This window comes from Aequorivita capsosiphonis DSM 23843 (assembly GCF_000429125.1).
GTDB classification, from domain to species: Bacteria; Bacteroidota; Bacteroidia; order Flavobacteriales; family Flavobacteriaceae; genus Aequorivita; species Aequorivita capsosiphonis.
This window is the reverse complement of record NZ_AUBG01000015.1, coordinates 57672-172414: the sequence shown is the minus strand read 5'-3', so window position 1 is coordinate 172414 and position 114743 is coordinate 57672. Positions and strand designations below refer to the sequence as shown.

General features: G+C 36.6%; 101 protein-coding genes and 2 tRNA genes. 73 read left to right on the top strand and 30 right to left on the bottom strand.

Translation table 11 applies throughout. From position 1 onward, the window contains the following. Positions 1-6 precede the first annotated feature (6 nt). The 3 genes from G440_RS0113910 to mce form a co-directional block, all read right to left on the bottom strand. A complete protein-coding gene (locus tag G440_RS0113910; RefSeq protein WP_084426805.1) occupies positions 7-354 on the bottom strand; it encodes a GIY-YIG nuclease family protein in 348 nt (115 codons plus the stop codon). Then, a tRNA-Ile gene (locus tag G440_RS0113905) sits at positions 344-417 on the bottom strand. The genes G440_RS0113910 and G440_RS0113905 overlap by 11 nt, the downstream gene beginning before the upstream one ends. A 228-nt stretch (positions 418-645) precedes the next feature. Then, positions 646-1053: a methylmalonyl-CoA epimerase gene (gene mce / locus G440_RS0113900; protein ID WP_026451865.1), complete on the bottom strand. Its 408-nt coding sequence runs from the start codon at positions 1051-1053 to the stop codon at positions 646-648. A 137-nt stretch (positions 1054-1190) separates the two neighbouring features. Here mce and rbfA point away from each other — a divergent pair, with 137 nt between their 5' ends. Further along, positions 1191-1586, top strand: coding sequence for a 30S ribosome-binding factor RbfA (rbfA, locus tag G440_RS0113895; RefSeq protein WP_026451864.1), 396 nt, complete (start codon positions 1191-1193; stop codon positions 1584-1586). 1 nt (position 1587) lies between these two features. Beyond that, complete coding sequence (locus G440_RS0113890; RefSeq protein ID WP_026451863.1) at positions 1588-2793, top strand: FtsX-like permease family protein; 1206 nt, start codon at positions 1588-1590, stop codon at positions 2791-2793. A gap of 39 nt (positions 2794-2832) precedes the next feature. Here G440_RS0113890 and G440_RS0113885 read toward each other — a convergent pair whose 3' ends face one another. From G440_RS0113885 to G440_RS0113875, 3 genes are all read right to left on the bottom strand, one after another. Continuing rightward, positions 2833-3489: an FAD-binding oxidoreductase gene (locus G440_RS0113885; protein ID WP_026451862.1), complete on the bottom strand. Its 657-nt coding sequence runs from the start codon at positions 3487-3489 to the stop codon at positions 2833-2835. Between the two features lie 178 nt (positions 3490-3667). After that, entirely contained in the window at positions 3668-4660 is a 993-nt protein-coding gene (dusB, locus tag G440_RS0113880; protein ID WP_026451861.1) for a tRNA dihydrouridine synthase DusB, read from the bottom strand. A 204-nt stretch (positions 4661-4864) separates the two neighbouring features. Continuing rightward, on the bottom strand, positions 4865-7285 hold the full coding sequence (locus G440_RS0113875; RefSeq protein ID WP_026451860.1) for a TonB-dependent receptor: 2421 nt from the start codon (positions 7283-7285) through the stop codon (positions 4865-4867). Positions 7286-7498: 213 nt separating this feature from the next. On the opposite strand from G440_RS0113875, the gene lepA reads away from it, so the two are divergent. Continuing rightward, positions 7499-9295 (top strand): translation elongation factor 4, encoded by a 1797-nt coding sequence (lepA, locus tag G440_RS0113870; RefSeq protein ID WP_026451859.1) that lies wholly within the window; start codon positions 7499-7501, stop codon positions 9293-9295. A 758-nt stretch (positions 9296-10053) separates the two neighbouring features. Here lepA and G440_RS0113860 read toward each other — a convergent pair. From G440_RS0113860 to G440_RS0113850, 3 genes are all read right to left on the bottom strand, one after another. Beyond that, positions 10054-10314 (bottom strand): hypothetical protein, encoded by a 261-nt coding sequence (locus tag G440_RS0113860; protein ID WP_026451858.1) that lies wholly within the window; start codon positions 10312-10314, stop codon positions 10054-10056. Between the two features lie 89 nt (positions 10315-10403). Further along, complete coding sequence (locus tag G440_RS0113855; protein ID WP_026451857.1) at positions 10404-10628, bottom strand: hypothetical protein; 225 nt, start codon at positions 10626-10628, stop codon at positions 10404-10406. A gap of 37 nt (positions 10629-10665) precedes the next feature. Next, positions 10666-12534: a cation:proton antiporter gene (locus tag G440_RS0113850; protein ID WP_026451856.1), complete on the bottom strand. Its 1869-nt coding sequence runs from the start codon at positions 12532-12534 to the stop codon at positions 10666-10668. 138 nt (positions 12535-12672) lie between these two features. On the opposite strand from G440_RS0113850, the gene G440_RS0113845 reads away from it, so the two are divergent. The 5 genes from G440_RS0113845 to G440_RS0113825 all read left to right on the top strand — a co-directional run bounded on the left by G440_RS0113845 (position 12673) and on the right by G440_RS0113825 (position 19335). Beyond that, entirely contained in the window at positions 12673-13533 is an 861-nt protein-coding gene (locus tag G440_RS0113845) for an MBL fold metallo-hydrolase (RefSeq protein WP_026451855.1), read from the top strand. Positions 13534-13546: 13 nt separating this feature from the next. Then, positions 13547-15214, top strand: coding sequence for a S8 family peptidase (locus tag G440_RS0113840; protein WP_026451854.1), 1668 nt, complete (start codon positions 13547-13549; stop codon positions 15212-15214). Further along, complete coding sequence (locus G440_RS0113835; RefSeq protein WP_026451853.1) at positions 15214-17055, top strand: M1 family metallopeptidase; 1842 nt, start codon at positions 15214-15216, stop codon at positions 17053-17055. The genes G440_RS0113840 and G440_RS0113835 overlap by 1 nt, the downstream gene beginning before the upstream one ends. 121 nt (positions 17056-17176) lie before the next feature. Beyond that, complete coding sequence (gene rnpA, locus G440_RS0113830; protein ID WP_026451852.1) at positions 17177-17563, top strand: ribonuclease P protein component; 387 nt, start codon at positions 17177-17179, stop codon at positions 17561-17563. Positions 17564-17712: 149 nt separating this feature from the next. Continuing rightward, positions 17713-19335 carry a S41 family peptidase gene (locus G440_RS0113825; RefSeq protein ID WP_026451851.1) on the top strand — a complete coding sequence of 541 codons (1623 nt, stop codon included), beginning with the start codon at positions 17713-17715 and terminating at the stop codon, positions 19333-19335. Positions 19336-19896: 561 nt separating this feature from the next. On the opposite strand, the gene G440_RS0113815 is transcribed toward G440_RS0113825, so the two are convergent. After that, positions 19897-21138: a T9SS type A sorting domain-containing protein gene (locus G440_RS0113815; RefSeq protein ID WP_051285383.1), complete on the bottom strand. Its 1242-nt coding sequence runs from the start codon at positions 21136-21138 to the stop codon at positions 19897-19899. A gap of 298 nt (positions 21139-21436) precedes the next feature. Here G440_RS0113815 and G440_RS0113810 point away from each other — a divergent pair, with 298 nt between their 5' ends. Then, on the top strand, positions 21437-21808 hold the full coding sequence (locus tag G440_RS0113810) for a hypothetical protein (protein WP_026451849.1): 372 nt from the start codon (positions 21437-21439) through the stop codon (positions 21806-21808). Between the two features lie 116 nt (positions 21809-21924). On the opposite strand, the gene G440_RS0113805 is transcribed toward G440_RS0113810, so the two are convergent. The 4 genes from G440_RS0113805 to G440_RS0113790 form a co-directional block, all read right to left on the bottom strand. Next, entirely contained in the window at positions 21925-22365 is a 441-nt protein-coding gene (locus G440_RS0113805) for a GNAT family N-acetyltransferase (RefSeq protein ID WP_026451848.1), read from the bottom strand. Between the two features lie 13 nt (positions 22366-22378). Then, on the bottom strand, positions 22379-23296 hold the full coding sequence (locus tag G440_RS0113800) for a cation diffusion facilitator family transporter (RefSeq protein ID WP_026451847.1): 918 nt from the start codon (positions 23294-23296) through the stop codon (positions 22379-22381). A 9-nt stretch (positions 23297-23305) separates the two neighbouring features. After that, complete coding sequence (rpiB, locus tag G440_RS0113795; RefSeq protein ID WP_026451846.1) at positions 23306-23737, bottom strand: ribose 5-phosphate isomerase B; 432 nt, start codon at positions 23735-23737, stop codon at positions 23306-23308. A gap of 946 nt (positions 23738-24683) precedes the next feature. Then, the gene (locus G440_RS0113790) at positions 24684-24923 is read right to left on the bottom strand and encodes a DUF2007 domain-containing protein (protein WP_026451845.1); all 240 of its coding nucleotides are present in this window, start codon (positions 24921-24923) and stop codon (positions 24684-24686) included. Positions 24924-25035: 112 nt separating this feature from the next. Here G440_RS0113790 and rnr point away from each other — a divergent pair, with 112 nt between their 5' ends. Both rnr and G440_RS0113780 read left to right on the top strand, forming a co-directional pair. Further along, on the top strand, positions 25036-27237 hold the full coding sequence (rnr, locus tag G440_RS0113785) for a ribonuclease R (protein ID WP_026451844.1): 2202 nt from the start codon (positions 25036-25038) through the stop codon (positions 27235-27237). Between the two features lie 137 nt (positions 27238-27374). After that, a complete protein-coding gene (locus G440_RS0113780) occupies positions 27375-28106 on the top strand; it encodes a LysE family translocator (protein ID WP_342663970.1) in 732 nt (243 codons plus the stop codon). Between the two features lie 556 nt (positions 28107-28662). On the opposite strand, the gene G440_RS0113775 is transcribed toward G440_RS0113780, so the two are convergent. Next, positions 28663-28733, bottom strand: a tRNA-Cys gene (locus G440_RS0113775). 58 nt (positions 28734-28791) lie between these two features. Then, the gene (gene folB, locus G440_RS0113770; RefSeq protein ID WP_026451842.1) at positions 28792-29148 is read right to left on the bottom strand and encodes a dihydroneopterin aldolase; all 357 of its coding nucleotides are present in this window, start codon (positions 29146-29148) and stop codon (positions 28792-28794) included. A 107-nt stretch (positions 29149-29255) separates the two neighbouring features. Here folB and G440_RS0113765 point away from each other — a divergent pair, with 107 nt between their 5' ends. The 4 genes from G440_RS0113765 to G440_RS21005 all read left to right on the top strand — a co-directional run bounded on the left by G440_RS0113765 (position 29256) and on the right by G440_RS21005 (position 32163). After that, positions 29256-30935, top strand: coding sequence for a glutamine--tRNA ligase/YqeY domain fusion protein (locus G440_RS0113765; RefSeq protein WP_026451841.1), 1680 nt, complete (start codon positions 29256-29258; stop codon positions 30933-30935). A gap of 169 nt (positions 30936-31104) precedes the next feature. Then, complete coding sequence (locus G440_RS0113760; RefSeq protein WP_026451840.1) at positions 31105-31482, top strand: YtxH domain-containing protein; 378 nt, start codon at positions 31105-31107, stop codon at positions 31480-31482. Between the two features lies 1 nt (position 31483). Further along, positions 31484-31927 carry a hypothetical protein gene (locus tag G440_RS0113755; protein WP_026451839.1) on the top strand — a complete coding sequence of 148 codons (444 nt, stop codon included), beginning with the start codon at positions 31484-31486 and terminating at the stop codon, positions 31925-31927. A 5-nt stretch (positions 31928-31932) separates the two neighbouring features. Then, the gene (locus G440_RS21005; RefSeq protein WP_084426798.1) at positions 31933-32163 is read left to right on the top strand and encodes a DUF6327 family protein; all 231 of its coding nucleotides are present in this window, start codon (positions 31933-31935) and stop codon (positions 32161-32163) included. 91 nt (positions 32164-32254) lie between these two features. Here the strand turns inward: G440_RS21005 and G440_RS0113750 are convergent, their stop codons facing one another. Further along, the gene (locus tag G440_RS0113750) at positions 32255-33247 is read right to left on the bottom strand and encodes an SPFH domain-containing protein (RefSeq protein ID WP_026451838.1); all 993 of its coding nucleotides are present in this window, start codon (positions 33245-33247) and stop codon (positions 32255-32257) included. Positions 33248-33331: 84 nt separating this feature from the next. Between G440_RS0113750 and G440_RS20775 the strand changes: the two genes are divergently transcribed. Continuing rightward, positions 33332-33991: an outer membrane beta-barrel protein gene (locus G440_RS20775; RefSeq protein ID WP_051285381.1), complete on the top strand. Its 660-nt coding sequence runs from the start codon at positions 33332-33334 to the stop codon at positions 33989-33991. Here the strand turns inward: G440_RS20775 and gltX are convergent. After that, positions 33988-35520: a glutamate--tRNA ligase gene (gene gltX / locus G440_RS0113740; protein WP_026451837.1), complete on the bottom strand. Its 1533-nt coding sequence runs from the start codon at positions 35518-35520 to the stop codon at positions 33988-33990. The genes G440_RS20775 and gltX overlap by 4 nt on opposite strands. Before the next feature lie 201 nt (positions 35521-35721). Between gltX and G440_RS21415 the strand changes: the two genes are divergently transcribed. The 4 genes from G440_RS21415 to G440_RS0113720 all read left to right on the top strand — a co-directional run bounded on the left by G440_RS21415 (position 35722) and on the right by G440_RS0113720 (position 42479). Further along, entirely contained in the window at positions 35722-39159 is a 3438-nt protein-coding gene (locus G440_RS21415; protein WP_026451836.1) for a DUF4175 family protein, read from the top strand. Further along, positions 39152-39568, top strand: a complete 417-nt coding sequence (gene ybeY / locus G440_RS0113730; protein WP_026451835.1) for an rRNA maturation RNase YbeY — start codon at positions 39152-39154, stop codon at positions 39566-39568. The genes G440_RS21415 and ybeY overlap by 8 nt, the downstream gene beginning before the upstream one ends. 109 nt (positions 39569-39677) lie before the next feature. Continuing rightward, complete coding sequence (mnmG, locus tag G440_RS0113725) at positions 39678-41549, top strand: tRNA uridine-5-carboxymethylaminomethyl(34) synthesis enzyme MnmG (RefSeq protein WP_026451834.1); 1872 nt, start codon at positions 39678-39680, stop codon at positions 41547-41549. A gap of 84 nt (positions 41550-41633) precedes the next feature. Next, positions 41634-42479, top strand: coding sequence for a class I SAM-dependent methyltransferase (locus G440_RS0113720; protein WP_026451833.1), 846 nt, complete (start codon positions 41634-41636; stop codon positions 42477-42479). 301 nt (positions 42480-42780) lie between these two features. On the opposite strand, the gene G440_RS0113710 is transcribed toward G440_RS0113720, so the two are convergent. Next, positions 42781-43935 carry a DNA polymerase III subunit gene (locus tag G440_RS0113710; RefSeq protein ID WP_026451832.1) on the bottom strand — a complete coding sequence of 385 codons (1155 nt, stop codon included), beginning with the start codon at positions 43933-43935 and terminating at the stop codon, positions 42781-42783. A 140-nt stretch (positions 43936-44075) separates the two neighbouring features. On the opposite strand from G440_RS0113710, the gene G440_RS0113705 reads away from it, so the two are divergent. The 3 genes from G440_RS0113705 to G440_RS0113695 all read left to right on the top strand — a co-directional run bounded on the left by G440_RS0113705 (position 44076) and on the right by G440_RS0113695 (position 48007). Next, a complete protein-coding gene (locus G440_RS0113705; RefSeq protein WP_026451831.1) occupies positions 44076-45260 on the top strand; it encodes a phosphoglycerate kinase in 1185 nt (394 codons plus the stop codon). A gap of 190 nt (positions 45261-45450) precedes the next feature. After that, positions 45451-47010 carry a LysM peptidoglycan-binding domain-containing protein gene (locus tag G440_RS0113700; protein ID WP_026451830.1) on the top strand — a complete coding sequence of 520 codons (1560 nt, stop codon included), beginning with the start codon at positions 45451-45453 and terminating at the stop codon, positions 47008-47010. Between the two features lie 19 nt (positions 47011-47029). Further along, on the top strand, positions 47030-48007 hold the full coding sequence (locus tag G440_RS0113695; protein WP_026451829.1) for a DUF4837 family protein: 978 nt from the start codon (positions 47030-47032) through the stop codon (positions 48005-48007). Positions 48008-48275: 268 nt separating this feature from the next. On the opposite strand, the gene G440_RS0113690 is transcribed toward G440_RS0113695, so the two are convergent. Continuing rightward, positions 48276-48497 carry a twin-arginine translocase TatA/TatE family subunit gene (locus G440_RS0113690; RefSeq protein WP_026451828.1) on the bottom strand — a complete coding sequence of 74 codons (222 nt, stop codon included), beginning with the start codon at positions 48495-48497 and terminating at the stop codon, positions 48276-48278. Positions 48498-48617: 120 nt separating this feature from the next. Between G440_RS0113690 and G440_RS0113685 the strand changes: the two genes are divergently transcribed. From G440_RS0113685 to G440_RS0113620, 14 genes are all read left to right on the top strand, one after another. Next, on the top strand, positions 48618-49481 hold the full coding sequence (locus G440_RS0113685) for a M23 family metallopeptidase (RefSeq protein ID WP_026451827.1): 864 nt from the start codon (positions 48618-48620) through the stop codon (positions 49479-49481). A gap of 6 nt (positions 49482-49487) precedes the next feature. Then, positions 49488-50984, top strand: coding sequence for a GH3 auxin-responsive promoter family protein (locus G440_RS0113680; RefSeq protein WP_026451826.1), 1497 nt, complete (start codon positions 49488-49490; stop codon positions 50982-50984). Between the two features lie 23 nt (positions 50985-51007). Beyond that, complete coding sequence (locus G440_RS0113675) at positions 51008-52708, top strand: DUF6909 family protein (RefSeq protein WP_026451825.1); 1701 nt, start codon at positions 51008-51010, stop codon at positions 52706-52708. A gap of 2 nt (positions 52709-52710) precedes the next feature. After that, positions 52711-52890, top strand: a complete 180-nt coding sequence (locus tag G440_RS21250; protein ID WP_245574861.1) for an NAD-dependent epimerase/dehydratase family protein — start codon at positions 52711-52713, stop codon at positions 52888-52890. A gap of 65 nt (positions 52891-52955) precedes the next feature. Further along, entirely contained in the window at positions 52956-53540 is a 585-nt protein-coding gene (gene rfbC, locus G440_RS0113665; RefSeq protein WP_026451824.1) for a dTDP-4-dehydrorhamnose 3,5-epimerase, read from the top strand. A gap of 48 nt (positions 53541-53588) precedes the next feature. After that, a complete protein-coding gene (rfbD, locus tag G440_RS0113660; RefSeq protein ID WP_026451823.1) occupies positions 53589-54446 on the top strand; it encodes a dTDP-4-dehydrorhamnose reductase in 858 nt (285 codons plus the stop codon). 15 nt (positions 54447-54461) lie between these two features. Then, positions 54462-55445 (top strand): hypothetical protein, encoded by a 984-nt coding sequence (locus G440_RS0113655; RefSeq protein WP_026451822.1) that lies wholly within the window; start codon positions 54462-54464, stop codon positions 55443-55445. Then, positions 55442-56566: a non-hydrolyzing UDP-N-acetylglucosamine 2-epimerase gene (wecB, locus tag G440_RS0113650; protein WP_026451821.1), complete on the top strand. Its 1125-nt coding sequence runs from the start codon at positions 55442-55444 to the stop codon at positions 56564-56566. Before G440_RS0113655 ends, wecB begins: the two co-directional genes overlap by 4 nt. Before the next feature lies 1 nt (position 56567). Continuing rightward, on the top strand, positions 56568-57779 hold the full coding sequence (gene wecC / locus G440_RS0113645) for a UDP-N-acetyl-D-mannosamine dehydrogenase (RefSeq protein ID WP_034259569.1): 1212 nt from the start codon (positions 56568-56570) through the stop codon (positions 57777-57779). Between the two features lie 27 nt (positions 57780-57806). Further along, positions 57807-59009, top strand: a complete 1203-nt coding sequence (locus G440_RS0113640) for a glycosyltransferase (protein ID WP_084426795.1) — start codon at positions 57807-57809, stop codon at positions 59007-59009. Between the two features lie 5 nt (positions 59010-59014). Next, on the top strand, positions 59015-60319 hold the full coding sequence (locus tag G440_RS20020) for an MOP flippase family protein (protein WP_051285379.1): 1305 nt from the start codon (positions 59015-59017) through the stop codon (positions 60317-60319). A gap of 60 nt (positions 60320-60379) precedes the next feature. Continuing rightward, positions 60380-63166 (top strand): MGH1-like glycoside hydrolase domain-containing protein, encoded by a 2787-nt coding sequence (locus tag G440_RS0113630; protein ID WP_026451818.1) that lies wholly within the window; start codon positions 60380-60382, stop codon positions 63164-63166. A 161-nt stretch (positions 63167-63327) separates the two neighbouring features. After that, on the top strand, positions 63328-64668 hold the full coding sequence (locus G440_RS0113625; RefSeq protein WP_211228199.1) for an MBOAT family O-acyltransferase: 1341 nt from the start codon (positions 63328-63330) through the stop codon (positions 64666-64668). Beyond that, positions 64628-66028, top strand: coding sequence for a hypothetical protein (locus tag G440_RS0113620; protein WP_026451816.1), 1401 nt, complete (start codon positions 64628-64630; stop codon positions 66026-66028). The genes G440_RS0113625 and G440_RS0113620 overlap by 41 nt, the downstream gene beginning before the upstream one ends. A 140-nt stretch (positions 66029-66168) precedes the next feature. On the opposite strand, the gene G440_RS0113615 is transcribed toward G440_RS0113620, so the two are convergent. Together G440_RS0113615 and G440_RS0113610 are read right to left on the bottom strand one after the other, a co-directional pair. Further along, a complete protein-coding gene (locus tag G440_RS0113615; protein ID WP_026451815.1) occupies positions 66169-67116 on the bottom strand; it encodes a T9SS type A sorting domain-containing protein in 948 nt (315 codons plus the stop codon). A 63-nt stretch (positions 67117-67179) separates the two neighbouring features. Next, on the bottom strand, positions 67180-69006 hold the full coding sequence (locus tag G440_RS0113610; RefSeq protein ID WP_169718962.1) for a heparinase II/III domain-containing protein: 1827 nt from the start codon (positions 69004-69006) through the stop codon (positions 67180-67182). Positions 69007-69201: 195 nt separating this feature from the next. Between G440_RS0113610 and G440_RS0113605 the strand changes: the two genes are divergently transcribed. From G440_RS0113605 to G440_RS0113555, 11 genes are all read left to right on the top strand, one after another. After that, on the top strand, positions 69202-70278 hold the full coding sequence (locus G440_RS0113605) for a hypothetical protein (RefSeq protein WP_157417991.1): 1077 nt from the start codon (positions 69202-69204) through the stop codon (positions 70276-70278). Next, positions 70268-71269, top strand: coding sequence for a glycosyltransferase family protein (locus G440_RS0113600; RefSeq protein WP_157417989.1), 1002 nt, complete (start codon positions 70268-70270; stop codon positions 71267-71269). The genes G440_RS0113605 and G440_RS0113600 overlap by 11 nt, the downstream gene beginning before the upstream one ends. Further along, positions 71235-72476, top strand: coding sequence for an O-antigen ligase family protein (locus G440_RS0113595; protein ID WP_026451811.1), 1242 nt, complete (start codon positions 71235-71237; stop codon positions 72474-72476). The genes G440_RS0113600 and G440_RS0113595 overlap by 35 nt, the downstream gene beginning before the upstream one ends. Before the next feature lie 28 nt (positions 72477-72504). After that, complete coding sequence (locus G440_RS0113590) at positions 72505-73542, top strand: glycosyltransferase family 4 protein (protein ID WP_169718961.1); 1038 nt, start codon at positions 72505-72507, stop codon at positions 73540-73542. A gap of 39 nt (positions 73543-73581) precedes the next feature. After that, positions 73582-75051, top strand: a complete 1470-nt coding sequence (locus tag G440_RS0113585; protein WP_157417987.1) for an IPT/TIG domain-containing protein — start codon at positions 73582-73584, stop codon at positions 75049-75051. A gap of 39 nt (positions 75052-75090) precedes the next feature. Then, positions 75091-75849: a WecB/TagA/CpsF family glycosyltransferase gene (locus tag G440_RS0113580; RefSeq protein ID WP_034259592.1), complete on the top strand. Its 759-nt coding sequence runs from the start codon at positions 75091-75093 to the stop codon at positions 75847-75849. Positions 75850-76242: 393 nt separating this feature from the next. Then, positions 76243-77463 carry an O-antigen ligase family protein gene (locus tag G440_RS0113575; RefSeq protein WP_026451807.1) on the top strand — a complete coding sequence of 407 codons (1221 nt, stop codon included), beginning with the start codon at positions 76243-76245 and terminating at the stop codon, positions 77461-77463. A 111-nt stretch (positions 77464-77574) separates the two neighbouring features. Next, positions 77575-78888, top strand: a complete 1314-nt coding sequence (locus G440_RS0113570) for a UDP-glucose dehydrogenase family protein (protein WP_026451806.1) — start codon at positions 77575-77577, stop codon at positions 78886-78888. Then, entirely contained in the window at positions 78885-79871 is a 987-nt protein-coding gene (locus G440_RS0113565) for a UDP-glucuronic acid decarboxylase family protein (protein WP_026451805.1), read from the top strand. Before G440_RS0113570 ends, G440_RS0113565 begins: the two co-directional genes overlap by 4 nt. Before the next feature lie 5 nt (positions 79872-79876). Continuing rightward, the gene (locus G440_RS0113560; protein ID WP_026451804.1) at positions 79877-81229 is read left to right on the top strand and encodes an exopolysaccharide biosynthesis polyprenyl glycosylphosphotransferase; all 1353 of its coding nucleotides are present in this window, start codon (positions 79877-79879) and stop codon (positions 81227-81229) included. Beyond that, positions 81213-82010 carry a glycosyltransferase family 2 protein gene (locus tag G440_RS0113555; RefSeq protein ID WP_026451803.1) on the top strand — a complete coding sequence of 266 codons (798 nt, stop codon included), beginning with the start codon at positions 81213-81215 and terminating at the stop codon, positions 82008-82010. Before G440_RS0113560 ends, G440_RS0113555 begins: the two co-directional genes overlap by 17 nt. A gap of 45 nt (positions 82011-82055) precedes the next feature. On the opposite strand, the gene G440_RS0113550 is transcribed toward G440_RS0113555, so the two are convergent. Continuing rightward, positions 82056-83375 carry an AMP-binding protein gene (locus tag G440_RS0113550; RefSeq protein ID WP_026451802.1) on the bottom strand — a complete coding sequence of 440 codons (1320 nt, stop codon included), beginning with the start codon at positions 83373-83375 and terminating at the stop codon, positions 82056-82058. 262 nt (positions 83376-83637) lie between these two features. Here G440_RS0113550 and purD point away from each other — a divergent pair, with 262 nt between their 5' ends. Then, positions 83638-84909, top strand: a complete 1272-nt coding sequence (gene purD / locus G440_RS0113545; protein ID WP_026451801.1) for a phosphoribosylamine--glycine ligase — start codon at positions 83638-83640, stop codon at positions 84907-84909. A 4-nt stretch (positions 84910-84913) separates the two neighbouring features. Here the strand turns inward: purD and G440_RS0113540 are convergent, their stop codons facing one another. After that, a complete protein-coding gene (locus tag G440_RS0113540) occupies positions 84914-85141 on the bottom strand; it encodes a DUF6341 family protein (protein WP_026451800.1) in 228 nt (75 codons plus the stop codon). Between the two features lie 40 nt (positions 85142-85181). On the opposite strand from G440_RS0113540, the gene G440_RS0113535 reads away from it, so the two are divergent. From G440_RS0113535 to G440_RS0113505, 7 genes are all read left to right on the top strand, one after another. Beyond that, complete coding sequence (locus G440_RS0113535) at positions 85182-86135, top strand: DUF6427 family protein (protein ID WP_026451799.1); 954 nt, start codon at positions 85182-85184, stop codon at positions 86133-86135. A 70-nt stretch (positions 86136-86205) separates the two neighbouring features. Continuing rightward, a complete protein-coding gene (locus G440_RS0113530; RefSeq protein ID WP_026451798.1) occupies positions 86206-86505 on the top strand; it encodes a type II toxin-antitoxin system HigB family toxin in 300 nt (99 codons plus the stop codon). 2 nt (positions 86506-86507) lie between these two features. Continuing rightward, positions 86508-86858, top strand: a complete 351-nt coding sequence (locus G440_RS0113525) for a helix-turn-helix domain-containing protein (RefSeq protein ID WP_026451797.1) — start codon at positions 86508-86510, stop codon at positions 86856-86858. 73 nt (positions 86859-86931) lie between these two features. Beyond that, on the top strand, positions 86932-87576 hold the full coding sequence (locus tag G440_RS0113520; protein WP_026451796.1) for a hypothetical protein: 645 nt from the start codon (positions 86932-86934) through the stop codon (positions 87574-87576). Continuing rightward, positions 87573-88595, top strand: a complete 1023-nt coding sequence (locus tag G440_RS0113515) for a DNA adenine methylase (protein ID WP_026451795.1) — start codon at positions 87573-87575, stop codon at positions 88593-88595. The genes G440_RS0113520 and G440_RS0113515 overlap by 4 nt, the downstream gene beginning before the upstream one ends. Positions 88596-88784: 189 nt before the next feature. Next, positions 88785-89393 carry a DUF4254 domain-containing protein gene (locus tag G440_RS0113510; protein WP_026451794.1) on the top strand — a complete coding sequence of 203 codons (609 nt, stop codon included), beginning with the start codon at positions 88785-88787 and terminating at the stop codon, positions 89391-89393. Between the two features lie 68 nt (positions 89394-89461). After that, on the top strand, positions 89462-90517 hold the full coding sequence (locus tag G440_RS0113505; protein WP_026451793.1) for a glycosyltransferase family 9 protein: 1056 nt from the start codon (positions 89462-89464) through the stop codon (positions 90515-90517). Positions 90518-90626: 109 nt separating this feature from the next. Here the strand turns inward: G440_RS0113505 and G440_RS0113500 are convergent, their stop codons facing one another. Further along, positions 90627-91667, bottom strand: coding sequence for a ferredoxin--NADP reductase (locus G440_RS0113500; RefSeq protein ID WP_026451792.1), 1041 nt, complete (start codon positions 91665-91667; stop codon positions 90627-90629). 342 nt (positions 91668-92009) lie between these two features. Between G440_RS0113500 and porW the strand changes: the two genes are divergently transcribed. The 3 genes from porW to G440_RS0113480 all read left to right on the top strand — a co-directional run bounded on the left by porW (position 92010) and on the right by G440_RS0113480 (position 95349). Then, positions 92010-94559, top strand: coding sequence for a type IX secretion system periplasmic lipoprotein PorW/SprE (porW, locus tag G440_RS0113490; RefSeq protein ID WP_026451791.1), 2550 nt, complete (start codon positions 92010-92012; stop codon positions 94557-94559). 80 nt (positions 94560-94639) lie between these two features. Next, a complete protein-coding gene (locus G440_RS0113485) occupies positions 94640-95116 on the top strand; it encodes a bactofilin family protein (RefSeq protein WP_026451790.1) in 477 nt (158 codons plus the stop codon). A gap of 11 nt (positions 95117-95127) precedes the next feature. After that, a complete protein-coding gene (locus tag G440_RS0113480) occupies positions 95128-95349 on the top strand; it encodes an AtpZ/AtpI family protein (protein ID WP_026451789.1) in 222 nt (73 codons plus the stop codon). A 207-nt stretch (positions 95350-95556) separates the two neighbouring features. Here G440_RS0113480 and G440_RS21620 read toward each other — a convergent pair whose 3' ends face one another. Further along, on the bottom strand, positions 95557-95679 hold the full coding sequence (locus tag G440_RS21620) for a hypothetical protein (RefSeq protein WP_281170772.1): 123 nt from the start codon (positions 95677-95679) through the stop codon (positions 95557-95559). 188 nt (positions 95680-95867) lie between these two features. Between G440_RS21620 and atpB the strand changes: the two genes are divergently transcribed. The 10 genes from atpB (at position 95868) to G440_RS0113425 (ending at position 103656) form a co-directional block, all read left to right on the top strand. Next, positions 95868-96959, top strand: a complete 1092-nt coding sequence (gene atpB / locus G440_RS0113470; RefSeq protein ID WP_026451787.1) for a F0F1 ATP synthase subunit A — start codon at positions 95868-95870, stop codon at positions 96957-96959. Between the two features lie 35 nt (positions 96960-96994). Further along, a complete protein-coding gene (gene atpE, locus G440_RS0113465; RefSeq protein WP_026451786.1) occupies positions 96995-97198 on the top strand; it encodes an ATP synthase F0 subunit C in 204 nt (67 codons plus the stop codon). Positions 97199-97274: 76 nt separating this feature from the next. Next, positions 97275-97766, top strand: a complete 492-nt coding sequence (locus G440_RS0113460; RefSeq protein ID WP_026451785.1) for a F0F1 ATP synthase subunit B — start codon at positions 97275-97277, stop codon at positions 97764-97766. Between the two features lie 6 nt (positions 97767-97772). Next, positions 97773-98309, top strand: coding sequence for an ATP synthase F1 subunit delta (atpH, locus tag G440_RS0113455; protein WP_026451784.1), 537 nt, complete (start codon positions 97773-97775; stop codon positions 98307-98309). Positions 98310-98394: 85 nt separating this feature from the next. Then, the gene (gene atpA, locus G440_RS0113450) at positions 98395-99975 is read left to right on the top strand and encodes a F0F1 ATP synthase subunit alpha (RefSeq protein WP_026451783.1); all 1581 of its coding nucleotides are present in this window, start codon (positions 98395-98397) and stop codon (positions 99973-99975) included. An 81-nt stretch (positions 99976-100056) separates the two neighbouring features. Then, positions 100057-100932, top strand: a complete 876-nt coding sequence (gene atpG / locus G440_RS0113445) for an ATP synthase F1 subunit gamma (RefSeq protein ID WP_026451782.1) — start codon at positions 100057-100059, stop codon at positions 100930-100932. A 134-nt stretch (positions 100933-101066) separates the two neighbouring features. Further along, positions 101067-101600, top strand: a complete 534-nt coding sequence (locus tag G440_RS0113440; protein ID WP_026451781.1) for an outer membrane beta-barrel protein — start codon at positions 101067-101069, stop codon at positions 101598-101600. Positions 101601-101660: 60 nt separating this feature from the next. After that, positions 101661-102185, top strand: a complete 525-nt coding sequence (locus G440_RS0113435; protein ID WP_026451780.1) for a hypothetical protein — start codon at positions 101661-101663, stop codon at positions 102183-102185. A gap of 81 nt (positions 102186-102266) precedes the next feature. Continuing rightward, positions 102267-103205, top strand: coding sequence for a 2-hydroxyacid dehydrogenase (locus tag G440_RS0113430; RefSeq protein ID WP_026451779.1), 939 nt, complete (start codon positions 102267-102269; stop codon positions 103203-103205). Positions 103206-103296: 91 nt separating this feature from the next. After that, positions 103297-103656, top strand: coding sequence for a TM2 domain-containing protein (locus G440_RS0113425; protein WP_051285376.1), 360 nt, complete (start codon positions 103297-103299; stop codon positions 103654-103656). A gap of 180 nt (positions 103657-103836) precedes the next feature. Here G440_RS0113425 and G440_RS20015 read toward each other — a convergent pair whose 3' ends face one another. From G440_RS20015 to G440_RS0113410, 3 genes are all read right to left on the bottom strand, one after another. Continuing rightward, on the bottom strand, positions 103837-105678 hold the full coding sequence (locus G440_RS20015; RefSeq protein ID WP_034259565.1) for a GNAT family N-acyltransferase: 1842 nt from the start codon (positions 105676-105678) through the stop codon (positions 103837-103839). A 141-nt stretch (positions 105679-105819) separates the two neighbouring features. Then, entirely contained in the window at positions 105820-107076 is a 1257-nt protein-coding gene (locus tag G440_RS0113415; RefSeq protein ID WP_026451777.1) for an aspartate kinase, read from the bottom strand. A gap of 16 nt (positions 107077-107092) precedes the next feature. After that, complete coding sequence (locus G440_RS0113410) at positions 107093-107563, bottom strand: GNAT family N-acetyltransferase (protein WP_026451776.1); 471 nt, start codon at positions 107561-107563, stop codon at positions 107093-107095. Positions 107564-107699: 136 nt separating this feature from the next. Between G440_RS0113410 and fbp the strand changes: the two genes are divergently transcribed. Then, on the top strand, positions 107700-108716 hold the full coding sequence (gene fbp, locus G440_RS0113405; protein WP_026451775.1) for a class 1 fructose-bisphosphatase: 1017 nt from the start codon (positions 107700-107702) through the stop codon (positions 108714-108716). Positions 108717-108813: 97 nt separating this feature from the next. Here fbp and G440_RS0113400 read toward each other — a convergent pair whose 3' ends face one another. Beyond that, a complete protein-coding gene (locus tag G440_RS0113400) occupies positions 108814-109239 on the bottom strand; it encodes a tellurite resistance TerB family protein (RefSeq protein ID WP_026451774.1) in 426 nt (141 codons plus the stop codon). Between the two features lie 182 nt (positions 109240-109421). On the opposite strand from G440_RS0113400, the gene G440_RS0113395 reads away from it, so the two are divergent. The 3 genes from G440_RS0113395 (at position 109422) to G440_RS0113380 (ending at position 114673) form a co-directional block, all read left to right on the top strand. Next, positions 109422-110444, top strand: coding sequence for a ligase-associated DNA damage response exonuclease (locus G440_RS0113395; RefSeq protein ID WP_026451773.1), 1023 nt, complete (start codon positions 109422-109424; stop codon positions 110442-110444). A gap of 180 nt (positions 110445-110624) precedes the next feature. Next, on the top strand, positions 110625-112217 hold the full coding sequence (locus tag G440_RS0113385) for an ATP-dependent DNA ligase (RefSeq protein WP_026451771.1): 1593 nt from the start codon (positions 110625-110627) through the stop codon (positions 112215-112217). Beyond that, the gene (locus G440_RS0113380) at positions 112214-114673 is read left to right on the top strand and encodes a ligase-associated DNA damage response DEXH box helicase (RefSeq protein WP_026451770.1); all 2460 of its coding nucleotides are present in this window, start codon (positions 112214-112216) and stop codon (positions 114671-114673) included. Before G440_RS0113385 ends, G440_RS0113380 begins: the two co-directional genes overlap by 4 nt. Positions 114674-114743 lie beyond the last annotated feature (70 nt).

Sequence of the window (114743 nt, the reverse complement as noted above, 5' to 3'; positions counted from 1 at the left end):
GGAGAGTCAGATGCTCTTGGTCTCATTGATGATCTTTTCCCTTAGTTCTGGATATTTCGAAAGGTTCATAATATATTTTCTGCTCTTCATGCTCTTTATTTTTCGTTCCAACCGGATGGCATGTGCATAACTTCCAACTTCAAATTGTAGGAATAATACCCAATCACTGGCTCTAGAAGTAAACCTGTGGCGGCCATATCTGCCATTGTTGTGGTTTATAATTCGGATGGACAAATCCTCATGGCAAGCGCCAATGTAAAATGAATCTAACTTCTGGCTATATAAAATGTAGGTGTGCGCCATCATAAATAAAAAAGGGGAAGCTAAATATTGCTTCCCCTTGTGGTCCCACATGGGCTCGAACCATGGACCCCCTGATTATGAGTCAGGTGCTCTAACCAGCTGAGCTATGGGACCTAATTTATTCAATTATCATAATGTCATACTAAAAATATATCAGCTATAGAAAACCCCCTGTCCCGAAAGCTTTCGGGAGAGTCAGGTGCTCTAACCAGCTGAGCTATGGGACCTTTATGACTTCAAAATTTCAATTACCGCTTCAAACTTAAACCAAATTGACATCTATAGAAGATAGATTTAAGGTTTGCAAATGTAAAACACTTTACAAATACAGCAAAACTATTTTTAGTTATTCTCAATTTCTTGGCAAAGCTCTACAAGAACGCCGTTGGCAGACTTAGGGTGTAGGAACGCAACTAGCTTATTATCAGCACCTTTTTTAGGTACTTCATTTAATAAAATAAATCCTTCTTTTTTAAGACGTTCCATTTCAACCTTGATGTCTTTAACAGCAAAAGCAATATGATGGATTCCCTCGCCGCGTTTTTCTATAAATTTTGCAATGGGGCTATCTGGGTTTGTCGCTTCCAAAAGTTCAATTTTACTTTCACCACATTTAAAAAAGGAGGTTTCAACCCCTTCACTTTCTACTTTTTCACTTTTATAGGGTGCAGTTCCAAGTAAGGCTTCATATACGCTGTTTGCTTCCATTATACTTTTTACTGCAATACCAATATGCTCTATTTTTTCCATCAAAAATTTAAATTTCATTTCCACCGAGGTGGGAATCTTTATAACAAAGTCAAAAATACAAACTTAATTCCATTGAATTTCAACAAGCTTAAAGCTTCATTTACATAATCTAAGATTTTATGTTCTATTTTTGCACTATGGAAGAAACTAATAGACAAAAAAAAATAGGTAGCGTTTTGCAGAATGATCTCGCAAACGTATTGCAGAATATGCTTCGCGAAGCCGGGCAGATGGGCATTATAATTTCGGTAAGCAAAGTGAGTACAACTACAGACCTTTCCATCGCGAAGGTCTATGTTAGCGTGTTTCCTGCGGATAAAGCAGAAGCGATTGTAGCGGAACTCAACAAAGTAAAACCAAAAATAAAGCATCAAATTGCGCAGCTTACGAAGAATCAGCTTCGGAAAATGCCGGATCTTTCTTTTTACAACGATGATTCTTTGGAATATATCGAAAAGATAGACAATGCAGTAAAAGGCGAAGATAATCCGCTGAAAAATCCAGATTTACTTCCCAAAAGAAAAAAATCGTAACTTGAATTTTTCGTTCTACATCGCCAAGCGCTATTTGTTTTCAAAAAGCAGCAACAATGCCATTAATATTATTACCGGTATTGCTGCTATTGGCGTGATTGTAGTTGCAATGGCACTGTTTATAGTGTTATCGGGATTTTCAGGTTTAAAGGATTTCAGTCTGCAATTCACCAATGTTTTTGACAGCGATCTAAAAATTATTCCCGAAAGTGGAAAAACGATCACATTTTCAGAAGCGCAAAGACAACAACTTAAAAATATTGAAGGAATTGAAACTTTTTCAGAAATAATAGAAGAACGCATTTTTCTTCACTACAAAGGAAAAAACCATATTGCCTATATAAAAGGCGTGGATTCACTTTATGGAAAAGTAACACAGCTAGACAGTATTATGTATTTTGGTCAATGGTTTACACCTCACGAACACCAAGTGGTTGTGGGTCTTTCTACAATTGCCAAGCTCTCCATGGGCGTAAATGATTATACTAATTTATTGGAGCTTTACGTTCCAAAACCTGGAACTGGACAGCTAAACGCACTCGACCCTTCTGATGCTTTTAATAAAGAGAATGTGGTGGTTTCAGGCGTTTATAGCGTAAATGAAGACTTGGATGCCAAATATGTTTTCTCCGATCTGGAATTTGCTCGAAAACTGCTCACTTTGGATAGTTCAAAAATATCTTCGATAGAAATTAAACTGCTGTCAACAGCTTATAAGGAAAATGTGCGCAGCGAAATCGAAAAGATTTTTCCGGAAAAAGTGCTTCTTAAAAATCGAATTCAGCAGAACGACGCGCTCTACAAAATGTTGAATGCTGAAAATTTAGCGGTTTATCTTATCGCCACCTTGGTAGTGATTATTGCACTTTTCAACGTAATTGGTTCCATTATTATGATGGTTTTGGACAAGCGGAAAAATATAAAAACGCTTTATAATATGGGAGCTTCATTGCAAGAGATACGTCGTATCTTTTTCCTCCAAGGAACGCTAATGACGGTATTGGGAGGAGTACTAGGAATCTTATTGGGAATTCTAGCTGTACTCGCGCAACTGAAATTTGAATTTGTTGCCATAACAAGCACCTTACCCTATCCTGTAAAAATGGAGCTCATAAACGTGGTTATCGTTTTTGTAACCATAACTGTTCTAGGGATTATAGCCTCAAAAATTGCATCGAGTAGAGTTAGGGAGAAGTTATTGGCTTAATATCCAAAAAGACACCACTTTTAATTTTTAAGAGCCAATTTATACAATCAGATATTCTGGATCAGCTCCCAAACTTATTAAGGCTTCACAAATTTCTTCTGTAAAATTTTGAGGTCCGCAAACATAGAACCGTGAGTCAAAATTGCCAATAGTTTCAATTAGAAATTTGCGATCAATTCTACGTTCCCTAAAGCCAATTACGCCTTCTCTGGTAAATACATTTTTGTAGGCCGGTCCTAATAATTTTGTTAATTCATCGTGTAAAATGACGTCGTCTTTGGTTTTGTTTGAATACAAAAGCGCGATATTCCGCAGATTTCCACTCTCGAAAAGTGCTCTAAAAATGGCGATAAACGGGGTAATACCCGTACCACCAGCAATGAAAATTCCTGGGCCCTTATACTTGATTGAACCGTAAACATCGTGAAGTAAAAGCTCCGCACCAGTATTAAGCTTGCCCATTTGTGCAGTTACTCCCTTATGGTCTTCGTATATTTTAATAATAAATTCCAGAGTATCCCAATGCTGTAATGAAGTAAACGTAAAGGGACGAATCTGATCCTCCCAACCCGGAAGATTAATGGAAATATGTGCCGATTGTCCGGGAGAATATTCAAAATCTGTAGGTTTTTCTAATACAAATCGCTTCACATTATGACTAACATAATGAGTATTGAGAATCTTTAGTTTTTGCATTTTGTTAATTTGGAATTCAAAGGTAGGTAGGATTTTTAACAAAACCATTTATAAAGAAAGACACTTAGAGACCATTACTCATTGAACAAAAGGATTTGAAGAGAAGAAATATTTCATCTAAGACTCACACCCCCTATGCCTCGGCAGAGTTCATTTGAGAAACCATAGTTCAGTAATCTCAAACAAATTCATAATCACCGAATATTTGTAAAACCTCGTCAAAAGCTTCAAAAACAGAAGCTGAATCATCGCTGGTTACCATTTTCATTCGGTAATCCTTAAAGTTTGGAATTCCCTTGAAATAGTTGGTGTAATGACGGCGGGTCTCAAAAACGCCCAGTTTTTCACCTTTCCAGTCTATGGCCATTTGTAGGTGACGTTTGGCTGCTTCCACGCGTTGAAGCATCGTGGGTGTCGGTAAGTGTTCGCCTGTTTCAAAATAGTGTTTCACTTCCTTAAAAAACCATGGGTAACCAATACTTGCTCGGCCAATCATTGCGCCATCCAAACCGTATTTATCACGCATTTCCATCGCTTTTTCGGGAGTATCAACATCGCCGTTCCCAAAGATGGGAATGTACATGCGTGGGTTGTTTTTAACTTCGGCAATGGGTTTCCAGTCGGCTTCGCCTTTATACATCTGGGCACGTGTTCTGCCGTGAATGGAAAGGGCTTGACAACCTACATCCTGCAACCTTTCGGCAACTTCCATAATTTTAATGGAATCGTGGTCCCAACCCAATCGGGTTTTTACGGTTACGGGAAGTGAAGTGTGCTTTACCATGGCTTCGGTAAGGCTTACCATTAAATCAATATCTTTTAAAATTCCTGCTCCGGCACCTTTACTCACCACCTTTTTTACTGGACAGCCAAAGTTAATGTCGATAATATCTGGGCCACTGGCTTCAACAATTTCAACACTGCGCAACATCGATTCTAAAACTGCACCAAAAATCTGAATGCCTACAGGGCGTTCCTTTTCGTAAATATCGAGTTTCATTACGCTTTTTGCCGCGTCGCGAATAAGCCCTTCGGAAGAGATAAATTCAGTAAAAACCACATCGGCGCCCTGTTCTTTGCATAATGCGCGAAATGGCGGGTCGCTAACGTCTTCCATTGGTGCGAGTAACAAGGGAAATTCTGGCAGTTGTATGTTTCCTATTTTTGGCAATTCATTTTAATTTGGAGGTGCAAAAGTAGTAAATATCAGTAAATAACGATGTTAATTAAAAGCCGAATAGCTCGGGTTGCTTTACACTTAGCTATGACAGCTATTAGGTTTAGTTTCCTCGAATAATCAGCTGTTTATTTTTAATGATAAAGAAATAAGCAACTTTTTTGTTCTCCCTTTAGGGCGGGGTATGGAATAAATAATTTATTTTTCCTTCAATCTATCGCCTTCGTCTGTTACTATCTTTTTGTTATTGTCGCGAAGCCTTGCATTTCCGAAGTTATATTTAAAGCCTACACGAAACAACCTACTCTCTTGGATTGCATAAAACTGATTGTCCTGATTGTAATGCTTTGCAACAGAAGCAACCTGGTTAAGCGTATCAAAAACATCATCAACCCCAGCTGTCAAACTTGCGCGTTTGTCCCAAAATTCTTTTCTAAAGGAAATGTTCACATAACTCTGGTTTTTTAAATAGCGATTGCCAAAAACAAAGTTCGAAATATAAAGTGCGCTAAGATCCGCCGTTAACGAGCGATCTTTGGAGAGAGTAAATTGATTATAAACGCCAAGATACTGTCCAAAAGTATCATTGGTATAAGTGTTCTGAGAACTTTCCAAAGTGTAGAATTTATTGGACAAGTAAAAGGATGAGGTGGTTAAATGAAAGTACCACCAAGCGGTTAGTGAGCTCGCATAAGCTATGTCAAAACTGTATTGGTAAACTTTGTCCAAATTATCTTCTACACTGCGTAATGTGCTATTTTCATTATTTTGAAACGACAAGTTACCCAATCCGTTTCTTGCGTTTTCATAATACAATTCAAAAAACAGTTTATTTTTATGAGCGTAACTCAAAATGATCTTATCTTGGATGGCCGGTACAAGATCGGGGTTTCCACTGATGTAGTTATTTTCAGTAATAAAGTATTTAAACGGGTTTAGGCTTTCATACCTAGGACGTTGAATACTTCTTTTGTATTCAAGACCAACACTATTGTCATCATTGATGGTATAGTTAATCTCTGCTGAAGGGAAAAGTTCAAAATAACTTTGGGTATTCATATCACCCAACGAACGTGAAATGGCATCAATAGTAGTGTATTCAGCACGCAAACCAGTTATAATACTCCATTTCTCCCATTTATTTATATAGTTCACGTAAGCTGCAAAAATATTTTCCTTGTAATTGAAATCATCCGAAAACGCGTTGTTGAAGGTATTGCTATTTTTTTCAGTATCAAAAAAATCTAGTTTACTCTCAGTGTCGATAGTGCTAAATTTTAAACCAGTTTCAAAATTTCCGCCCCATAAAGCAGTGGAAAAATCAGATTGCCCCGTAAAAATAGTACTCTTCTGGGCCGAGTTGGTGAAAAAGCTGCTATTTCGTATAAAGGCATTGTCCGGTAAAAAGTAGTTGGTGCTTACACTTTGGTCCTGATGGTGGTTGTAATAAATATAATTGGCAGTAGCAGAGAGCTTGGCGCCATTATCATTTAATGTTCTGCTATAATCTAATGCAAAAGCCAGATTATCTTTTTTATAATTCACTTGACTCCATGTGGTATTCAATGAATCTACTTGACGCTGGGGATTATAGATGGAAGCATTCCCGTTATTGTGATAGATGTTGTTGGGGGCCAACGAAATATTTGAAGTTAAGCTGAGCGAATTTTTTTCATCTAAGGTAAAATCCAACACTATGTTCCCACTGTGATTATCGGAATTTGTGGTACGGTTGAAATAAGTTTCCCAAATAGATTTTGTGGAAACCTCATCTGTCTTGAAAAAACGGATGAAATTTTCGTCTTCTTTAAATTGCTTTTTGGTGTAGTAACTATAGCTAGCATAGAGATTCAGCCAGTTATTTTTATAAAAATGGGAGGTTCCAAAACTGTATTTTGGATAGATTCCTTGGGTGTACGTAGCGTTTAAAGCGCCTTTATAACCAATGGAAATGGCCTTTGTGGTAATAATATTAAGCACGGTTCCAGCATCGGCATCGTATTTTGCAGAAGGGTTTGTAATTACCTCAATAGATTTAATATTGGCAGCGTCGGTATTTTCCAGAAGCGAGGTTACTTCCGCAGAAGAAAGATAAACACGCTTACCGTTAATGTAAGTTGTGGGTGATGAAAACTTAACTTGAATGCTTTCTCCAATAACAACTACTCCCGGGGTTTTCTTTAATAAATCCATTGTACTTCCTACGGAAAGCGAGGTGTTCTCAACCTTAAAAACCAGTTTACTGGCCGTTTTTTCTATCGTTGGAAGTTTGGTGGTAACAACTGTTTCTCCAAGAGTTTCTTGGCTTTCTTTAAGCTTAATAGTATCGATTATTTTATCTGAAGAAAGATCAATAGTTTCTGTATGATCTTCGAAACCAACATAACTAAAGTTTAGTTTATAAGTTCCCGTTTCCAAGCCTTCTAATATAAAGTTACCATCGGCTTCAGTAGTGCAGCCCTTAATGGGCGTCTCTGAACCCTCATTGTATAGCAAAACATTCACAAAAGACAATGGAAGATTATTTGAGTCCATTACCCTTCCAGAAATATTAAAATCCTGCGCCATCAATATACCTCCAGGGAGGCAACATAAAAGCAAAAAAATTCCTTTCATCATAGAACTAGATATCTGGGGCGACACCCTTAATATGGTTGATTCTGGGGAAAATCAAAATATTATAGACTAAAAGCACTATAACACTACAAAGATGTTAAATATTTATTAACCAAAATAATCTCAAAGGTTATTTTATTAAGTGTTTAAATGAAAATCAAGATTATCGTCGTTTTAATCTATATTTGCAGCATTATAGCTAGAGAAGGAATTTTTATGAAGAACATCCGCAATTTTTGCATTATCGCCCATATAGACCATGGAAAAAGCACCTTGGCAGACCGTCTTTTGGACGCTACTGGCACCGTAACAGATCGTGAAAAGCAAGAGCAATTACTGGACACCATGGATCTTGAACGCGAACGCGGCATTACTATAAAAAGTCACGCCATTCAAATGGATTACGTTTATAAAGGCGAGAAATATATATTAAATTTAATTGATACTCCAGGTCACGTAGATTTTTCATACGAAGTTTCACGTTCCATTGCCGCTTGTGAAGGAGCTTTATTAATTGTGGACGCGGCACAGAGTATTCAGGCACAGACCATTTCAAATCTGTATTTAGCTTTGGAAAACGATCTGGAAATTATTCCCGTGCTAAACAAGGTCGATCTTCCTTCCGCAAATGTAGAGGAAGTGACCGATGATATTGTGGACCTTTTGGGCTGTAAACCTGAAGAAGTAATTCCCGCAAGTGCCAAAACAGGCCTTGGAATTGATGAAATATTAAGCGCCATCATTGAGCGTATTCCTCCGCCAAAAGGCAATCCAGACGAATCTTTACAAGCTTTGATTTTTGATTCTGTTTACAATCCGTTTCGCGGTGTAGAAACTTATTTTAGAGTTCTTAATGGTGAAATTAAAAAAGGCCAGCACATCAAATTTATGGCTACCGGAAAAAGCTATTATGCAGATGAAGTGGGAACCCTAAGGCTAAAACAATTCCCGAGAGAGGTTATAAAAACTGGGGATGTAGGCTATTTGATTACTGGAATAAAAGAAGCAAAGGAAGTAAAAGTAGGAGATACCATTACAGATTCCAAAAGTCCAACCGTCAATATGATTGAAGGTTTTGAAGACGTTAAACCCATGGTTTTTGCAGGTATTTATCCTGTGGATACCGAGGATTATGAAGAGCTTCGCAACTCCATGGAAAAATTACAGTTGAATGATGCTTCCCTGGTTTTCGTTCCAGAAAGTTCGGCTGCTCTTGGTTTCGGATTCCGTTGTGGTTTCTTGGGCATGTTGCATTTGGAAATAATTCAGGAAAGACTGGAAAGAGAATTTAATATGACCGTGATAACTACCGTTCCAAACGTTTCTTATCACGCGTTTACCAACAAAAATCCGGACAAGATAGTCTTGGTAAACAACCCATCCGATTTGCCTGAACCTTCCACCTTAAACCGTGTTGAGGAACCGTATATTAAGGCTACTATCATCACCAAATCAGATTTCGTGGGTTCTGTCATGTCGCTTTGTATTGAAAAGAGAGGTGAAATTACCAATCAAACCTATTTAACTACAGAAAGAGTTGAACTCACTTTTGATATGCCTTTGGCTGAAATTGTCTTCGACTTTTATGATAGACTTAAAACGGTATCAAAAGGATATGCTTCCTTTGATTATTCCCCAATCGGGATGCGGATGTCGCATCTTGTAAAAGTGGATGTCTTACTAAATGCCAACATTGTAGATGCACTCTCTGCTCTGCTTCACCGCGATAATGCGTTTGACATTGGAAAGAAAATTTGCGAAAAACTTCGTCAATTGATCCCGAGACAACAATTTGATATTCCAATCCAAGCTGCGATAGGGGCCAAAATTATTGCCCGTGAAACCGTAAAAGCACTTCGAAAAGATGTGACCGCAAAATGTTATGGTGGTGATATTTCGAGAAAACGAAAGCTTCTAGAAAAGCAGAAAAAAGGAAAGAAACGTATGCGTCAAATAGGTAACGTGGAGATTCCGCAGGAAGCTTTTATGGCGGTGCTTAAGTTGAATGATTAACTGTATGCTGGATGACAGGTGACAGATGCCGAAAGCGCTTCCAATTCGACTCATTTTTCTGCAACGAATCTGCGGCAAGCAGGTACACGAATTTATTAATTGGTGTGTTAGGAACGTTATTACTCGCTTAGCTTCACAGAAAGCTTCTATGGTCGCTCTTAAGTTGAATGATTAATTATGTTGGATGACAAGTGCTCAACGATGCTTACTTAATAAGAACTATTAGTTTATCCAAAGCTTAAATATTGGTATTGGATGTTTGAAATTTAAACTATCTACAAATTTTATATATTTAAGTTTTAAATAATAATTCCTAAACCTGACTACTATAACCATAGAAAAAGGCACCTTAGATAAAATCAACTTTGCCAATATTCAAGAACTTATGGAATTCTTAAATGATTGTTTTGGAATGAAAACAGCATTCGGAGTCGCCGATGAGCAAATTTCAGAAAATGACAAGTTTTTAATTAAGGAAGCTCGTAATACTTCTTGGAAAGAGCTTGACAATTTGTAATTAAAGCTCTTATGGAAATTTGCGAAGGCAAAGGGCAGTGTTTATAAAATCTCGAATCACAATAATTTTTTCCCTCTCGTTCAATGATGAGGAGTAATCCTTATTTATTACCCCAATTAACGTTTTAATAGTAACATGCGCCAGAAAGGATAGTGGAAATTCCACAGGAATCTTTTATGGCAATTTTGAAGATTAAACAATTAAAAAAGCCCTGAAAGATTCAAGGCCTTTTAAGAAAAGATTAAAATGCGCAATCTATATCATCTAAATCATCTTGATAACTTTCGCTCCCAGGGCAATTAGCGTTAAGATATTTTTGAAGTGCTGAACGATAGTTCTCACAAGTACTTGAATTTGGGTTATCTATAAAAGTTTGGGCTGCATTAGAAATATCTAAAGCGCGAGCTTCGCAGCTAGTCCCGCCGCCGCCATCATCGTCTTTTTTACAAGAGGTAGTGAACAACAAACTCGTTATTAACACACTAAATAATAATTTTTTCATAATTGAAGGTTTTAAGTTAGACCACAATTAACTGAAAAAAAACAAGAAATACAAAGTAAAAATTATAAATATGCTCCAGGCCAAGAGGCCTAATTACCACATTCTGCACCTGTAGCTTCTAAATTTGATAAATAAATAGCATACGGAGTACCCGTATTTTGACCATTTACAGAGGCATTGCCATCTATTTCCTCACAAACCTGAAAGCTGGATGTTTCTGGGGAAGAACAGCTAATACAGGTTACCGAATCATCCTTTTTACAGGAGAAAACAGTTAGGGTACATACTAAAACTATTATTATGGATCTTTTCATCACAGACAGTTTTTAAGCAAACGGCTTAAATTCAAAGTTATTTTTGAGATTTTCCTTCATTCTCAGTTCTCGTAGCATTTACCACATCTTCAAAATCCATGGGTTTACCCAGATAAACCAAACTACTGCCAACTTCTACCTCGAGCTCCGAAGGATCATTTAGAAGATCTAAAAATCCGTTTTCATGTTTAAGAAACAACGGGATTGCATCTTCGTTATCACTAATAATATTGAGCACCCGTAAAAATTGATTGTGGCTCTCCACCGGAATTTCCTGAATGGATGGAAAGTCTCGCGCCACTTGCGTAAAACGAGTGTAATCGTGTGTATGCGAAAATAACTCTTTGGCAGAAATGGTACGCTTATTTTGCATTTCTTCCGAAGTCATTAACCTAAAGGTTCCATTTTCACCAAAATATTTTCCGAAGCGATTAATGGCCTGTTTGTTTATTTCGTCGCTCCCTGTCATGGCCAATAGATAGCCCACATCGTTCAATTCTATATTGTCGGTGAGATCATCGGAATAAATGTTTGCCGTAAACGCCTCTAAACCGAGCTCTCTTGCCCTGTTAATATTCAATTGGTTAGAATCAATAAGAACAACGTGACGGCTGTTTTTATGCAAATAAGTAGCTATCAATCTGGAGACTTTGGAGGCACCAACCATAAGTATTCCTTCAGATTTCTTTAAAAATACACCCATCCATCCGGCCATAACACGCGCCGTAGTGGCATTTATGATCACCGTTGTCAAAACAACGGCAAAAACCAATGGCGTAATATATTCTGCACCTACAACACCTTTGGAAACCAGTTGGGTACCAAAAAGAGAAGAGATACCAGCCGCAACTATCCCACGAGGTCCCACCCAACTAATAAACAGTTTTTCATTTGTTTGTAGGGACGAGCCTGTTGTACTCGCAAAAACCGTTAAGGGTCGTAAAACGAAAATAATAATGGCAAGCAATATTGCAGTTTTTACATTATAAACCAATAAAAGATCTTCTACGCTAATATTTGCCGCAAGTAGAATAAATAGAATAGAAACCAGTAAAACACTCAGTGATTCCTTAAAATAAAGGAGTTCCTTTAGGCTAGGTAAATCACTATTCCCAAGAAACATTCCCATTACAACCACGGCCAAAAGCCCAGATTCGTGTGCAAACAAATCACTAATTACAAACACTGCCATCACCAAGGAAAGTGAAACTACATTAGACAAATAGTGTGGCACTAGCTTCTTTTTTATTGAAAAATAAAGTGCATAACCTGCCGAAATTCCAAAGGCCATTCCTATTAAAATAATCTTTCCGAAATCCAATAAGGCTTGTTTTGTATAACCTGAATCGCCTTCTACACTAATAAATTCATACACCAGTACCGCAACCAAAGCGCCAATGGGATCAATTAAGATCCCTTCCCATCTAAGAACGGCAGCCACATCCTTTTTAAGCGGAATATTTCGTAGAATGGGTGTAATTACGGTAGGTCCCGTAACAATTATTAAAGCTGAAAAAAGGAATGCTATACGCCAATTAAGTCCGAAAACATAATGGGCGGCTACACCTGCACCAACAAATGTAATGGCCGCGCCAATACTAATGAGTTTCCCAATAACGGGGCCCACTTTTGAAATTTCTTCTCTTTTCAGGGTTAAACCTCCTTCAAAAAGTATGATTCCTACAGCCAAGGACACAAAATAGAAAAGATTTTCTCCGGGGAAAAGTCCCTTTTCTCCGTTCCAGATTGGTTGCAGCCATTGGGTTCCATCAGCAGATAAAAATGTAGATAGCGGACCTACCAAAAGTCCAATCAAAATAAGAGGTAAAATTGCAGGAATTTTAAGCTTCCATGCGACCCATTGGGCCAATATTCCGAGAATTATAATTCCAGCAAGTTCTACCATTCATTTGGGTTTTCGGTAAATTAAATACTTTTCGCTTCCACGAAATACTAAAGAGTTGTTAAAAATAGTATAATTAATTTACACTAGAGGGTTTGGTGTGTAAGGCTTTTGTTAATTTGCAAGTTATTTCTTCAAATTATGCAACTATACCCTATTGAAGCTGGCAATTTTAAACTAGACGGCGGAGCGATGTTCGGCGTTGTTCCAAAAACGCTATGGACCAGAACCAATCCCGCGGATGAAAATAATATGATTGATATCGCCGCGCGATGTCTCCTCATTGAAAATAGCGATCGACTCACTTTGATTGATACAGGAATGGGAAACAAGCAAAGCGAAAAATTCTTTGGATACTATCATCGTTGGGGTGACTACAATTTAGACGATTCCTTAAAAAAACACGGCTTTCATCGTGATGATATTACCGATGTTTTTATGACACATCTCCATTTTGACCATTGTGGAGGGGGCGTTCAGTGGAACAAGGACCGCACTGGTTATGAACCTGCTTTTAAAAACGCAATTTACTGGAGCAATAAAGACCATTGGCAATGGGCAACCGAGCCAAACAGAAGAGAACAAGCTTCGTTCTTAAAAGAAAATATCCTTCCGATGCAGGAAAGCGGGCAATTAAAATTTGTAACGCAACCTACATCAGACTTTTCGGAAGCGAATGAGCTTGATTTTGGAATTCTATATGTAGATGGACACACCGATAAACAAATGATTCCGCATATAAATTACAAAGGAAAAACCTTGGTTTTTGTGGCTGATTTGTTACCAACGGCTGGTCATTTACCACTTCCATTTGTTATGGGCTATGACACGCGTCCCTTATTAACACTTCCCGAAAAGGAAAAATTTCTTAAGATGGCAGCTGAAAAAGGCTATTACCTAATCTTAGAACACGATGCACACAATCCGATAATTACTGTTAAAAATACTGATAAAGGGGTTCGACTTGATGAAACCTTATCACTCAATGAATTTTTTAATTAATATATTTTAAACAATGAAAACCTTTAAGATCGCCTTTTTCGCAGTTGCTATGGCAGTTGTGATGGCAAGCTGTGGAAGTGGAGCCGCAATTGTCGCTACTCCAATCCAGAACATAGACGCTAACCCTATAAAAAATGCACCACTAACTGATGCTCAATTGAAACATTGGCCGGCAATGGATCTTGTTCAAGATACCGTTCCTGGAATGAGTGTTGACAGAGCGTATAGAGAGATCATTAAAAACCGAAAAGGAGAAACGGTAATTGTTGGCGTTATAGACAGTGGCGTTGATATTGAACACGAAGATCTAAAAAATGTATTATGGACCAATCCTGGAGAGATTGCAGGAAATGGGATAGATGATGACAATAATGGTTTTATTGATGATGTTCACGGATGGAATTTCATTGGTGACATTATTGGTGAAAACATGGAGTATGTGCGTTATATGAGAAAGTTCGGCCCTAAATTTGAAGGAAAAAGCGAGTCTTCAATTAGCGCTGCAGATAGAAAGGATTTTGCGCTGTATGAAAAAGCAAAAGCCGAATATGAAAAGGAAGTAGGTGAAATAACGCGAAATAAAAGCCGTTACGAACAAATGCTTTCCCAATTAAAGCCAGTCCATGAAGCTATGGCTAAAAAACTTGGAAAAGAAAATTACACCAAGGAAGATCTTAATGGTATTAAAACCCCTTCTCCGGAAGAGCAACAACAAATTGCCATGCTGGACCAAATGCTCAGTTATGCTGATTCTATGCCAGAAATGATAAAAGAACTTGAGGGTGGTTTAAAATATTTTAATGGAAGACTTGAGGATAATTTCAATATGACCAAGGATTTCCGTGGCGTTTTAGGTGATAATCCAGATGACCTTGCGGACAATGTTTATGGAGATAACAATGTTTCAGGACCAGATCCAACCAAAGAAAACGTAAAACACGGCACCCACGTGGCTGGAATAATAGCTGCACAACGTAACAACGATATTGGTATGGAAGGGGTGGCAAGAAATGTACAAATTATGGCTGTGCGTGCCGTTCCTGATGGCGATGAGTATGATAAGGATATTGCTTTGGCAATCCGTTATGCCGTAGATAATGGCGCCAAAGTGCTTAATACCAGCTTTGGAAAATACTATTCTCCGCACGCAGATTGGGTTTATGATGCCTTAAAATATGCTGCGTCAAAAGATGTTTTAATCGTGAATGCCGCCGGAAATGACGGTTTGGATCTGGACACGGTAAATATATATCCAAATGATCAGATTGATAATGGTACCGAAATGGCAGATTCATTTTTAACTGTTGGAGCTCTTAATTATGTTTATGGAAGTGATTTAGTTGCTGGCTTTTCTAACTATGGAAAAACCAATGTTGATGTTTTTGCTCCAGGTGTAAAAATTTGGTCAACAACTCCTTTAAACACGTATGAATATTTACAAGGTACTTCCATGGCTTCACCTGAAGTTGCTGGCGTAGCTGCAATGATTCGTTCTTATTATCCAAAGCTTTCCGCAAAACAAGTAAAGCAAATCATTCTGGATAGTGGAATTACAACAGATATGGATGTAGTGTTAGGAAATGATCCATCTAACACCAAACCATTTTCAAGTATTTCAAAATCAGGAAAAATGGTAAATATGTATAATGCCCTAATTATGGCCGATAAAATGTCTAAATAATGAATAAATTTTTAAGTCCTTTCTTTTTTCTAGCTGTTTTTGTTTCAGCTTTTGGCCAAAATAACACAAGTTATTGGCAGCAAGAAGTTGATTATAAAATGGACGTCCAGATGGATGTGAAAACCTTTCAATACGAGGGAAAACAGGAGTTGAAGTACACAAACAATTCTCCTGATACCTTAAACAAGGTTTTCTATCACCTTTATTTTAACGCTTTTCAACCGGGAAGCGAAATGGACGTTCGGTCTAGAACCATAAAAGATCCGGATAGTCGCGTTGGCGATAGAATTTCAAAGTTGACTCCTTCGGAAATAGGCTATGTTAAACCCACCATTTTTACTCAAGATGGTGCCACTGCTAAGTATAAAATTAAAGGTACAGTGATGGAAGTTATGCTGAACAAGCCAATTCTTCCTGGTGAGAGTACCGTTTTCAAAATGGATTGGGATGGACAAGTTCCTGTACAAATCCGTCGTTCGGGAAGAAATAGTGAAGGAGGAGTTGCCTTAACAATGACGCAATGGTATCCTAAAATCGCAGAATATGACTTTGAAGGTTGGCACGCCGATCCTTACATTGGTCGTGAGTTTTACAGTGTTTGGGGTAATTATGACGTTACTATAACCATTGATGAAGCCTATACTATTGGAGGAACGGGTTACCTACAAAATCCAGCAGCTGTTGGTCACGGTTATACCCATCCTGGGCAGAAACCCATGCACCCAGTTAAAGGAAAATACACTTGGCACTTTTTAGCACCAGATGTGCACGATTTTGCTTGGGCTGCAGATAATGAATATATTCACGATACATATCCTGGACCCAATGGAGTTACGCTACATTTCTTTTATAAAAATGATCCTGAAATAGCTGAAAACTGGAAAAACCTACAGCCTAAAACTGCGGAGTTAATGCAGTTTTTCAATGACAATGTAGGTCCATACCCGTATGAACAATACTCAGTAATTCAAGGTGGCGACGGCGGAATGGAATATGGAATGTGCACCATGATAACTGGTGAACGCGAATTCGGAAGTTTGGTAGGTGTAACTGCCCACGAGCTTGCACACTCTTGGTTCCAATTTGTTTTGGCGACCAATGAGCTGAAGCACGAATGGATGGATGAAGGCTTTACTAGCTACATTTCAAGTGAGGCGATGAATTATGTTATGAAGCAAGATAAACCGAATCCACATGCTGGCTCTTACAGAAGCTACTATTTTATGGCGAATAGTGGAGAGGAACAGCCAACCACCACACACGCAGATAGATATGCTACAAATAGAGCATATGGAGTAAATGCATACAGTAAAGGTGCCGTATTTTTAGTGCAATTGGGATACATTATTGGCCCAGAAAACCTGTCCAAAACCTTAAAACGCTACTTTAACGATTTTAAATTTAAGCATCCAACTCCTAATGATTTTATTCGCACTGCGGAAAAAGTTTCAGGTTTTGAACTCGATTGGTATTTAACCGATTGGACCAAGACAACAAACACCATTGACTATGGAATAAAAACGGTTGAAAACGAAGGAGAAAGTACAAAAGTAACTCTAGAAAGAGTTGGTTTAATGCCAATGCCTATAGATCTTTACGTAACTTATGAAGACGGTTCGCAGGAACTGTTTTACATTCCATTGAGAATGATGTGGGGCGAAAAGCCAAATCCGTTTACGGAATTAAATCGCACTGTTTTGGAAGATTGGCCTTGGGCATTTCCAACCTACACTTTTGAAATTAAAAACGGGAAAAAAGTTAAAAATATGATGATTGATGCCACTCAAAGAATGGCAGACATAAACCCTGAAAATAATTTGTGGGAGGAGGAAGCCCGCTAACCCCTTCATCCGGCAGGCAAGCCCAAAGGGCGAATTGGAAACCTTATCTAGACCTAACAGGGGTCATTGCGAGACTTGAAGCAATTGAACCTGTTAGGTCTTTCTTTTATATATTTACATTGTGAATCAAAAATTTCCCAAGACCGAAAAACTCAAAAGCGCCAAGACAATAGAATCTTTGTTTTTGGAAGGCAAAACCTATTCTAAATATCCTATAAAAGTCTTTTTTCTTCCGAAGCCGTGCCTGCCGACAAAGCGCGAAAATCTTGAAACCAATCTTGCAGCATTCGCCGTACCAAAACGCAATTTTAAATCGGCTGTGGACCGAAACCGCGTAAAACGTCAACTTCGTGAGGTATATCGGCTAAACAAACATTTATTCGAAGAAATTAACGACAAGAAATACGTGATGCTTTTCCTTTATTTAGGAAAAGTAAAACCGCAATATTTCACTTTGGAAAAAGCGATGGAAAATCTCCTCAAAAAATTAGGAGGCAATTTACAGTGAGTACTATGTTTTTCTTCAGTATTTTATACCTTTAGCTACAATATCCCGTTTCAATAATTATAGTTTTGTTTCTTCGTATCTTTCTGAAGAATAGAAACCAGAAAAGTTCTACGAAATAATTCCTGCAGGAAACATAAATTTTAAAAATGATGAAAAAAAGAATTCTAATTCCCATCGTTGCCATAGGTATCTTTTTTACCACGGTAAGTTTTAAAAGTGATTTCTTCGAAATTGCAAAACAAATTGAAATCTTTACCACGCTTTTCAAGGAATTAAACATGAATTATGTGGACGAGGTAACGCCAGCTACACTTATGGACAATGCGATTAAGGGAATGTTGGAGGATTTGGACCCTTATACCGTTTATTGGAACGAACAGCAAGTAGAAGACGCTAAAATCAATAATTCGGGGGTTTATACAGGTATTGGCGCCACAGCTCAAAACAAAAAGGACAAAATTATTATTGTTGAGCCCTATAAAGATTATCCCGCAGATAAGGCAGGGCTAAAAGCAGGAGATGAAATCATAAAGATTGGCACCGTAACAATAGCGGATTTAGAGGACGAAGCAGGAGATTTATTAAAAGGATCGCCGGGTTCCAAGGTAGATGTAACCTACATCAGACAAGGAAAAACAGCAACTACTACAATCACTCGTGGCGCTGTAGAACTTAAAGCAGTCCCATTTTATAAATTAATCAATAACGATATCGGTTATATTGTTTTAAGCCGATTCAACAGCAAAACCACCTTTGAAACCAAAGCAGCCCTGATAGACCTAAAATCTCAAGGTGCGAAAAAAATTATTTTAGATTTACGCGGAAACCCTGGTGGTCTCTTGAATGAAGCTATTAGCATTGTAAATCTTTTTGTTGAAAAAGGGCAGGTTATTACCACAACAAAATCCGTAATTGAAAAATACAATCAAGTTTATAAAACCAAAGCGGAACCCGTAGATACAGAAATTCCTTTAGTGGTTTTGGTGAATGGTAGAAGCGCTTCCGCCAGCGAAATTGTCTCCGGCGGACTTCAAGATTTAGATCGCGCAGTGATTGTAGGTGCCCGTAGTTTCGGAAAAGGACTGGTACAGCGTCCAAAAAAATTGACGTATGGAACCCAGTTAAAAGTTACTATTTCTCGTTATTACACGCCTAGTGGCAGATCTATTCAAGCTTTAGATTACTGGCATCGCGATGAAAACGGAGATCCTATTCGGAAAGATGCAAAAGAATACAACGCTTATAAAACCAAGGGCGGAAGAACGGTTTATGACGGCGGTGGAATTCTTCCAGATGTACAATTGGAATCTGCCGTTTACAGCCCCATTACCACTGCTTTGCTAAAAGACAATGCCATTTTTGACTATGCGACAAAATATTATTACAGCCATCAAATGACAGATTGGAAAAACTTCAACTTCGGAGAAAACGATTTTCAAAATTTTCTCAAGTTCTTAAAAGAAAACCATTTTGAATATGAAACCGAAACGGAGAAAAAATTTGCTGAAGGTTTAAAAATTTCAGAAGATGATGAAATTAGCAAGGAAATTTCAACGAGTTACAACCAACTTATGGTTGCTATAAATAAAGCCAAAGACAAAGCTGTGGTTGACAAAAAGGTGGAAATAGAGTCCTTGTTAAAAGATGAAATCTTAAAGCGTTATTTCTACCGTGAAGGATTGTACAATTATCAAATTGAGCACAACCCAGAGATTATGGAAGCGGTTGCTGTGTTGAACGATGAAGGAAGGTATAGGAAGATTTTGAAGTAACATATGTCTGGTCGAGCGCATCCGATAGCTATCGGATCGAGACCTCCTTTGAATAGGGGATTTAAAAATTAAACTTTGAGACTCTACCTTAAATGTCCAAGCTGTAGATACAAGAATAGCTTTAAATCTGATGCAGCGACTAGAGTAGATTAAGCCATGAAAAATGGCAAAACCAAAGAAGTAAAATGTGGAAAATACCATTTAATTACTATAACTCAAATAAATAAAATTTACGCCAAAGAATAAAAATCAACTTATTTACTGGCTGGAATCATCTTTTTAATTGGTTCAGTAATAGTTTTATTGTTTTGGTCAAAAAATTTAATTAATTCAGACAGCCGTTTTGGATTATATGCATTAGCATTAATTTTTATCGTGCCGGTTTGGATCTATCTAATAATCCACAAGCAGGAGCTACTTAGAGTAAGAACATTCAATCGGACTTTCTTAGGAGAATAATAGAAATAAAATTCTTGATTTTTAAGTATAATAACCCACTTGAAGAACTAAAAAATAAACAGTTTGCAATTATGGGTTGAACTCAGCAGATTTTAGTTGAGATTACCTCTTTATAACCCTAAAGGAATTTATAGTTTCTTTCCCAAGTTGAAAAATATAATTGCCCACGGACAATTCCGAAATATCAATACTTGAGTTTTGGCCATTCAATGTTCCTTCTTTCACCTTTTTTGCGGCCGAATCTACAATGGTATAAGTTATAGGAAAGGAACTCATATTACTCCTAATTTCAATAATTGAAGTAGCGGGATTTGGGAATATTTTAAACTGGTCAGATTCTTCAAAAGCAATGACATTAAGATATTCCTCCAAATATTCAGTAAGGTTTAAAGTATGCAATTGCTGGGTGGTTCCTGTAGCGGTATATTTTTCGTTGGTTATAAAATAATTTAAACCATCATCGGTGGTAATGCCCTCCACCTGATGAAAAGGTAGGTTTATTTCCAGTTTACGTTTATTGGCTCCAAAAAAGTCTTCCTCTGTGTAATCATATAATAGAAAAACAAAAGGTTGCAAAAAGTTACTATACCCAGAAAGTGCGATAAGTTGTTCGTTCTTTTTATAAACAGCACCTGTTACCAACCCGTTAATCGCATAGGTATCCTGTAATGCAGCTTGGTATGTTCCCGGCGTTTTAGGCAGCTTATAAATCCTAGTTTCATTACTAACCCACTGCTTAGTAAAAAGAAAGATAGCTTCATCTGCTATAATAAAAGCTTCACAATCATAATCAGTGTTATTCGCTCCTGTTGGTGTAAAATCTATTTGGTCTTCATAGGCAAAATTTATAATATCAATTTGTGGTGTTCCTGCTACAATGGAAGATTTACTTACTCTTAAAATCCTTAAATCGGTGCGGTTTCCATTAACGTTGTTTCCAAAATCACCTACATATACATAATCTTCATCTTGCGAAATTTCTTCCCAATCCTTATTTATTTCAGGATCTAAAGAAATACTGTTCAAAATAGCTCCATCGGAAGGGTTGAGCGCATAAAGATTAGTATCGCTGTTATCATTCTGTGTCCACAGGTTGTCATCCCAATAGATAAGCCCAGAAGTTTCAGAAAGAATAGCATCCAAAGGATACGTATTTGTAGTAGAAACATTAACAGGATCGTAAGTGCAACTGCCATCATTTTGAGTAGCCGTGGGATCATAATTATTGGCTTGAGAATCGGTACAACCCATTTGAGCTTGAATATTCCCTATACCAAACAAAAGAAAAACAATCGTAAAAGTAACTTTTGAAAAAAACGTGTTATTAAATTGTAAGGTTCCCATGGTTTCAATTGTTTAATATTCAACTACTAAAGTAAAGTTTTTCAGCTAAATTAATAAATTTCGAAGGCAATTTTTGAGATATGGTTATTTTCTAGGTTCATTAGTTAGTAAAATGCTATTATCCAATTACTTCAGAAATTATAATTAAATACTTCTAGCATATTTCAATCCGCACCTGAGAAAATATTCAGGTTCAATTTAAACTATCGTACAATAAAACAATCCGTTATAAAAATAATTAGAATAGTTAACATAAAGTTAACCGCTTGTTTATCAATATTTTCGTAGTTTAGCAGCTATGGTAAAAACAGATAGAGACGAAAATAAAGAGATTCTCATGGAATCTTTGGCCTATTTAGAGAACAGGGGTTTTGAACACATCCAGGCCGATGTGGAAGGTTATGAAACTCCCAAATCCTATCATAAGAAAGATAGCGATGTTGTAATTACACCAGATATTGTTGCAGATCGCGCAGGTGTAAAACACTATTTTGAAATCAGTTTAAAGTCAGAAAAACCTCGTTTGCTAAAATCAAAATGGCAATTTCTGGATACGTTGACCAGAATGCGGAACCAACGTTTTAAAATCATCACACGTCGTGGACATTATAAGTTTACTGACGAAATGCTGAAAGATCTTAATTTGGAGAAAAACCTAATTAAGCTTTAATTTATCTTAAGCAATATCGTATTTTCTGAAAATTCTAAACATCTTTAAAACAATACGAAAATTATTATTTCATCGCACTTCTCTCCTAAAGTGAAATGCGATGAAATAATTTTGTTTTAAGCTCTAACCATGGCAATGTGGGGGATTCCATCTTCCAGATAACGATCGCCCTTCGTTTTAAACCCATGACTCTCATAAAAAATAACTAAATATGTTTGAGCTGATATCTTTATTTTATCCGCTTTATATTTAGTTTTTATCGCTTGAATTGATGCTTTTGTAATTTGATGGCCATAACCCAGCTTTCGGTAGTTTTCACGCACCAAAATTCTTCCTATGGCCGCTTCGTTAAAATAATCTCCAGCTTGAAAACATCGGGCATACCCCACTAATATTCCATCTTCCCGGCCTAAAACGTGCAGAGCGCGTTCATCTTTTCCATCTATATCATTGTAAACACAGTCCTGTTCTACTATAAAAACTTCACTTCGAAGTTTCAATAATTCATACAATTCCTTTTTACTTAATTCGTCAAAACTTTTAACTTCAATTTCCATAGGTTTTTTAAAATCAATCTTGAACAATAATATCTTTAGGATCGTCTTTTTGATGCTCGGGTTGAATGGTTACGTGGTTAATTCCAAAATCGGTATAAAGTACTTCCTCAACCTTTATAAGCACCGCATCAAATTCCGATAGAGTTACATCTTCATAAAAATCCAGATGTGCCTCCAAGTGTGTTTCCTGCTCGTTCAGTTGCCAAATATGCATATGGTGCACATTCTTTATTTCAGGAAATGTACTAATTACGGCGCTAACTTCTTCCAGACTTAATTCGTCTGGCGTAAAAAGCATCAACACTTTAAAAGAGCTTTTTAGCAAATCGTAGCCCACAATCAATAAATAAACAGCAATTAGTACTGTCAATAAGCTATCCACCCAAAACCATTCAAAATAAAGCATCAATAAACCACCAATCAAAACGGCAACCGAAGCGGCCATATCTGTAAACAAATGGAAATATGCAGATCGCATATTCATATTGGTTTTAGATTCCTTATAAAGAAGAAGAACGCTAAAACCATTGGCAACAATTCCTAAAATAGCCAGCCAGATAACTAAATTACTTTCAATGGGCTTCGGGTTCATAAAACGAAGCGCAGCTTCATAAATAAGATAAACTGCCACAACCACCAAAGTGGCAGAATTTACAAATGCAGCAATTATTTCGGCACGTTTATATCCAAAAGTTTTAGTAACGGACGCATCTTTTTTTGAATATCTATCAGCAACATAACTAACACTAAGCGAAAGAACATCACTAAAATTATGCAGTGCGTCCGATAGCAACGACAGACTTCCAGAAACAACGCCGCCAATTACTTGGGCAACCGTAATAATTATATTTAAAAAGATAGAAAACAGGAGCTTTCTTCCTTTCAAATCTGGATGGGAATGGGTGTGATTTTCTTCGTGGCTATGCGTCATCTTAGATACTTATGAACACGCTATTTTTTCCACTCTATTTTGGTGGCGACCCCCTTCAAATTGAGTTTCAAGAAAAGTCCTTACCATTTCAACCGCTTGTGGTTTGCTGGTAAAACGCGCGGGAATACTCAAAATATTAGCATCGTTATGTTGCCGGGCTAAGGCAGCTATTTCTTTAGTCCAGCAGAGTGCAGAACGAACTTTTTGATGTTTATTGGCAGTCATATTGGCGCCGTTACCGCTACCACAGATTATAATTCCAAAATCTACTTTACCTTTTTCAACATCCTTGGCCACAGGATGCACAAAATCTGGATAATCTACACTTGTTTCGGAATCGGTTCCGTTATTAAAAACGGTATGCCCCTCTTTTTCCAAAAAGGAAACAATTTCAAATTTATAGTCTGTACCTGCGTGGTCGTTGCCGATGGATATTTTCATCTTTATATTAAATTTTACAAATTAGGAAGGTGCCCGCCTGCCGGTCGGGCAGGGAATACCCTAATATACACCTTCAATGGATTTATTATTCTTTAGGGACTTTTAAAGGGATAATTTTTTTTCAAAGATAATAATTTAGAAGCCAGAAATTTTAAGACTTCGCCATTAATGAATAAAATTCAATAAAACAATTATTTTCTTTCACGCATTTCTATCAACATCAGCAAATAGGTTTTTAAAACCTGAAAATCAATTGATAACCATTTCTTAACGATAGGTTGATTTTATAGTTAATAAGAGTGTTGATATTTGTTGGCAGAAATACCACAAGTAAATTTGCAGGATTAGATTTAATTTACAATAGGTTTTATAATCTCAGAAAAACAAAAATTTAAGTCCCTTTTTACAGCTTACTTATCATTATAAAATTTCAGTTTTCAAACATGAATTCCGAAAATACTTGTCAAATTTAAGTTGTGAAGATAGGTTGTTCACAGTTGTTGATTACTTTGGCTACAGCCTTATTTTCAAGCGGTTTAATTCTTAATCTTATGTTAACAACCTCTTATTAAGTAGCAACAAATTGATTTCAAAACAAAACTTCAAAAAGTTATGGTACATATTAACACGCTATAATCATTACCATTTTTCTTTTAAAATTTATAAAAAAACAAATGATGTATATAATATATGTTGACAACTATAAAAAGAGATTTAGAACGAAATGACTAAGGTTGTAATAGCTGTCGACTAAATATTCAAAATTTTAAAACAAATTGAAAGTCTGTTCCATTCGTGAAATCTATAGCGTCCTGTTTGCGCCATCATTTTCAAGAAAGAATGAATATTAGTGTATATTAGTGCAATTCGTGGCAGTACTTTGAGCCCAAGTTAGATAAAGTTCGCGATCTCGGGCGGACCCGAGTGAAGGACTGACACTATTTCCTTAAACTATTTTTAAATTTGAAGGATGATCCAAATTTTTTATTATTTCTTCGGCGCTTTCAATATCGTCAATATGAACTTGAAGCCGAATACCGCCAATAGCGTTGGAATAGAAAGGAAAAACGCTTATCATTGTTTCATTTTGAAAAAAATAACGAATTTCCTCTTGCTCGAATAACAGTTTTAACACTGCATATTCTGCCGGATATTGAAATATAGCAATGGTCTTAAAATTATTCATAGATACTTTTTTAAAACAAATTTTGAAGCCTCACTAAGGTACTAAAACTTTGCTAATGTAAAGAGGCTATTGCTTGAGAAATAGTACTTTTACGATAATTACAAAATAAACTATGCCAAAACATAAAAGAAAAAAGAATAATAAAATCCAAAATCTTTCCCAAACCATTTTAGAAATTCTTCGGAAAGATCATTCGAAATCATATAACTTTAAGCAAATTGCTGCAAAACTTCAATTGGACGATCCTAGCAGTAGAAATCAAATAGTAAAAAAATTAAAGGATCTTCAGGGCAAAGGAACTATTCAGGAAATTGACAGAGGGAAATATATACTTACGCCTTCACAAAACTATTACACCGGAAAAGTTGATATAGCAGGTCGTGGCCAAGGTTATATTATCGTTGAGGATTTAGAGGACGATATTTACGTAAAAAGCAAAAACTTAAACAAAGCCCTAAACGGTGATATTGTTGAAGTTTATGTTTTTAAACGTAAAAAAGGTGGTCAATCAGAAGGTGAAGTAACTAAAATTATTGAGCGAAAACGTACCGAATTTGTTGGAACCATTCAAGTGCAAGAAAATTTTGCTTTTGTAGATGTTACCGATTATAAAATGTACACAGATATTTTTGTGCCGAAGAATAAAATAAACGGTGCAAAAAACGGTGAAAAAGTACTGGTTGCCATGGAAGATTGGCCAGAAAAGGCTGATTCTCCTTTTGGAAGTGTTATTAAAGTGCTCGGAATGCCTGGAGAACACAATACCGAAATTCATTCCATCCTTGCACAATATGGTCTTCCGTATGAATTTCCGCCGGAAGTGGAAGATTATGCAAATAAAATTGATACTTCCATAAAAGCTTCAGAAATAAAAAAACGTCGTGATATGCGCGATGTTTTGACTTTTACCATAGATCCAAAGGATGCAAAAGATTTTGATGATGCGCTTTCCTTTGAAAAATTGGAAAATGGAAATGTTGAAATAGGAATTCATATTGCCGATGTTTCGCATTATGTAACTCCTGGAAATGAGCTTGATGACGAAGCTTATGAACGTGCAACTTCGGTTTACTTGGTGGATAGAGTAGTGCCCATGCTTCCAGAAATTCTTTCAAATAATGCATGTTCCCTTCGTCCTAATGAAGAGAAATATACTTTTTCCGCGGTTTTTGAAATGAATCAGAAATCGGAAGTTGTAAAGCAATGGTTTGGTAAAACAGTTACACTGAGTGATGCGCGGTTTGCTTATGAAGAAGCACAACATATTATAGAAAATCCTACAGAGAAAACTCATACTATTCCTGCAGACATTGCAATAACGGATCAAGAATATTCTGTACAACCCGAAATAGCTGCTGCTGTTTTAGAAATGGATACGCTAGCAAAGAAATTACGTACAAAACGTATGCGTGCTGGTGCTATTTCCTTTGACAAAGTGGAAGTAAAATTCATTTTGGACGAAAACAGCAATCCCGAAGGTGTTTATTTTAAAGAAAGTAAAGATGCCAATAAATTGATTGAGGAATTTATGCTTTTAGCCAATAGAAGCGTAGCAGAATTCGTTGGAAAAATGCAACCAAAAAAGACTTTTGTGTATCGTGTTCACGACGAGCCAGATGATGAAAAGATTGCAGCTTTGGAAAATATAATCAAACGTTTTGGTTATAAATTGAATACGAAAGACCGCCATTCCACGGCAACTTCCATGAACAAGCTTTTAAAGGATGTTCAAGGTAAAAAGGAACAAAATTTAATAGATACGCTTGCCATCCGAAGTATGAGCAAGGCATTGTACACTACAAATAATATCGGTCATTACGGACTTGCTTTTGATTATTACACACACTTTACCTCGCCCATTCGTCGATATCCAGATATAATGGTTCACCGTCTTCTTCAGCGGTATTTAGATGAGGGAAAATCGGCTAATGAAGAAGAATATGAAGAAAAATGTTCACATAGTAGCGATATGGAGAGCCTTTCTACCAATGCAGAGCGGGATAGCATAAAATATATGCAAGTGAAATATATGCAGGACCATGAAGATGAGGATTTCTTAGGTGTAATTTCTGGAGTTACCGAATGGGGAATTTACATAGAAATTATTTCGAATAAATGCGAAGGAATGGTTCGTTTACAAGATATGCCAGATGATCGCTATGAATTTGATAGAGATGAATATGCCGTTATTGGGCAACGCACCAACAACGTTTACCGACTTGGTGATGAAGTTTATGTAAAAGTAAAGAATGCCGATTTAGTAAAGAAACACTTAGATTTTACCATGCTTGGTCACAAGAAGGATGGAGAGTAGAAGTACAATGACTTTCTAATATCTTTTCTGATAATTTATAAAGGTTTAGCGTTGATTATGGGAAAGCAATTCGTGTGCGATAAGGAATTTTATATTTTTTTAAACTCGACCGTACAAAGCTAATATCTTTAAAAACTTTGTACTTTTACCTTACTATGTTTGACGGTTTACTCTTCGCAGCATTCTATGGATTTTTATTGGCATTTGCCGTCGGTCCAGTGTTTTTCACACTGATTGAGACAGCTATAACCAAAGGAATTAAAGCCGCAATATTTTTTGATTTAGGAGCCCTCGTTGCAGACATCATCTTTATTTTAATTGCTTTTTTTAGTACCAGTAGAATACTTGAAAAAGTAAAGCACGACCCTGGTTTACTTATTTTTGGTGGTGCTATTCTTATAGCTTATGGAATCATTTCATATATCCGTACCAACAAATCTATTTTTAAAATAGTCCGGGAGCACTATGCTGTAAAGGTGAAAAAAAATCTTGGCGGATTATTTTTAAAAGGCTTTCTTTTAAATTTTGTAAACTTCGGTGTCTTGGCGGGTTGGATAGGTGTATTAATAATGGCTAACGCACTTACTACTTCAGAAAATGGAGTGATTCTTTTTATTATTACCGTCTTGGCTACTTTCTTTACCACCGACCTTTTAAAAATGCTTTTAGCGAAAAGATTGAAAAATAAGATGACTCCTCGGGTTATCTTTAAAACTAAAAAGTGGGTAAGTATTTTAATATTAGGATTCGGAGTATTCTTGCTTATTCAAGGAGTTTTCCCAAAAGGAATGGAGGCTGGGCTTGAAAAAATTCCAGGACAAAAACATCCAGTAGAGAGACCAATACCGCCGGTTGAAGAACCACTTTAATTTTTCTTATTTAGTAAAATTCTGGAAAGGCTTCGGATCCCTTCAGAGTTGAAGACTTCCCGTATTCTAATGTATCTATTTACGTTCTCATCTTACGGAACTAGGCTTTGTTATCCTGATTAAACAAAAAACCCTAACGTTCGTTGAGGTTTTTCGTAGCTTCATACGAAGAATGGGAAACCTTTGAGTTTTTATCTACATTCTCGCTCTAACTTATCAAACAGAGATACTATAAGATGAAAGGAGTTTGGCTAAAGCCAATAACCATTTTCCCAAATAACCCCGAGCTAAAGCACTGGGCTATTCGAAAGGACGAACCCCAACGCTTCTTTTTTTTATAAACAGGAGCACATACTTTAGAACGAAAAATAGAGGAGTTAAAAATGTAGAATTCTTCCTTTATATATTAACCACAATTTTTCCATAAACATAACAATTGGGCTTGATCCATTTTTTAGAGGCATCGAGCGCCCCGTTCCGACACTTCGGGATTGGGGGAACCACTGTAACTACTAATATTAAATAAAAAAACCCCAACATTAGTTGAGGTTTTTAGAGGTATCGAGCGGATTCGAACCGCTGTAGCAGCTTTTGCAGAGCTGAGCCTAGCCACTCGGCCACGATACCCTATTATGGGTGGCAAAGGTAAAAAAATTTAACTAAGAAAACATATTAATAATGCAAATTACCTTTTCTCTTTCATAGTTACACTCACTTCAGCTACATCGCCGCCAATGGGTGGATTCTTTTTTGCTACGGAAACCTTCACTTCATTCACCATTTCAGCCTGTAACAAAACGGAATCTATAATACGTTTAGCAACGTGTTCCAAGAGTTTGGCGCGTACTGCCATTTCTTGCCGAACAATGTTTTGAAGCAATACATAATCCACCGTATCGACAAGTGCATCAGTTTTAGAGGCATTTTTTAAATTGGCTTTTACCTTTAAATTTACCAAATAGTCAGAGCCAATTTGACCTTCCTCTACTAAACACCCGTGAAAGGCATAGATTTTTATGTTTTTTAAGCGAATGCTACCCATGTAAATAGTTTTTGCAAAGATACTTTTTTATGTTATTTGGTTACCTTTGTATGCTTTAAATCAAACGTATTATTTATAGAACGCACACGCCTTTAAATTTAAAATCTATGACAAACGACGCTGCACCGCTTAATTTTATTGAGCATATTATTGAGGAAGATCTCAAGAACGATTATAAAAAGGATCAGCTTTGCTTTCGTTTTCCACCAGAACCGAACGGCTATCTTCACATTGGTCATGCCTCTTCAATTTGTCTAAATTTTGGTTTGGGCGAAAGATATAATGCACCGGTAAACCTACGTTTTGACGATACAAACCCCGCCAAAGAGGAACAGGAATTTGTAGACGCCATTAAAAGGGATATTTCCTGGTTGGGCTATAAATGGTCAGAGGAACGTTATGCTTCCGATTATTTTCAGCAGTTATATGATTGGGCCGTGCAAATGATAAAGGATGGAAAAGCCTACGTAGATTCCCAAACTTCAGAAGCGATTGCGGAGCAAAAGGGAACTCCGAATACTCCGGGAAAATCAAGTCCGTTTAGAGCTCGTTCTGTGGAAGAAAACTTGGATTTGCTGGAAAAAATGAAGAATGGCGAAACTAAGGAAGGAGAGCACGTACTTCGAGCCAAGATCAATATGGAATCACCAAATATGTTGATGCGTGATCCAGTGATGTATCGAACCTTAAACAAACACCATCACCGTACTGGTACCGATTGGAAAATCTTCCCAATGTATGATTGGACGCATGGTGAAAGTGATTATATAGAGCAGGTATCCCATTCTTTCTGTACACTTGAATTCTTGCCCCATAGAGAGCTTTACGATTGGTTCTTGGACCAAGTGGTCGATAAAGATAAATTACGCCCTAAACAACGCGAATTTGCCCGTAGAAACTTAAGTCACACAGTTGTCAGCAAAAGAAAACTTGCTCAATTAGTAGCGGCCGGTGTTGTTACTGGTTGGGATGACCCCCGCATGTCTACTATTTCTGGACTTCGCAGAAGAGGTTATACCCCAGAATCCATTAAAAACTTCGCGGAAAGCATTGGCGTAGGAAAGCGTGAAAACTTGATTGATATCTCACATTTGGAATTTAACGTTCGTGAAGATTTAAACAAGAAAGCCCCACGAATCATGGTGGTTCTCGATCCGGTGAAATTGATCATTAGCAATTATCCAGATGAAAAAACCGAATGGCTTGATGCCGAAAACAATCAGGAAGATGAAAGTGCAGGAAACAGAGAAGTGCCTTTTTCAAAGGAATTGTTGATTGAAAGAGATGACTTTAAAGAAGAAGCAAACCGGAAGTTTTTTAGATTGACTATCGGGAAAGAGGTTCGTCTAAAAAATGCCTATATAATTAAAGGGGAAAGCGTGGTAAAGGATGCTGAAGGAAACATCACTGAAATTCATTGTACGTATGATCCAGATAGTAAAAGTGGAAGTGGCTCAGAAGCTTCTTTACGAAAAGTGAAAGGAACATTGCACTGGGTTTCCGCATCGCATGCACTTCTTGTGGAGGTTCGATTATACGATCGTCTATTTACGGAAGCATCACCAGATACCATTAAAGATAAAGATTTTATGGAATTTGTAAATCCCGACTCTTTAGAAATTATTACTGGTTTTGCCGAACCAAGCGTGAAAGATTCAAAACCTGAAGATAAATTTCAGTTTCAACGCTTGGGATATTTTGTTGTTGATCCAGATACTACTTCTGAGAAATTAGTTTTTAATCGCACCGTTCCTTTGCGTGATTCTTGGGGAAAATTGTCCGATTAATTAACACCTTAAGTTCATTATGTTTTTATTTTTAAGAGAAATTGGCTAATTTTCAGTCTTTTTAGGATTAATTTATAGATTAAAAAACAACTATTAACCGGTTATTAACAAGACTCAGAGAGACTCTTACGTACCTTTGGTTTTATTAACACAATTAAAACAATAAATAATGGCATCAAATACAGGTCAAACCCTTATCGCATTACTAACAGGAGCTGCAATTGGAGCAGGTCTTGGAATTCTTTATGCACCAGAAAAAGGTTCTGAAACGCGGGATAAACTCAGCAAAGAAGCTAAGAAAGCTCAAAAGAAATTAAACAAACAAATTCGCGAAACAACTGAAACTTTAAGCGAAAAAGCACAAGAAGCGCGCTATAGTTTTAATCAAAAACTAAATGACACACTGTCCTCTGCAAGTTATAAGGCAGATGATATTTTATTGGCAATGGAGGATAAGTTAGAATCACTTCGCAAACAAAATGCGAAACTTCATGCAGATTCTGAAATTGATAAAGCAAAAGCCACAGCGAAAAAAGCACTTTCGTAATATGTTTAAAGACCTAACAGATGGCCTGCATAAGGTTGTAGACAGAATAGAAGATTATGGGCTGAGCACGGCGGAGTATTATAAACTCCGCCTGTTCAAATCAGCAATGAAAGGATCTGTTTCCTTAGTAAACCTTTTGGTTTTTGGAAGTCTTTCCCTTTTTGTAATGCTTTTTATTTCTGTGGGTGCTGCCTTTTGGTTAGGGACGTTTTTTGAACACAGTTATGTTGGATTTTTCATTATTGGAGGTTTCTACGGAATCTTATTAATCTGTATGTTTATTTTCGGAAAGAATCTTATAGAAATGAGTTTACTTAAGAAGTTTTCTAGTCTTTTATATGACGAACACGACATAGAACCTAAAAAAGTTGCTGAGGAAGAAATTGAAGAATACCAACAGGTTCTTCAAAAAGACGCAATACGAAAGGAAAGAGAAACAAAGTAATATTTATGAAGCGATACACTACTTTTGAAGAAATAGACAGAGATTTAAAATACCTTCGCCTGAAATCGCAGATAGATCTTGAGGAAGTAAAACTTGGTCTTACAAGAAGTAAGGAAACAATAAGTGAAACCTTTTCACCTGTTAATTTAATAGCGAATACAGTTGGATCTATCTTGAAAAAGGCCTTTGTCTTAAAAGTAGTAAACAAGTTTATAGGTAGTAAATCCGGTAAATAATAAAGTGATAAGCCTCTTTATAAATAGCTTACAATATTTAGAATTAAACAAAAATGCCCTCTGAATTCAGAGGGCATTTTTGTTTTTCGGATTAATATTCCAAATCGTCCCCTTCGTCTTTCCTAGGTGGGGCTTCACGTCTAGGCTTCTTTTTTGGTATGATACCTTTAGCGATATTTTGCTTTTTCATTTCTTCCCCAATCTGATTGCTTGCAACAAAAGATGCAATCATATTGTTTAGCATTTCACTTCCTGCCTGCGGTGAATTTGGTAAAAGGATCAGGTTGGTGTTAGTTGCTTCCCCAATGGACTGAAGCGTGTCATAATGCTGTGTAACCACAATAAGTGCCGATGCTTCCTGCGAATTGATGCCTACATTATTTAATACATCCACACTTTCTTCCAGACCTCGAGCTATCTCTCTACGCTGATCTGCAATACCTTGTCCTTGCAAGCGTTTGCTTTCCGCTTCAGCGCGGGCTTTAGCAACAATTTTTATTCTTTCGGCTTCCGCTTCATATTCAGCGGCTACTTTTTCCCTTTCAGCAGCATTAATACGGTTCATCGCAGCTTTTACCTGCACATCCGGATCAATATCTGTTACCAAAGTTTTAATAATATCATAACCGTATTCACTCATCGCTTCGTTTAATTCAGATTTTACTGCGATGGCGATATCATCTTTTCTTTCAAAAACATCATCTAATTTCATCTTTGGAACTTCGGCGCGAACCACATCAAAAACATAGGAAGTTATTTGATCATGTGGATTTTGAAGTTTATAAAATGCATCGTAAACCTTCATTGACAATACTTGAAATTGAACGGAAATTTTTAAACGTACGAAAACATCATCTTTCGTTTTGGTTTCAACAATAACGTCCAATTGTTGTATTTTTAGGTTGACACGCCCAGCTATTCTATCAATTAAAGGTATTTTTAACTGCAATCCAGAGTGTCTTATGCTTAGAAACTTTCCAAATCGTTCTACAATGGCAGCGGTTTGTTGTTTAACCGTAAAAAAGCTTGCTAATAATATAAAGATACCTACTATCAACAAGGGTATTAAAATAAATCCTCCCATAATTTTTTTGAATAAATTTGTTTAAATGCTGTGGAAGATACGAAAATAAAGCTACTTTGAATCTTTTAAATAGACTTCCAAACTATGAGCCTTAAGACCAGTTTTATAGCTGTTTTTTTCTGTATTTTTTTTCAGCAAATTTATTCCCAACGGAATTATGAGGACTATAATTTCTTAGGAGTTCAAGGTGGAATTACTTTTTTCGATATTAAAACCGATGATTTAGTAACGGAGCAACACTCAGGATTTATGGCTGGGTTTACAACACGTGGCGCCTTCCGAAATAATTTTGACCTGATTTATGGAATAAGTTTTCAGAGCGCTTCAATTGGGGTGGAGGGAAGTAGTTTTTCGGGAGCGGACACTCAAAATATTGCTTACACTATTCAAGGAGCACAAATTAATTTCTTGGGAAGTTATAATATAATCGTTAAACATTTAAGCCTTGAATTTGGACCTGTTCTCAATATAAATGGAAAATTAAAACTGGACAATGAAAAATTTAAGGACTATGTTTTAACAGGCTATGAAACCCTTGCAACTGAAGATATTCAAGATATATCCAAATTTAATGTTCACCTAGCTGGAGGACTCACTGCAGGTTTGGAACATTTTCGTATATATGGTCAGTATCAATACGGAGTTACGAATATGTTGGGCAAACTAAATGATAAAGATTTGGAGAAAAAGGACTTTAAAGGAAACAGCTCCACCATTTTAGTTGGAGCTGTTATTTATTTTTAACCAATAAAATCAATGGCTTTTTCAATACGGGAAATGCTTTCCTCTTTGCCTACTATTGAAAGAATATCAAAAACATCTGGCCCTTTCATTTCGCCAACCAAAGCTAAACGCAACGGCATCATTACTTTTCCAAAACCAATATTTTCAGAAGTAATCCATCCCTTCACCTTTTCGGAAAGGTTTTCTGTTGAAAAGTCATCCGCCCCGGCAGACAGAGCCGAAGAATTTAAGATTGAAACTACTTTTCTCAACAATTCTGGGGTTTCCGGCTTAAATGCCTTTCCAGCAGCTTTTTCATCATAGTTTTGTGGCGTTTCAAAGAAAAAGCTGCCTTGGTCCCATAGATCGCTAACGAATGTTGCACGCTCTTTTAAAAGAGAAACAGTTCTTGTTACATTAATTCCGGCTGTGGATATTTTCTTGTCTTGAAGAAATTTCTTAAAATCTTCAGCAAGTTTTTCATCATCTACCAGTTGTAGGTATTGATGTTGAAACCATTTTGTTTTTTCAGGATCAAATTTGGCTCCGGCTTTATGAACGCGTTCTAGTTCAAAAGCTTCAATTAGTTGGTCTAAGCTAAAAATTTCTTGTTCAGTTCCTGGATTCCAGCCTAAAAATGCCAACATATTTAGCACCGCTTCGGGTAAATAACCATCTTCACGATATCCTGAGAATAAATCCCCTTCAGCAGTTTTCCATTCTAGAGGAAATACTGGGAAGCCCATTTTATCTCCATCACGCTTGCTTAATTTTCCGTTCCCAGTTGGTTTTAAAATCAACGGTAAATGTGCAAATTGAGGGGCATTCCATCCAAAAGCTCGGTACAATAAAATATGCAAGGCCATAGAAGGAAGCCATTCTTCCCCACGAATTACGTGTGTAATTTTCATCAAGTGATCATCCACAATATTCGCTAAGTGGTAGGTTGGCATGCCATCGCTTTTAAACAAAACTTTGTCGTCCAGAATGTTTGAATCTACTTGTACGCCACCACGGATAATGTCGTGTAGAAAAAGCGTTTCGTCTTCTGGAGATTTAAAACGGATAACATATTCTTCGCCATTGGCTATTTTTTGTTGTGTTTCTTCCTCAGAAAAAACCAACGAATTTTTTAGTTTTAAACGGTTGTGCCAGTTGTAGATGAAGGTTTTTCCCTTTGCTTCGTGATCTTTTCGGCGTGCATCGAGTTCTTCTGAAGTGTCAAAAGCATAATATGCATTTCCGGACTCTATTAAAGCATCTGCGTATTGCTTATAAAGGTCTTTTCTCTCGCTTTGGCGGTAGGGGCCGCAGTTGCCTTCTTTGTTAGGACCTTCGTCATAAGGAATGTTTAACCAGTTTAAAGCTTCAACAATATACTCCTCAGCTCCTTCCACATATCTATTTTGGTCAGTATCTTCAATTCGCAAGAGAAAATCGCCACCGTGTTTTTTCGCGAATAAATAGTTGAACAAAGCAGTGCGAACACCACCAATATGTAAAGGCCCTGTTGGACTTGGAGCAAAACGCACCCTAACTTTTTGAGACATAAATCTTATATTTGTTTGCTTCCCATCGTATTGTGTCGAAATTGGGAATCATTTAATTTTGGTGCAAAGGTACAATTATGTTGTCTTATTTTAAAGCTAATGTATTAGCTGGTTTTGTAGTTTTACGGAGCAATATTTGTATCGAGCCAAGAACAAAATATTATTGTATTTTAGGAGTTTTGAATACACGGAAATCTATTTATGAGCACTTTCAATAGCATCCAGCAAAAACTGGAAGAATTTATTAAAAAATACTACACCAATGAGCTGATTAAAGGAACTATTCTTTTTTTCGCTATTGGGCTCCTTTATTTGTTGATAACGCTGCTCGTTGAATATTATCTTTGGTTAAACCCAATAGGAAGAAGCTTGCTTTTTTGGGCTTTTATAGTTGTGGAGCTTACGCTATTTGCGCGTTTTATTGTTTTTCCGCTTGCTAAACTTTTCAAACTTCAAAAGGGAATAAATCACGAAGAAGCCTCAAAAATAATTGGTAATCATTTTCCACAGGTAAGTGATAAGTTGCTCAACGTTATTCAGCTCAACCATAACGGACGCGAAAGTGAATTACTTTCGGCAAGTATTGAACAAAAAGCAGAAGAATTACAACCGATTCCCTTCAAAAGTGCCGTAAATTTTAAAAAGAACGCGAAATATTTAAAATACGCCGCAATTCCCGTTTTGGTATTTATAATGTTTAGCGTTTTAGGAGGTACTGATATTTTCTCCAGTAGCTATAAAAGAGTGGTCCACTATGATACCGCTTTTGAACCGCCTGCTCCTTTCGCATTTACTGTTTTGAATGATAATTTGAATGCGATTGAAAATAAAGCCTTCACCTTAAACGTTCAGGCGCAGGGAACTCTTATTCCTGAAAATGCAAGTATCAATTATAACGGAGAAACCTATTATATGCAACAAACCGCACCCGGTTCGTTTGAATATACGTTCCAACAACCAGCAGAATCTATTAATTTCAATTTAAAAGCGAATAAGGTTACTTCCAGACCATACACAATAGATGTTGTAAAAACGCCCTCGTTGTTGAATTTCGAAATGGTTTTGGACTATCCTTCCTATACTGAAAAAAGAGATGAAACCTTGAAAAGTACTGGAAATGCCACTATTCCGGAAGGAACACGTGTAAAATGGAATGTTGCTACTAAAAATACCAAAGCCGTTACTTTAAAAACTGCGGATACTTCCTATTTTTTCGCGGCAAAAGGGGCGAGCTTTAATCTCGAAAAGGGAGTTTATAATAAGTTCGATTATGCCATTACTACTTCCAACGAAAAACTGAAGGATTATGAAAATCTGGCTTTCACCTTAAATGTAGTGAAAGATCAATTTCCAGAAATTAGCGTACAATCAAAAAAAGACTCGACAAGTAGTCAGCGTGTTTTCTTTTTAGGACAGATTTCTGATGATTACGGACTTACAAAGCTTAGACTGGTCTATTTTCCCGAAGGGGAAGAGAAGAGTGCCAAAACAGAGGCCTTACCATTGAACAAGACCAATTTTGATCAGTTTACCTATAATTTTCCTGGCAATCTTATTTTGGATGATGGAGTTTCTTATGAGTATTATTTTGAAGTTTTTGACAATGATGGAATCCACAATTACAAATCCTCCAAATCTGGGATTTATTCGTTTAGAAAATTGACAAAAAGTGAATTGGAAGATGAGCAATTACAAAATCAGCAGAATGCTATCAAAGGTCTAGACCAATCCTTGGAGAAGCTAAAAGATAGAAAGCAGTCGCTTGAGGAGCTATCACGAACACAAAAGGAGAAGAAAGAGCTTAATTACAACGATAAGAAGAAGCTTGAAAATTATCTGGAGCGTCAGCAGAAGCAAGAGGAAATTATGAAGGATTTTTCTAAGGAAATGAAAGAAGAACTCAAGAATTTCCAACCTGAAAACACAGAAAAGGATCTATTTAAGGAAGAACTTGAAAAACGTTTGGATGAAAATGAAGAACGCCTTAAAGAGAACGAGAAGTTGCTGGATGAATTGGAAAAGCTTCAGGATAAAATCCAAAAAGAAGAACTTACTGATAAGTTGGAGAAATTAGCCAAACAAAATAAAAACCAAGAAAAGAATCTCGAACAACTTCTGGAGTTGACCAAGAGATATTATGTAGAAAAAAAGGCTGAAAAACTTGCTGAGGAATTGAATAAATTGGGTGAGGAACAAGAAAAGTTAGCAGATAAATCAGAGGAGGAAAACACGAAGGAAGCACAGGAGGAACTCAACGATAAGTTTGAGGAATTCAAAAAACAGATGGACGAACTGCAAAAGGAAAATGAAGGCTTAAAGAAGCCGATGGACATTCCGGGAGATAAAGCCACGGAGCAGGAAATAGATGAGGAACAGGAAAAAGCTACGGACAAACTAGAGGAGAGTAAACCTAGCGAGGCCGGTAAAAGTCAAAAAAAGGCAGGTCAGAAAATGCAGGAAATGAGCCAACAGATGAAAATGGAGATGAAATCTGGAGGGGCCGAGACTTTGGAAGAAGATGTAAAAATGCTTCGACAAATTGTGAAAAACCTGGTGGTATTTTCCTTTGAGCAGGAAGATTTAATGGAGACCTTTAAAACTATAGACTATGGAAATCCAATTTTCGGAAAGAAATTGAATATTCAAAACGATCTTAAAAACAATTTTGAACATATTGATGATAGCATCTTTGCTTTAGCTCTTCGTCAGCCACTTATTGGTGAGAAAATCAACAATACACTCACTGAAATGCAGTACAATATAGATAAATCTTTAGAACGCTTGGCACAGAACCAATCGCGTACAGGTATTGGAAATCAGCAATATACGATAACGGGCGCAAATAATTTGGCTGTTTTGCTAAGTGATATATTGTCAAATATGCAAATGCAGATGCAAATGTCTATGGGTTCTGGCTCTGGAAAAGGTATGCCTATGCCCGGTGAAGGCAGTGGCGGTGGATTTCAACTACCGGATATTATTCAAAAACAGGAAAGCTTGAGTGAGAAAATGAAGGAAGGAATGAAAAAAGGCGAGGAAGGAAAAGAGGGAGAAGGTAAAGGTGAGGGCGAAGAAAAAGGAGAAGGTGATGGTAAGGGAGAGGGAGAAGGAAATGGTGAAAATGATGGAAGTGGTGATGGGAAAGGTGAAAATGGTAAAAACGGAAAGAACGGGAAAAATGGAGAGAAGGAAGGAGACAACAAGGAAGGAAGTGGTAATAGTGAAGAAATGAATGGTGAAATCTTCGAAATTTATAAACAACAGCAGCAACTGCGTCAACAACTACAAGATAGATTGAGCAAGGAAGGATATAAAGGTAATGCCAGTGATCTATTGCGCAAAATGCAGGGTATAGAGCAGCAATTGCTAGATAAGGGTTTTAATCAAGGCACGCTTCAGGAAATGTTAAATTTGAAGTATGAATTATTGAAATTGGACAAGGCGACATTTGAACAGGGGCAGGAGGAGAAAAGGGAATCCCAAACAAATAAAAAGGAATACCGAAACAATGTGCTACTCTCACCTGATGAGATAAAAAAATACTTTAATACAACGGAAATTTTAAACAGGGAGGCCTTACCTTTGCGTCAAGATTATAAAATTAAGGTGCAAGAATATTTTAAGGAAAACAATGATTGATTTTAATTTTGAAACCGATTTCGAGCTAGAGAACCAGGCGCAATTAACTAAGTGGATTTCTGATGTAATTACTTCCGAAGGATTCGAACTAGGCGAACTCCTTTATGTTTTTTGTGACGACGAATATTTGAATAAACTCAATGTGGAGTTTTTAGATCACGACACCCTTACTGATATTCTTAGTTTTGATTATAAAGTTGGTAAGCAGATTAACGGTGAAGTCTTTATCTCCGTTGAACGCGTTGCAGACAATGCCATAGATTATAATACTGATTTTATTGAAGAGCTTCATCGTGTTATGATTCATGGAATTTTACATTTTTGTGGTTTAAAGGATAAAACTGAGGAAGAGGAAGAATTGATGCGAAAAAAAGAGAACGAAGCCTTAAAAGTACTGACGAGCTATTAGATCACTTCTTGGATTAACTCTTTGCATCTAAGATATTTATTGTACTTTTGCATCCCTAAAAAAATTCTGAATAAAAGAAATGTTCCACGTGGAACAATCAAGATAATATATGTTTCCAAACGAATATGATGTAATTGTTGTTGGAGCCGGACACGCTGGTTCTGAAGCCGCTGCGGCTGCGGCCAATATGGGTTCTAAAACGCTATTGGTTACCATGAATCTACAAACTATTGCCCAAATGAGCTGCAACCCTGCAATGGGCGGAATTGCTAAAGGGCAAATAGTTCGTGAGATTGATGCGTTGGGTGGTTATAGTGGGATTATTTCAGATAAAACGGCGATACAGTTTAAGATGCTTAACAAATCCAAAGGACCTGCTATGTGGAGTCCAAGGGTTCAGAGTGACCGAATGCGGTTTGCAGAAACTTGGAGGATGATGTTAGAGCAGACCAAAAATTTGGATTTCTATCAGGAAATGATTTCTGGGATTATTGTTGAGAATGGAAAAATTAAAGGAGTTAGAACTTCACTTGGACTTGAAATAAGAGGAAAGAGTGTCGTGCTTACCAATGGTACTTTTTTAAATGGTTTAATCCATATTGGGGAAAAGCAATTGGGTGGTGGAAGAGCAGGAGAAAAAGCTTCTGTTGGAATAACTAAAGATTTAATTGATTTAGGCTTCGAAGCTGGAAGAATGAAAACCGGAACTCCTCCAAGAGTTGATGGAAGATCCTTGGATTTTTCAAAAATGATTGAACAACCTGGTGATGCCATTCCTGAAAAATTCTCTTTTTCCGATGAAACCAAACCTTTGGTCAAACAACGCTCTTGCCATATGAGTCATACAAGTTTGGAGGTTCATAATATTTTAAAAGAAGGATTTGATAGATCTCCAATGTTTAATGGTTCCATACAAAGTACCGGGCCTAGATATTGTCCGTCTATTGAAGATAAGATAAACCGTTTTGCCGATAAAGATAGACATCAACTTTTTGTTGAGCCTGAAGGTTGGGACACCGTTGAGTATTATATCAATGGATTTTCTACTTCTTTGCCAGAGGATATTCAGTTTAAAGCTTTGCGTCAAGTTGTAGGTTTTGAGAATGTGAAATTTTTCCGTCCTGGATATGCAATTGAATATGATTATTTTCCGCCAACACAGTTAAAACATACGTTGGAAACCAAATTGGTTTCCGGACTTTATTTTGCAGGACAGATAAACGGTACAACCGGATATGAAGAAGCAGCATCACAGGGTCTGATGGCTGGAATTAATGCCCACCTAAAAGTTCACGAAAAGGATCCGTTTATTCTTCAAAGAAATGAGGCGTACATAGGGGTATTGGTTGACGACTTAATTACAAAAGGAACCGAGGAGCCATATAGAATGTTTACCTCAAGAGCAGAATATAGAACTTTACTTAGACAGGATAATGCAGATTTTAGACTGACTCCAAAATCGCATGCCATTGGTTTGGCTGGCGATGCTCGAATGCGAAAAATGGAAGAAAAGAGAGAAAAGTCTGATGCGTTTGTTCAATTTTTTAAAGAAACGAGTGTTGCCCCCGAGGAAATTAATGCAATTTTTGAAGCTAGAGATTCTGCCTTAGTAGAACAAAGTGATAAGATGTTTAAATTCTTTTCACGTCCAGAGGTGACGATGGAGGATATGAAAGGAATCGCTTCAGTTAAGAATTTTATTGAGGAGCATGACTTGGACACCGAAATGATAGAGCAGGCAGAAATTCAAGTTAAGTATTCTGGTTATATTGAAAAGGAAAAAAACAACGCCGATAAATTAAATCGTTTGGAAGGTTTAAAAATCCCAGCCTCTTTTGATTATTCAAATTTGAAGTCTCTTTCTTATGAGGCGCGGGAAAAATTGACAAAAATTAAACCTGCCACGGTTTCACAAGCTTCGCGAATAAGTGGTGTTTCTCCAAATGATGTATCCGTACTCTTAGTGTATATGGGGCGTTAGGCATATTGTTTCACGTGGAACATTTTGGACTTTGCTCCGTGTTGGCTGCAATTATAACCTCTTAAAAAACCAAACTTTTTTCTCTTGCAACATCCTGAAAAGACATATTTATCGGTAAAAGATTATTTGGTTTCTGGCGAGGTTTTTAATTTGATTCACGACCAGGATCACGATATGCTAAAAACATCTCCGCAGCCTGATGTGGAAAATCTTCCCAAGTATTACGAAAGTGAAGATTATATTTCCCATACCGATGAAAAGCGTGGGTTGATGTCCAGACTCTACCAAACGGTAAAGAAATGGTCACTTCAAAAAAAGACCAATCTGATTTTTGAGCAGAATTCGGAAGTTGGATCTTTGTTAGATGTTGGAGCAGGGACGGGGGAATTTTTAAAAGTTGCCAAAGAAAAATCATGGAATGTTCAGGGAATGGAACCCAATGAAAACGCTCGCCGATTAGCTTCAGAAAAAGGAATTGAGTTAAAATCTTCTCTAAGCGATTTTCATGAAAACCAATTTGACGTGGTTACGCTCTGGCATGTTTTGGAGCACATTCCGAATTTAGAAGAAACAATTTCGCAATTGTCAGATTTAGTGAAGCCGAATGGCACACTTATAATCGCAGTGCCAAATTTTAAAAGTTACGATGCCAAACACTATAAAGAATTCTGGGCGGCTTTTGATGTTCCGAGACATCTCTGGCATTTTTCAAAAGTATCTATAGAGAAATTGTTTTCTAAAAATTTTACATTGGAAAAAACCGAACCAATGATTTTTGATTCGTTTTATGTAAGTCTTCTTTCTGAAAAATATAAAACTGGAAGCAAATTTTCACTAAAAGCATTCTGGATCGGTCTTAGATCAAATTTGAAGGCAAATCGCTCAAAAGAGTATTCTTCACACATATATTGCTTCAGAAAAGCAAAATAACGCGATTTAAGCCTTTTTAACAGGTTTTTGGCCAGTTGTGGCGCTGCGCTATTCATTTTTCGTGTTATTTCCTGGAAATGGCACGAAAAACGGCGAAAATTAATAGAAGAAATTTATTTAAATGGAAAAGACATAAAAATGTCTTATACCAATCCGTTGAGCATTTTGATGAATATTATTCAGTTTTGACGAAATTTCAAGTTTTTGCCTCTTATCCTAAAGGAAGAACTTGAAATTTCATAGATATTCCCTTTAGGGTTAGGGTAAAAATCGATGAAATGTTCTAAATGCACAACGGGTCTTATACCAGTTCTTTTTTATGGATTAGTCTGGTCAGCTTAATTGAAAGATCGGTGAAGATTATTTTTGCATTTCCGTTTCGTTCAATATGGTAGGAAGCATCCTCCAAAGCTTTATTGATTTCAAAAATATTGTTTTGATGAACAAATGGAGCAAATTTCGCAAGGGAGAATGTTTCATCTTTCGCTTTAAAGAATAAAAGTGAGTTTGCGCTATAATTTTTTAAAAGTGATTGCCTAAAAACTTCAATGCAATAGTTAAGAAATTTTTTCTGTGTTTCCCGACCTTGTCCTGCAAGTTCGTCGCTCCAGTCAAGTAGATTATTTATCGCACCTTTATTTCCTTTCGCTCTAAACGCGGAGCGCACCCAACTAATAAACCATTTTTCAAATACTTCATCCTCGCCAGTTTCTTCCAAGTACTGTAATGCCTTGTTAAAGTCGCCACGTGCTCTTCGCGCTGTTTTAAGGGCTAGGTTCTCATCAATTTCGCTTCCTTCGCTTAAACGCTCCGCAATATCAGCCTCAGATAGCAACGGAAAGATCAATTGTTGACAACGTGAGCGAATGGTTGTTATAATTTGCTGCTCATTTTCACTTAGTAGCAAAAGCACCGTTTTATCTGAAGGTTCTTCAACCAGCTTCAGTATTTTATTGGCGCAATCTGTATTCATATTTTCCGCCATCCATATAATCATCACCTTATAACCGCCTTCAAATGATTTCAGCGATAGCTTTTTCGAGATATTTTCAGCTTCATATTTACTAATGTTCCCTTGCTTTTTTTCGATACCAATTGCTTGGAGCCATTCAAATAGGGAAGCGTAGGGATTGTTTAAAACAAAATTTCGCCATTCTTCCGCATAATGATCTGAAATTGCATTCTTCTTTATAGTGTCACTAGTATTAACGGGATAAACAAAATGTAAATCGGGGTGACTTAGCTTTTCGACTTTATTTTTACAAGAGAGATATTCTGGGCTTTGTTTATCATATTGTTTGCACAATAGTTCAGAAGCATAAGCGATGGCCATAGGTAATAATCCACTTCCATTTACTCCTGAAAACATCTGGGCGTGCGGAATTCGGCCGTTTTCAATGGTCTGTAAAAGATGCGACTTAATGTGGTTTTGGCCTATTGCTTCTGAAAAATCCATTCGCAAATCTAAGCAATTTTGCTGGTATTTTTTCTGCAAGTAATTATGACTATCGTAAATTTATGCGAAAACAGACTTGAGGCAATTATTACTTCCTAAAAGACCTAAAAAAACTATATTTGCAAGCAAAATTTACGAATATGAAAACAGTTAACGATATAAATTTTAAAGGAAAAAAGGTATTGATCCGGGTTGATTTTAATGTCCCGTTGGACGAAGAATTCAATGTAACAGATGATACACGCATACGAGCGGCCAAACCTACCATTTTGAAAATACTGGAAGACGGGGGAAGCTGTATTTTAATGTCTCATTTGGGAAGGCCTAAGAATAAAGAGGCTGAATTTTCTTTAAAACATATTGTAAAGTCGTTATCAGATATTGTTGGAGTCCAAGTGAAGTTTGTTGAGGATTCCATAGGCGCCGAGGTTGAAGCTGCGGTTTCCAACTTGAAGTCTGGTGAAATTCTTCTACTTGAAAACTTGCGATATTACGAGGAAGAAACAAAGGGAGATCGTGATTTCGCCGAAAAATTATCAAAACTGGGTGATGTTTACGTAAATGATGCTTTTGGAACTGCCCATCGGGCACACGCTTCAACGGCTATTATCGCTGAATTTTTTCCAGAGAACAAATGCTTCGGTTTATTACTTGCTTCAGAAATTGAAAATGTTGAAAAAGTATTAAAATCAACAGAAAAACCGGTGACAGCAATCATTGGTGGTGCTAAAGTTTCTTCAAAAATCACGATTATCGAAAATATTCTCGATAAAATTGATCATTTAATCATTGGAGGTGGAATGGCTTTTACTTTTATTAAAGCCCAAGGCGGAAAAGTGGGAAGTTCCTTGGTGGAAGATGATAAACAAAGCTTGGCGCTAGAAATCTTGGAAGAGGCAAAGAAGAAGAACGTGAAAGTTCATTTGCCCGTTGATGCCATAATTGCCGATAGTTTTTCCGATACAGCAAATACACAGATAGTAACTGTTGGAAATATCCCTGATGGCTGGATGGGCTTGGACGTTGGTCCAGAAACCAATAAGCTTTTTGAAGAAGTTATTCTAAATTCGAAAATAATCCTATGGAACGGCCCAGTTGGTGTTTTTGAAATGGACAAGTTTGCTCAAGGGACCAAAGTTTTGGGACAGAATATAGCTAAAGCCACAAAAAACGGAGCCTTTTCGTTGGTTGGTGGCGGTGACTCTGTTGCGGCAGTACATAAATTTAACCTGGCTGATAAAGTGAGTTATGTTTCAACAGGTGGTGGCGCCATGTTAGAAATGCTTGAAGGTAAAACACTTCCCGGGATTAAGGCGCTTTTGTGAAAAATGTTAAATGTCAGTATCTTAGCAGGATGAAGCGAAATGTTTGCGTAATTTCGCAAAATCACTATTTTTGATAAAATTTTTCACTTTAAAAGGCGTTACAGGTTCTAAGAAGATTATTTGTGACCTTTTTATAAAGATTATCAATTTGGCAAACTTGCCATAATATCAAAACGCAATATAGAAGCTGATGAAACTAAACACAATCCTTTCACTTTTGCTGATGTTGGTCTTCAGTATGAGTTTTGCTCAAAAGAAAAATCATACTAAAAACTTGGACACGAAAAAGGTTCGAGTGGTAGACTCTATCAAGGTAACAAAAATTTCTTCGGAATTACCTTCCACAGTTGTCGCTACAAGTATTAAGGACAGTACCATATACAACCTAAAAGATATGGCATTGGCTAGAACAAAGGACAGTCTTTGGTTGAATGAGGTCTATAAATCAGATCTTTTTGACGATGTTTATAACAGCATTGTCAATGAAGACTATGAGCCAGTTGAATATACGGAACTACCAACTGAAGTTTTGAAGCAACGCCTAAAAGAACTTGACGCTCGCACTCCTTTTAACGTATCGTACACCCCTTCTTTGGAAAATGTGATAAAGCGATACTTAAAAAGTAGAAGAGGCTCTTTGGAACGCTTGATGGGGTTGAGTGAATATTACTTTCCTTTATTTGAGCAAGAGCTTGACAAACACAATCTTCCTTTAGAATTAAAATATTTGGCCATTGTTGAATCTGCCCTAAACCCACGTGCAAAATCACGCGTTGGCGCTACTGGTCTTTGGCAGTTTATGTATCCAACGGGAAAGATGTTCGGTCTCAATGTTAGTTCGTATGTAGATGAACGTTCAGATCCAATTAGGGCTACCGAAGCCGCTTGTAAATATTTAAACAGCTTAAACAACAGTTTTGACGATTGGGATTTAGCACTTGCTGCTTACAATTCAGGACCAGGTAACGTTTCAAAAGCGATACGTCGCTCTGGCGGCAAAACTAATTATTGGGATCTTAGAAGGTTTCTTCCACGTGAAACCGCGGGTTATGTGCCTGCTTTTCTAGCGACCATGTACATTTTTGAGTATGCGGAAGAGCACGGGTTTAAAAAACAAGCTACAAGGATTCCGTATGTTGCTACCGATACAATCCGAGTAAAGCGGCAAATTACATTAGATCAGGTAGCGGAACTTATCAATATGGATAAGGAAGAATTGGAGTTTTTAAATCCTTCCTATAAGCTGGGAATAATTCCTGTTGTAAAGGATGAAAACTATATGTTACGTCTTCCACTTACCATTGTAGGCACTTTTGTAAACAACGAAGATGCTATTTATGCCTTTGTGGACGAAGAACAACAAGAGGACGAAAAATCGTCTCCAGAATTGATTGAGCAGCCCGAAAAAATACGGTATCGCGTTAAAAGAGGCGATTTTTTAGGTAGAATTGCTGAAAGATATGGGGTTGGGGTCAGTCAAATCAAAAACTGGAACGGCATGCGGAGCAACTCTTTAAAGATAGGGCAGAATCTTATTATCTATCCTAAAAAGACGGTAGGTGACATTGCAAGCAACTCACCTTCAAAGAGTACAACTTCCGAAAAAACGTACACCGTACGCAATGGGGATTCGCTATGGAGCATTTCACGAAAATTTCCTGGAGTTTCAATCAAGAATATCCAAAATTGGAACGATATTAGTGGTACTAAATTAAAGCCTGGAACTAAACTGAAGATTTACAAAGGATAGTTCCATAAACATCCTTTTCATGAGATCACTTTATATTGTACTATTTTCGTTGTTTATTGCCTTCACATCCTGTAATGGAAGTGGAAAAAGGGACAAATCTCTCGTTCCAAATTCGGTTGGAAACATCAATTCGTTACAAATTGTCACACCAAATGACCTATGGAATGGCATAGTTGGGGAAGCTATTAGAAACAATTTTGCAGCGCCTACAGATGGTCTTCCACAAGACGAGCCTTTATTTTCCATGAACCAAATGCCTCCAGACGCTTTTGAGGGCTTTGCACGGAGTAATCGACTTTTTCTTTATGTGGTTTTAAGTGATGAGGATAAGGTAACTATCACCGATAATGAATATGCAAAACCACAAGCAGGTGCTATTATTAAAGCTACTTCCGAAGAAAAACTTGTGGAGTTAATAAACGAAAATTCAGCGAAAATAATTGCTATTTTTAAAGCTGAGGAAATAAAGGAAAGACAAAGAAGAACGGCTATTTCGTTAATGAAAACCGATTCTTTAAGCAAGGTTATGGGCGTGAGCCTGAAAGTTCCAAGTGCTTATCGACTTGCAAAGGGCTCTGATAACTTTTTTTGGTTACGAAAAGATCTAAAGGATGGCACAACCAATATTCTTGTGTATCAAGTTCCGTTGACGATGATTAAAGATGATTCTACCGCCGTCGCCGATATCATTAAAATAAGGGATTCTATTGGCAGCAGATTATTGCCAGTAGAAGACGATGGGCAGTTTATCACGGAAGACGCGTATGCGCCTTATCTTTTTAAATCCAAAATTGATGGCAAATTTGCATACGAAACCAAAGGTACTTGGGAAGTAAAAGGCGCCTGGATGGGGGGGCCTTTTATAAATTATGCCGTTCGCGACGAAAAAAACAATCGCTATGTTATTCTCGAAGGCTTTACGTACGCGCCTTCTGTGGCGAAAAGAAACCTACAGTTTGAGTTGGAATCGATATTAAAGACTGCTAAAATAAAATGAAATTCTTCTAAGCTTTGAAACTCTAGAATCGTAGATAGTAGATATTGGTAACGATATTATTTTTGCCTATCTTGATGTTCAATACGATTTCTTCAAAAATGATAACAAGTTTGAGATTTAAAAAGAACGCAGTTCCATATTCTGCATAATTATTTGAGTTATCATTAACTAAAGAAAATAATATTATAGAAAGTAATTTTCAAATAAAAAAGGTGTTGTTAAGTTTGAAAACTTAACAACACCTTTTTTATAAATATTTAATATTGAATTACTTTTTCTCGTCGAATTTACTGTCTGAAATCTTGCTGTCTTTAATATTAGGATCAGTATCCTCATCCTTTGAAGCATCCTTAAATTCTTTAAGTCCGCTACCCAGTCCGCGCATAAGTTCTGGTATTTTCTTTCCGCCAAAAAGCAATAGTACAATAACTACTATCAATATGATCTGCCAAGGACCTACCATACCTAAGGGAATAAACAATGTGCTCATGATTTCTAATTTTTAATTCTACAAATGTAACAAGAAATGTTTAGATAGCACGTTTTGAGGATAACTTTAGCATCTGTAGCTGTAGTTTATTTTATATTTGTAGAAAAGTATTTTCTAGGTATGGCAAAGAAAGAAAAAAAAGCGAAACGTTTTAAAAAGAAGTTACTGCACAAATACCGCCTAGTAATACTTAATGAGGAAACTTTTGAAGAGCGTTTTTCTTTTAAGTTAAACAGACTGAATGTTTTTATATTCAGCACTTTATTTGCTTTGTTTCTAATAATTACAACTACTATTATTATAGCATTTACCCCACTTCGAGAATATATACCAGGGTATTCATCTACAGCCTTAAAAAAGAAATCCACTAAATTAACCTACAAAACAGACTCTTTACAGCGAGTTCTAGATGTAAATGAGCAATACCTTGCTTCCATTAAAAAGGTGCTTACTGGCGATGTGAAAACGGTCGATTTTAATAAGGATTCCATAATTGAATTGGCCAAGACGGATCCTGCTGTTTTAATACGCACCTCCAGAAAAGATTCTGTTTTACGAGCTAGCGTTGATAAGGAAGACAAATACAACCCCCTTATTGCGCCACAGCTTCAAGATTATGCGTTCTTTGCACCTGTTAAAGGCACTATTACCGAACAATATGACTCCGAAGCGAAACATTATGCCGTTGATGTGGTGACGGTTAAGGACTCCCCCGTAAAAGCAATAGCTGATGGGACGGTTATTTTCTCAGAATGGACAGTGCAAACGGGTTATGTGATTATTATTAAGCATAATAATAGTTTTATTTCTGTATATAAGCACAATGCGATGCTTACCAAGGAACAAGGCGAGCTCGTAAAAGCTGGGGAAGTAATTGCAACCGTTGGAAGTACCGGCGAACTCACAACTGGGCCTCATTTGCATTTCGAACTTTGGCGAGATGGTTTTCCAGTTAATCCAACAAATTTTATAGATTTTGATTGATAGCCTATGAGCCTAAAATCCGTTTCAGCAAAAATATTTGCCAAAATTGTAGTACTCCGAATTCAAAAATGGGCAAAAAATCCTATTGAAACCCAGCAAAAAGTGTTTGAGAAGTTAATTTCCGAAGCAAAAAACACAGCCTTTGGAAATGATCACGATTTTGAAAACATCAAATCTTTTAAAGATTTCAAAAAACGAGTTCCAGTACGGGATTACGAAGCGTTAAAACCTTATGTAGAACGTGTTGTTGCAGGGGAAGCAAATGTACTCTGGCCCGATAAACCACTCTATTTTGCCAAGACATCAGGAACAACCTCTGGCGCAAAATATATTCCACTTACCAAGGAATCCATGCCCTATCATGTGGAAGCTGCCAGGAATGCTATTTTGTGTTACATCAATGAAACCGGAAATGCTGATTTTGTAGATGGTAAAATGATTTTTCTACAGGGAAGTCCTGAAATGCAGGAGAAAAACGGTATAAAACTCGGAAGACTTTCTGGGATTGTGGCGCATTATGTGCCAGCATATCTTCAAAAAAACCGTTTACCTAGCTGGGAAACCAATTGCATTGAAGATTGGGAAACTAAAGTGGATGCCGTTGTTGAGGAAACCAAAGATGAAAACATGACGGTCATTAGCGGGATTCCGTCTTGGGTACAAATGTATTTTGAAAAATTACAACAGAAAACCGGCAAAAAAGTAGGAGACCTTTTCAAAGACTTCAATCTCTTTATTTATGGCGGGGTGAACTTTGAACCTTATCGCGCAAAATTTGAAAATTTAATAGGAAGAAAGGTTGATAGCATTGAACTGTTTCCCGCAAGTGAAGGTTTTTTTGCCTTTCAGGATCAACAAAGCGAAAAAGGAATGCTCTTGCTTTTAAATGGGGGGATTTTCTATGAATTTATAGAGGCAAGTATTTTTTTTGATGAAGATCCAAAACGCCTCACCATTGGCGAAGTAGAAACGGGTGTTAATTACGTCATGATTATTTCAACCAATGCAGGACTTTGGGGGTATAATTTAGGCGATACAATACAATTTACCTCTACAGATCCGTATCGTGTTATTGTTTCTGGAAGAATTAAACATTTCATTTCTGCTTTTGGGGAACACGTAATAGGCAAGGAAGTGGAGGAAACCATGAAGAAGGCCATGTCAGAATTCGATTTCTCTATTTCTGAATTCACCGTAGCACCTCAAATTACCCCTTCCGAAGAAGAATTGCCGTATCACGAATGGCTTGTGGAATTTGAACAAGCGCCAGAAGATATTCAAAAGCTGACTGAATTTATCGATGCCGAAATGCAACAACAAAATTCCTACTATTTGGATTTAATTAAAGGGAAAATATTGCAGCCTTTAATAATCAGATCGCTTAAAAAGAATAGTTTTCAACACTATATGAAGTCTGAAGGCAAGCTCGGTGGTCAAAACAAGGTTCCTCGACTTTCCAACGATCGAAAAATTGCCGATTTCTTACTTAAAATCCAGCCTTAAAATTAGTAGTATATTTGCATTCAATGAAAAAAATGAAATCACATATCAGAACGCGCGCCCAAGAAAGTACGGGCGCCATCGAAAGACTATATATCACGATGCGTCACCTCTTTAATCGTGGGTTTTACAAGCCTATGGGAGTTTCGGGAGAATCGCTTCGGGAATCTTTATTAATTCTTCAACCCGAGATTTACGGCTCTATAAAAGACGAAAAAATTGAACTTCAGGGTTTGTTATACGTGATGGACCGTTTGCCTGAAGGGATTGAGGAATGTAGGTTTATTAACCTTACAAGTGATGAAGGTTATAAAGACTCGCATTTTGAGCCTATTATTCCAATGAAACGCCGCAGAAACTGTTACCGAATAGATTCGGAACAAATGAATATCGAAGTTACGCGTGGGCGTTCGGAAATTTATGATATTCTTACCCATGTTACCTTCCTTTTTATCGAGTCGCATAAAATTATGAAGCAGGTGCTTGTCAATGAAAACGGCGAATTGATACGCGATTGGAAAAAATTGGAACAGACCGTACAGAAAAAAGGAAAACTTACACAAGAAGAAAAAGAGGTTACACTTACTCATACTGCAAATTTCTTGGGAAGGACTTTTGAAGAAGTAAAAAATGTGTATCCTTACTTTGCTACTGAGAAGAGTGAAAATCGTTTTTTCAATATTATTTATTTTCTAGGAAAATTAGCTATTGATGAGGTTTTAGAAGACAGACAACGTCTCATCACCTTCAGTCCTGTGCTTCGGGAGCGCTTGGGCCATCATATTCACGGCGAACAGTGGGCTTATAGAATCAAGCAGACCTTGCAGAAAGAAGATCTTTTAGAGCGTCCCTTGCACATTATTAGTGCCAATATGCACAGTGTAATGAACAGTCTGTATGCTCAAAAAGCATTACCAACGGAATTTTCAAAGAAGAAATCAATGCAGATTTTCGAAGCTTTGAGTAGTCCCACCAGTTTGAAAATGCGCGAAAAGGTTTCAAAATTGGCACTTTCAGAAGGAATGATCTTCCTTGCAGACCAAAGTGGAACCAATATAGATGTTCAGATAATTGATTCAGCAAAAATAAAAAAGAACGATTATACTGAAGGTTTAAAGGATTTGGATAACTCGCAAAAGCCGGTAATTATAGTGATGGACTACGCTTTTGGTGAGCAAGCTTATGAAACCATGGATGAGTTGTTAAAACCATTTGTTGATGAAAATAATGACAGCCATTTTCTAGATGTAGCCTCGGTTTCTATTATGGGGAAGGCTGGTATTCTAGAGGGTGGAAAAGGTGATATTATGATTCCATCTGCGCACGTTTTTGAGGGAACAGCAGATAATTATCCATTTGAAAACGAATTGGAAAAATCACTATTTAATGATGACGATGTAAAAGTCTGCACTGGAACGATGATCTCGGTCCTGGGAACTTCACTTCAAAATAGAGATGTGCTAAAGTTTTTCCACAATTCAACTTGGAACGTTATTGGTCTAGAAATGGAGGGTGCGCATTATCAAAAAGCAATTCAGGCGGCATCAAAAATCCGCAGAAGTATCAGTCCAAATGTGAAGGTTCGTTATGCATATTATGCATCAGATAACCCTCTTGAAACCGGAAGCACTTTGGCCTCTGGTGGATTAGGTACAACAGGTGTAAAACCCACCTATTTAATTACCGAAAAGATGTTAAAACAGATTTTAGACACTTCTAAAAAATAATTTTGATTAGTGATAAGATGTTGATTACCGGGGATGAAGGATTCATAGGTTCCAATTTTGTGGAATACCTCCTTAATAATTCCCAGGATGAGATTTTCGTGTTTGATAAGCTCACTTATGCTGGTAATTTAAAAAATCTGGAGTGTGCTTTAGATAATATCACTTTTATAAAAGAGGCTTAGTAGCTTTGGCTCAAACCTCGCTAAGAATTGGCTATGGAAAACATTAAATTCAACTAGATTAAACTTTGGAACTACAAAAATCCCCTTTAAAAGATTGTTTTATATTGAAACCGAACGTTTTTAAAGACGAACGCGGACTATTCTATGAAACTTACAACCAAGAAATTTTCGAAAAAGTTACTGGCTTAAAGACTGCTTTTGTTCAGGACAACCAATCTGTTTCATCAAAAGGCGTTTTACGCGGACTCCACTTTCAAACCGGAAACATGGCGCAGGCCAAGTTGGTTCGGGTTGTTAGCGGCAAGGTTTTGGACATTGTTGTTGACCTTCGCAAAGACTCCAAAACCTTTGGTGAGTCATTCTCCATTGTTTTAGACAATGTAGAGCATCTACAACTTTTTGTGCCAAGAGGTTTTGCACACGGATTTATCACATTATCAAAACAATCTATTTTTTCGTATAAATGTGATAACTACTACAATAAGGCTTCAGAAGGTGGAATCATTTATAATGACGCAACCTTAGCCATAGATTGGCATCTTCCAAAGGAAGAATTTATTATTTCGGAAAAAGATTTGGAACTTCCTGGTTTTCAGGAAGCAGTAAATCTCATCCCCAGCCCTTCCCAAAGGGAAGGGAGCGGCAATTGATTTTAAAATAATAGGGTAAAAGTCCTCCTTCGGGGATTTAGGGTATTTATGAAAAAAATACTGGTAACAGGCGCAAACGGACAATTGGGAAGATGCATAAAAGATGCGGCAGCCGATTTCCCCGACCTTGAGTTTGTTTTTGTTTCAAAAGAAGAATTGGATATTGAAAACGCGGCTGGCCTAACAGATTTCTTCACACGAAATAACTTTTCCCATTGTATAAATACCGCTGCATACACCAACGTTGAAAAAGCGGAAAGCGAACAGAAACAAGCCTTTGCAATAAACGCTGAAGCAGTAAAAAATTTGGCTTTAACTTGTAAAGAAAATGACGTTGTATTGCTTCATATCTCCACAGATTACGTTTTTGACGGTGAGAAAAAATCGCCTTACCTAGAAACAGATAAAACCAATCCCATTAATGTTTACGGGGCTTCTAAGTTAAAAGGGGAAGAATATATTCAAGAAATATGTAATAAGTTTTTTATACTTCGCACTTCGTGGCTGTATTCGCAATACGGGCATAATTTTTTAAAAACCATTTTAAAATATTCCCGAGAAGGGAAACCGCTCACCATTACCACAGAGCAAACAGGAACGCCCACAAATGCCAATGATCTTGCAAGGGCGCTATTACAGATTGTTGAACAAGATTCGGCAAATTATGGCGTTTATCACTTCAGCAACAGGGGTGAAACTACGTGGTATGGCTTTGCGGAGGAGATACTTAGGCAGTCGGAAAAATTAAAAGAGGCAAGTCTTGCAAAAACGAACCAATACCGTACTTTTGCCGCAAGGCCGGAATATAGTATTTTGGACAATACAAAAGTTGAAAAAATGTTTACATTATCTATCCTGGGTTGGAAAGAAAGTTTGGAAACAGTAATTAAATACCGAATTGGTTAATCAATAGCATTTATTATGGCAGAAAACAATCAAGATGAAATAGATTTGGGTCATCTTTTTGGTAAGATTACTGATCTCTTTAAATCCTTTATAAGGCTTCTTTTTTTGGTCATTACTTTTTTTGTAAAGTACATTATCGTTATTGTCGTTTTAATCATAGTTGGAGTGGTTGTTGGCTACTATATGGATAAAAACGAGACGGAGGTATATAACAACGAACTCATAGTAATTCCCAATTTTGAGAGCACGCAATATTTTTATGATAAAGTAAACACTCTTTCTATAAAAATAAAGAACCAAGATACTGTTTTTACTAAGAAAATTTTTGGCCCTAACTATAGGGATTTGAAAAGAATTGAAGCAGAGCCTATTGTAGATATATATAGGCTAGCATCGGGAAGTCGTGAACGTGTTGACCTTTTCAAGGCTTTAACAGAAAAACAGGGTATTCAAGATTATTTAAAGGATCCACAGGTCTTTCAGTATTTTAAATATCAACATTTAACTTTAAAGATTAGGGGTAAAGCACATTCTCAAGAAATAGTAGATGCCGCAATAAACTACCTTAATGACAATTCTCATTATGAGCAATATAAAGAGGTGGGAAGCAAAAATACACAGGTTCGCATAGAATCTTCAGAACAGATGCTTTCCCAAATAGACAGTCTGTTAAAAACTGCCGCTGAAATGCAGAAAGGCAAGCAAAATTTCCCAACTGTTGCGGTAAACGATAATAGTCAACTTAATGATCTTTTGAAGACCAAGACAGATTTAACCTACGGTCTTTTACAGCTGAATAAACAGTTAATAGATGAACAGCAAATCGTAAAAGTCGCTGCAGCGAATTATAACGTTTCGGACGATTCGGGTATTCATATAAGCAGAAAAGTAAAATATCCGATACTTCTAATTTTGATATTTTCAGGATTTTTCCTGGTTATGAATCTTTATAGAAGAATGAAGGATATTGCTGAAACCCATGAGAAAACGAATTCATGAAGAAAAAAAATCTCATTGTCTTTGGAACAAGACCTGAAGCCATAAAAATGGCGCCATTAGTTCAAGCTTTTTTAAAAAATGATAAATTCGAAACAAAAGTCTGCGTTACCGCCCAACATCGTGAAATGTTGGACCAAGTACTTGACTTCTTTGAAATAGTTCCCGATTACGATTTGGATCTTATGCGTCCAAACCAAAATCTTTATACATTGACAGCCACCATAATCGAAAACATGAAACCTGTCCTTGATGAGGTAAAACCAGATTATGTTTATGTTCACGGCGATACTACCACCTCGATGGCTGTAGGTATTGCAGCATTTTATAGTGGCGCCAAAATATGTCACGTGGAAGCTGGCTTGCGAACTTTTGATAGACAATATCCCTTTCCAGAGGAATTTAATAGACAGCTCACCGGGAAGATTGCAGATTTCCATTTTTCACCTACGGAGCTTTCCAAAAATAATCTTTTGGCCGAAAACACCAAAGAAGAAAATATTTTAGTGACCGGAAATACGGTTATCGACGCGCTTCTCTATGGAATTGAAAAAGTAAATGCTGAAAATTTTAAAGACGAAGAAATTGAGAATTTAAAAAACATCTTGAACTTTCAGAATAAAATAATACTTGTAACCGGCCATAGACGTGAAAATCACGGGGAAGGACTTATTAATATTTGTGCTGCTCTAAAAACAATAGCTCAAAATCATACAGATGTACAGATAATCTATCCTGTCCATTTAAATCCAAATGTTGTTGGCCCAGTAAACGATTTGCTTAGCGGCGTTGTAAATATCCATCTTGTCTCGCCTTTGGCATATCCTGCTTTTATTTGGTTGATGGAAAAGTCATATTTAATCATTACGGATAGCGGTGGTATTCAAGAGGAAGCACCAAGTTTAGGAAAACCGGTATTAGTAACCCGTACAACCACTGAACGTCCAGAAGCTGTTGATGAAGGAACTGTACTTTTGGTGGGAACGGATAAGGCTAGAATTGTAGCTGAAACCGAAAGATTATTAAATGATACGGAGTATTATAATGCGATGAGCATGTTGCATAATCCGTATGGCGATGGAAAGACTTCAGAACGGATCGTAAATTTTATTGAACAACTATAACATGGAAAATAAACCCTCAGTGGTAATGATGGGGCTTGGCTATATTGGCTTGCCAACAGCTGCATTAATAGCGAGCAAAGGATTGAATGTAACTGGCGTAGATATTTCTTCACGCGTTGTAAATACCATAAATGAAGGAAAAATTCACATTGTGGAGCCAGAACTTGACGGACTTGTCCATCATGTAGTTAAGCAAGGCTATTTAAAAGCATCGACAAAGTCGGTGATGGCAGATATTTACCTGATAGCTGTCCCAACCCCTTTTAGAGAAAATCACGTGCCAGACCTCTCTTATGTTGAAAGTGCCGTTAAAAATATAATTCCTACCCTTCAAAAAGGAGCTTTAGTTATTTTGGAGTCCACGAGTCCCGTTGGAACAACCCATAAGATGCAAGAGATTATTTTTAAGGAACGTCCTGAATTAAAAGGTGAAATCTTTATTGCATACTGTCCAGAACGCGTATTACCTGGGAACGTAATTTACGAACTGGAACAAAATGATCGTGCTATTGGCGGAATTGACGAAGCTTCTACTGAAAAAGCGGTTAACTTCTACAAACATTTTGTTAAGGGAGAATTACATAAAACCAATTCGCAGACTGCTGAAATGTGCAAATTGGTTGAAAACTCATCCCGTGACGTGCAGATAGCTTTTGCAAATGAGCTTTCTATGATTTGCGATAAAGCAAATATCAACGTTTGGGAATTGATTCGTTTAGCAAATAAACATCCCAGAGTGAATATTTTGCAACCCGGAACTGGTGTTGGCGGCCACTGTATTGCTGTTGATCCTTGGTTTATAGTATCTGAATTTCCTGAGGAGTCAAAAATAATTCGTTCCGCTAGAGAAATCAATAATTACAAAACAGAGTGGGCCATTGAAAAAGTGAAAAATGCAGCACTTCAATTTAAAATAGAACAGGGTCGTGATGCCGTTATAGCTTGTATGGGACTTGCTTTTAAACCGAATATTGATGATTTAAGAGAATCCCCAGCGCTGCACGTTGCCGAACAATTAAAAACAGATGGCTTTAATATTTTGTTTGTTGAGCCAAATCTAAAATCTCACGACAAATTCAATATTACGAGTCCAACAGAAGCTAAAGAGACATGTGATATTATGGTCTTTTTAGTGGCACATAATGAGTTTAAAGGTTTGAAAATCGAATCCCAAATTCAAGTTTTGGATTTTTGTGGAATTTTAAACAAGTAGCTAGTAAATTAATAAAATAGAAATACGATGAAAATACTATTTGTAAACCCACACTTAAAGATGGGAGGAATAGCGAATTCATTGTATAATCTGTTGTTAGAACTTCATAAAGACAATCAGCTCTCCCTAGAATTAGTCTGTTTTAATCCATATTTTGGTGAAAAATTTAGCGATCTCAACAATAAAGTCAAGATACATTCGCCCTTTTTTCTGAAATGCTTATTCATTAATTTTAAAGAGGCCAAAGAAAACCTTCCGTGGTATCTTTTGGTGGTGTATTTACTAGTTAAGCTAGTGTCAAGGGGCATAGGCACTAAGTTCAGTAGAAAAATTTCTATGAAGTTTCTGTACGGCAGTTGGAACAAAAAAACCAACTATGATGCTGCCATTTCTTTTTCCAACGACATTCCTAAAACTAAAGCAGTGATGGGAGCAAATGATTTTGTGCAAATCTCTGTAAAAGCGAAACAGAAAATAGCTTGGATTCATAATGATCTTGATAAGTTAGGTTTTACAAGAGGTTATATATTAGAGCACTACAGTAATTTTGATAAAGTAGTTTCTGTTTCAAAAAGTTGTAAAGACGATTTTGATACTTTCGCACCCGAGTTTTTAGAGAAATCATATTTAGTTCATAATTTTATTGATCCTAAAATTATTATTGATAAAGGGAATGGCTTAAACCCATATTCAGCCGAAGAAAATAGCATCATTTTTGTTACCGTTGCACGGATCGAAAACAATCAAAAACGGATTGATAGAATTCTAAAAGTTGCCAAAGAACTCAAAGAAAAGCAATACTCCTTTAAATGGTACATTATTGGAGATGGTCCTGATTTGGAATCACTAAAAACCCAAGCAACATCATATAACTTAAAAGATTATATGGTTTTTGAAGGATTCCAACAAAACCCTTACCCTTACATAAAGAACGCTGACTGTTTTGTATTGTCTTCTGCCTATGAAGCTCAAGGAATGGTTTTAAGCGAGGCCATTATGCTTAACACACCAGTAATTGTTACCGACTTTCCGGCAGCCAAGGAGTTTGTAAAAGAGAACATCAACGGAAAGATTGTAGGTAATAACACAAAATCAATATTAAGTGGTGTTGAAGCATTTTTACAAAACCCAGAAACTCTTGTGAAACTTAGGAAACAAATGGAAAGCCAAAGTACCAGCATAGTGAAAGATGATAGTATTAAGGAATTTAAGTCAATGCTAACTATTTAAAATAGATGGATCCAATAAGAGGCAGCGTAATAAAAGGGGTGAAATGGACTACCTTGGGCACCATGGGTGTTGCAATATGCTCGCTTTTAAGGTTGTCGATTATGGCCCGCTTTCTGGATAAAACCGACTTTGGGCTCATGGCCCTAACGCTTTTCATTTTGGGTATTATCAATCTTTTTATGGATATGGGCTTAACTTCAGCGATATTTCATAAACAGGATATTTCCAAAAACGAATACTCCAGTCTTTACTGGATAAATCTGATTTTTGGCGTTGTTGTCTTTGGAATTATTTTTTTTGTATCGCCATATATCGCTTCATTTTATAATGAGCCCTTATTATCACAACTTATTATTATCATGGCTTTGGCCGTTTTGGCAGCAGCACTTGGAGGCCAATTTAAAACCATTGAACATAAAAAACTCAACTTTCGTATCATTGCTATTGTTGAATTAACCAGTTCAATTATTTCCCTGGGCCTTGCTATTCTTCTTGCATATTATGGATTTGGTATATATGCTTTAATATTTTCAGCTTTGTTTCAATATGCGGTGCCAAATCTGTTTTTTTGGATTCGAGGAGTCTTATTAAACCCTGTACGTTTTCACTTTAACCTAGGTGAAGCCATCCCATTTTTAAAAATCGGTATCTATGAAGTGGGAAGCCAGTTTGTAAATTACTTTAATCGCGATCTGGATATTATTGTTATTGGAAAACTATTTAGTACGGAGCTATTAGGAGGCTATAGCTTAGCAAAACAACTGGTTTATAAACCTGCCCAGATCATCAATCCAATAATTACAAAAATTGCCAATCCATTGTTGGCAAAATTTCAGACAGATATCACAGTACTTAAAAGGAATTATTTGAAATTAATTAACATTATTTCATCGTTAAACTTTTTTGTATACTTGGGAATTATAATTTTTGCACCATTAATTGTTTCCATATTGTATGGGCCAAAATATGAAAGCGTTGTAGTATTGGTACGTATCTTGTCGCTATATATGTATCTTCGAAGTTTAGGTAACCCCATTGGAAGCTTGGTAATAGCAACAGGACGAACTAATCTCTCCTTCTATTGGAATTTGTTCTCCATGGCTATTATGGCCATATTTGTATTTTTGGGTAGTGCGATTTCCATTCAGGCCGTTGCTTGGGCAGTTACTATAGGATTTTTGTTTTTATTTGTACCCAATTGGTGGTTTTTGGTAAAAAGGATGACTGGAGCAAGTCTAACAGAATTTTCTCTTGCCGTTATACCCAAGCTTTATATTAAGGAGATTAAGCAAATGATTTCAAAAAAATAGGGCTATTTATAACTTGTTTCAACGCCATTTTGAAGTAAGATCAATCAAATTTGATAAGACATGAAAAGTATATTTAGGATTTCAGGATTAGTTATTTCAATTGTCGTGCTGTCCTTGTTTATCAGTTCTTGTATCGAAAAGGAGAGAGAACATGCTAACCTTATTGGTGAAGGCTCTCATGATTTAAGCCTTTCGCAGTGGGGTCCATATACCAAAAAATATGTTGGAATTTCACATATTCCCGATACGCAAGAAGGCCTTCGTTTTGACCTTGCTGTTTTTCCTTCGTTTTATAATAAAGCTATTGCTCCGCCCGATGTTTTAAAAACATCAAATTTTCATCCGTGGGAAGCCGCTCCCAATCTAGATTATTTTTCGTACCGCCATGAGCTGGAATGGAAAGATAAGGTGTATTCAGATATAGCTTATGCAAAAATTGATGCCAACGCAAGTGCGATAAAAATGACCAGCGTTAATAATACGGATTCAATTCAAAATCTTACGATGCATTTAATGGCTTCTATGCACTTTCCTCCGTTAGCGCCTCACAAACCAGAAGTACCCTTGAATTATGCGATAGTTAACCTACCTGAAAATGCAATCTGGGTGGATGCTTTGGATTATGAGACCTTTACTTTTAAAAATCCTTGGGTTAAAGATCAATTGGTTCCCGACGGAATGCTGCGAGGGGAAGTTCGGGAAAACGGACTTATAAACGGAAGTGGTATTGGGAAGGGATTTGGAAAGAAAACGGGCGATCTGGTTACGTATAAATTTACAGTTCCAGAAAATATAAAGAATGCTGTACTAGCTATTCGATATAAAACAGAAAAAGAGGAAAGTGCAAAACTGCAATTAAGCGGTATAGTAAATACTGAAGTTAAACTTCCCGCATCCACCTCCCTCAATATGATTAAAATACCTATTGGCGAAATACAAAATGGAGAATTTCAACTCAATGTGGAATCCAAATCAAGATCTCCGCTAATTATCGATGGATATGCTATAGTATCGCAAGATGATTTTGATTTAATTACCATCGAACCGGTTAAATGGAATAGCGTCCCAGAAATAATTAAAGGACCAACTTCCAATACCATAATTCTAAAATACGAGAATACAGATACTTACTATGGAGTGTATTGGGACTATCCCGATTTTAAAACTGCAGAATGGTTTGCAAAGGATCTGCCTAACAACTTCAACGAACAGCTCAATGCCTCGGAAGAAAATAAGTTTTATGGAGATAAAGGAGGACATTTTACCGATGCCGCACTTCAAACCATAAAATTGGATCCCAATACATCCAAAACTATTAATGCAATGGTTTGTTCAGGGAACTTGGAAGAAGTGAAATCCAGATTGGAAGGTGTAGGCAAGTTGAATTATGATACGATTTTCACCACTGCCAAAAATGAATTATATAAGTACAATACTGTTCCTGAAGGAGAGAAATATTTATTTAGTCAAAAAAGAATGGCTGCCACAACAATATCAAATGTGGTTTATCCCATCTATACGCAACATCAATACATTCGGCATCATGCGCCAGGGCGTAAGTGGGATTGCTTATATACTTGGGATTCCGGATTTATAGGGATTGGTCTTACGCAATTAGATTTACAGCGTGGAACCGAAAATCTCAATGCTTATTTAACAGGTCCTGAGGAGCAATCGGCTTTTATACATCACGGTACGCCGCTTCCGGTGCAGATTTATTTATTTCAAGAATTGTGGAACAAAAACCAATCTGATAAATTTTTAAAAGAAGAATACCCCAGATTGAAGCGGTATTACGATTTTTTAATCGGAAACACGAGCACCTCTAGCACTCGAAACCTGGATTCTGGTCTTATTCGAACTTGGGATTATTTTTATAACTCTGGAGGCTGGGATGATTATCCGCCACAAAAATATATGCACGATAATAAAATGACTAAGATAACGGCTCCGGTAGTTAGTTCTGCTCATATGATTCGCGTTGCTAAAATCCTAAAAATTGCTGCCGAGGCACTGAATAATTCGGAAGATGTAATTGGATATAACGAAGACATTAAAAGCCTCTCCGCTGCCTTAAACGACTATTCGTGGGATGAAGAAAGTGGTTACTATGGCTACGTACTACATTCAGGTTCTGGGAAGCCAGAAGAAATTTTAAAATATGAAGATTCCATTAATTATAATATGGGCTTGGGCGGTGTTTCGCCATTGATAGCCGGAATTGGTACTAAAGACCAAATCGAGAAAACCTTGTCTCACCTTAAAACAAAAGGAGAGCTATGGTCTGATGTTGGGTTGTCAACGGTAGATCAATCTGCCCCTTATTTTAATAAAACGGGTTATTGGAACGGCCGCGTTTGGATGCCCCATCAATGGTTTTACTGGAAAGCGATGCTCGATTTGGGAGAGGCTGATTTTGCCCATAAAATTGCCACAACAGCACTAGATGTATGGAAACGGGAAACGGAAAGAACCTATAATTCCTATGAAAGTTTTTCCATTGAAACCAAGGGAGGAAAGGGCTGGTATCAGTTTAGTGGCCTTTCGGCACCAGTTTTAGCGTGGTTTAATTCCTATTACCAAGTAGGAAACCTTACTGCAGGTTATGATGTTTGGATTAAAAAGCAAAAATTCAATAAAGATTATACAAAATTAGAGGCAAGCTTAAAAGTGATGGATCACGCCGATAAGCCTTTTTCACTAATAGCCTGTCTTAACCCCGATTACTCCTATGATGTTTATTGGAATGACCAAAAGGTCTTGCATAAAGAATTTAATAAGGGAACTTTGAGTATTACAATTCAAAATAAATCTGAATCTGGTATTTTGCGGATACAAATGAAATAGATGGTATAATTTTTAGATCATTAAAAACTAACAAATAATGAACAATGTTATTTAATTCCTTCTCTTTTTTAATATTCCTTCCAGTAGTGTTGTTGTTGTATTTGATCACTCCTAAAAAATTTAGGTGGTTATTATTACTTGTTGCCAGTTACTATTTTTATATGAGCTGGAATGCGACCTATGCATTGCTTATCGCTTTCTCAACTCTTGTAACTTACTTCAGTGGAATTTTAATTTATAAAGCGCCCACGGCGAAAGGGAAGCGACTTGTGGTGGCACTAAGTTTTATAACCAATTTATCCATTCTTTTCTTTTATAAATACTTCAACTTCTTTTCAAAAACAATTGAGGATAGCTTTGCGATAATAGGATTAAACATCGATGCACCTATCTTAGATCTCTTGCTTCCAGTAGGGATTTCGTTTTATACTTTTCAAGCCTTGAGTTATACTATGGATGTGTATAGGGGCGAAATTAAGCCTGAAAGACATATAGGTATTTACGCGCTCTTTGTTTCTTATTTCCCACAATTGGTCGCTGGGCCCATTGAGCGATCCAAGCATTTATTACCCCAACTTAGGAATTTTTCACAACTTAAATATGAAAATTTAAGGTCGGGGATGCTTTTGATCTTATGGGGATTTTTCAAGAAAATGGTAATTGCAGATAGAATTGCAATTTTGGTAAATACCGTGTATGATGATCCTGGAAAATATACCGGAATTGAAACCTCTGCGGCGGTACTTCTTTTTTCATTTCAAATTTTTTGTGATTTTTCGGCATACACAGATATAGCACGGGGGGTTGCCAGGCTGATGGGAATAGACCTGATGAAGAATTTTGACAGTCCTTATTTTTCAAAAAATATCACAGAATTTTGGAGAAGATGGCATATTTCGCTTTCCACTTGGTTTAGGGATTACCTGTACATTCCTCTTGGAGGAAGCCGTAAAGGAAAGAACAGAACGTATTGGAACTTATTTTTTGTCTTTTTGGTCAGTGGTCTATGGCACGGGGCTTCTATGAATTTTGTTATTTGGGGCGCTATGCACGGTTTAATAATTGTATTGGAAAAACTATATTACAAACGGACCTCTTGGTTTTTTTCGATTAAAAGAGACGCTTCTTTTAGCGTTAAATTGTTTAGGGGGCTATTCACCTTTACTTTGGTTACCTTTTTGTGGATTTTCTTTAGGGCAGATACTTTTTCCGACTCCTTGATTGTTATTAAAAACCTTTTTGATTGGGACATGACAAGGGTGTTCAATGGCGAATTGTATAATCTGGGACTAACTTCTGGCCAATTATATCTAAGTATCTTTTTTATAGGTATTATGTTGTTGGTGGAATATTATAACTCATTTGTTACCAATCCCATTGTTTTATTGCTGAAACAACATATTGTCTTTAGATGGTCAGTTTACATAATTATAATTTTAACTATTTTAATTTTCGGAGCCTATGGCGGCGAGCAGCAACAATTTATTTACTTTCAGTTTTAAGCTGGTCCTTTTTCTTTTTGTTTTAGGCGCACTTATCTGGTCTTTTTTGATTCCTTATGCACCTGATGTAGGGAAAGATCGTCGTTATGCTTACACATTAAATACTTTTAACAAAGAAGAAAATGCGGATAGTTATGACATTGGTTTTTTTGGAAATTCATATTCCTTTACGGCTTATGATCCTACGATAATTAAAAATAAATTGGGTCTAAATGCCATTCATCTTAACTCCGGTTCCCAATTGATTGAAACATCATTAATTGTTGCAAGGGAAGCACTGAAAAAGAATAAATTAAAATATGTCTTTTTTGAAGTTTCTGGTGGAAGTCTTCGCAAACCGCCTAAAGGAAATAAAGATTATTGGTATTACCAGACTATTGCCCTACAAGAGATACCTCTTTCAGTCAATAAGCTTTTGCACGTGAAGGACTATTTTCCCATAAAGGATTTTCCAGAATACTATGTTTCTTCACTTTCCAAAGATGCAGGTAGGTTTTTAAGGTTGAATGATATAAATAATTATCATTCCCCAGGCGAAAATGAAGCTTTTAAAATGGCTAGTGATAAAGTTTATTTTTCATATAATGGTTTTATAGCTAATAATCAAACCCCAGTAGAAGATGCTGAATTTCAGAAAGAGTTTTATAGAGATGCTTACATCAGTAAAACAAAAGAAGTTTTATGGACTGATGAAATTATAGACCAAACAAAGGATTTTATTCGATTTGCTAAAGAACAAGGCGCAGAGGTTATATTGTTTCAATCCTTAAAAATATATAAAACTTATTATGATGATTCGGCTATTCGAGACATTATTAAAGAATTTGACAATGTAAAATTTTTGAATTTAAATATTGATAGGGATCGGTATTCATTGGACGCAAAAAGTTTTTACAATTCCACACATTTGAATTACAGAGGAAGTTACCAAGTAACTAATAGGTTGGTAGATAGTCTTTCTAAGTGGTATAATATTCCTATTAAAAATAATAAAGGGCTAGACTTTAAAGTTTTTAAAGTCACAGATTACTTTTACAATTTGGAAAAGTCACAAGATAAATTTATAAAACTGACATTTGACAGTATTCCAGAGATTTTAAAAGATCATAAACTCGTAATAGGTGTTTACCCTAAAAACCAAAATTTACTGTCCGATAAATCTAAAGAACGAAAGCGTAAATCAGATGATTTTGTTGTTGATCCTATAACTGATATAATTGATGTAGGCACAGCAAAAGTGATTATCAAAAAGCTAGAAACTAGAATATCCGACAGTTCTTTGGATAAGATAAAAATATATTTTTTTAAAAAGAACGATACGCTGGGGCTTCCTAGTAATGACATTTATAACAATAAATAATTCTTCTATTCAATTGCCTCATATAAATAACGCAGTCTTAAAGTTCGCATCTGGGATATTGACAATTTGAGCATGAGCGATACCGCTTAAAAGGAATAGAGTAATTATGATATGTATCTTCATCTTAAAGAATTTTAATGTTAGGTTTTCAAAACCTTTCTAACTTCGGTTCCTTTATTAGATTGAATTTTTAGATAATATACGCCAGAGGGGAATGATTTAAAATCTATCTTTTCAAAATCGCTAAACAACGTTTTTAATTTCTTTCCAGATATGTTGAAAATGGTTATTTCTTCAATGTTCAAGCTATTCGCACTCTCTATGGTTATAAAGTCTATTACAGGATTAGGATATATTGCTATATTTTGAATTAAGAAATTATCTTCCACCCCTATCATTTCACATTCGGTTTGACCTTCCATTTCAACAAAAGTAGTGGTTGGGTCAATGTCTGTCCAGTTTATGGTGCTATATTCACAATCGTCCACATAAATATAGGGAAGGTTGGGGCTGTTTAGTACAACAAATTCTTGAATCACAGTATTATTACCATTTCTAATATCGACATTCGTTAGAGAGGTATTCTGTCCAAAAAGGCGGACTTCCCTAAGATTTGGGTGATTTGATATATATAGTTCTGGAAATGAATTTTGGCCTGCAGTTAAATACATCAAATTTGTATTTTGACTTAAATCCAAACTTGCGATAAAATTATTGGCGCACGCAAGCTCGGTTAAATTTTGATGTTGGCTTAAATCCAATTCAGTTAATTGATTGTTGTTGACTGTTAAAGCATTAAGACTTGCATTCGGATGCAATGGAATGTGGGAAAATTGATTATTACTGGCATCAAAATATCTTAAGCTTGCAAAATCCTGAAGACCAGTTAGGTCACTAACATTTTTTCCTTGAAGATCGAGCGAGGTAAGATTTGAAATATTACTGGTTAAAACGTAATCGTCCAAAACATCATCTAAGCCTAAAACGATTAATCTTTGTTCAAAGTTATCATCAGGGACATAAGTAGTTTGTGCACATAATGTTAAAAAAGGGATTAAGAATAAAATAAATGTAAATTGATATTTCATAACGTTTGATTAGATTATCAATATACGATAATTATTTAATATGTTTTTTGGCAATTATCTAGTCTATAGTGTTAAGTTATATTTTTTTCCTTTGATAGTGTATTCAATTTCTCCCTCTTGAATATTAATATTGGAAACAGGATATTTATAAGCACTGGATTGAACTTCAATTACAGTAGTTAATTTATTACCCGGTTTTTGAACTTTTATTTGATATATGGGGGTAATTGAGTATTGTATTCTAGATCTATACGATTTTTCTAAAGTAATTTTATCATCATTTGAAAATGATTTTACGATTGCCGAAATATTTTTCGGGAAAGTGATTATGGCGTTATTTTCCGAAACTTGTATATCTGTAGCTTTTTCTCCAAAATTGAATTGCTGGCTTATATTTTTAATGAGATTTGGATATTTTGATTCTGCCCAATCTTGAAGCACTATTACATTTGGTTTTATAAAGTATAATTTACGTTTTACGGTTATAGAATCATACATGGTATGCTCACCCGAAATAATTTCTACGGCATCGCTTTTTGAATATCCAGTTAGTTTGGAATATTGCCCTTTTTTTCCTGGCCAATAATCTTCATTATTTATCGCGATAGAATTATGCGCAAATACTGACATTAAAAAAGGTCTGTGTTCTTTTTCATAACCATAATAACCTTGATCGGTTAAGATATCCATTCCCAAGGTTTGAAAGACAAAGGATAGGTCATCGTTGTGCTTATGAACACGCGAGTAAAAGTTTGCAAATAAAGCAACATAGCTACTATCATTTTTCTGGGTTCTCAATGTTGCAATATTATTTTCAAAATTTACTATTGAGGGTAATCTTTTACCTGCCAAAACATCTAAAATACGTTGGTCGTTACCAAACTCCTCGGCCCGTTGATTGTTAAGTACCTCAATTTGACTATCGCCCCATATTGGAAAAGTAAGGTCTGGTTTCACCAGTTGTAATAAAACGTCGTTTTTTCGTAGTATCTTAAGTTGAAAAGCTGGATTAATATCATCTTCTTCAATAAAGGTTAGAATGGTCTTATTTAGGTTATGATCGAAGATATGATATGTAGTTGAATGCTCCCGCGCAAGACCAGTTGGGTCAATAACTTTGTCCATGTTTTCTATGGTTCGAGTTACAGTGGGATAATATATCTTATCGTAAAATAAAGAATCCGACTTTGTAATCTTTGCCAGGTATAGCAAGCTTCGATCCATCATTAAAGAGTGATTATGAATCCGATAGTTTTTTGGATCCATCATAAAGGTCACATTCAAGGAGAGAGAATTAAAAACTTTCTTGATAAATTTCGTGTCAGGATCATCCTGTTCCAAGTCATTGGCCACGGTTTGCAACATGTGTAAGGTTCTAAAAGCAACAGCGTGGTCATACCAAGTATAATCTGATGTTTTTTCTTCTAGCGATGGATGTTTTTCGATATAATTCAGAATATATTTCTTTGCTTTCTCATGATACGCTTCGATACCATAATCTTGATAGCCGTGGTTAAGAATAGATACAAAAAAGAGTGCTTCATAATAATTTTGCCACGTATTATTGTTTTCTGGATTCTCGGACCAAGTTATTTTTTCGATAGGAATATAGTATGGTTTAAAAGAATGAAGTACGACTATAGAATCCTTCAGAATTAAATCGGCAAATCTTTTGTTTTTTATAGAATCGTAAGGAACTGTTCGAGGAATTTCCTTAAAATTAATTTTTTTTGAAATATCATATAAGCTCAAAGAATAGGAAGTACTGTCGGGTTCAATTTCTATTGACGTATCCTTTAGCTTTTCTATTTTGGTATTATCAGTAACATTTTTGTTACACGAAATAAGTAGTATTAATGGTGTTAAAAGAATATAATAGATTTTCTTCATAGTTTTTTTTTTGACATCAAATTTAAAGGTACTTGTACAATTAAAGTTAAACATTGATAACTATTGTTAATATTAAATTTAGAGTAAATTTGCCGATAGGATTTCGTTAAATATAGTTCTTCTTTCGTGAAAGTAATTTACCAAATTTTATTAGTGTTACTCTTCTTGCTTATCAGCACGGTAAAATATAGCAGCTTGTCGCTAATTATATTGGTTGTTTTGCTGGGGAGTGTTTGGGTTATAGATAAAAAAGGAAAACTACGGGTACCGTCTTATCTATATTTAGCCTCTTTTATCTACCTTTTCTTTTTAGTGATTGGTCTTTTTTACCAGCATAAAAATCCTACCATTGATATTAAGTTTCAATTATATGGATTTCTTTTCTATCTGTTCTTATTAAATGTAAAAAACTTCAATTTCCTTCGATTTCTTTTTATTTTAAATTTTGTTGTTTTTGCAGTGTATATGTTACTTTATATCGGCGTTTTACCCAATTTGTGGAATTCCTCCATATTTGGTTATAGAGGAAGAGTCTATGGGCCTGCAATCATTCCAATTGTTTTAATTGCTTTTTACTACCTGATAAAAAGAAGACCACTGGACTTAGCTTTGGGGCTTTCTTTTTTGATTGCCATGCCTTATATCATACTCACTACAAACCTGATGAACATGGTAATTGCCGCAGTGCTGTTATTTTTGATTATTGCCAATTTTAAAAAAATATTCAAACCTGCTTATATAGTTATTAGTTTTTTAATTATTGTTTCCAGTATTGCATTTTTTAATTCAGACCTCGCTCCGCCTTTAATAAAGGAAAAACTTCCTTATGTTCTTAAACCGTGGGAATATGCCAGTTTAAAAATACGGATTGACGATCTTAGAAAAGCAACGAGCTCTGAAGATTTCGGTATTCTGCAAATGGTATTTGGAGAAGGATTTGGAGCTAGTACTACAATCTACCGAGAAAATGAAAAAGTGCAAGCCTTTAGTAGCTTTTTTACTTTTCAGGAAATTGATAATGGGTTTTATTACTTGTATCACCGTGGTGGATATCTATTATTATTTCTGTTTTTTATACTTCATTTATATCTCTATTTAAAACTGCCAACGTTAAGATCAAAACTTGGTTTTGTTTTTTTGGTTGTATTTACAAACCTTCTTTCTATTCATTATTTCAATAACGTTTTCTATCTATTAGTCCCGTTCTTAATACTTGAAACAACAAACTCAAAAAGAAATGAGGATTATAAAAAACTATCTTATGAAGAATAGTTTATATATAATCCCCAATCTTAAAAAAGTCTCCGGTGGGCCAAATACTCGAATCAATTCTTTCAAAAGTATTTTCGAGGCTAAGGGAAATTTTGTCTTTTATAAAAATAGTAAGCTAAAGACTATCTTTAAAAGCACCGATATAGCTTATGTTGAATCGGCTACAAACCGTATTTCACTTATAGATATTCCGAGTCTTTTTTTATTAAGAATGCGTTCAAAGAAAACAATTGTTTTTATTCGAGATATTTATATTGAATTGTTTCCAGAGGAATATAATTCTGTAAGAGGCAAGATTACATATACCGTCAACAAGCTGAGCAATTTTTACCTAACTTGGATTTCTACCTCTATGGTCTTTCCCACCAAGGAAATGGGAGCGGTTTTTTTTGAAAAGAATAAGTTTTTCCCAAAACGGCCCTATACAGATCTGCCGCCTGGAACGCATAACATTACAGAGAAACGGATACCCGTTAGCTTTTCTAAAAAACTTGGCATTCTCTATCTTGGAAGTTTGGGCTATACAAATTCAGGCTATCAGAATTTTATCGACTTTGCCGAAACTTATAAAAATGAATACAATTTCTTTATTCTTTCGGGAGATAAGGATTTAAAAGAGAAAGTCACGGCGACGCATATAAATCTGGACAAAGTGCCTAGAAATGAAATTCCGCAGTTTATTGCAGAAAATAATATTGCCTATGCTTTCCATACGCGTCCTAGAAATATGTATGACGATCTTACGTTTCCTATTAAAGTATTCGATTTTTTAAGCTTTCAGCTTCCGTTTTTTACCGAAGCCCACGTTCCTTTAAAAAATCTGTTAGGCAACGATTATCCACTTTTTGCATCTTTTGAAAACAAAGCGGAAATCCATCGTAAAATAAAAATGATTCAGCCTCAGGAATATCAAGAATTAGTGGACTTGCTTAAAGAGATAGCCCTTAACAATACGTATGATAAAAGGTATAAAAAGTTACTGGAACAATAAATCGCCCTGGAGGAAATTTTTTGAGGCCGGCACCTACTTATTTGTTGCAACCTTGCCGCTATGGGATAATTTAAACACCATCTTACTTTGGGTTTTTGTGGCTTCCTCTATTTTTCTACTAAAGCCTAAAGAACGACTAGAAAACATTAAAAGGAATAAGACAGCGTTTTATGGCTTGCTGGCATTGTACTTGTTGTTTGTTGTAGGCTGGTTCTTTTCATCAGATACCAAGGTGGCTTTGCGCGGTATGGAACGTACCTTGACCTTAGTCTTGATACCATTAATTATTTTATCTCATAAGCGTGAAGATTTTAATCTGAAGAAAATTTATGTTTCATTCGGAATAGGACTCTTTATTGGGATGGTCATTTGCTGGGTGGTTATCATTGAATCCATTTTAACGAACGCGACGCCCTGGGTGCAAGCCGGATATTTTTTTAAATGGGTCTATAATAGTTGGAATGCCGTAAAACCCTTAGGTGGTCATCCCAGTTACTTTGCCGTAATGTTGGTGCTCTTTATCGTTGGGCTAGTGCGGATGCCCGAGTTCCGCAACTTGCGAAGAAACAAACTAAAGTTCGCACTCTTGTTGGCGCCCTTTTTTCTTTTTTTGATTGAAACCAGCAGTAGAATTGGAGTAATCTGTCTCGTTCTTATTCTTGCTGTCACCATTTTAAAAAAGCTGGAAATTAAGAGAATATTTTATGTGATAGGTTTATTTGTGGCTCTCGCTCTATTTTCAATAAAATTTGACTTTTTGGGATCAAAAATGGCCACTATTGTGGACACCGAGGGAAATATAACCCTGGATAGATATGATAGATGGGGTGTAATTTTTTCTGATTTCAAAGAACGTGGAAACTGGATTTTTGGTGTGGGTACTGGCGATGCACATTCACTCTACAATATAGCCTATAGTAAAGGTGGGTTTATGATTGCTTTGAAAAATCATTATAATGCCCATAATCAATATTTGGAGTTTTTAGTTTCCAATGGTCTTTTGGGTCTTTTGGTTTTTTTAATGGTAATCCTCATATTTTTTCGAAAAACAAAACTGAAGGGCGAGGCATTAAGCTTTTATATAATACTAGTTTTGTTTTCGGGTTCAGAAAGCATTTTTGGTATAAGCAAAGGGGTGTTTATATTTTCCTTTTTTTATGCCCTTTTTATTCTTTGGTATTCAAAGCAAACGGTACATGACAACTAAAAAGCAACGATTATTCCTCATATCAAATATGTATCCATCCACAGAAAATGTGCGGTATGGTATTTTTGTGAAGAATTTTGAAAACGCGGTTTCAGGTTTTTTTCAGGTTGAAAAAGTGGTGCTTACCAAAAAGCATTCCTTGGTCTCAAAGTTTTTAGGCTATTTAAAATTATATTTTCAAATAGCGCAGCTCTATTTTAAATGCGGAAAAAATGATTTGGTATATGTACACTTTCCGTTACATGTGGCGCCAGCGCTGCTTCCATTTTGGTTGCTAAACAGAAAAGTAATATTGAATTTTCACGGTAGTGATCTTATCTTCAACAGTACTTTTAAAAAAGCCTTATCTTTTTTCTTAATACCCGGTTTGAAAAAGTCGCACATTGTTTTACCTTCAAATTATTACAAAGAGAAGCTAATGTCACAATTCGATGTTTCTTCTTCAAAATTGCTAGTCTACCCTTCTGGAGGGATTAACAACGAAGTGTTTTCGCCAAGCCGTAGTGAGAAAATTGAGAATTCCAATTTTGTAATAGGTTTTGTATCAAACTTTATAGAAGGAAAAGGATGGCGTATTTTTTTGGATGCCCTTAAAAAAATAAAAGAAGAAAAAGCCATTAACAACTTTGAAATACTCATTGTTGGCGATGGACCGGACAAGCAAGAAATTTTAACTATACTAGCTGGAATCAATAATAAATTTGAAATCATTTCGAATATCTCACAAAAAGAGCTTGCAGCTCTTTACAATAGGATGGATGTTTTTATTTTTCCTACCTATCGCGAAGAAGAAAGTCTGGGACTCGTAGGCTTAGAGGCATTGGCTTGTGGAACTCCAGTTATTGCCAGTAAAACAGGTGGTCCTTTGGGATATGTAGAAGATGGAGTCAATGGATTTCTTTTTGACAAAAAAGATGATGAAATGCTAAAAGAAAAAATTCTTGTTTTTCATGCCTTGCCCCATAATGAGAAAGTTGTGATGAAAAAAAATGCGATCAATACTGCTAAAAACTATGATTCCGTGACGGTAAATAAACAGCTTGTGGCATTTTTAAAAAATTTGTAAATTTAAAAGCAACCTAATTCTTTTAAAACACCTTGAGAAATGAAATCACTTTTCACATATTTAACGATGATCCTCTTGGTAATTGGATGCTCCAGTAATGATGAAAATCCTACCCAGGATACTCCAAAAAGTCTTATTATTACTAGTTATTCTCCCATAGCTGCAATGGCTGGGGATGAAATAACTTTTGTAGGAGAGAATATTGATGTCTCAAAAGAATATACTGTTATTTTCAATGGAATTACTTCAGAGAATGTACAAAACTTTCCTTCAGAAATTAAAGCAATTGTTCCTCAAAATGCCACCACTGGCGAAATCATTATAAAATATGATAACAAAAGTTTAACCGTTGGTGAGCTTGAAATAACTGAGGAGCTTCCGTTAATAATTACAAGTTTTTCCCCTACTACTGCCTCTCCAGGAGATGATATAATCTTTATAGGTGAAAATATTGATCTAGAAATTACTTATACGATTTGGTTCAATGGAATTGAAAGCGAAACTACAAGTGTTACTGAAACTGAAATTGTTGCCCGAATTCCCGAAGGAGCTACCTCGGGCGAGATAAAAATTTCCTATCAAGATTTAACTCTAAGCGTTGGATCTATTGAAATTATAGAAGAACTTGATAAGTTATATGGTTATTTGTCTGTTGATGGAGGAGATTGTGAAGTTTTAAAAATATACAATTTAGATATTAATTCTGGCGTATTGATGGATGAAATCGGAGATTTTTGGAATTCAGGTTGTACTGAAGTATATTCCTCAAACTTTTACAGGGGGGCAAATATTTTTGTGTTCACTTATGGTGAACGTTGGACGCAAGGGGAACCTTATTATAAAAAAGCTTCCATTATAAATCTCTACTCTGGTTATCACGGAATTTGGTTTTTAAGTGACGCCGCAGATTTTGATTCAAGTATCTTAGCGGCTAATGATAATAAAATATTCTATATATATCGCTATTACGATGGTATTGATGATATTTATGAAATAAGGTCTGCCAATTTAGATCATTCCGATGTGTCAACGCTTTATGAATTTCCCACAGATTTTATCTATGATATAAAAAATTCAGGATTTCTACCTTCAACAAATGAGCTGGTTTTCTTTACAAAAAACGAATTAGATCAACCTATTTTTATGAAGCTTAATGTAGAAACTTCAACTCTCACTAGTTATAATATTTCTGAAACCTATTCCAGTATTTTTATAACAAAAACAGAAAGAATATTTGGAGTAAAATCTTTAGGGGGAGACGAGCATGAAATTGTTGAGATTGATAAATCTTCGGGAAATATTTTATCGTCTTTAGCGATTATTCCGACAAGAGAAGTTCAAAATATAGATTATTCCCTTTCTTCCAATAGTATTTTTGCGTTACTTAGTCAATCTCGCAATAACCAATATCTTTATAAATTAAATCTTAATGATGACACATCCTCAACCATCTTATTAGATGAACAAAATACTCATAAAGATTTTTACGGAATCTATTTAAACGATTAGTTTTTTATAAATACTATCTTTGCTCGCTAAAAATTGATTGTGAGTAATCCACAACGGATAAAAATCCTAAACACCACCATTGATAACTTATCAATGAAGGAAACACTTGCCCTGGTGCAGGAAAAAATACAAACTGGTGAACAATTGCACCATGTAGTGGTAAATGCAGGAAAAGTAGTTTCCATGCAAAAGGATTTAGAACTGCGCAACAGTGTAAACCAATGCAGTATTATAAATGCAGACGGCCAGGCAGTAGTTTGGGCTTCAAAATTTTTAGGAAAACCTCTTAAAGAGCGCGTTGCGGGAATAGATTTAATGGCCGGTCTCGTGGAAATGGCATATAAAAATAACAACAAGATATTTTTATTTGGCGCTAAAGAAGAGGTAGTAAAAGCTGTAGTGGGAAAATACTCCGAAATCTACAATCCAGAAATTATTGCAGGCTATAGGAATGGTTACTTCTCTCCTTCCGAAGAAGAAGAAATTGCACAACAAATTGCAAACAGTGGTACGCAGATGCTTTTTGTTGCAATCACTTCACCTATTAAAGAAAATTTTCTTTATAAATATCGTGACATACTAAAAAACGTAAACCTAATAATGGGTGTGGGAGGCAGTTTTGATGTAGTTGCAGGAAAAACAAAACGCGCACCGACCTGGATGCAAAATGCTGGCTTAGAGTGGTTCTACCGTTTCGCCCAAGAACCACGACGTATGTGGAAACGCTACTTAGTTGGTAACTCAAAGTTTATCTTTTTAGTTTTAAAAGAACGTTTCAAAATAGAGGTTAAGGCCTAAATTTCATCAATTTTTCTAACGTCTACTGGCTAAAAGACCACAGACCTACCTAGCCGGCAGGCAAGGCCACAGAGAGCACAAAAATTCGTGAGATTTACATTTTATATTTGGAAATTTTGTTTGGAAATTGGTTCTGGTGATTTGAAATTTTTATTTTTGAATACTGAATACTGAATACTGAATACTGAATACTGAATACTGAATACTGAATACTGAATACTGAATACTGAATACTGAATACTGAATACTGAATACTGAATACTGAATACTGAACACTGAACACTGAATACTGAACACTGCCTGACTCTCACATCTAATATCTCACATCTAAAGTCTAATATTTCCCAAGAGTTTTCTATCTTCCCCTAAAATTTAAAAAAGATACTAAAAACAATGAGGATACTGCTTTCTGCCATATATCCCTATACTTTTTTACTGCTCTACTTTATCATTCCTTTTGACAATTATATAAGAGCGCTTCCCAATATACTATTGGCAATCTTGGTAATTGCATTTCCGTTTATTGTAAAAAAGTCAGATTTTAAAAAGCTAAAATCACTACCGATTGCTATATTTTTTGGTCTTTTTGCATATCTCTGTATTAATTCATTTATTGCAGGACGATGGTCAGAAGATTTTTACGTCATCAAAAAAGTGCTGATTGCAGTAGGTTTGGCAATTCTCTATATTCCGGTAGCGGATATAAGGAAAATAAACAGTGCTATCATTTTTTCATCTTTGGCGGCAATTGTTTTTTCAGTCTATAATTTTGTGATTATTACGGATGCCACTGGAAGCGTTGCACTAGGTGAATCTCCACAGGTTATAGAATCTTTATTGATAGATCGGCTTTACCTAGGGCTTTTGAGTGTCTTTAGCATTTTGATTTCATTTCAAGCAATTAAGAAAAAATACCATCCCAATAACAATTACTATTTAGCGAACATCCTGATAAATGCTGTGTTTATCATTTTAATCGCTTCGAAAATAGCTATGGTTGCGTTATTTGTGTTGTTATTAATTAAGCAGTTTTATGGCCAACGAAAGATTTGGAAGTTTATAATTGCTATTGGCGCAGTCGTAGTTGTTAGTGGATTGTTTGTTGTTCTTAAAAATGAAAGGAGCACTCAATTTAGCCAAAGAATTCAGGAAAACCCACCTTCATTTATTGCAAACTCAATGACTTATGAATTGCGTGCAGTAGTTTGGGAATGTGCCGAAAGCATTATAAACCAAGAAGGCTTTATGCTCTCGGGAATCGGGTTTAATACCACAAAGGAGAAACTTGTTTCTTGTTATGAAACTCAAATTTCCAATCCTAAAAAACAGGAGAAATTTGTTTCTGAGCGATACAATACCCATAGCCAGTTTTTGGACTTTTATATAAGCGCAGGTTTTATTGCTCTTTTACTTTTTTTACTTTTTATAGGGTTGAGCTTTATTTCAAACAGAAAACAATTTTTTCCGACAGCGATGTTGGCAATATTGATAATGTATTGTTTAGTTGAAAACCTATTTAACCGGCAGATTGGGGCGTATTATGTAGGTTTTATTTTGATTGCATTAATGACGAGTGTTAAAACCACGGAAAACAACGAGATAAAAGAGATATAAAGAGAATTGCAAATTGTACTTTTGCAAACGTTAAATTAAAAAGAATCCGTCAAATTTTATCCGTGGTAATTTTCTCTTAGAGGAGCCAAAGGACAAAGACGGGAGATACATATGAAAATTTCAGTAATAGGAACGGGCTATGTAGGTCTTGTAACAGGAACTTGCCTAGCAGAAACAGGGAACGAAGTAGTCTGTGTAGATATAGACAAGGCTAAGGTTGAGAAAATGCGCAATGGCGTAGTACCAATCTATGAGCCGTATTTAGACGTACTTTTTGAAAGAAACATAAAAGCGAATCGCCTAAAATTTACGACTTCCCTGGAAGAAGGTTTGAAGCATGGTGAAATCATTTTTCTTGCGCTTCCAACTCCTGAAGATGGAGATGGCGCTGCGGATCTTTCCTATGTGTTGAATGTTTCTGAAGAGATAGGAAAAAGTATAAAGGATTATAAGGTTATTGTTGATAAAAGTACGGTACCGGTGGGAACAGCTGAAAAAGTACGCGCAGTAATTTCCAAAAACGCAACCTGTGATTTCGATGTTGTTTCAAATCCTGAATTTTTAAGAGAAGGCTTCGCCGTTGACGATTTTTTAAAGCCTGAACGTATAATTATTGGTTCAAGCAATGAAAGAGCTACTGCATTAATGCAAAAACTTTACGCGCCGTTTGTACGCTCCGGTAATCCAATTATCGTGATGGACGAAAAGTCTGCCGAGCTTACCAAATATGCGGCAAATTCATTCTTGGCGACCAAGATTACGTTTATGAATGAAATTGCTAACTACTGTGAAAAAGTAGGCGCTGATGTTGATATGGTCCGCGCAGGAATGGGCACCGATAGCCGCATAGGGAAACGCTTTCTTTTTCCTGGAATTGGATATGGAGGGTCTTGCTTTCCAAAAGACGTGAAAGCGCTTAAAAAGGCTGGAAAAGACGAGGATTATGATTTTAAAATTTTGAGTTCGGTAATTGAAATCAATTCCACCCAAAAAACGATTTTACTACCTAAAATTGAAAGCTATTTTAATGACGATTTAGAGGGAAAAACCATCGCTGTTTGGGGCCTGGCCTTTAAACCAGAAACCGACGATATTCGCGAAGCTCCCTCTATAGATATGATGGAAGCCTTACTGGATAAAAAGGCAAAACTTCAGGTTTTTGATCCTGAAGCCATGCCAAATATTGAAAAACGCTTTGGCGATAAAATAAAGTATTCAAAATCTATGTACGCCGCCCTTGATGCAGCCGATGCGTTATTAATCTGTACGGAATGGAGCATTTTCCGAACGCCAGATTACAATAGGTTAAAGAAACTTTTAAAAAACCCAGTAATTTTTGACGGAAGAAATCTATATAATGTGAGCGATATGGAAACAGAAGGTTTTACATATGTTTCCATAGGAAGAAAAGCGGTAAATCTATGAAGAAGCGCGTATTGATAACAGGAGCAGCCGGATTTTTGGGCTCTCATCTCTGTGATAAATTTATTGCTGAGGATTTTCACGTTATCGCAATGGATAACCTTATTACAGGTGACCTAAAAAACATTGCGCATCTTTTTAAGCTTGAATCCTTTGAGTTCTATCATCACGACGTCACGAAATTTGTATTTGTTCCGGGAGATATCGACTATATTCTTCATTTTGCATCGCCTGCGAGCCCTATAGATTATTTAAAAATCCCAATTCAGACGCTAAAAGTAGGATCTTTGGGAACGCACAATCTCTTGGGGTTGGCGAAGGAAAAAAACGCACGTATTTTGATAGCCTCCACTTCTGAAGTTTATGGAGATCCATTAGTGCATCCGCAAACTGAAGATTACTACGGAAATGTAAACACCATAGGGCCGCGTGGAGTATATGATGAAGCAAAGCGCTTTCAGGAATCTATAACCATGGCCTATCACAGATTTCATGGTTTAGACACTCGCATTGCTAGAATTTTTAATACGTACGGCCCGCGAATGCGACTTAATGATGGTCGCGTAATACCTGCATTTATTGGGCAATCATTACGTGGAGAAGATTTAACTGTTTTTGGTGATGGTTCGCAAACGCGCTCGTTTTGTTATGTTGATGACCAGATTGATGGCTTGTATAGTTTATTAATGAGTGAATATTCGTTACCAGTAAATATTGGCAATCCTGGAGAAATAACCATTCTTGATTTTGCACAGGAAATAATCAAATTAACCGGTACTGATCAAAAAATAATTTTCAAGCCACTGCCACAAGACGATCCCATGCAACGCGAACCAGATATTTCTAGAGCAAGAGAAATATTGGGATGGAAGCCTAAAGTTTCGAGAGAAGAAGGCATGAAAAAAACATTTGAATACTTTAGAAATCTCTCAAAAGAAGATCTTTTTAAAAGTGAACATAAAGATTTTTCAAAACACAACAGATAGAAAAAATGTTTAAAAGTGGAAGATACTCTGGATTTTTAAGACCTATTTCGTATGGAATAGACCTCTTCTTTATCCATTTTTTGGCTTTTGAATTCTTTGAGAAGCCATTTCCCTTTTTTAACTACATTATATTTTTAACCTTAGCTTGGTTTTTACTGTCTTTACGTTCAGGTTTTTATGAAATTTATCGCTTTACTCACGTTGCGAAAATAATGTCGCTGGTAGGGAAACAAGGGATAGTTTTCGTATTAATGGTATTCTCCTTTTTCGGGTTTTATAATGAGTTAACCACTTCGGCATCAACTATATTTAACTATATCCTTTTGGTAATGTTGTGCATTACCGTTGTTAAACTGGGAATTTTTTACCTCTTAAAAAAATACCGTTTATATCTTGGTGGAAATGTTAGAAAGGTTGTAATAATCGGTTTAAACCAAAAGACGGAAATGCTCCGGAAGTTTTTCACAACCAACCCTGTTTATGGATATAAATTATATAAAACCTTCGACTTAAAAGGCTCTAACAAAGTTTCTATCGAGGAATGTATGGATTATATTTTAAAGGAAGAAATAGATGAGGTTTATTCATCTGTTGCGGAAATTGGCAACAAGGATTTGATAAAACTTATTGATTTTGCGGATAATAACCTCAAGATTTTAAAGTTTCTTCCAGATAACAAAGAAATCTATAGTAAGAAACTCGACTTTACTTATTATGGAGTGCTTCCCATTCTTTCGATGCGAAAAATTCCAATGGACGAACCTTTTAATAAGTTTTTAAAACGAGGTTTTGATATTGTCCTTTCCCTATTCGTGATTATTGGGATCTTATCTTGGCTAACTCCGTTGTTAGGTATATTGATAAAATTAGAATCTAAGGGTCCAATATTTTTTAAACAAAAACGAAACGGATTGGATTACCAAGAGTTCTACTGCTATAAGTTTCGGTCTATGAAACCAAATCCCATGGCAGATCTTCACCAAATTTCAAAAGACGATATACGGGTAACGCAAGTTGGAAAAATAATAAGAAAAACGAGTATCGATGAGCTGCCGCAGTTCATCAATGTGCTTAAGGGAGATATGTCGGTAGTAGGACCACGGCCACATATGGTTAGCCACACACGTATGTACGCAGAGCGGATTGATAAATTTATGGTCCGTCATTTTATAAAACCTGGAATTACCGGTTTAGCACAAGTAAGCGGGTATCGCGGAGAAGTAGAAGATGACCACCATATTATCAATAGAGTGAAATACGATATTTTTTATCTCGAAAACTGGAGTCTCTTTCTCGATATAAAAATTGTATTTCAAACAATATATAATGCGCTAAGGGGTGATGATAAAGCGTATTGATGTGAAAAAAAGTCCGCTCATTTCGGTTCTCATGCCAGTCTATAATTCTTCTAAATTTATTTCGGAAGCTATTGAAAGCGTACTTTTACAAACATATACAAATTGGGAGCTTATCATAGTAGATGATGCTTCAACGGATCGCTCTTCGGAAATTATTGAAACATTATCTGCGTCTCACCCAAGAATTATATTCATAAAACTAGTAGCGAATAAGGGTCCTGGGTTTTGCCGTAATAAAGCTACGGAAATCGCAAAAGGCGATTATATAGCATTTTTAGATTCTGATGATCTCTGGTCGCCAAATAAATTGGAGGTTCAGCTAGATTTTATGATAGAAAATAACTGCGCTGTTTCCTTCACAAGCTATCTTCATATTGATGAATTGGGGAATTCGCTCAAAAAACGAATTGTTGCAAGAGCCATTCTTCCGTATAAAAAACAATTCCGAAATAATTATATTGGCAATCTTACTGGAATGTATCACGCCGTTTCCTTAGGTAAAATAGAATCTCCTAAAATACCCAAAAGACAAGATTGGGCCTTATGGTTGGAAGCTATTAAAATAAGTGAAAACCCTGCTAGGGGAATCGCTCAAGATTTGGCTTATTATAGAATTAGAAAAGATTCTGTGAGTTCCGATAAAATAGGATTGCTAAAGCACAACTACAATTTTTATAAAAACCATTTAGGATATTCTAGGCCAGCCTCACTTTACTTTATGAGCTGTTTTTTATGGGAATACTTTTTTGTCCGCCCAAAATTTATTGAAAGATTAGATTAAATCCCTATTAATTTTTAGGAAGGTTTTTGTTAGAAAAAAGAAGAATTAGGTAGTGCTTCTAATTTCGATTATCTGTGGTTTGCCCGATGGTGAGGCTGTTATAACTTTTACTTGAGTAAGTGAAATCTCCATAGAATTATCAGTAAGATTACGCAGTTTTTCAGATATTTCTTTTTCAGCTTTTAGAGATAACTTCTCATTATTTTCTAGCATGTATTCAATGGTTATCTTATCCTTTGCTATTTGAATAGCCTTAAACTGTTTGATTTCCTCATAAAATTCTATAATCCCTGTAAAACTGTGGACTATAAGTGTATTTCCATTAGGAATTTTAATAACATCGGTTTCACGCCCGGTTATTTCCTGTAGTAACGGATAGTTAAACTGAACGTTTTTTGGGTACTTTTCTTTGGGAAGCATAATCCCCAAATCTCCCAGTTTATAGCGAATAAGGGGCATGGCATAATTAGTTAAACATGTAACCAAAATATGTCCTCTTTCCCCATCCTTCACAGGATTACCGCCGTCATCAACAATTTCTAGAAAAACGTGAGGAGACATAATATAATAATACGGTTGATCCACTTTACAAGCCATATGAAGGCCTTCGGCACAACCATAAGTATTAACTATTATAGGGTTTTGGAAAGCTCTTGCAAAATTCTTCTTGTGTTGACCATACAATTTGTCGCCGTAAGAAATTAAACTATTAAAGTGATAAACTTTATCTTCGGAAATAGCGGTTAAGGCCATTTCATTCAATGCCGAGGGGTAACCTGCCAGATGTTTCGGGTTTTTGTTTTCACTTCGATGTAATATATCTTCGATTGTTTTTCTATTTAAAGCAAAAGCTTCAACATAATTTGTTCTAAAGAAGATATCCTTTAATTTCTTAGGAAAAGTTCGTTTTGGTGAAATACCTGTTTGAATTAGCCGTTCCCCTGGCTTATAACCTCCCCATGACCACCAATGCGTCTGTAAGGCACGCAGATAAAATTTATGATCAAAAGTCATATAAGTAAAAGATTGTACGCCACTACTTCCGCTACTATGATTTTTTTCGAGGTTTTCTTTTTTGAATTCTTCTGAAATAATTGCCTCAGCCTTTTCGCGTAAAATACCTTTCGTAAGAATTGGAAAATCTTTTAAACTTGCTTCAGGGGGAAGACTTAGATTTCGGTAATACGGAGATTTAGCTAAAGCGTATTTCAGTATTGCCGCTAATTTTTCTTTTTGAACTTGTTCTAGAGCTTCCGAAGACATCGCGTCATAACTTTTCCATTGTTTTAAGTAGCTAGAATAATCCCCGCTAAAAAAGACAGAGCCTATAGGAAGTAGAATTTTGTTTAGAAAAAACGAATACATTTTAAAATTCTTTGATGCGGTTTTTAGGCCAAAAATTAGTGGGTCAATTTACAAACAATTATTTTTGGCACCGTGGTTTCGATACAATTTGGGTTTCGATACAATTTGAAAACCTAAATAGGTTTTCAAATCACTCAACCACCTTTTAAACATCATCCTGCAAGGTTTTCAAAACCTTGTAGGTATAAGAAATTAAATCTTTCTGCTAGGCGATGTGCTGAGCTTGTCGAAGCAATCTCCTTGTAGGTATAAAAAAATAACTATGAACATCCTAATCTTGGGTTCCGGCGGTCGCGAACATACATTTGCGTATAAAATTTCACAAAGCAAACGCTGCAAAAATCTCTTTGTGGCACCCGGAAATGCCGGTACTGAGTCTCTGGCAACAAATGTAGCGATAAATATAACCGATTTTGAAGCCGTAAAAAACTGTGTGGTTGAAAACAGTATTAAAATGGTAATTGTTGGTCCCGAAGATCCATTGGTACAGGGAATAGCAGATTATTTTGCTGAAACTCCGCACTTAAAAGATGTTATACTCATAGGGCCATCAAAACGCGGCGCATTGTTGGAAGGTAGTAAACAACGCGCAAAGGAGTTTATGATGCAGCACAATATTCCTACGGCAGCCTACGAGAGTTTTACAGCCGAATCATTAGAAGCAGGTAAAATATTTTTAGAAAAATTGAATCCACCTTTTGTTTTAAAAGCGGACGGCCTTGCAGCCGGAAAAGGTGTTTTAATTTTAAATGATTTGGAGGAAGCCAAAACAGAACTCGAAAATATGCTCGCCCATAGCAAATTTGGCGAAGCTAGTTCAAAAGTTATTATCGAGGAATTCTTGGATGGTATCGAATTAAGCGTCTTTGTGCTTACGGATGGTAAAAACTATAAGATTCTTCCTACGGCAAAAGACTATAAAAGAATTGGTGAAGGTGATACTGGTTTAAATACAGGTGGAATGGGTGCAATTTCTCCAGTTCCATTTGCAGATGAGGTGCTGATGAAAAAAATTGAGGACCGAATTGTCAAGCCTACGGTAAATGGTTTAGCTGAAGAAAATATAGACTATAAAGGTTTTGTTTTTATCGGTTTGATAAAAGTGAACAACGAACCTTATGTGATAGAATACAACGTGCGAATGGGTGATCCAGAGACCGAAGTGGTACTGCCAAGAATAAAAACCGATTTGGTAGATTTATTTGAAGCAACCTTTCACCAAAAACTCAACGATATTAATATTACAATTGACGAAAGAGCTGCAACCACAGTGATGCTGGTTTCTGGAGGATATCCTGAAGCCTATGAAAAAGCCAAGGAAATTTCAGGATTGGAAAACGTGGAAGGTTCCATGGTCTTTCATGCCGGGACAAAATCTGAAAATGGCAAAGTACTCACGAACGGTGGCCGCGTGTTGGCAGTAACATCCTTAGACGACGATTTTAGAATGGCGCTAAAAAAATCCTATCAAAATATAGAAAAACTATCTTTTGACAGGATGAATTATCGTAATGATATTGGGTTCGATCTATAAAGGATCAGTGAGTTTCGTCGTAGGTGTAAGTACTGTCAGTACTTTCATGAAAATTGTTCAATTGAAGCATCCAGTAAATAAAAGCAGCTGCACCAATTAAAAGAAATATCCATGATATAATATTTGCTCCCCACCATGTGGACAATTCCATATTACGAAGTGCATCGTAAGGTATAAAAAGTGCATCTTCAAAAATAGAAGCTATTGCTTCCCAAAAACCTTTCCAAGTCATATCTTTAAACTTTAGAAAGCAAAAATAGAAAATAACCCCTATGTTAACAAGCTTTTTCGGAAAATCTAGTCCTATTAATTATTTAATTCTCGCAGTCTTCATTGCCGCGGGGTATTTGCTGGGGGCAATTTCGGGATTTAGTGATCTTATTACTCCTTCATTTCTTTTAACTAATGCCTTTTTTATAATAGTAAGTGTCTTTAGCATGCTACTTTTAGATTTTATTATTCGAAAAAATCATCTAACAAAAAGCAACACCTATGCCATCTTGTTTTTTGCGTGTTTTATGGTGATGTTACCAGTTATTTTTCTTCAACATAACATTCTTTTGGGGAATATTTTTCTTATCCTCGCCTTGCGAAGAATTATGAGTTTGCGAAGTGATAAAAATTCGGAAAGGAAAATTTTCGATGCGAGTTTTTGGATTGTTGTAGCTTCTCTTTTTTATTTTTGGAGTCTTTTATTTTTTCTACCATTATACATTGCCATTGTCCAAAAACCCAACTTAAATTATAAGCAAATGCTCATTCCCTTTACGGGATTTTTGGCAGTCTTTATGTTAAACACGGCGTACCAATTGCTTGTTTCAAATTCATTTATGTGGTTTTTTGAATGGAGAGAATCTATCAGCTTAGATTTTATAAATTATAATTCGGCTTCCGTGTTAGTGCCCGTTACCGTTATACTTGCTTTTTATATTTGGACTGGAATTTATCGTTTATCAAGTCTCTCCGCAGTCTCGTTAAAAGAAAAGTCGAATTATCTTTTAATGTTTTACGTGAGTTTAACCTACTTTTTTATCGCGTTGGCAGGCCCTGAAAAAACAGGTGCGGAGATTCTTTTCATTTTGGCGCCAATTTCCATAATGATAGCCAATTACATCGAAAATTTTGAAACCAAGCGATATGGTGAACGGGATGCTCTAGAGTTTTGGTTTAAGGAAAGTATGCTCTGGCTTGTCGTTATCTTACCATTTGTGTTTTTGTTTTTATAGATAGGCAGCGGTTAAAAGCTCTAAATTATCCCAAATTGGGAAATACGAATATTTTACCTAACTTTGACAGATGAGAATCATAGCCTTTAGGACTTTAAGAACATTTTTTGAAAAACCTGATTACCCTGATTCAGAAATATCTTTACGGGCTTGGTATCACGACACAAAAACAGCCGAATGGAAAAACCCTAATGAATTGAAACAACAATTCGCGAGTGCAAGTATTGTAGGTGAAGGGCGAGTAGTTTTTAATATTAAAGGAAATGCATATAGGCTGGTAGTAGCAATAGATTATGAATTTCAAGTAGTATTCATTCGTTTTATTGGAACCCACACCGAGTACAATAAAATAAATGTCAAAACAATATAATTATGAATATCAAGCCCATTAAAACAGAACAAGATTATACTATTTCTCTTGCAAGAATTGAAGAAATATGGGGTGCGAAACGAGATACTCCAGAGGGCGATGAACTGGATTTGCTGGTTACTTTAGTAGAATCTTATGAAATGAAACATTTTCCCATTGCCCCACCAGATCCCATTGATGCTATTAAGTTTAGGATGGAACAAATGGGAATGACTAATGCAGATATGGTGGAATATCTAGGAAGCCAAAGTCGTGTAAGTGAAGTCTTAAATGGAAAAAGAGGCTTGACACTTAAAATGGTAAAATCGTTGTACAAAGGTTTAAAAATTTCCCCGGAAATATTATTGGCTTAATCATCGGGTTTTTTTAAATATTGAGGCATTCTAATTTTCACGAATTCTAACTTTATTTAAGCACTAGGGTTTTATGAATACGCTTAATTTAGAAAATATTGAAAAGGAATTAAAAAAAAGGCATCCTTACCCCTATAAATGGTTCCGAAAGCAAAATAATGAATGGGACAATTTCACAAATTTCATCTATCAAACTTTTAATTGGGAAGCACTTATTCTACAAATTAAAATTGTTGCTGAAAGACAGAAACTAGACAAACACCATATTTTTCAATACGCCGCAAACCGTTGGTACAATTTCTGGAGTGCCAAAGCAGTGGAGCAGATTTTTTCCGAAATGGACGGAATTGAACCCGTAGCGGAAGCCAAGGATTCTGAAAAGGATTTTTATCTCTTCGGAATTCCTTTCGATCATAAAACTTCAGTATTTCCGAAACAATTTGGTAAGAGTTTTGAATACGCCCAGAATCACAAAGCCGAACTTATTGAATGGCTCTACAAAAACCAAAGCACACAAAAACGCTATCATCTTAAAAACCGACTTTTTATAGTGGTTTATGCCGAAAATAAGAAACACTGGAAATTGAAAGGGGAGATTTCATTGCTTAAGAAGGCTATTGAGGAATATATTGAAAGTTATAGTCGGGAGCACCTGTATTCTTTTACTTTTGCTGAAGATCAAATAACTTTCAGCGATATTATCTGGGTTTCAAAATGAACTACATAGGCTCCAAACACAAACTCTCCTCCTTTATTTTTGAAACGGTCACCGAAACCTGCGGAAAAGACCTTTCTCAAAAGGTATTCTGCGATCTCTTTGCGGGTACAGGAATTGTAGGTCGAAATTTTAGACCGCACGTAAAACAAGTAATTGCCAACGATGTTGAATATTATAGTTATGTGCTTAACCGAAATTATATTGGTAATTATTTCGAATTTGAATATCAAAACCTTTTGGACGAACTGAATGCTTTAAAAGGAAATAAAGGCTTCATATTTGAAAATTATTCCGAAGCTGGAAAAGCGGGACGAAACTATTTCACTTCTGAAAATGGACAGAAAATCGACGCCGTCCGACTTCAAATAGAACATTGGAAGAAATCTAAAACAATTTCCGAAGATCAATACTTTTTCCTATTAGCCTCTTTATTGGAAAGTGCCGATAAGGTTGCCAATACCGCTTCGGTTTACGGCGCTTATTTAAAACATATTAAAAATTCGGCTGCCAAACCATTGATAATTAAAGCCGCCAAAATCCAGAAAAATTTATTTAGCGATGGCTTGGCAAATCAAGAAAACCGAGTATTCCAAAAGGACGCAAACCAACAGATTAAGGAAATAGAAGGGGATATCCTGTATTTAGATCCGCCTTACAATGCGCGACAGTATGGTGCCAACTATCATTTGCTAAATACTATTGCAAAATATGATACCTTTGTGCCTAAAGGAAAAACCGGCTTGCGCGATTACTATAAAAGCGATTGGTGTAAAACCGGGGAAGTCCTTAAAAGTTTTGAAGAATTGATTGAAAACGCGCAATTCAAATACATTTTTCTAAGTTATAATAACGAAGGATTGATGAGTCAAGAGCAAGTGCAATCGGTGATGGAACGCTTCGGGAAATACAGCTTAAAAACTAAGAAATATCAACGTTTTAAGGCCGATAAAACTGAAAACCGAAACCACAAAGCTTCAGAAACTTTTGAATATTTGCATATTTTAGAAAAATCTCCTTAGCCTCTTCCTACGGCAGGCAAGTCCAAAGGGGGAATTAGGGTCTGGTTTTTAGATTTCCTGAAAGGTCTCAACCTGGCCGCCACAGAAGGAAGACATTATAGGGGTAAAAAGTTGACAATAATAAACCTAAGCCTACAAGATTGGAAAAATCTTGCAGGAGGAATAAATAATAACAATAAAGAATAAACGATGTTTAGCGACAAAGCCAACAAAATCTTCGCAGAAGTAATAAACAAGTATCACGAAATAAACACGGTGGATCAAGCTTTCAGCAATCCATACGATAAAGACACTGATTTGATTGAACATTTGCTCTATCGCAAGTGTTGGATTGATACTGTGCAATGGCATTATGAAGATATTATTCGCGATCCTAATATTGATCCCGTGGGTGCCTTAAAATTGAAACGTCAAATTGATGCTTCAAACCAGGACCGTACAGATATGGTGGAATATATTGACAGTTATTTCCTCGAAAAATTTAAGGATGTAAAAGTGAAGGATGATGCTACTATCAACACCGAAAGTCCTGCTTGGGGAATTGATAGGCTTTCAATTTTAGCTTTAAAAGTGTATCATATGAATGAGGAAGCAGAGCGCAAAGATGCTTCCCAAGAGCACCAAATGGCTTGTAAAGCAAAGTTGAATATTCTTTTAGAACAGCGAGTAGACTTGAGCACCGCTATAAATCAGTTGTTGGATGATATTGCTCATGGCAGCAAATATATGAAAGTCTATAAACAGATGAAAATGTATAATGATGAAGAATTAAACCCAGTGCTTCGCAACAAAAAATAACCTAGAATGTGCTGAGCGCAGTCGACCTATGTTGCCGCAAGCCTTTATAAAACCCTTATTTTTTAAATATGGCCGAACGTAAACATATATTAGTAATTCGACTCTCTGCAATGGGCGATGTGGCTATGACGGTGCCGGTACTCCGGGTTTTTGTACAAACCTTTCCAGAAGTAAAAATCACAGTACTTTCTCGTCCTGTTTTTAAGCCTTTTTTTGAAGGAATTCCCAATCTCGATTTTTTGGAGGCTGATGTTTATGGCGAACATAAACGCTTGGGACTTATAAAATTGGCCAAGAAGGCTAAAGCGCTCGGTATCGATAGTGTAGCGGATCTTCACAACGTTATCCGCTCTAAGATAATTACTCGATACTTACTATTTAAATGGATTAAAGTAGCGACAATAGATAAAGGTAGAGCTGATAAAAAAGCCTTGGTAAAGAAAAAATCCCTGCCTGCTGACACCCAGGGAAAAAGTATTTCCCCATTAAAATCGACACACCAACGTTACGCCGACGTTTTTGAAAAACTCGGGTATCCACTGGATCTACAAAAATTTACGCCACCCCAGCGAAAAAGATTAACGCCTAAATTACTTGGTCTTATGGGAGTGGAGCCAAAGAAACTAATTGGTATCGCTCCTTTTGCAGCCCATAGCAGTAAAATGTATCCTTTAAATTTGATGGGGGAAGTAATCCGGGAGCTAGATAGAACAGATAAATATCGAATTTTTCTTTTTGGCGGCGGAAAGAAGGAAATTGAACAACTAAAAAAACTGGAAAATCCGTTTTCCAATGTGACCAATGTTGCTGGAAAACTAACTTTTGAAGAAGAGCTCGCCTTGATTTCAAATTTAGATTTAATGGTTTCCATGGACAGCGGGAACGGGCATATGGCCGCTATGTTGGGTATTCCTGTTATTACGCTTTGGGGCGTAACGCATCCGGCTGCGGGTTTTGCGCCTTTCAATCAGCCTGAAAGTAACCAGCTTCTTGCCGATCGGGAAAAATATCCGTTGATTCCTACTTCAATTTACGGGAATAAATTTCCGAAGACTTATGAAGAAGCCATGAAAACTATTACTCCAGAAACGGTGGTTTCGAAAATAAAGGAAGTTTTACATTAAGCATAATTGAGTATCAAAGTTCTCAAAGGTTTTATTTATCCGCCGACGGTGGAAACCCCGTGAGGTCTTTTACGTTGTAGTAAGAGTTCCCCCTTAGAGGCTAGGGGGCTTATACATCATCATAATCCACAACAACCGTCGGCGTTGTAGGATGTGCTTGGCAAGTAAGTATCAATCCGTCTGCAATTTCAGCTTCCGTCAAGATTTGATTTTTACGCATTTCAGCTTTCCCTTCTTTTAAACGGGCAATACACGTACTGCATATTCCACCTTGACAAGAATAAGGCGGATCTAAGCCTTCATCCAAAGCAGCTTCCAAAATTGATTTTGTCTGCGGCATTTTAAAAATTTCTTCCTCATCATCAAGTACAACAGTAACACTGGTGAAACCGTCGTGTTTTTCAACAAGTAAACCTTTTTCAGCGGTGGAGAACAATTCGTGGTGAATTTGTTTTGTGTTGACACCGTTATGTTTTAATGTAGCGGCAACATCATCAATCATCTCTTCGGGACCGCAGAGGTAAAATGATTCGAAAGAGGTTTCACGATATTTATTCTTCAGATAAAAATTGACAAGAGAACGACCAATTCTTCCAAATTGTGCATCGCCTTCCTTTTTTCGGCTAAAGACGAATTCAACATTAAACCGTTTTGGAAATTCATCTTGAAGCTGAACGATTTCGTCATAAAACATCGCTTCTTCTTTAGACTGATTGCCGTAAATAAGTAAAAATGAACTTTGGGGCATTTCTTCTAAAGTAGATTTTGCCAGTGATAAGACTGGTGTTATACCACTTCCAGCTGCAAAAGCAACATAGTGTTTTAAATTGGGCTCTAAAATAAATTTACCTGTTGGAGGCATTACTTCGAGCGTGTCGCCAGCTTTTAGTTGGGAATTTGCATATTCAGAAAACGCACCTTTTTCTACCTTTTTTACACCAACTTTTAATTTACCACTTTTCGGCGAGGAGCAGATGGAATATGCGCGACGCAATTCTTTCCCATCGCTAATATGTTTTATGGTAATATATTGGCCTGCCTTAAAAACAAAGGAGCTTTTTATATTTTCGGGAACTGTAAAGGATATAGTGACAGAATTATGTGTCTCTTTTTTTACTTCGGAAACGCTAAGCGTGTGAAAATCGCTCATAATATTTATTTTTTTTGCAAAAGTAAGAAATCGTTCTTGAACAAAACCTTATATTGAAAAATGAAATAAATTTCGAGTATCTATAAAAAAATAGAAGCTGGCGCCTAATACTTTGTAAGACTGATTGTTACTGATTTTTTCGGTATATATTCCCATAGATATTAAAAAGAAATGTATTTTTACCGCTCTTTAGTGATTCTACATACTAAAATAGAACCTTTTAAGTTAGAATATCATATAAACGAAAAGCATTTTGAAATGAGCCACATTAGACATTTTCTTATAAAGTGGGGAATATTGAATGGCGAATTCCATCTTTCAATAATAGAATATAAAATATAGATGAAAGGCACATATAAAATTACATTATTTATTCTTGCTGTTGTTTTTTTTGCAGCATGTTCACGCAAAAAGGACACCTTTTTAAACCGTAATATTCATGCGGTTAATACAGAATTTAATACGCTCTACAATGGCGACTTGGCGTTTACCGCTGGAAAGGAACAATTGGCTGCAGGTTTTCGAGATAATTTCTGGGAAATACTGCCTGTGGAACGTATAGAAATTGAGGAAGCGGAACCGGAAGTAAAAGCTCCAGGCGCATCATCAAATAGCGGTGAATTTAACCGTGCTGAAGAAAAAGCCGCAAAGGCAATCCAGAAGCATTCCATGTATATTGACGGCAGGGAGCGAAACCCGCAAATTGATGAAGCGTATTTGCTTTTAGGGAAATCCCGTTATTACGACGGACGCTTTATTCCGGCGCTTGATGCTTTCAATTTCATTTTGGACCGTTATCCAACGAGCAACAGCATTAACGTGGCCAAGGTGTGGAAGGCAAAAACAAACATTCGTTTAAAAAATGAAGAGTACGCCATAGAAAATCTTCAAAAAATGTTCGATCAAGCCGAATTGAACCAAAAAGAAATTGCAGATGGCGCGGCAATGATGGCGCAAGCATTTATAAATCTGGACAGTTTGCAACCTGCGCTTGATTATATTAAAATTGCGACCGAAAATGTAAAAGACAAGGAGTTAAAGGGAAGATATACTTTTATTAAAGGGCAATTATTCAACCGTTTGGATCAAAAAGATAGCGCAAACATCGCCTTTGATGAGGTTATTGAAATGAACCGGAAAATTCCTAGAGTGTATTTGATAAGTGCTTATATCGAAAAGGGTAAAAATTTCGATTATGAAGAAGGAGATCGCACCGCTTTTTTAGAATTACTACAAGATCTTGAAAAGAATCGCGAAAATCGCCCATTTCTAGATAGAATCTACAATCAGTTTGGAGATTATTACTACAAAAGCGACAGCATAGCCACAGCGGTTACCTATTACAATAAATCTGTAAAGGCTTTTAAGCAGGATAGAATACTTCAGTCAGTAAATTATCAAACCCTTGCGGTCATCAATTTTGACAATGCCGAATATAAAAATGCGGGAGCGTATTATGACAGCACCCTGACTTTTCTTGAAGAAAACAGTCGTCAGTGGCGTCGCATAACCAAAAAACGACAAAACCTTGACGATGTAATAAAATACGAAGATATCGCCAATGCTAACGACAGTATCCTGAGATTGACAAAAATGTCAGAAGCAGAACAACTGGCATTCTTTACAGACTACACTACAAGATTGAAGGAACAGGCTATTAAAGATTCTTTGGAAGCTGTTAAATTGGAGGAAAAAATCGCCAATAAAGAGTTTTATGAAAAGGGAAAAACGGCTTCCGGTCCAGACAAGGGCAGTACATTCTATTTTTACAACCCAACTACAGTAGCTTATGGAAAAGGAGAGTTCCGAAAAATTTGGGGTGACCGAAAACTAGAAGATAACTGGAGGCTTTCTAGCAAAAAAACATCTTTGGCAACAATAGATGAAGTTGCGGACAACACGCCTATTGCAGAAAACGAATTGTACAAACCAGCAACTTATATAGCACGAATTCCTACAGACGAAAAAGTAATTGATAGTTTAGGAAAGGACAGAAACTTTGCATATTATCAATTAGGGTCTATTTACAAGGAAAAATTTAAGGAATATGAGCTTGCCGCAAACAGGTTAGAGAAACTCCTTACCCATAATCCTGAAGAGCGTTTGGTGGTGCCGACGAAATACAATTTGGTGAAAATCTATGAAATTTTGGAAAAACCTTCCGAAGCAGAAAAATATCGAAATGATATTTTGAAAAATCACGCAGATACGCGTTATGCCGAAATACTTCGAAATCCGAATTCGCAGCTGCCCACAGACGAATCTAGCCCAGAGTTTAAATACAAACAGTTGTATCATGAATTTGAGGCCGCCAAATATGCTGAGGTTATTCAGAAGAGTGATGAATATATGGTTATTTACAACGGAAATGATATTCTTCCGAAATTCGAATTGTTGAAAGCTACCGCCATTGGTCGTCAGCAAGGTTTTGAAGCTTATAAAAAAGCTTTGAATTTTGTTTCATTAAATTACCCAAGCAGTGACGAAGGGAAACAGGCACAGAAAATTTATAGTGAAACACTGCCTTTATTAGCGGTTAAGGATTTTGTTCCGGATGAAGAAGCTAGTAGCTGGAAATTGGTTTATAAGTTTGATGTTGATGAAGCTGAAGCAGCGGAAAAACTGAAAGAGAAGTTGGACAAGGCAATTCAGAATTATCGATATACTAATATGAATGTATCTATAGACTATTACAATCCTGAAACTAGATTCGTAATTATCCATGGTCTTAATACGCGCTTGGGAGCCCGTGGCTTCGGTGAAGTATTGCAAGAAAACAAGGATTATAAAATTAAACGTCCTTTTTTCGAAATTGCGACCCCAAATTATAAGATAATCCAAATTCACAAAAATCTTGATGAATATTTAGAAGGAAAAGAAACCCAACCATAGTTTACGAAAATTCCAAACTCCAAACCTGCCTGCCGGCAGGTATCAAATACCGGAAGAGTAAGCTTTAAAAACCAACTACTATGTTTTCAGATAAAAAACAAAAACGTGATGCTGCAGAACCCAGTGCCACTCAAAATAGAATTAACGAAGGCACTAAACTAAAAGGGGATGTTTCATCTACTGGTTTTTTTAGAATAGACGGCACCATAGAAGGAAACGTAAAAACACCTTCAAAAGTAGTTTTGGGAAAATCAGGAGTAATTATAGGAACCCTTAGTTGTGAAAACGCAGATATAGAAGGTAGATTTGAAGGGAATCTTAAGGTTTCAGAAACTCTTACGCTAAGATCTACAGCGGTAGTAGATGGTGATGTCACTGTCGGGAAATTAGCCGTTGAGCCAGGAGCCACCTTGAATGCTTCCTGCGCTATGCAGGACGGAAAGCAAAAGAGTGCTGTTGCTTCAGGCACATCAGCTGAAGAAACTTCCAAAGCTAATCCTTATGATCGCCAGCAGCGTGTAAAAAAGACGGGTGAATCTACTAAAATTGAATCTTAGCCAAACACTTTATGGCAGATAATAATGATGGTCTCAGAAAATGGGCGGTTTTCTCTGGAATCGCTATCCAAATGGGTGTTACAATCGGTATTGGTGTTTTTGCTGGATTAAAACTGGATGAAAGTTATCCGAATAAATATTCTGCTTTTACCATTATCTTTTCACTTTTGGGTGTTTTTATATCCCTCTATGCAGTGATAAAGCAGCTCGAAAAAATGAATAAAAAAGATTGAAGCATTGAAATTTCAGAAATACATCTATATCCCCGTTATTTTAATCATAGTTACGATACTGCTTTTTTTTGCCCAAAGGCTGGTCATTGATAATTTGCCCGATATTTATACTTTTTATTATCCTGTGTGGGCGATTTATACTTTTCATTTTTCGATTACATTTTTCATACTTACCGGCTTGTATTTTGTTGGTAAAATGTTTCCCAATTATATTGGGTTTGCTTTTATGGGTTGCATTTTATTGAAGATGGTTGTGGCAGTAGTATTTTTAATTCCACTGATAAAATTGGAAAATGCATCAAAAATACCGGATTTTATATCTTTTTTCATCCCTTATTTTATTTATCTTTTCATCGAAATAATACTCACTATGAGGCTTTTAAAGCTTTCCCTGAAATAGAAAGTCCATATTAATTTCAGAAAAATAGAACATTCGTGCTTACCCCCTTTTTTTTATGACTAAAAGTTGTACTTTTGCACAAATTTTAACGGGTACAATTTTTTATAGTTATTAACATATGAGGCTTACTCAAACACTTATCGGTAGCTTGGCAATTATAGTATTTCTGTTATTGCCCTTTCAAGGTATCGCATCGGACCAAAATCAGGAAGAAGGTGAGGGGAAATTTGACCCGAAAGAATTGATCAATAGTCACGTTTGGGATTCTCACGAATTTCATATCGCAGACTGGGATGGACATCCTATCACTTTGGCTTTACCCGTTATTCTTTGGACGGATAATGGTCTTACTGTTTTTTCTTCTTCAGAATTTCATCACGATAATTCCGGTACTACGGTAGTTGAAAAAAATGGAGATAAATTTGTAAGATACCGCGAACATATATTTTATGCGGATCGTTTCGATCAACAGAAATTTGAGGACACCAGTACTATGGGGCGTCCTTTTATGTATGAAGACAGACCCTTGGACTTCTCAATTACCAAGACCGTTTTTTCAATGATTTTTGTGTCTCTTTTGCTGTTGATAGTTTTTGGATTTGCAGCACGTCATTATAAGAAAAATCAAAGAGCACCAAAAGGTCTTTCAGGGTTTTTGGAGCCGGTTATACTATTTGTTCGAGATGATATTGCGATCCCAAACATCGGTACTGCAAAATATCAAAAATATATGCCTTTATTGTTAACCATCTTTTTCTTTATTTGGTTGAATAACCTTATCGGCCTTATTCCATTTTTCCCTTTCAGCGGAAACGTGACAGGAAATATCATTTTTACTATGGTAATGGCGCTTATTGTTTTCATTATTACCATTTTCAGCGGAAACAAGTACTATTGGAAACACATCCTTTCGCCAGATGTACCTAAAGCATTATACCCAATTATGATTCCGATAGAAATTATCGGAATGTTTACAAAACCCTTTGCACTTATGGTTCGTTTGTTTGCGAACATTACCGCTGGGCATATTATAATTTTGAGCCTTGTTGGTTTGATTTTTATTTTCGAAACTGCCGCCATTTCACCGGTGTCAATAGTATTTGTTCTTTTCATGAGCGTGCTGGAACTTTTAGTTGCTGCACTTCAAGCTTATGTATTTACATTACTTGCCGCACTGTTTATTGGCCAAGCAGTAGAGGAGCATCATTAATTTTTGTTTAATTTAATTTTTAAAAAGTTTCAGTTATGACAGGAACATTAGCAGCAGTAGGAGCAGGATTGGCCGTTATCGGTGCCGGTATTGGTATTGGTAAAATTGGTGGTTCAGCTATGGACGCAATGGCTAGACAGCCAGAAGCATCTGCAAAGATTCAAACCGCAATGATTATTGCAGCTGCCCTTATTGAGGGTGTTGCACTTTTCGCAGTGGTTGTGGCATTGATTGCCTAATTTTAAAACACAACATTTCGTGGCGGTTGGCCACGAGATGTTGTTTTAAACAAAAAGTTTTTAAAAAAGATATCAAATGAATATAGTAGCACCGGAAAGTTTAATATTGTGGACCACCATTATATTTATAATACTGTTGATCCTTTTGCGCAAATTTGCATGGAAACCTATTTTAGGAGCGGTAAGAACGCGCGAAACTTCCATCAATGATGCATTAGCAGCTGCCGAAAAGGCAAAGCTTGAAATGGAAAACTTGCATGCAGACAACGAAAAATTGCTTCAAGAAGCTCGTGCAGAGCGTGAGGCAATGATGAAGGAAGCACGTGAGATAAAAACGAAGATGATTGCTGATGCAAAGGAAGATGCGAAGGCCGAAGCTGATAAAATGGTGGCACATGCACAAGCCGCTATTGTAAGTGAAAAGAAAGCTGCAATTGCTGAAATGAAGCAAACAGTAGCAAGTCTTTCCTTGGAAATTGCTGAGAAAGTAGTAAAACACGAACTTTCTGATAGCGATAGCCAATTGAAACTTGTAAATGAAATGTTGGGCGACGCCAAACTAAACTAATATTCAATGAGCAGAGCAGCGATCAGATACGCAAAAGCACTTTTGCAGAATGCAAACGAAAACAACACAGAAGCTGTTGTTTTTGGCGATATGCAATCTGTGTATAAAACCATTGAAGACAGCCGCGAATTGCAATCAGTGCTTCAAAGTCCGGTTATAAAAACTAAGGATAAAGAGGGAGCCTTGTTGAAAATTTTCAGCGGGCAGTCTGAAGCAACGCATTCACTTATAAAAGTTCTTGTAGAAAATAACCGTACTCCTTTATTGGGGGAGGTAGCAAAAAGCTATGTAGACATTTTTAATGACCAACAAGGAGTGAAAGTTGCCACTGTAGTTACGGCGGTACCTCTTTCTTCAGAATTGGAAACTAAAGTAATGGCCAAAGTAAAGGAATTGACTGGCAGTGAAAAAGTAACGCTTAATAGTAAGGTTGATCCAGACATTATCGGTGGATTTATTCTTCGTATAGGCGACATCCAATACAATGCGAGTATCGCGAATCAATTGGGTAATTTAAAAAGAGAATTCAGTAAATCAATATAGTCCTTCGCGTAAAGCTTCGGACTACAAGTAATAAGTAAATTAGATTTGTCTCACGTCTCAAATCTTACATCTAATATCTAAACAAATGGCAGAAGTAAAACCAGCTGAAGTATCAGCAATATTGAAGCAACAACTAGCAGGATATGAAGCAACTGCTTCCCTGGATGAAATAGGAACTGTTTTGACCGTGGGTGACGGTATTGTTCGTGCATACGGACTCTCAAACGCCCAGTACGGCGAACTTGTAGCTTTTGACAGCGGTCTTGAAGGTATTGTATTGAATCTTGAGGAAGATAACGTAGGTATTGTACTTTTAGGTCCTTCTAAAGGTGTTAAGGAAGGTTCAACCGTTAAGCGTACACAACGTATCGCTTCCCTTGAAGTTGGTGAAGGTATCGTTGGCCGTGTGGTAAATACACTTGGTGAACCAATTGATGGGAAAGGACCAATCACTGGCGAAACTTACGAAATGCCTTTGGAGCGTAAAGCACCAGGAGTTATTTACCGTCAGCCGGTAACAGAACCACTTCAAACTGGTATTAAATCTATTGATGCAATGATTCCCGTAGGCCGTGGCCAGCGTGAGCTTGTTATTGGTGACCGTCAAACTGGTAAATCTACCGTTTGTATCGATACCATTTTGAACCAAAAAGAATTTTATGATGCAGGGGAACCTGTATTTTGTATATATGTTGCAATAGGGCAAAAAGCTTCAACAGTTGCAAACATTGCAAAGGTTTTAGAAGAAAAAGGTGCAATGGCTTATACCACGATCGTTGCTGCAAATGCTTCAGATCCGGCGCCAATGCAAGTTTATGCTCCATTCGCTGGTGCAGCAATTGGTGAGTACTTCCGCGATACGGGTCGTCCAGCATTGATTGTTTTTGATGATTTGTCTAAACAAGCAGTTGCATACCGTGAAGTATCACTTTTGCTTCGTCGTCCACCGGGACGTGAGGCATATCCTGGTGATGTTTTCTTCCTTCACTCAAGATTGTTGGAACGTGCTGCAAAAATAATTGCTGATGATGGCATTGCGAAAGAAATGAACGACCTTCCAGCCTCATTGAAAGGAATAGTAAAAGGAGGCGGTTCGTTAACTGCACTTCCTATTATTGAAACACAAGCGGGTGACGTTTCGGCATATATTCCAACAAACGTAATTTCGATTACAGATGGACAGATTTTCTTAGATGGAGATTTGTTTAATGCAGGTGTTCGTCCGGCAATTAACGTGGGTATTTCGGTATCGCGTGTTGGTGGTAACGCACAGATTAAATCAATGAAAAAAGTAGCAGGTACTTTGAAACTGGATCAAGCAGCTTTCCGTGAATTGGAGGCCTTTGCGAAATTCGGTTCAGATTTAGATGCTGTAACTTTAAACGTAATTGAAAAAGGAAAGCGTAACGTAGAGCTATTAAAGCAAGCTGAAAATGATCCTTACACAGTTGAAGATCAAGTAGCGGTTATCTATGCAGGTTCTAAAAACCTAATGCGTGATGTTCCGGTTGATAAGATTAAGGAATTTGAAAGAGATTATCTTGAAATGCTTAATGTAAAGCACAGGGATACTTTAGATGCTTTAAAAGCAGGAAAACTTACTGACCAAGCTATTGATGTTATGATAGCAGTTGCTAGCGATCTTTCGGCAAAATATAAGAAGTAAAAATCTCTGCGTTCTTTGCGCCTTTGCGGTAGAATATATCACTGCAGAGACGCAGAGAACGCAAAGTTATAATAATTAAAAATGGCGAATCTTAAAGAAATACGTAACAGAATATCATCCGTAAGTTCAACGATGCAGATTACCAGTGCCATGAAAATGGTTTCTGCTGCAAAATTGAAAAAGGCGCAGGATGCCATTACGGCAATGCGTCCCTATTCTGAAAAGCTTACTGAACTTTTGCAAAACCTAAGCGCCACACTTGATGAAGATACTGGAAGCAAGTATTCAGAACAGCGCCATGTAAATAAAATTTTGGTGGTTGCCATTACTAGTAACCGTGGTTTGGCAGGTGCTTTTAACTCTAATATCATAAAACAATCCCGTAATTTGGCTGCAAATACGTATGCTGGCAAGCAAGTGGATTTTATGACTGTTGGGAAAAAAGGAAACGATATTCTGAAGAAATTTGGAACTGTTATCGAAAATAACAATGATATTTTTGATGATCTTTCTTTTGAGAACACTTCAGAAATTGCTGAAAACTTAATGGAGCTCTTTTCTGAAGGTACGTATGATAAAATTATTGTGGTTTACAATAATTTTAAAAATGCTGCGACACAAATTGTAATGACCGAGCAGTTTTTACCAATTTTGCCTCCAAAACCAATTGAGGGACAAGAAGCAAATAACAATGAAACTTTCTACATTTTTGAACCTTCAAAAGTAGAGATCATTGAAGCCTTAATCCCAAAAAGTTTAAAAACACAGTTGTTCAAGTCACTTCGCGATAGCGTTGCAAGCGAGCACGGAGCTCGTATGACGGCGATGCACAAAGCAACCGACAATGCCACAGAACTTCGTGATGAATTAAAACTACAGTACAACAAAGCGCGTCAAGCTTCTATTACCAATGAAATCCTTGAGATTGTTGGTGGTGCTGAGGCGTTGGCAGGATAGCTTCGGTACAACCGCCTAAGGCGGCCACTCAGCTACCTTTGATTTATAAATTCATTTACCCTTCCAGAGTTTCAAATTCGGAAGGGTTTTTTTATTGAAGCATTTTTTTCTATCTTCCTTTCAAATTTCTATAGATGAAAAAATTATTCCTCGTTTGCGCGCTTCTGCTTTGTTCACTATTATATTCCCAAAACAAGAAAGGTGAAATGCTGCTTTCAGTTGCTGTTTCTCCGTATCCCACAACTACTAATAGTGAAAACGATTTTGGCGCTTTGGGATTGGCGAGCTTTGAATTTTTCATTTCAAATAAAGTTTCATTGTCAGGGAGTTTTTTCACTTCAAACAATACCTTGATCAAGAACAATAGTGGTGTTACCATTCATTCTTATGGTTTCACGCCTTCTATCCATTATTACTTCGTCAACAAGGAAAAATGGAATGTTTTTGCGCAAGCTGGGTATGGTTTTGGCTTTGAAGATCAGACACAAGGATATATTCAGAATAGTGCTTTAACTATTTATAATATTGGTCCAGGAGCACATTACAGAATAGGAGAAAAATTGTATTTAAAATTGTTGCTTCCTTATTTTAATGCCAGAAATGTAACTTTAAATGTGGATGCTGCCAGCGGTATTACTGCATTTTTGGGTCTTGGATTTAAATTTTAACATTACTAAACCAAACAGGTCTCTGAGACCTGTTTGGTTTATTATTCGTAAATTTCGTGAATGAAAACAACAATGAAAACTATAACCATTATATTGACGCTGCCCATCCTACTTTTTGGCCTTACAAACTGTGGTGGTGCACAGGGTTCAAACAATATGAAAGAACTTGTTCAAAATCCGCCATTTAAAATTGCCGAGGCTTATTATCAAAACTGGGTTGCAGGAGTTGAGAAAGGAGGTTCGGGAATCAATGTACATATCAATTTCAGTGAAATCGATCCGGATGTAGTTATCCAAAATATATATTTCAAAAACCATATTCTGGAAGCAAAGGGAAATGTAAACGAACCAAAACAATTTGTAGGCCATCTTAATAATGATGCCAAAAGTGATGTTGTTATGGATGCCGATCCTATGAAAGAAGCTCAAAACACCCCTGCCGAAGTATTTCCTTTTGATTTGGAAGGGAATGAAGCGGTAATGGGATATTGGTTTAATGGCAAAAAGAACTATTATAAAATATCGGGTCTTTCAGAAAAAAACATGATTCCATATCCGCAGGCAAATCCAAATCAACACGAATAGTCTTATATTTCCTGTAAGGTGTCATTGTGATTCCAATAGTTATCGGAAGAAGCAATCTCCTTGTAGGTCTAAACTTTTTATATGAAAATTCTCCACCTCGACAACAACCATCCTTTATTGTTGAAAATGCTGAATGATTCAGGGTTTTCAAACGAAGAAAACTATAAAGCTTCCAAATCTGAAATTGAGCAAATCATTTCAAATTATGACGGGATAGTTATCCGAAGTCGTTTTAATATTGATAAACAATTTCTCGATGCAGCAAAAAATCTAAAATTTATTGCTCGGGTTGGGGCAGGTCTCGAAAGCATTGATACCGAATATGCAGAAAATCGCGGCATTAAACTTATTGCCGCACCAGAAGGCAATAGAAACGCTGTAGGTGAACATGCTTTGGGAATGCTTCTTTCGCTATTCAACAAGCTTAATAAGGCGGATAGAGAGGTTAAAAACGGCCTTTGGAATCGGGAAAATAACCGCGGACTGGAACTAGATGGAAAGACCATTGGAATTATAGGTTACGGTAATATGGGGAATGCTTTTGCCAAAAAACTCAGAGGTTTTGATTGCGAAGTGCTTTGTTATGATATCAAAGATAATGTGGGCGATGAAAATGCGAGGCAGGTTTCATTAAAAGAACTTCAGCAAAAAATTGATGTATTGAGCCTTCACACTCCATGGACGCCTTTAACGGACAAAATGGTGAATTCTGAATTTATCAATTCATTTTTAAAACCATTTTGGCTTATAAATACAGCAAGAGGTAAAAGCGTGGTTACGACAGATTTGGTTTCAGCTTTAAAATCCAGAAAAATCTTAGGTGCAGGTTTAGATGTTTTGGAATTTGAAAAATTATCTTTCGAAACACTTTTTGATTCAGATAATCTTCCCGGTTCGTTAAAAGAACTTTTTACGATGGATAATGTTATTTTAAGCCCGCACGTTGCTGGTTGGACCGTTGAAAGTAAAGAAAAATTGGCACGAGTAATTGCTGAAAAAATAATTACTTCTTTTAAGTAATGCTTGGGAACACCTAAATAATTTTTCCAGAAGGTATCCTCATTAATTTTTTATATTTTTAAAACTAATTTAAAACGAACTAACTACAACTATGGAAGATCAAAATACTGGTTACGACAGTACTAAAAGGAAAATAGACGAGAACGCTGAAAACTTTGAACAACAAGCTAGAAATAGTGCCAATGAATTTAAGGAAGGTTGGAACCAAGCCGCCCATACCCAAGAGAATAAAAAAGTGCTTGCCGGTGTTTTAGCAATTGTTATAGGATCTTTGGGAATCCATAAATTCATTCTTGGTTATACGCAGGAAGGGATCATTCAGATTGTGATAACCTTTGTAACCTGCGGTATCGGCGGTATTGTTCCACTGATTGAAGGTATAATCTACCTAACTAAAAGTGATGAAGAATTCTATCAGACTTATCAAGTAGGCAAGAAGGGCTGGTTTTAAAAGAGTATGGGCTTCAGTATCGTAAACGCTGGAGTCACCTGTTTAAAGCACTAAAAAGAAAGATTGCAATATTGCTTTACAATATTGCAATCTTCCAATTTGCACAAGTGTTTTTTCGTAATTGCAATTTTTTTGAAAAGTCGAGATAGTATTCGATATTATATAAATAAAATCAAGAATTTATTTGTCTTTTAGATTATCAGAACCAAAGCTTTCCGGATCGTTTTTGTCTGAATACTTTTTCTCCAACTCTTCTTGAAACTCTTCCATAACAGGTTTTACGGTACTTTCAGGTAAATCTGCAATACGAATGTACATCAAGCCATCAATTGCATTGTTAAACAACGGATCTACGTTGAAGGCTACAACCTTTGCGTTTTGCTTGATATATTTTTTGATAAGCACTGGCATACGAAGACTTCCCGGCTCCACTTCATCAATTATTTTGTCGAATTTATTCAAATCAGCTTCACTTTCATCGAAAATGAAATCTTTGTCGGCGTCCTTCAACTTTATTTTATATTCTTTTTTAGGATTGATGTATTGCGCCACATAAGGATCGTAATAATTCGATTTCATAAACTCAATCATCAAACTTTTTGAGAATTCTGAGAATTTATTGCTTATGCTAACCCCGCCAATTAAATAACGATGTTCTGGAAATCGTAGTGTTGTGTGCACAATTCCTTTCCAAAGCAAAAATAAAGGCATTGGCCGAAGCTGGTATTCTTTAATAACAAATGCACGACCCATTTCAATGGATTCACTCATCATTTCATATAATTCAGGTTCAAAACGAAACAAGTCCTGAAGATAAAAACCATTTATCCCGTATCGTGGAAATATCTCTGAACCTAGTCCCATACGGTAGGCGCCGGCCATTTTTTTGGCGTCCTTATCCCAAAGAAACATATGATGATAGTAGCTGTCAAATTTATCGAGATCGGTACTGTTGTTGGTGCCTTCGCCCACTTCACGAAAGGTAATTTCTCGCAATCGCCCTATTTCTTGAATAATGTAGGGAATAGAAGTTGCCTCCGCTAAAAACACCTCATAGTTTTTGCTGATCAGCAATCGCTTATCATTCTCGCGTAAGTTTTCAATTTCTTTTTCAATTGCTTCCAATGGAATTGGACCGGCAATTTTTTTCGGTGGTTTTGGAAATTTTAGCGTTTTAGGAATATTGTCCAATAACTTTTTCTTCTGAAATGCGTTGGAAAGCATATATGTTTTTCTACGAAGAAATTGCGTAAAAACAGGTAGCGACTGATGTTCCTTTTGGTCTTCCACAGAAATTGCGTTCCCAATTCGCACTTTTATTAGCCGCTCCTTTTGGGTTAACAATTCCGAAGGCAATTTTGCAGTTCGTAAAGTGTCACTCATTTTAGCCATACGATAAAACAATTTACTGTTTTTAGCATGAAAATATATGGGCACTATAGGTACTTCAGCCTTTTTTATAAGCTTCATAGCTGCATCTTCCCATGGTTTGTCCACAAGTAATTTTCCCTCCTTATAAGTTGAAACTTCCCCCGCGGGAAAAATTCCCAGTGGGCGCCCATCCTGCAAATGTTTTAGCGCCGTTTTTAGCCCTAAAACACTCGATTTTACATCCTTTCTTTCTTCAAAAGGATTTACCGGCATAACGTAAGGTTTCAATGGCTCGATTCTATGGAGAAGAAAATTTGCAACAATTTTGAAATCCGGTCTATGTTCAAGAAGTAATTTCAGTAAAAGAATACCGTCAATTCCACCGAGTGGATGATTGGAAATAGTTATAAAAGCCCCTGTTTTTGGGATTCTGCGAAGGTCTTCATCGTGAATTTCAAATTTTATTTCAAATTCGTCAAGCAATGCATTTATGAAATCCAGATCCTGCAAATGCTTATTTCTGTCATAAATTTTGTTGAGGGTAGTAATATTCAGGATTTTCATTAAAGACCAACCCATAAAGGTGCCCAGAAAACCGAATTTATCGATGTTTATTGCTTGTGCAACTTCCTTAGCGTTTACTAATCCCATGAAAAGTTTTGGTTGATATTGGTCAACAAATATAAGTAAACATCAATGATAAACTTTAAACAAATGAATCAATGTCCCTTAAAGATGTTCCGTCTGTTCTCTAAAAAAACGAATATTATCTGCAGAATAAACCGATTCTTACTATTCCTTAATAACTAATTGTACTGTCTCTTTACTTTCCTGTTTCAACAGAATATTTTTATTTTCTGCAAGTGCTTTTACCTCAGTAGGGTTAAAATGACGGATGGTATAAAGGGTAACATTTTCATTCCATTTCACACTGAAATTTTCACGAAGTTTTGACAATAAAGGCTCCAAATTATCAAATTTATTGTCCACACAGACCGAAAAACTAATGGCAGAATTTTGAATGAGGTTTACCTTCATCCTGTATTCGTGAAGTAATTTGAAAACATCCCCGATGTTATTTTCCATCATAAAAGAAAAGTCCAAAGAAGAGAGCGAAATCAACACCTGATTGGTTTTTAGAATAAAACTTGAAACCATGGGATCAAGCGAAACCCCTTTCCCAACGCAAGTTCCCGGCGCAGTAGGATTTATAAATGACCTAACATATAAAGGAATTTCCTTCCGTTGTAAAGGTTGTAAGGTTTTTGGATGAATTACCGAAGCACCATAAAAAGCGAGTTCAATTGCTTCGCGATATGAAATGTGATTGTAAAGTTGCGTATGGTTGAAAAAACGTGGGTCGGCGTTTAAAACTCCTGGGACGTCTTTCCAAATGGTTACACTTTCTGCGTTTAAACAGTAGGCAAATATAGCTGCGGTGTAATCACTCCCCTCTCTCCCTAAAGTTGTAGTGAAGTTATTGGTATGCTCTGCCCCTAGGAATCCTTGGGTAATGGTAATTCCCTTGGTATTTACTCTAACAGAAATTTTCTGCTGTGTTTTTTCCCAATCAACACTGGCATCTTGATAATTTGCATCGGTTTTAATGCATTGTCGCACGTCAAGCCAAGTGTTTTTCACTCCGTTTTCTGAGAAATATACTGAAACAATTGTCGAAGAAATTATTTCGCCATAAGAAACCACTTGATCGTAAACAAATGCGTGATTCTTGGATTTATTGGTGTCAAGGAAGTATTTTAATTCCTCAAAGATGCTATTAAGTTTACCAAAAACATAATGCGATGTTGAAGAAAAAAGGTCTATTAGAATTTTATAATGAAAGTCGTAAACTACTTTTAAAGAATGTTTTGTTTCTTTTTCTCCAGAAAAGTAATCTTTTAAAACTTCTTCCAGGGCATTAGTGGTTTTCCCCATGGCAGAGATTACCACCACCAAATCTTTTTCACTGGTTTGGGAAATTAATGATAAAACATTTTTTACGTTATCAGCATCTTTCGTCGATGCGCCACCAAATTTGAAAATCTTCATTTATTGATTTTGAGTTCTATGCTTTTAAATATTTCTTTAAACCCTCTTCGTCCATATGCACTACGCGCCAATCTTGCATAAGTTTTGCTCCGCTGCGTTCATAAAAACGGATAGCGCCGGTATTCCAGTCCAAGACGTCCCAAGCAACACGTTTTAGGTTTTGGTCGTTGGCAAATTTCATAACTTCTTTATAAAGTGCTTCCCCAATGCCTTGTCCACGGCTTGCTTCGTTCACGATTAAATCTTCTAGATGAAGCGTTCTACCTTTCCAGGTTGAAAAACGATAGTAAATTAAAGCTGCACCTACAATTTCACTTTCTATTTCCGCAACAAAACAAGTGAATAATGGATTTTCACCAAAACCCTCACGCTCCAAATCTGCAACTGTTACATCAACAACATCTGGTTCATTTTCAAAAATTGCAAGCTCCTTTATAAGATCCAGAACTTGTGGCATATCGTTTTTAGTGGCTTTCCTTACTTTCATCACGTAGCTTTTCGGTTAGATAATATCGTTGCGCTATTTCAACTTTAACTTTACATTCGTTTTCCTTCGGCAAATATCGGTTCAATTTCCTAAAAATCCCGATATTTGCGTGAAATTCAGGAACCCCAATAATCTAATGGCAAAAATAAATCAATCGCTCGGCGAATTTATAATAGAGAATCAAAGCGAGTTTAAGTACTCTTCTGGCGAGCTTTCGCGACTAATCAACTCAATCCGTTTGGCTGCAAAAGTAGTAAACCATAAAGTGAATAAAGCTGGATTGGTGGATATTTTGGGTGCAGCAGGCGACACCAATGTTCAAGGTGAGGATCAACAAAAGCTTGATGTATTCGCTAACGAAGTCTTTATAAACACGCTTACCAATCGTGAAATTGTTTGCGGAATTGCAAGTGAAGAGGAAGACGATTTCATCACTATAAAAGGTAGAAATGAGAAAAACGATAATAAATATGTAGTCTTGATAGATCCGTTGGACGGTTCATCAAACATAGATGTGAATGTTTCCGTTGGTACTATTTTTTCTGTTTACAGAAGAATAACTCCGTCTGGAACCCCAGTTACTATTGAAGATTTCCTTCAACCTGGAGTGAATCAGGTAGCTGCTGGATATATTGTTTACGGTACCTCAACAATGATAGTTTATACAACCGGGCACGGCGTTAATGGCTTTACATTAAATCCAGCAATTGGAACCTATTATCTATCACACCCTGCAATGACATTTCCAGAGACAGGAAATATTTATTCTGTTAATGAAGGAAACTACGTTCACTTTCCACAAGGTGTAAAAGACTATATAAAATATTGTCAAAAAGAGGAGGATGATCGCCCATACACTTCACGTTATATAGGTTCATTGGTTTCTGATTTTCACAGAAATATGATTAAAGGGGGAATCTATATTTACCCAAATACTTCAAAAAATAAGGAAGGAAAACTTCGACTTTTATACGAATGCAACCCTATGGCAATGATTGCTGAACAGGCGGGAGGAAAGGCCAGTAATGGTTTCGAAAGTATTTTGAATATCCAACCCACAAGCTTGCACCAACGGGTACCGTTTTTCTGTGGAAGTACCCAAATGGTAGAAAAAGCAGAAGAATTTATGAAACAGACGGCTCCTAGCCCCTAAAGGGGGAACTCTTACTCAAACCCAATATAAAAGCTCCAGAAGGAGCTTTTATAGTTTCTTAATCGTGGAAATCCCCCCTTCGGGGGATAGGGGGCTTTTATTTCTTATTCAACAAGTATCGATAATCTTCAAGATCGAGCCCGCCGCTATAAATATCAATAGATCGCTTTATTAAATGTTGAGCGGTTTTAGGATCGTACCCCAAACCTATAGCATATCTTTCAATTAGAAAACGTTCATGGTCATCTATTTCATGATCTGCAAAAATCATCTCAAAAAGGTCGTGCATACGTTCCAAACGTCTTTCTGAATCATTAGGTGGATTTATTGGGTATTTTCCTGGGTTTTTTAGAACCTCGATATACTCAGACTCGTCAATGTCCAGTTTACGAGCAAATCGCTTTAACAACTTTTCCTCTTCAGCATTAAGTTCGCCGTTAACTGAAGCTATGTTTGCAATAGATGCAAAGTGTCCTAAATTTCGGGAATGTTCCCCACTTTCGAATAAATCTGTAAATGCCATAATTTGGATTTGGTTAAGTTGCAAAGATAAAACTTGTTAATGACAATTGCGAGCATTGCGAAGCATTCTGTTAACGTTTTTTCTTCAGCAACATTAAAAGAATTTCAACCTAAAATTTTCATAATTGCGAGCGTGACTGACTAAGCTTTCATTATTTTTAGAGAGCTATTTAAAAGAAATCCATGAAGCAACCACTTTTGGTCTTTAACGATAAGGGAATTTATTGCGAACAAGCCAATGTCTACATAGATGCATGGCGTCCGGTTGATAAATGCATCATCACGCACGGTCACGCGGATCACAGTCGCTGGGGGCATAAACAATATATTACTCATAAAAATAATGTGCCCATAATCAAACACCGGCTGGGCGAAATTTCGGTTACGGGGAAAGACTGGAATGAAACATTTACAATAAATAGTGTAACTTTTTCCCTGCATCCAGCAGGACATATTATCGCTTCTTCTCAGGTTCGTGTGGAGTATAAAGGAGAAGTTTGGGTTTTTACAGGCGATTTTAAAACGGAGGATGATGGCTTGGCCGAAGTTTATCAACCCGTAAAATGTCACACCTTTATTACTGAATGTACTTTCGGCCTTCCCGCTTTTAAATGGACCCCTCAAGAGGAAGTATTTAGGGATATAAACAATTGGTGGGCTACCAATAAAGAGGAAGGAAAAACTTCTATTCTTTTTGGGTACAGCTTAGGAAAAGCCCAGCGTTTACTAAAACATTTGGACACTTCCATCGGAAAAATTTACACGCACGGCGCTGTTGAGAATATGACAGAAGTAGTGCGACCCTATTACGATTTGCCGCCAACTACGTTAATTACGCGCGATACTTCCAAAGAAGAAATAAAAGGAAACATAGTAGTTGCTCCGCCCAGTGCCCACGGTAGTACTTGGATTCGAAGATTTGTTCCTTACGTAACGGCAAGCGCCAGTGGGTGGATGACTTTCCGAGGCGCGCGAAGAAGACGAGCTATTGATCGCGGATTCGTACTGAGCGACCACGCAGACTGGGACGGTTTACTTTCTGCAATCGATGCAACAGGATGTGAGAAAATAATCACTACGCACGGATATACAGATATATTTTCCCGCTATCTAAGAGAGGAATTGGGCTATGACGCAAGAACGGAAAAAACCCAATACGAGGAGGAAAATTCTGAAACCGAAAAGAAAATAGATAATGAAGATTAGCTTACTATTTAAATTAAATTCACAAATGCTCTCCTTCTTATTTCAAGGAGAAGTGCCGAAGGCGGGGTGTTTCTTTTTGCAAGAGCTTGCCACGCACCAGTTGCGAAAAGGAAAAACTCGCTTGAGAGCCCGGATAGTTAATTACCAAACACAATTCCCTCTTTGGGGATTAGGGGGCTTATGAAGGACTTCGCCCAACTCATAAAAAAGCTTGACAGCACCAACAAAACCAATGAAAAAGTGTCGGCGCTAACTGCCTATTTTCAAAATGCAAATGATGATGATAAGCTTTGGACGATAGCCATACTTTCACACCGACGTCCAAAACGTCCGGTAAATACTACTCTTTTACGACTTTGGGCTACAGAAATCAGTGGGATTCCACTTTGGCTTTTTGAGGAAAGTTATCATATTGTTGGCGATTTGGCTGAAACAATTGCATTAATCTTACCAGCTTCGGAAGAACATTCCAAGAAGTCACTTTCTCAATTTGTTTCAGAAATTATCGAACTCCGAACTCTTTCCGAAGAAGAAAAAAAGAAATACCTACACGACAATTGGTTGGCGCTGAATTATTTTGAACGTTTTGTTTTTAATAAAATCCTAACAGGAAGTTTTAGAATAGGAGTGAGTCAAAAATTAATGACCCGTGCACTTTCCAAAGCCACAGGAATTGATGAGGATATATTAGCCTATAAATTAATGGGCGATTGGACCCCTGAAAATACTACTTATAAAAAGTTGATTCTTGAGCATAACGAAGAGGATTACCTTAGTAAACCCTATCCGTTTTATTTGGCGTATGCCGTGGAAGATAAGTTTCAAGAAGATCTGGGGCCAATTTCAGATTGGAGCTTTGAACATAAATGGGACGGAATCCGCAGTCAGGTGATTATCAGAAATGACGAAGTTTTCGTTTGGTCGCGCGGGGAGGAATTGGTCACGGACAAATATCCAGAGTTTCAGGAGTTTTTAAAAGTTATTCCAAACGGAACTGTTTTGGATGGAGAGATTTTACCATTTGGCGAAGGGGAGATTGGTAATTTCAATGCGCTCCAGACGAGAATAGGAAGGAAGAATATTTCAAAAGCACTTTTAAAGAAAACACCGGTAATTCTGAATGCTTATGATATATTGGAATGGGAAGGTAAAGATATTCGTCAAAAACCATTTATAGAAAGAAGACAAATTCTGGATGAATTAATTCAAAACATTGATTCCAGTGAATTTGGAATATATTTAAGCGAAACGATGAATTTTGAAACTTGGGAAGAGGCTGCTGCTGAACGCGATCTTTCCAGAGAAAAACGAAGCGAAGGTTTAATGCTCAAGCGAAAAGATTCGCCCTATTTAGTAGGAAGAAAAAAAGGAGATTGGTGGAAGTGGAAAATTGATCCTTTCACCATTGACGCCGTCTTAACCTACGCCATGCGCGGCCACGGACGAAGAGCCAATCTATATACCGACTATACTTTTGGGCTTTGGAACGATGGTGAATTGGTAACTTTTGCAAAAGCGTATTCTGGCCTAACTGATGCTGAATTTAGACAAGTTGACGCTTGGATAAAGAAGAACACTTTAGAGCGCTTCGGCCCAGTAAGAAGCGTAACGCCGCATCACGTCTTTGAAATCGGATTCGAAGGAATTGCCGAAAGCAGCCGTCATAAAAGTGGAATCGCCACTCGTTTTCCAAGGATTTTAAGATGGCGGAAAGATAAACCAATAGAAGAGGCCAATACGCTTTCCGACCTTAAAGCATTAATCCCAAAATGAAACAATCCGAACTCATTTCGATTGCAGAGGATTGGTTTCAGTCGAAGGAATGGAAATCCTTCCCATTCCAAAAGCAAACCTGGAAAGCATTCCTAGAAGGAAAACACGGCTTGCTCAACGCGCCAACGGGTAGTGGAAAAACATACGCGCTTTGGATTCCCATTGTACTTCAATATTTAAAAGAGAATCCAGATTATAAAACGAAACATAGAAAAGGGATAAAGGCCATTTGGATAACACCATTACGCGCACTATCCGTAGAAATTCAACAAGCCGCCCAACGTTTTGCAGATGATTTGGGAACTGGAATGACCATTGGAATACGAACTGGAGATACTTCACAAAGTGACCGTGCAAAACAAAAACGCCAAATGCCAGATTTGCTGATCACAACCCCAGAAAGTTTAATGCTGCTGTTGGCTTCAAAAGGATATGACAAAACCTTTAAAACCCTAACGGCTATAGTAGTAGATGAATGGCACGAACTTTTGGGAAGCAAACGGGGCGTGCAAATGGAACTGGCGCTTTCCCGTTTAAAAACCGTTTCGCCTAAGTTGCGAATATGGGGAATCTCTGCGACCATAGGAAACTTGGAAGAAGCACAGGATGTTCTCTTGGGAATGGATCCTGAATTCAGAAAAAATTCTGTCTTAATAAAAGCCAAACAGAAATCCAAAATTGAAGTCCGTTCCATTATTCCAAAAAAGATGGAAACATTTCCGTGGCGCGGACATTTGGGGATACATCTTTTAGAAGAAATTGTACCGATCATTAAAGCGAGCAAAACCACGATTATTTTTACTAACACACGGGGTCAATGTGAAATTTGGTTTCAAAAACTGCTTGAAAAGCATCCCGAATTTGCCGGTGAATTGGCGATGCATCACGGAAGTATTGCGAAAGATACACGTCTTTGGGTGGAACAAGCCATCCGGAATGAATCATTATTGGCGGTGGTTGCAACTTCCAGTCTGGATTTGGGAGTGGATTTTGCCCCTGTGGAAACCGTAATCCAAATTGGTGGACCAAAAGGAGTTGCAAAGTTTCTACAACGTGCGGGAAGAAGTAACCACCGTCCAGGAGAAGCTTCGGTGATATATTTTTTACCAACTCACGCTTTGGAATTACTGGAAGCTTCGGCTTTAAAAAGAGCCGTGAAAGAAGAAGTTGTTGAAGATCGAACTCCGTATTTACTCAGTTTCGACGTATTAATTCAGTATTTGGTCACATTGGCGGTGAGCGAAGGATTCTTTGCGACTGAAATTTTCCCAGAAATAAAAAACACCTTCTGTTTTCAAGGAATAACGGAAGAACAATGGAATTGGTGCCTTAATTTCATCACTTTGGGAAGTCAAAGCCTCCAAGCTTACGACGAATATAAAAAAGTGGAAGTAACTCCTGAAGGTCTTTTTAAAGTGGAGAGTAGACGAATCGCAATGATGCATCGCCTTAGTATAGGAACTATTGTGAGCGATTCTATGATGTTGGTTAAATATGTTTCTGGCGGATTTATTGGAACTATTGAAGAATGGTTTATAAGCAAGATGAAGCCTGGTGACACTTTTGTTTTTGCTGGAAGAACATTGGAATTGGTTCGACTTAGGCAAATGCAAGCACAGGTGAGAAAATCTAATAAACGCACCAGAAATATTGTAAGTTTTATGGGCGGACGTTTGCCGCTTTCCTCACAGATGAGTAAAATTCTTCGCGAAGAAATGCAAAGCGAAGCAGACCATAAACGCAATACTCCAGAACTGAAGGCCTTAAGCCATATTTTTGATCGTCAAGAACGCGAAAGCATTGTTCCAGGAGAAAATGAATTCTTAATTGAAACCTTCAAAACCCGAGAGGGGTATCATTCAATATTTTATCCTTTTGAAGGTAGATTTGTACACGAGGCTATGAGCAGTTTATTGGCGTATAGAATCAGTTTGTTATCGCCAATAACCTTTTCTTTAGCTTACAACGATTATGGTTTTGAATTGCTAAGCGACCAATTTTTAGATATTCAAACCATATTGGACAATAACTTGTTTTCTGAAGAATATCTGTATGATGATCTTCAAAAAAGTTTAAATGCTACCGAATTGGCACGACGGAAATTTCGAGATATTGCGGTAATTAGTGGAATGGTTTTTCAAGGTTATCCGAACAAATTCATTAAAACGAAACATTTGCAAAGTAATAGCCAACTCCTCTTTGATGTTTTTAGAGATTATGAGCCAAACAATCTGTTATATCTTCAAGCCTATCGTGAAACCTTTGAACATCAGTTAGAAGAAGGTCGATTACGGCTGGCTTTGGAACGCATAAATAAACAAGAAATTATCTGGAAACAATGCCAAAAAGCCACGCCCTTCAGTTTTCCAATAATTACCGATAGACTTCGAGAAAAACTTTCTTCGGAAAAATTAGCAGATAGAATAAAGAGAATGACTTTGCTGCTTGAGAAATGACGAACTATCTTCAGGGTTTCCACTTGTGTGCCGAAGGAGGAAATGCCTGAAGATTTATTTTTAAAATAGA

What these genes read in the sequence shown, in the direction of transcription:
- G440_RS0113560 (WP_026451804.1), top strand. Translation starts at nt 79,877, where the DNA reads ATGTTTAAAAGTGGAAGATACTCTGGATTTTTAAGACCTATTTCGTAT.
- G440_RS20020 (WP_051285379.1), top strand. Translation starts at nt 59,015, where the DNA reads ATGGATCCAATAAGAGGCAGCGTAATAAAAGGGGTGAAATGGACTACC.
- G440_RS0113680 (WP_026451826.1), top strand. Translation starts at nt 49,488, where the DNA reads ATGAGCCTAAAATCCGTTTCAGCAAAAATATTTGCCAAAATTGTAGTA.
- atpH (WP_026451784.1), top strand. Translation starts at nt 97,773, where the DNA reads ATGAGCAGAGCAGCGATCAGATACGCAAAAGCACTTTTGCAGAATGCA.
- G440_RS21005 (WP_084426798.1), top strand. Translation starts at nt 31,933, where the DNA reads ATGAAGCGATACACTACTTTTGAAGAAATAGACAGAGATTTAAAATAC.
- G440_RS0113415 (WP_026451777.1), bottom strand. Translation starts at nt 107,076, where the DNA reads ATGAAGATTTTCAAATTTGGTGGCGCATCGACGAAAGATGCTGATAAC.
- folB (WP_026451842.1), bottom strand. Translation starts at nt 29,148, where the DNA reads ATGGGTAGCATTCGCTTAAAAAACATAAAAATCTATGCCTTTCACGGG.
- G440_RS0113585 (WP_157417987.1), top strand. Translation starts at nt 73,582, where the DNA reads ATGAAATCACTTTTCACATATTTAACGATGATCCTCTTGGTAATTGGA.
- G440_RS0113910 (WP_084426805.1), bottom strand. Translation starts at nt 354, where the DNA reads ATGTGGGACCACAAGGGGAAGCAATATTTAGCTTCCCCTTTTTTATTT.
- G440_RS0113615 (WP_026451815.1), bottom strand. Translation starts at nt 67,116, where the DNA reads ATGAAATATCAATTTACATTTATTTTATTCTTAATCCCTTTTTTAACA.
- atpE (WP_026451786.1), top strand. Translation starts at nt 96,995, where the DNA reads ATGACAGGAACATTAGCAGCAGTAGGAGCAGGATTGGCCGTTATCGGT.
- G440_RS0113460 (WP_026451785.1), top strand. Translation starts at nt 97,275, where the DNA reads ATGAATATAGTAGCACCGGAAAGTTTAATATTGTGGACCACCATTATA.
- G440_RS0113540 (WP_026451800.1), bottom strand. Translation starts at nt 85,141, where the DNA reads ATGACTTGGAAAGGTTTTTGGGAAGCAATAGCTTCTATTTTTGAAGAT.
- atpA (WP_026451783.1), top strand. Translation starts at nt 98,395, where the DNA reads ATGGCAGAAGTAAAACCAGCTGAAGTATCAGCAATATTGAAGCAACAA.
- G440_RS0113675 (WP_026451825.1), top strand. Translation starts at nt 51,008, where the DNA reads ATGAAAAAAATGAAATCACATATCAGAACGCGCGCCCAAGAAAGTACG.
- porW (WP_026451791.1), top strand. Translation starts at nt 92,010, where the DNA reads ATGAAAGGCACATATAAAATTACATTATTTATTCTTGCTGTTGTTTTT.
- G440_RS0113710 (WP_026451832.1), bottom strand. Translation starts at nt 43,935, where the DNA reads ATGGATTTTTCAGAAGCAATAGGCCAAAACCACATTAAGTCGCATCTT.
- G440_RS0113410 (WP_026451776.1), bottom strand. Translation starts at nt 107,563, where the DNA reads ATGAAAGTAAGGAAAGCCACTAAAAACGATATGCCACAAGTTCTGGAT.
- G440_RS0113570 (WP_026451806.1), top strand. Translation starts at nt 77,575, where the DNA reads ATGAAAATTTCAGTAATAGGAACGGGCTATGTAGGTCTTGTAACAGGA.
- lepA (WP_026451859.1), top strand. Translation starts at nt 7,499, where the DNA reads ATGAAGAACATCCGCAATTTTTGCATTATCGCCCATATAGACCATGGA.
- G440_RS21620 (WP_281170772.1), bottom strand. Translation starts at nt 95,679, where the DNA reads ATGAAAAAAGATATAAAATCCGGTATTTTTGATGCATTTTCCAATTTT.
- G440_RS0113825 (WP_026451851.1), top strand. Translation starts at nt 17,713, where the DNA reads ATGAAAAAAAGAATTCTAATTCCCATCGTTGCCATAGGTATCTTTTTT.
- G440_RS0113685 (WP_026451827.1), top strand. Translation starts at nt 48,618, where the DNA reads ATGGCAAAGAAAGAAAAAAAAGCGAAACGTTTTAAAAAGAAGTTACTG.
- rfbD (WP_026451823.1), top strand. Translation starts at nt 53,589, where the DNA reads ATGAAAAAAATACTGGTAACAGGCGCAAACGGACAATTGGGAAGATGC.
- G440_RS0113525 (WP_026451797.1), top strand. Translation starts at nt 86,508, where the DNA reads ATGAATATCAAGCCCATTAAAACAGAACAAGATTATACTATTTCTCTT.
- G440_RS0113840 (WP_026451854.1), top strand. Translation starts at nt 13,547, where the DNA reads ATGAAAACCTTTAAGATCGCCTTTTTCGCAGTTGCTATGGCAGTTGTG.
- G440_RS0113815 (WP_051285383.1), bottom strand. Translation starts at nt 21,138, where the DNA reads ATGGGAACCTTACAATTTAATAACACGTTTTTTTCAAAAGTTACTTTT.
- G440_RS0113640 (WP_084426795.1), top strand. Translation starts at nt 57,807, where the DNA reads ATGAAAATACTATTTGTAAACCCACACTTAAAGATGGGAGGAATAGCG.
- gltX (WP_026451837.1), bottom strand. Translation starts at nt 35,520, where the DNA reads ATGTCTCAAAAAGTTAGGGTGCGTTTTGCTCCAAGTCCAACAGGGCCT.
- G440_RS0113385 (WP_026451771.1), top strand. Translation starts at nt 110,625, where the DNA reads ATGAAGGACTTCGCCCAACTCATAAAAAAGCTTGACAGCACCAACAAA.
- G440_RS0113610 (WP_169718962.1), bottom strand. Translation starts at nt 69,006, where the DNA reads ATGAAGAAAATCTATTATATTCTTTTAACACCATTAATACTACTTATT.
- mce (WP_026451865.1), bottom strand. Translation starts at nt 1,053, where the DNA reads ATGGAAAAAATAGAGCATATTGGTATTGCAGTAAAAAGTATAATGGAA.
- G440_RS0113535 (WP_026451799.1), top strand. Translation starts at nt 85,182, where the DNA reads ATGTTAACAAGCTTTTTCGGAAAATCTAGTCCTATTAATTATTTAATT.
- G440_RS0113500 (WP_026451792.1), bottom strand. Translation starts at nt 91,667, where the DNA reads ATGAGCGATTTTCACACGCTTAGCGTTTCCGAAGTAAAAAAAGAGACA.
- G440_RS0113805 (WP_026451848.1), bottom strand. Translation starts at nt 22,365, where the DNA reads ATGGAAATTGAAGTTAAAAGTTTTGACGAATTAAGTAAAAAGGAATTG.
- rnr (WP_026451844.1), top strand. Translation starts at nt 25,036, where the DNA reads ATGCCAAAACATAAAAGAAAAAAGAATAATAAAATCCAAAATCTTTCC.
- G440_RS0113510 (WP_026451794.1), top strand. Translation starts at nt 88,785, where the DNA reads ATGTTTAGCGACAAAGCCAACAAAATCTTCGCAGAAGTAATAAACAAG.
- mnmG (WP_026451834.1), top strand. Translation starts at nt 39,678, where the DNA reads ATGTTTCCAAACGAATATGATGTAATTGTTGTTGGAGCCGGACACGCT.
- G440_RS0113440 (WP_026451781.1), top strand. Translation starts at nt 101,067, where the DNA reads ATGAAAAAATTATTCCTCGTTTGCGCGCTTCTGCTTTGTTCACTATTA.
- G440_RS0113695 (WP_026451829.1), top strand. Translation starts at nt 47,030, where the DNA reads ATGAGATCACTTTATATTGTACTATTTTCGTTGTTTATTGCCTTCACA.
- G440_RS0113755 (WP_026451839.1), top strand. Translation starts at nt 31,484, where the DNA reads ATGTTTAAAGACCTAACAGATGGCCTGCATAAGGTTGTAGACAGAATA.
- G440_RS0113550 (WP_026451802.1), bottom strand. Translation starts at nt 83,375, where the DNA reads ATGTATTCGTTTTTTCTAAACAAAATTCTACTTCCTATAGGCTCTGTC.
- G440_RS0113480 (WP_026451789.1), top strand. Translation starts at nt 95,128, where the DNA reads ATGGCAGATAATAATGATGGTCTCAGAAAATGGGCGGTTTTCTCTGGA.
- purD (WP_026451801.1), top strand. Translation starts at nt 83,638, where the DNA reads ATGAACATCCTAATCTTGGGTTCCGGCGGTCGCGAACATACATTTGCG.
- G440_RS0113435 (WP_026451780.1), top strand. Translation starts at nt 101,661, where the DNA reads ATGAAAACAACAATGAAAACTATAACCATTATATTGACGCTGCCCATC.
- G440_RS20775 (WP_051285381.1), top strand. Translation starts at nt 33,332, where the DNA reads ATGAGCCTTAAGACCAGTTTTATAGCTGTTTTTTTCTGTATTTTTTTT.
- G440_RS0113810 (WP_026451849.1), top strand. Translation starts at nt 21,437, where the DNA reads ATGGTAAAAACAGATAGAGACGAAAATAAAGAGATTCTCATGGAATCT.
- G440_RS0113595 (WP_026451811.1), top strand. Translation starts at nt 71,235, where the DNA reads ATGATAAAAGGTATAAAAAGTTACTGGAACAATAAATCGCCCTGGAGG.
- G440_RS0113400 (WP_026451774.1), bottom strand. Translation starts at nt 109,239, where the DNA reads ATGGCATTTACAGATTTATTCGAAAGTGGGGAACATTCCCGAAATTTA.
- G440_RS0113850 (WP_026451856.1), bottom strand. Translation starts at nt 12,534, where the DNA reads ATGGTAGAACTTGCTGGAATTATAATTCTCGGAATATTGGCCCAATGG.
- G440_RS0113655 (WP_026451822.1), top strand. Translation starts at nt 54,462, where the DNA reads ATGGCAGAAAACAATCAAGATGAAATAGATTTGGGTCATCTTTTTGGT.
- atpB (WP_026451787.1), top strand. Translation starts at nt 95,868, where the DNA reads ATGAGGCTTACTCAAACACTTATCGGTAGCTTGGCAATTATAGTATTT.
- G440_RS21415 (WP_026451836.1), top strand. Translation starts at nt 35,722, where the DNA reads ATGAGCACTTTCAATAGCATCCAGCAAAAACTGGAAGAATTTATTAAA.
- rpiB (WP_026451846.1), bottom strand. Translation starts at nt 23,737, where the DNA reads ATGAAAATATCCATCGGCAACGACCACGCAGGTACAGACTATAAATTT.
- G440_RS0113860 (WP_026451858.1), bottom strand. Translation starts at nt 10,314, where the DNA reads ATGAAAAAATTATTATTTAGTGTGTTAATAACGAGTTTGTTGTTCACT.
- G440_RS0113555 (WP_026451803.1), top strand. Translation starts at nt 81,213, where the DNA reads ATGATAAAGCGTATTGATGTGAAAAAAAGTCCGCTCATTTCGGTTCTC.
- G440_RS0113690 (WP_026451828.1), bottom strand. Translation starts at nt 48,497, where the DNA reads ATGAGCACATTGTTTATTCCCTTAGGTATGGTAGGTCCTTGGCAGATC.
- G440_RS0113485 (WP_026451790.1), top strand. Translation starts at nt 94,640, where the DNA reads ATGTTTTCAGATAAAAAACAAAAACGTGATGCTGCAGAACCCAGTGCC.
- G440_RS0113790 (WP_026451845.1), bottom strand. Translation starts at nt 24,923, where the DNA reads ATGAATAATTTTAAGACCATTGCTATATTTCAATATCCGGCAGAATAT.
- G440_RS0113600 (WP_157417989.1), top strand. Translation starts at nt 70,268, where the DNA reads ATGAAGAATAGTTTATATATAATCCCCAATCTTAAAAAAGTCTCCGGT.
- G440_RS0113760 (WP_026451840.1), top strand. Translation starts at nt 31,105, where the DNA reads ATGGCATCAAATACAGGTCAAACCCTTATCGCATTACTAACAGGAGCT.
- G440_RS0113520 (WP_026451796.1), top strand. Translation starts at nt 86,932, where the DNA reads ATGAATACGCTTAATTTAGAAAATATTGAAAAGGAATTAAAAAAAAGG.
- rbfA (WP_026451864.1), top strand. Translation starts at nt 1,191, where the DNA reads ATGGAAGAAACTAATAGACAAAAAAAAATAGGTAGCGTTTTGCAGAAT.
- G440_RS0113630 (WP_026451818.1), top strand. Translation starts at nt 60,380, where the DNA reads ATGAAAAGTATATTTAGGATTTCAGGATTAGTTATTTCAATTGTCGTG.
- G440_RS0113565 (WP_026451805.1), top strand. Translation starts at nt 78,885, where the DNA reads ATGAAGAAGCGCGTATTGATAACAGGAGCAGCCGGATTTTTGGGCTCT.
- wecB (WP_026451821.1), top strand. Translation starts at nt 55,442, where the DNA reads ATGAAGAAAAAAAATCTCATTGTCTTTGGAACAAGACCTGAAGCCATA.
- G440_RS0113875 (WP_026451860.1), bottom strand. Translation starts at nt 7,285, where the DNA reads ATGATGAAAGGAATTTTTTTGCTTTTATGTTGCCTCCCTGGAGGTATA.
- atpG (WP_026451782.1), top strand. Translation starts at nt 100,057, where the DNA reads ATGGCGAATCTTAAAGAAATACGTAACAGAATATCATCCGTAAGTTCA.
- G440_RS0113515 (WP_026451795.1), top strand. Translation starts at nt 87,573, where the DNA reads ATGAACTACATAGGCTCCAAACACAAACTCTCCTCCTTTATTTTTGAA.
- G440_RS0113380 (WP_026451770.1), top strand. Translation starts at nt 112,214, where the DNA reads ATGAAACAATCCGAACTCATTTCGATTGCAGAGGATTGGTTTCAGTCG.
- G440_RS0113845 (WP_026451855.1), top strand. Translation starts at nt 12,673, where the DNA reads ATGCAACTATACCCTATTGAAGCTGGCAATTTTAAACTAGACGGCGGA.
- G440_RS0113505 (WP_026451793.1), top strand. Translation starts at nt 89,462, where the DNA reads ATGGCCGAACGTAAACATATATTAGTAATTCGACTCTCTGCAATGGGC.
- G440_RS0113395 (WP_026451773.1), top strand. Translation starts at nt 109,422, where the DNA reads ATGAAGCAACCACTTTTGGTCTTTAACGATAAGGGAATTTATTGCGAA.
- G440_RS0113750 (WP_026451838.1), bottom strand. Translation starts at nt 33,247, where the DNA reads ATGGGAGGATTTATTTTAATACCCTTGTTGATAGTAGGTATCTTTATA.
- G440_RS0113425 (WP_051285376.1), top strand. Translation starts at nt 103,297, where the DNA reads ATGGAAGATCAAAATACTGGTTACGACAGTACTAAAAGGAAAATAGAC.
- G440_RS0113800 (WP_026451847.1), bottom strand. Translation starts at nt 23,296, where the DNA reads ATGACGCATAGCCACGAAGAAAATCACACCCATTCCCATCCAGATTTG.
- G440_RS0113765 (WP_026451841.1), top strand. Translation starts at nt 29,256, where the DNA reads ATGACAAACGACGCTGCACCGCTTAATTTTATTGAGCATATTATTGAG.
- G440_RS20015 (WP_034259565.1), bottom strand. Translation starts at nt 105,678, where the DNA reads ATGGGATTAGTAAACGCTAAGGAAGTTGCACAAGCAATAAACATCGAT.
- ybeY (WP_026451835.1), top strand. Translation starts at nt 39,152, where the DNA reads ATGATTGATTTTAATTTTGAAACCGATTTCGAGCTAGAGAACCAGGCG.
- G440_RS0113590 (WP_169718961.1), top strand. Translation starts at nt 72,505, where the DNA reads ATGTATCCATCCACAGAAAATGTGCGGTATGGTATTTTTGTGAAGAAT.
- G440_RS0113855 (WP_026451857.1), bottom strand. Translation starts at nt 10,628, where the DNA reads ATGAAAAGATCCATAATAATAGTTTTAGTATGTACCCTAACTGTTTTC.
- fbp (WP_026451775.1), top strand. Translation starts at nt 107,700, where the DNA reads ATGGCAAAAATAAATCAATCGCTCGGCGAATTTATAATAGAGAATCAA.
- G440_RS0113620 (WP_026451816.1), top strand. Translation starts at nt 64,628, where the DNA reads ATGGCGGCGAGCAGCAACAATTTATTTACTTTCAGTTTTAAGCTGGTC.
- wecC (WP_034259569.1), top strand. Translation starts at nt 56,568, where the DNA reads ATGGAAAATAAACCCTCAGTGGTAATGATGGGGCTTGGCTATATTGGC.
- G440_RS0113625 (WP_211228199.1), top strand. Translation starts at nt 63,328, where the DNA reads ATGAGCTGGAATGCGACCTATGCATTGCTTATCGCTTTCTCAACTCTT.
- G440_RS0113705 (WP_026451831.1), top strand. Translation starts at nt 44,076, where the DNA reads ATGAAAACAGTTAACGATATAAATTTTAAAGGAAAAAAGGTATTGATC.
- G440_RS0113885 (WP_026451862.1), bottom strand. Translation starts at nt 3,489, where the DNA reads ATGCAAAAACTAAAGATTCTCAATACTCATTATGTTAGTCATAATGTG.
- G440_RS0113835 (WP_026451853.1), top strand. Translation starts at nt 15,214, where the DNA reads ATGAATAAATTTTTAAGTCCTTTCTTTTTTCTAGCTGTTTTTGTTTCA.
- G440_RS0113430 (WP_026451779.1), top strand. Translation starts at nt 102,267, where the DNA reads ATGAAAATTCTCCACCTCGACAACAACCATCCTTTATTGTTGAAAATG.
- G440_RS0113530 (WP_026451798.1), top strand. Translation starts at nt 86,206, where the DNA reads ATGAGAATCATAGCCTTTAGGACTTTAAGAACATTTTTTGAAAAACCT.
- G440_RS0113700 (WP_026451830.1), top strand. Translation starts at nt 45,451, where the DNA reads ATGAAACTAAACACAATCCTTTCACTTTTGCTGATGTTGGTCTTCAGT.
- G440_RS0113575 (WP_026451807.1), top strand. Translation starts at nt 76,243, where the DNA reads ATGAGGATACTGCTTTCTGCCATATATCCCTATACTTTTTTACTGCTC.